Annotated in this window: 104 protein-coding genes and 1 tRNA gene (2 of these 105 only partly in view); 44 read left to right on the plus strand and 61 right to left on the minus strand. The window is 67.6% G+C overall.

Translation table 11 applies throughout. The features are described 5' to 3' along the window. The 3 genes from ACI1V7_RS21140 to ACI1V7_RS21150 all read right to left on the minus strand — a co-directional run. A protein-coding gene (locus ACI1V7_RS21140; RefSeq protein WP_404533822.1) for a cyanophycinase crosses the window boundary here: on the minus strand, window positions 1-1,075 show its 5' portion. 131 nt of this gene lie to the left of the window's left edge; only the first 1,075 of its 1,206 coding nucleotides appear in the window; it begins with the start codon at window positions 1,073-1,075; the stop codon falls past the left edge of the window. Between the two features lie 80 nt (window positions 1,076-1,155). After that, window positions 1,156-1,599: a GNAT family N-acetyltransferase gene (locus ACI1V7_RS21145; RefSeq protein WP_404533823.1), complete on the minus strand. Its 444-nt coding sequence runs from the start codon at window positions 1,597-1,599 to the stop codon at window positions 1,156-1,158. 131 nt (window positions 1,600-1,730) lie between these two features. Then, window positions 1,731-2,378, minus strand: coding sequence for a hypothetical protein (locus ACI1V7_RS21150; protein WP_404533824.1), 648 nt, complete (start codon window positions 2,376-2,378; stop codon window positions 1,731-1,733). 136 nt (window positions 2,379-2,514) lie between these two features. Here ACI1V7_RS21150 and argH point away from each other — a divergent pair, with 136 nt between their 5' ends. Further along, window positions 2,515-3,912: an argininosuccinate lyase gene (gene argH, locus ACI1V7_RS21155; RefSeq protein WP_404533825.1), complete on the plus strand. Its 1,398-nt coding sequence runs from the start codon at window positions 2,515-2,517 to the stop codon at window positions 3,910-3,912. A gap of 245 nt (window positions 3,913-4,157) precedes the next feature. On the opposite strand, the gene ACI1V7_RS21160 is transcribed toward argH, so the two are convergent. Next, window positions 4,158-7,016 carry a TonB-dependent receptor plug domain-containing protein gene (locus ACI1V7_RS21160; protein WP_404533826.1) on the minus strand — a complete coding sequence of 953 codons (2,859 nt, stop codon included), beginning with the start codon at window positions 7,014-7,016 and terminating at the stop codon, window positions 4,158-4,160. A 264-nt stretch (window positions 7,017-7,280) separates the two neighbouring features. Between ACI1V7_RS21160 and ACI1V7_RS21165 the strand changes: the two genes are divergently transcribed. The 3 genes from ACI1V7_RS21165 (at window position 7,281) to ACI1V7_RS21175 (ending at window position 11,021) form a co-directional block, all read left to right on the plus strand. Then, a complete protein-coding gene (locus tag ACI1V7_RS21165) occupies window positions 7,281-9,944 on the plus strand; it encodes a M1 family metallopeptidase (protein ID WP_404533827.1) in 2,664 nt (887 codons plus the stop codon). A gap of 92 nt (window positions 9,945-10,036) precedes the next feature. Then, the gene (locus ACI1V7_RS21170) at window positions 10,037-10,279 is read left to right on the plus strand and encodes a hypothetical protein (protein ID WP_404533828.1); all 243 of its coding nucleotides are present in this window, start codon (window positions 10,037-10,039) and stop codon (window positions 10,277-10,279) included. Window positions 10,280-10,340: 61 nt separating this feature from the next. Next, window positions 10,341-11,021 carry an HAD-IA family hydrolase gene (locus ACI1V7_RS21175; protein ID WP_404533829.1) on the plus strand — a complete coding sequence of 227 codons (681 nt, stop codon included), beginning with the start codon at window positions 10,341-10,343 and terminating at the stop codon, window positions 11,019-11,021. 93 nt (window positions 11,022-11,114) lie between these two features. On the opposite strand, the gene ACI1V7_RS21180 is transcribed toward ACI1V7_RS21175, so the two are convergent. Beyond that, window positions 11,115-12,197: a tartrate dehydrogenase gene (locus ACI1V7_RS21180; protein WP_404533830.1), complete on the minus strand. Its 1,083-nt coding sequence runs from the start codon at window positions 12,195-12,197 to the stop codon at window positions 11,115-11,117. A gap of 91 nt (window positions 12,198-12,288) precedes the next feature. Here ACI1V7_RS21180 and ACI1V7_RS21185 point away from each other — a divergent pair, with 91 nt between their 5' ends. Beyond that, complete coding sequence (locus ACI1V7_RS21185) at window positions 12,289-13,218, plus strand: LysR substrate-binding domain-containing protein (RefSeq protein WP_404533831.1); 930 nt, start codon at window positions 12,289-12,291, stop codon at window positions 13,216-13,218. Here the strand turns inward: ACI1V7_RS21185 and ACI1V7_RS21190 are convergent. The 12 genes from ACI1V7_RS21190 to paaA all read right to left on the minus strand — a co-directional run bounded on the left by ACI1V7_RS21190 (window position 13,203) and on the right by paaA (window position 24,630). Then, the gene (locus ACI1V7_RS21190; RefSeq protein WP_404533832.1) at window positions 13,203-13,751 is read right to left on the minus strand and encodes a cupin domain-containing protein; all 549 of its coding nucleotides are present in this window, start codon (window positions 13,749-13,751) and stop codon (window positions 13,203-13,205) included. The two genes, ACI1V7_RS21185 and ACI1V7_RS21190, sit on opposite strands and share 16 nt — an antisense overlap. A gap of 89 nt (window positions 13,752-13,840) precedes the next feature. Beyond that, window positions 13,841-15,889, minus strand: coding sequence for a phenylacetic acid degradation bifunctional protein PaaZ (gene paaZ, locus ACI1V7_RS21195; protein WP_404533833.1), 2,049 nt, complete (start codon window positions 15,887-15,889; stop codon window positions 13,841-13,843). 111 nt (window positions 15,890-16,000) lie between these two features. Beyond that, on the minus strand, window positions 16,001-16,594 hold the full coding sequence (paaY, locus tag ACI1V7_RS21200) for a phenylacetic acid degradation protein PaaY (protein ID WP_404533834.1): 594 nt from the start codon (window positions 16,592-16,594) through the stop codon (window positions 16,001-16,003). A 13-nt stretch (window positions 16,595-16,607) separates the two neighbouring features. After that, on the minus strand, window positions 16,608-17,924 hold the full coding sequence (gene paaK / locus ACI1V7_RS21205; protein ID WP_404533835.1) for a phenylacetate--CoA ligase PaaK: 1,317 nt from the start codon (window positions 17,922-17,924) through the stop codon (window positions 16,608-16,610). Window positions 17,925-17,966: 42 nt separating this feature from the next. Then, on the minus strand, window positions 17,967-18,404 hold the full coding sequence (gene paaI / locus ACI1V7_RS21210; protein ID WP_404533836.1) for a hydroxyphenylacetyl-CoA thioesterase PaaI: 438 nt from the start codon (window positions 18,402-18,404) through the stop codon (window positions 17,967-17,969). After that, a complete protein-coding gene (locus ACI1V7_RS21215; protein WP_404533837.1) occupies window positions 18,397-19,989 on the minus strand; it encodes a 3-hydroxyacyl-CoA dehydrogenase in 1,593 nt (530 codons plus the stop codon). Before ACI1V7_RS21215 ends, paaI begins: the two co-directional genes overlap by 8 nt. Window position 19,990: 1 nt before the next feature. Then, the gene (gene paaG / locus ACI1V7_RS21220; protein ID WP_404533838.1) at window positions 19,991-20,782 is read right to left on the minus strand and encodes a 2-(1,2-epoxy-1,2-dihydrophenyl)acetyl-CoA isomerase PaaG; all 792 of its coding nucleotides are present in this window, start codon (window positions 20,780-20,782) and stop codon (window positions 19,991-19,993) included. A 133-nt stretch (window positions 20,783-20,915) separates the two neighbouring features. After that, entirely contained in the window at window positions 20,916-21,992 is a 1,077-nt protein-coding gene (gene paaE / locus ACI1V7_RS21225; RefSeq protein WP_404533839.1) for a 1,2-phenylacetyl-CoA epoxidase subunit PaaE, read from the minus strand. A 7-nt stretch (window positions 21,993-21,999) separates the two neighbouring features. Next, window positions 22,000-22,536: a 1,2-phenylacetyl-CoA epoxidase subunit PaaD gene (paaD, locus tag ACI1V7_RS21230; protein ID WP_404533840.1), complete on the minus strand. Its 537-nt coding sequence runs from the start codon at window positions 22,534-22,536 to the stop codon at window positions 22,000-22,002. After that, the gene (gene paaC / locus ACI1V7_RS21235; RefSeq protein WP_404533841.1) at window positions 22,530-23,285 is read right to left on the minus strand and encodes a 1,2-phenylacetyl-CoA epoxidase subunit PaaC; all 756 of its coding nucleotides are present in this window, start codon (window positions 23,283-23,285) and stop codon (window positions 22,530-22,532) included. The genes paaD and paaC overlap by 7 nt, the downstream gene beginning before the upstream one ends. 7 nt (window positions 23,286-23,292) lie before the next feature. After that, entirely contained in the window at window positions 23,293-23,577 is a 285-nt protein-coding gene (gene paaB / locus ACI1V7_RS21240) for a 1,2-phenylacetyl-CoA epoxidase subunit PaaB (RefSeq protein ID WP_290415359.1), read from the minus strand. 45 nt (window positions 23,578-23,622) lie between these two features. Continuing rightward, window positions 23,623-24,630, minus strand: coding sequence for a 1,2-phenylacetyl-CoA epoxidase subunit PaaA (gene paaA / locus ACI1V7_RS21245; RefSeq protein WP_404533842.1), 1,008 nt, complete (start codon window positions 24,628-24,630; stop codon window positions 23,623-23,625). Between the two features lie 133 nt (window positions 24,631-24,763). On the opposite strand from paaA, the gene paaX reads away from it, so the two are divergent. Continuing rightward, on the plus strand, window positions 24,764-25,777 hold the full coding sequence (paaX, locus tag ACI1V7_RS21250) for a phenylacetic acid degradation operon negative regulatory protein PaaX (protein WP_404533843.1): 1,014 nt from the start codon (window positions 24,764-24,766) through the stop codon (window positions 25,775-25,777). On the opposite strand, the gene ACI1V7_RS21255 is transcribed toward paaX, so the two are convergent. Continuing rightward, the gene (locus tag ACI1V7_RS21255; protein ID WP_404533844.1) at window positions 25,704-25,961 is read right to left on the minus strand and encodes a DUF2442 domain-containing protein; all 258 of its coding nucleotides are present in this window, start codon (window positions 25,959-25,961) and stop codon (window positions 25,704-25,706) included. The genes paaX and ACI1V7_RS21255 overlap by 74 nt on opposite strands. Window positions 25,962-26,099: 138 nt before the next feature. On the opposite strand from ACI1V7_RS21255, the gene ACI1V7_RS21260 reads away from it, so the two are divergent. Both ACI1V7_RS21260 and ACI1V7_RS21265 read left to right on the plus strand, forming a co-directional pair. Further along, window positions 26,100-27,236: a M14 family metallopeptidase gene (locus tag ACI1V7_RS21260; protein WP_404533845.1), complete on the plus strand. Its 1,137-nt coding sequence runs from the start codon at window positions 26,100-26,102 to the stop codon at window positions 27,234-27,236. Window positions 27,237-27,312: 76 nt separating this feature from the next. Next, a complete protein-coding gene (locus ACI1V7_RS21265; protein ID WP_404533846.1) occupies window positions 27,313-28,122 on the plus strand; it encodes a hypothetical protein in 810 nt (269 codons plus the stop codon). Window positions 28,123-28,185: 63 nt separating this feature from the next. Here the strand turns inward: ACI1V7_RS21265 and nfsB (ACI1V7_RS21270) are convergent, their stop codons facing one another. The 3 genes from nfsB (ACI1V7_RS21270) to pmbA all read right to left on the minus strand — a co-directional run bounded on the left by nfsB (ACI1V7_RS21270) (window position 28,186) and on the right by pmbA (window position 31,108). After that, window positions 28,186-28,839: an oxygen-insensitive NAD(P)H nitroreductase gene (gene nfsB, locus ACI1V7_RS21270; protein ID WP_404533847.1), complete on the minus strand. Its 654-nt coding sequence runs from the start codon at window positions 28,837-28,839 to the stop codon at window positions 28,186-28,188. Window positions 28,840-28,965: 126 nt separating this feature from the next. Then, a complete protein-coding gene (gene nfsB, locus ACI1V7_RS21275) occupies window positions 28,966-29,619 on the minus strand; it encodes an oxygen-insensitive NAD(P)H nitroreductase (protein WP_404533848.1) in 654 nt (217 codons plus the stop codon). A 136-nt stretch (window positions 29,620-29,755) separates the two neighbouring features. Beyond that, a complete protein-coding gene (gene pmbA / locus ACI1V7_RS21280) occupies window positions 29,756-31,108 on the minus strand; it encodes a metalloprotease PmbA (protein WP_404533849.1) in 1,353 nt (450 codons plus the stop codon). 99 nt (window positions 31,109-31,207) lie between these two features. Here pmbA and yjgA point away from each other — a divergent pair, with 99 nt between their 5' ends. The 4 genes from yjgA to ACI1V7_RS21300 are packed head-to-tail and all read left to right on the plus strand — an operon-like array spanning window position 31,208 to window position 33,300. Continuing rightward, window positions 31,208-31,801, plus strand: a complete 594-nt coding sequence (gene yjgA, locus ACI1V7_RS21285) for a ribosome biogenesis factor YjgA (RefSeq protein ID WP_404533850.1) — start codon at window positions 31,208-31,210, stop codon at window positions 31,799-31,801. Continuing rightward, window positions 31,785-32,402 carry a molybdopterin adenylyltransferase gene (mog, locus tag ACI1V7_RS21290; protein WP_404533851.1) on the plus strand — a complete coding sequence of 206 codons (618 nt, stop codon included), beginning with the start codon at window positions 31,785-31,787 and terminating at the stop codon, window positions 32,400-32,402. The genes yjgA and mog overlap by 17 nt, the downstream gene beginning before the upstream one ends. Window positions 32,403-32,427: 25 nt before the next feature. Next, on the plus strand, window positions 32,428-33,096 hold the full coding sequence (locus tag ACI1V7_RS21295; protein ID WP_404533852.1) for an alpha/beta hydrolase: 669 nt from the start codon (window positions 32,428-32,430) through the stop codon (window positions 33,094-33,096). Between the two features lie 3 nt (window positions 33,097-33,099). Further along, window positions 33,100-33,300 (plus strand): hypothetical protein, encoded by a 201-nt coding sequence (locus ACI1V7_RS21300; protein WP_404533853.1) that lies wholly within the window; start codon window positions 33,100-33,102, stop codon window positions 33,298-33,300. 105 nt (window positions 33,301-33,405) lie between these two features. On the opposite strand, the gene ACI1V7_RS21305 is transcribed toward ACI1V7_RS21300, so the two are convergent. Next, window positions 33,406-33,795, minus strand: coding sequence for a winged helix-turn-helix transcriptional regulator (locus ACI1V7_RS21305; protein WP_404533854.1), 390 nt, complete (start codon window positions 33,793-33,795; stop codon window positions 33,406-33,408). 111 nt (window positions 33,796-33,906) lie between these two features. On the opposite strand from ACI1V7_RS21305, the gene ACI1V7_RS21310 reads away from it, so the two are divergent. Then, window positions 33,907-35,025: an NADH:flavin oxidoreductase gene (locus ACI1V7_RS21310; RefSeq protein WP_404533855.1), complete on the plus strand. Its 1,119-nt coding sequence runs from the start codon at window positions 33,907-33,909 to the stop codon at window positions 35,023-35,025. A 13-nt stretch (window positions 35,026-35,038) separates the two neighbouring features. Here ACI1V7_RS21310 and ACI1V7_RS21315 read toward each other — a convergent pair whose 3' ends face one another. The 4 genes from ACI1V7_RS21315 to ACI1V7_RS21330 form a co-directional block, all read right to left on the minus strand. Next, window positions 35,039-35,773, minus strand: a complete 735-nt coding sequence (locus ACI1V7_RS21315) for a LytR/AlgR family response regulator transcription factor (RefSeq protein WP_404533856.1) — start codon at window positions 35,771-35,773, stop codon at window positions 35,039-35,041. Then, window positions 35,770-36,828, minus strand: a complete 1,059-nt coding sequence (locus ACI1V7_RS21320) for a sensor histidine kinase (RefSeq protein ID WP_404533857.1) — start codon at window positions 36,826-36,828, stop codon at window positions 35,770-35,772. The genes ACI1V7_RS21315 and ACI1V7_RS21320 overlap by 4 nt, the downstream gene beginning before the upstream one ends. A 20-nt stretch (window positions 36,829-36,848) precedes the next feature. Then, window positions 36,849-37,412 carry a transcriptional regulator gene (locus ACI1V7_RS21325; protein WP_404533858.1) on the minus strand — a complete coding sequence of 188 codons (564 nt, stop codon included), beginning with the start codon at window positions 37,410-37,412 and terminating at the stop codon, window positions 36,849-36,851. 116 nt (window positions 37,413-37,528) lie between these two features. Further along, complete coding sequence (locus ACI1V7_RS21330) at window positions 37,529-38,083, minus strand: carboxymuconolactone decarboxylase family protein (protein ID WP_404533859.1); 555 nt, start codon at window positions 38,081-38,083, stop codon at window positions 37,529-37,531. A gap of 126 nt (window positions 38,084-38,209) precedes the next feature. Between ACI1V7_RS21330 and ACI1V7_RS21335 the strand changes: the two genes are divergently transcribed. Beyond that, complete coding sequence (locus tag ACI1V7_RS21335; RefSeq protein ID WP_404533860.1) at window positions 38,210-39,544, plus strand: aspartate aminotransferase family protein; 1,335 nt, start codon at window positions 38,210-38,212, stop codon at window positions 39,542-39,544. A gap of 126 nt (window positions 39,545-39,670) precedes the next feature. Here ACI1V7_RS21335 and ACI1V7_RS21340 read toward each other — a convergent pair whose 3' ends face one another. From ACI1V7_RS21340 to ACI1V7_RS21350, 3 genes are read right to left on the minus strand one after another with little or no spacing between them, the layout of a single operon-like run. Continuing rightward, on the minus strand, window positions 39,671-40,522 hold the full coding sequence (locus ACI1V7_RS21340; protein ID WP_404533861.1) for a fumarylacetoacetate hydrolase family protein: 852 nt from the start codon (window positions 40,520-40,522) through the stop codon (window positions 39,671-39,673). After that, a complete protein-coding gene (locus ACI1V7_RS21345; protein WP_404533862.1) occupies window positions 40,491-41,798 on the minus strand; it encodes an MFS transporter in 1,308 nt (435 codons plus the stop codon). The genes ACI1V7_RS21340 and ACI1V7_RS21345 overlap by 32 nt, the downstream gene beginning before the upstream one ends. A 13-nt stretch (window positions 41,799-41,811) precedes the next feature. Next, window positions 41,812-43,134, minus strand: a complete 1,323-nt coding sequence (locus tag ACI1V7_RS21350) for a KamA family radical SAM protein (protein ID WP_404534171.1) — start codon at window positions 43,132-43,134, stop codon at window positions 41,812-41,814. 348 nt (window positions 43,135-43,482) lie between these two features. Here ACI1V7_RS21350 and ACI1V7_RS21355 point away from each other — a divergent pair, with 348 nt between their 5' ends. Both ACI1V7_RS21355 and ACI1V7_RS21360 read left to right on the plus strand, forming a co-directional pair. Beyond that, a complete protein-coding gene (locus tag ACI1V7_RS21355) occupies window positions 43,483-43,932 on the plus strand; it encodes a cache domain-containing protein (RefSeq protein ID WP_404533863.1) in 450 nt (149 codons plus the stop codon). Window positions 43,933-43,982: 50 nt separating this feature from the next. After that, window positions 43,983-45,680 (plus strand): methyl-accepting chemotaxis protein, encoded by a 1,698-nt coding sequence (locus tag ACI1V7_RS21360; RefSeq protein WP_404533865.1) that lies wholly within the window; start codon window positions 43,983-43,985, stop codon window positions 45,678-45,680. 48 nt (window positions 45,681-45,728) lie between these two features. Here ACI1V7_RS21360 and ACI1V7_RS21365 read toward each other — a convergent pair whose 3' ends face one another. Next, window positions 45,729-46,298 (minus strand): DNA-3-methyladenine glycosylase, encoded by a 570-nt coding sequence (locus tag ACI1V7_RS21365; RefSeq protein ID WP_404533866.1) that lies wholly within the window; start codon window positions 46,296-46,298, stop codon window positions 45,729-45,731. Between the two features lie 150 nt (window positions 46,299-46,448). On the opposite strand from ACI1V7_RS21365, the gene ACI1V7_RS21370 reads away from it, so the two are divergent. Both ACI1V7_RS21370 and ACI1V7_RS21375 read left to right on the plus strand, forming a co-directional pair. Further along, window positions 46,449-47,312 carry an HDOD domain-containing protein gene (locus ACI1V7_RS21370; RefSeq protein ID WP_404533867.1) on the plus strand — a complete coding sequence of 288 codons (864 nt, stop codon included), beginning with the start codon at window positions 46,449-46,451 and terminating at the stop codon, window positions 47,310-47,312. A gap of 88 nt (window positions 47,313-47,400) precedes the next feature. Further along, on the plus strand, window positions 47,401-48,570 hold the full coding sequence (locus tag ACI1V7_RS21375) for a tetratricopeptide repeat protein (RefSeq protein WP_404533868.1): 1,170 nt from the start codon (window positions 47,401-47,403) through the stop codon (window positions 48,568-48,570). An 89-nt stretch (window positions 48,571-48,659) separates the two neighbouring features. Here ACI1V7_RS21375 and infA (ACI1V7_RS21380) read toward each other — a convergent pair whose 3' ends face one another. Further along, window positions 48,660-48,920, minus strand: coding sequence for a translation initiation factor IF-1 (infA, locus tag ACI1V7_RS21380; RefSeq protein ID WP_404533869.1), 261 nt, complete (start codon window positions 48,918-48,920; stop codon window positions 48,660-48,662). 299 nt (window positions 48,921-49,219) lie between these two features. Here infA (ACI1V7_RS21380) and ACI1V7_RS21385 point away from each other — a divergent pair, with 299 nt between their 5' ends. After that, window positions 49,220-49,777: a cysteine hydrolase family protein gene (locus tag ACI1V7_RS21385; protein ID WP_404533870.1), complete on the plus strand. Its 558-nt coding sequence runs from the start codon at window positions 49,220-49,222 to the stop codon at window positions 49,775-49,777. Here ACI1V7_RS21385 and infA (ACI1V7_RS21390) read toward each other — a convergent pair. Beyond that, on the minus strand, window positions 49,774-50,037 hold the full coding sequence (gene infA, locus ACI1V7_RS21390) for a translation initiation factor IF-1 (protein WP_404533871.1): 264 nt from the start codon (window positions 50,035-50,037) through the stop codon (window positions 49,774-49,776). The genes ACI1V7_RS21385 and infA (ACI1V7_RS21390) overlap by 4 nt on opposite strands. A gap of 441 nt (window positions 50,038-50,478) precedes the next feature. On the opposite strand from infA (ACI1V7_RS21390), the gene ACI1V7_RS21395 reads away from it, so the two are divergent. Continuing rightward, window positions 50,479-50,820 carry a YciI family protein gene (locus ACI1V7_RS21395; protein WP_404533872.1) on the plus strand — a complete coding sequence of 114 codons (342 nt, stop codon included), beginning with the start codon at window positions 50,479-50,481 and terminating at the stop codon, window positions 50,818-50,820. Between the two features lie 61 nt (window positions 50,821-50,881). On the opposite strand, the gene ACI1V7_RS21400 is transcribed toward ACI1V7_RS21395, so the two are convergent. From ACI1V7_RS21400 to ACI1V7_RS21425, 6 genes are all read right to left on the minus strand, one after another. Next, entirely contained in the window at window positions 50,882-51,412 is a 531-nt protein-coding gene (locus tag ACI1V7_RS21400; protein ID WP_404533873.1) for a DNA-deoxyinosine glycosylase, read from the minus strand. 200 nt (window positions 51,413-51,612) lie between these two features. Then, window positions 51,613-53,109 (minus strand): efflux transporter outer membrane subunit, encoded by a 1,497-nt coding sequence (locus ACI1V7_RS21405; RefSeq protein ID WP_404533874.1) that lies wholly within the window; start codon window positions 53,107-53,109, stop codon window positions 51,613-51,615. 1 nt (window position 53,110) lies between these two features. Then, on the minus strand, window positions 53,111-56,326 hold the full coding sequence (locus ACI1V7_RS21410; protein ID WP_404533875.1) for an efflux RND transporter permease subunit: 3,216 nt from the start codon (window positions 56,324-56,326) through the stop codon (window positions 53,111-53,113). Between the two features lie 31 nt (window positions 56,327-56,357). Next, window positions 56,358-57,563: an efflux RND transporter periplasmic adaptor subunit gene (locus ACI1V7_RS21415; RefSeq protein WP_404533876.1), complete on the minus strand. Its 1,206-nt coding sequence runs from the start codon at window positions 57,561-57,563 to the stop codon at window positions 56,358-56,360. Between the two features lie 168 nt (window positions 57,564-57,731). Beyond that, entirely contained in the window at window positions 57,732-58,607 is an 876-nt protein-coding gene (locus tag ACI1V7_RS21420) for an alpha/beta hydrolase (protein ID WP_404533877.1), read from the minus strand. Continuing rightward, window positions 58,604-58,840, minus strand: coding sequence for a hypothetical protein (locus tag ACI1V7_RS21425; RefSeq protein WP_404533878.1), 237 nt, complete (start codon window positions 58,838-58,840; stop codon window positions 58,604-58,606). Before ACI1V7_RS21425 ends, ACI1V7_RS21420 begins: the two co-directional genes overlap by 4 nt. A gap of 191 nt (window positions 58,841-59,031) precedes the next feature. Between ACI1V7_RS21425 and ACI1V7_RS21430 the strand changes: the two genes are divergently transcribed. The 6 genes from ACI1V7_RS21430 to ACI1V7_RS21455 all read left to right on the plus strand — a co-directional run bounded on the left by ACI1V7_RS21430 (window position 59,032) and on the right by ACI1V7_RS21455 (window position 62,994). Beyond that, entirely contained in the window at window positions 59,032-59,982 is a 951-nt protein-coding gene (locus tag ACI1V7_RS21430) for a LysR family transcriptional regulator (RefSeq protein WP_404533879.1), read from the plus strand. A gap of 64 nt (window positions 59,983-60,046) precedes the next feature. Then, window positions 60,047-60,484, plus strand: coding sequence for an Mpo1 family 2-hydroxy fatty acid dioxygenase (locus ACI1V7_RS21435; protein WP_404533880.1), 438 nt, complete (start codon window positions 60,047-60,049; stop codon window positions 60,482-60,484). Between the two features lie 92 nt (window positions 60,485-60,576). After that, on the plus strand, window positions 60,577-61,035 hold the full coding sequence (locus ACI1V7_RS21440) for an outer membrane lipoprotein (RefSeq protein ID WP_404533881.1): 459 nt from the start codon (window positions 60,577-60,579) through the stop codon (window positions 61,033-61,035). Between the two features lie 76 nt (window positions 61,036-61,111). Then, complete coding sequence (locus ACI1V7_RS21445; RefSeq protein ID WP_404533882.1) at window positions 61,112-62,050, plus strand: DMT family transporter; 939 nt, start codon at window positions 61,112-61,114, stop codon at window positions 62,048-62,050. Further along, entirely contained in the window at window positions 62,047-62,538 is a 492-nt protein-coding gene (locus tag ACI1V7_RS21450) for a GNAT family N-acetyltransferase (protein WP_404533883.1), read from the plus strand. Before ACI1V7_RS21445 ends, ACI1V7_RS21450 begins: the two co-directional genes overlap by 4 nt. Before the next feature lie 264 nt (window positions 62,539-62,802). Beyond that, window positions 62,803-62,994, plus strand: a complete 192-nt coding sequence (locus ACI1V7_RS21455; RefSeq protein WP_404533884.1) for a hypothetical protein — start codon at window positions 62,803-62,805, stop codon at window positions 62,992-62,994. A gap of 20 nt (window positions 62,995-63,014) precedes the next feature. Here the strand turns inward: ACI1V7_RS21455 and ACI1V7_RS21460 are convergent, their stop codons facing one another. The 8 genes from ACI1V7_RS21460 to ACI1V7_RS21495 form a co-directional block, all read right to left on the minus strand. Beyond that, window positions 63,015-64,607: a glycine betaine ABC transporter substrate-binding protein gene (locus ACI1V7_RS21460; RefSeq protein ID WP_404533885.1), complete on the minus strand. Its 1,593-nt coding sequence runs from the start codon at window positions 64,605-64,607 to the stop codon at window positions 63,015-63,017. 91 nt (window positions 64,608-64,698) lie between these two features. Continuing rightward, window positions 64,699-65,925 (minus strand): imidazolonepropionase, encoded by a 1,227-nt coding sequence (gene hutI / locus ACI1V7_RS21465; protein ID WP_404533886.1) that lies wholly within the window; start codon window positions 65,923-65,925, stop codon window positions 64,699-64,701. Further along, the gene (locus ACI1V7_RS21470; RefSeq protein WP_404533887.1) at window positions 65,918-66,535 is read right to left on the minus strand and encodes a HutD/Ves family protein; all 618 of its coding nucleotides are present in this window, start codon (window positions 66,533-66,535) and stop codon (window positions 65,918-65,920) included. The genes hutI and ACI1V7_RS21470 overlap by 8 nt, the downstream gene beginning before the upstream one ends. 60 nt (window positions 66,536-66,595) lie before the next feature. Further along, on the minus strand, window positions 66,596-67,969 hold the full coding sequence (locus tag ACI1V7_RS21475) for a formimidoylglutamate deiminase (RefSeq protein ID WP_404533888.1): 1,374 nt from the start codon (window positions 67,967-67,969) through the stop codon (window positions 66,596-66,598). An 8-nt stretch (window positions 67,970-67,977) separates the two neighbouring features. Further along, the gene (hutG, locus tag ACI1V7_RS21480; protein WP_404533889.1) at window positions 67,978-68,766 is read right to left on the minus strand and encodes an N-formylglutamate deformylase; all 789 of its coding nucleotides are present in this window, start codon (window positions 68,764-68,766) and stop codon (window positions 67,978-67,980) included. A 44-nt stretch (window positions 68,767-68,810) separates the two neighbouring features. Then, the gene (hutH, locus tag ACI1V7_RS21485) at window positions 68,811-70,373 is read right to left on the minus strand and encodes a histidine ammonia-lyase (protein WP_404533890.1); all 1,563 of its coding nucleotides are present in this window, start codon (window positions 70,371-70,373) and stop codon (window positions 68,811-68,813) included. 17 nt (window positions 70,374-70,390) lie between these two features. After that, window positions 70,391-72,106 (minus strand): urocanate hydratase, encoded by a 1,716-nt coding sequence (hutU, locus tag ACI1V7_RS21490; RefSeq protein WP_404533892.1) that lies wholly within the window; start codon window positions 72,104-72,106, stop codon window positions 70,391-70,393. 86 nt (window positions 72,107-72,192) lie between these two features. After that, window positions 72,193-73,875 carry an amidohydrolase gene (locus ACI1V7_RS21495; RefSeq protein WP_404533893.1) on the minus strand — a complete coding sequence of 561 codons (1,683 nt, stop codon included), beginning with the start codon at window positions 73,873-73,875 and terminating at the stop codon, window positions 72,193-72,195. A 185-nt stretch (window positions 73,876-74,060) separates the two neighbouring features. Here ACI1V7_RS21495 and ACI1V7_RS21500 point away from each other — a divergent pair, with 185 nt between their 5' ends. Then, on the plus strand, window positions 74,061-74,762 hold the full coding sequence (locus tag ACI1V7_RS21500) for a transposase (RefSeq protein WP_404533894.1): 702 nt from the start codon (window positions 74,061-74,063) through the stop codon (window positions 74,760-74,762). Between the two features lie 49 nt (window positions 74,763-74,811). On the opposite strand, the gene ada is transcribed toward ACI1V7_RS21500, so the two are convergent. Continuing rightward, window positions 74,812-75,867, minus strand: a complete 1,056-nt coding sequence (gene ada, locus ACI1V7_RS21505; protein ID WP_404533895.1) for a bifunctional DNA-binding transcriptional regulator/O6-methylguanine-DNA methyltransferase Ada — start codon at window positions 75,865-75,867, stop codon at window positions 74,812-74,814. A 178-nt stretch (window positions 75,868-76,045) separates the two neighbouring features. Here ada and hutC point away from each other — a divergent pair, with 178 nt between their 5' ends. The 6 genes from hutC to ACI1V7_RS21535 all read left to right on the plus strand — a co-directional run bounded on the left by hutC (window position 76,046) and on the right by ACI1V7_RS21535 (window position 81,591). Further along, window positions 76,046-76,759 (plus strand): histidine utilization transcriptional repressor HutC, encoded by a 714-nt coding sequence (hutC, locus tag ACI1V7_RS21510; RefSeq protein ID WP_404533896.1) that lies wholly within the window; start codon window positions 76,046-76,048, stop codon window positions 76,757-76,759. 347 nt (window positions 76,760-77,106) lie between these two features. After that, the gene (gene trxA / locus ACI1V7_RS21515) at window positions 77,107-77,433 is read left to right on the plus strand and encodes a thioredoxin TrxA (RefSeq protein ID WP_290414477.1); all 327 of its coding nucleotides are present in this window, start codon (window positions 77,107-77,109) and stop codon (window positions 77,431-77,433) included. Window positions 77,434-77,577: 144 nt separating this feature from the next. Next, window positions 77,578-78,840 carry a transcription termination factor Rho gene (rho, locus tag ACI1V7_RS21520; RefSeq protein ID WP_290414478.1) on the plus strand — a complete coding sequence of 421 codons (1,263 nt, stop codon included), beginning with the start codon at window positions 77,578-77,580 and terminating at the stop codon, window positions 78,838-78,840. A gap of 134 nt (window positions 78,841-78,974) precedes the next feature. Continuing rightward, window positions 78,975-79,247, plus strand: a complete 273-nt coding sequence (locus tag ACI1V7_RS21525; protein WP_404533897.1) for a hypothetical protein — start codon at window positions 78,975-78,977, stop codon at window positions 79,245-79,247. Window positions 79,248-79,454: 207 nt separating this feature from the next. Next, on the plus strand, window positions 79,455-79,724 hold the full coding sequence (locus tag ACI1V7_RS21530; RefSeq protein ID WP_290414480.1) for a type B 50S ribosomal protein L31: 270 nt from the start codon (window positions 79,455-79,457) through the stop codon (window positions 79,722-79,724). 112 nt (window positions 79,725-79,836) lie between these two features. Beyond that, on the plus strand, window positions 79,837-81,591 hold the full coding sequence (locus ACI1V7_RS21535; protein ID WP_404533898.1) for an ArnT family glycosyltransferase: 1,755 nt from the start codon (window positions 79,837-79,839) through the stop codon (window positions 81,589-81,591). A 59-nt stretch (window positions 81,592-81,650) separates the two neighbouring features. On the opposite strand, the gene ACI1V7_RS21540 is transcribed toward ACI1V7_RS21535, so the two are convergent. Beyond that, window positions 81,651-82,253, minus strand: a complete 603-nt coding sequence (locus ACI1V7_RS21540) for an FxDxF family PEP-CTERM protein (protein WP_404533899.1) — start codon at window positions 82,251-82,253, stop codon at window positions 81,651-81,653. A 289-nt stretch (window positions 82,254-82,542) separates the two neighbouring features. Between ACI1V7_RS21540 and ACI1V7_RS21545 the strand changes: the two genes are divergently transcribed. Then, complete coding sequence (locus tag ACI1V7_RS21545) at window positions 82,543-83,016, plus strand: hypothetical protein (RefSeq protein ID WP_404533900.1); 474 nt, start codon at window positions 82,543-82,545, stop codon at window positions 83,014-83,016. A 9-nt stretch (window positions 83,017-83,025) separates the two neighbouring features. Here ACI1V7_RS21545 and ACI1V7_RS21550 read toward each other — a convergent pair whose 3' ends face one another. Then, window positions 83,026-84,993, minus strand: coding sequence for an APC family permease (locus ACI1V7_RS21550; protein WP_404534173.1), 1,968 nt, complete (start codon window positions 84,991-84,993; stop codon window positions 83,026-83,028). Between the two features lie 133 nt (window positions 84,994-85,126). On the opposite strand from ACI1V7_RS21550, the gene ACI1V7_RS21555 reads away from it, so the two are divergent. After that, a tRNA-Leu gene (locus ACI1V7_RS21555) sits at window positions 85,127-85,211 on the plus strand. 48 nt (window positions 85,212-85,259) lie between these two features. Here ACI1V7_RS21555 and ACI1V7_RS21560 read toward each other — a convergent pair. Continuing rightward, window positions 85,260-85,619 carry a bleomycin resistance protein gene (locus ACI1V7_RS21560; protein ID WP_404533901.1) on the minus strand — a complete coding sequence of 120 codons (360 nt, stop codon included), beginning with the start codon at window positions 85,617-85,619 and terminating at the stop codon, window positions 85,260-85,262. Window positions 85,620-85,672: 53 nt separating this feature from the next. Beyond that, on the minus strand, window positions 85,673-86,431 hold the full coding sequence (locus ACI1V7_RS21565; RefSeq protein ID WP_404533903.1) for a substrate-binding periplasmic protein: 759 nt from the start codon (window positions 86,429-86,431) through the stop codon (window positions 85,673-85,675). Window positions 86,432-86,881: 450 nt separating this feature from the next. Between ACI1V7_RS21565 and ACI1V7_RS21570 the strand changes: the two genes are divergently transcribed. Both ACI1V7_RS21570 and ACI1V7_RS21575 read left to right on the plus strand, forming a co-directional pair. Continuing rightward, entirely contained in the window at window positions 86,882-90,250 is a 3,369-nt protein-coding gene (locus ACI1V7_RS21570) for an MHYT domain-containing protein (protein ID WP_404533904.1), read from the plus strand. Continuing rightward, a complete protein-coding gene (locus tag ACI1V7_RS21575) occupies window positions 90,247-91,266 on the plus strand; it encodes a response regulator (protein ID WP_404533905.1) in 1,020 nt (339 codons plus the stop codon). The genes ACI1V7_RS21570 and ACI1V7_RS21575 overlap by 4 nt, the downstream gene beginning before the upstream one ends. Before the next feature lie 88 nt (window positions 91,267-91,354). Here ACI1V7_RS21575 and ACI1V7_RS21580 read toward each other — a convergent pair whose 3' ends face one another. The 6 genes from ACI1V7_RS21580 to ACI1V7_RS21605 form a co-directional block, all read right to left on the minus strand. Further along, window positions 91,355-92,506, minus strand: a complete 1,152-nt coding sequence (locus ACI1V7_RS21580; protein ID WP_404534175.1) for a glycosyltransferase family 4 protein — start codon at window positions 92,504-92,506, stop codon at window positions 91,355-91,357. Window positions 92,507-92,544: 38 nt separating this feature from the next. Further along, window positions 92,545-93,708, minus strand: coding sequence for a glycosyltransferase family 4 protein (locus tag ACI1V7_RS21585; RefSeq protein WP_404533906.1), 1,164 nt, complete (start codon window positions 93,706-93,708; stop codon window positions 92,545-92,547). Window positions 93,709-93,712: 4 nt separating this feature from the next. Next, window positions 93,713-94,654, minus strand: a complete 942-nt coding sequence (locus ACI1V7_RS21590; protein ID WP_404533907.1) for a GDP-mannose 4,6-dehydratase — start codon at window positions 94,652-94,654, stop codon at window positions 93,713-93,715. Between the two features lies 1 nt (window position 94,655). Continuing rightward, window positions 94,656-95,699 (minus strand): GDP-mannose 4,6-dehydratase, encoded by a 1,044-nt coding sequence (gmd, locus tag ACI1V7_RS21595; protein WP_404533908.1) that lies wholly within the window; start codon window positions 95,697-95,699, stop codon window positions 94,656-94,658. A gap of 323 nt (window positions 95,700-96,022) precedes the next feature. Then, window positions 96,023-98,335, minus strand: a complete 2,313-nt coding sequence (locus ACI1V7_RS21600) for an NADP-dependent malic enzyme (RefSeq protein ID WP_404533909.1) — start codon at window positions 98,333-98,335, stop codon at window positions 96,023-96,025. Window positions 98,336-98,548: 213 nt separating this feature from the next. Continuing rightward, a complete protein-coding gene (locus ACI1V7_RS21605) occupies window positions 98,549-99,085 on the minus strand; it encodes a carboxymuconolactone decarboxylase family protein (RefSeq protein ID WP_404533910.1) in 537 nt (178 codons plus the stop codon). A gap of 143 nt (window positions 99,086-99,228) precedes the next feature. On the opposite strand from ACI1V7_RS21605, the gene ACI1V7_RS21610 reads away from it, so the two are divergent. From ACI1V7_RS21610 to thiL, 3 genes are all read left to right on the plus strand, one after another. Beyond that, entirely contained in the window at window positions 99,229-100,191 is a 963-nt protein-coding gene (locus ACI1V7_RS21610) for an AraC family transcriptional regulator (RefSeq protein WP_404533911.1), read from the plus strand. A gap of 144 nt (window positions 100,192-100,335) precedes the next feature. Next, complete coding sequence (locus tag ACI1V7_RS21615; protein WP_404533912.1) at window positions 100,336-101,556, plus strand: FAD-dependent oxidoreductase; 1,221 nt, start codon at window positions 100,336-100,338, stop codon at window positions 101,554-101,556. A 25-nt stretch (window positions 101,557-101,581) separates the two neighbouring features. Beyond that, the gene (gene thiL / locus ACI1V7_RS21620; protein WP_404533913.1) at window positions 101,582-102,598 is read left to right on the plus strand and encodes a thiamine-phosphate kinase; all 1,017 of its coding nucleotides are present in this window, start codon (window positions 101,582-101,584) and stop codon (window positions 102,596-102,598) included. 28 nt (window positions 102,599-102,626) lie between these two features. Here thiL and ACI1V7_RS21625 read toward each other — a convergent pair whose 3' ends face one another. Next, window positions 102,627-105,236, minus strand: coding sequence for an EAL domain-containing protein (locus ACI1V7_RS21625; RefSeq protein WP_404533914.1), 2,610 nt, complete (start codon window positions 105,234-105,236; stop codon window positions 102,627-102,629). Further along, window positions 105,233-107,251, minus strand: a complete 2,019-nt coding sequence (locus tag ACI1V7_RS21630; RefSeq protein WP_404533915.1) for a sensor histidine kinase, YfiR-like protein-associated — start codon at window positions 107,249-107,251, stop codon at window positions 105,233-105,235. Before ACI1V7_RS21630 ends, ACI1V7_RS21625 begins: the two co-directional genes overlap by 4 nt. A gap of 377 nt (window positions 107,252-107,628) precedes the next feature. Here ACI1V7_RS21630 and ACI1V7_RS21635 point away from each other — a divergent pair, with 377 nt between their 5' ends. From ACI1V7_RS21635 to ACI1V7_RS21645, 3 genes are all read left to right on the plus strand, one after another. Continuing rightward, entirely contained in the window at window positions 107,629-108,111 is a 483-nt protein-coding gene (locus ACI1V7_RS21635) for a CinA family protein (protein WP_404533916.1), read from the plus strand. A gap of 89 nt (window positions 108,112-108,200) precedes the next feature. Further along, entirely contained in the window at window positions 108,201-108,539 is a 339-nt protein-coding gene (locus ACI1V7_RS21640; protein ID WP_404533917.1) for an ArsR/SmtB family transcription factor, read from the plus strand. Next, window positions 108,536-109,543 carry a cation diffusion facilitator family transporter gene (locus ACI1V7_RS21645; protein ID WP_404533918.1) on the plus strand — a complete coding sequence of 336 codons (1,008 nt, stop codon included), beginning with the start codon at window positions 108,536-108,538 and terminating at the stop codon, window positions 109,541-109,543. Before ACI1V7_RS21640 ends, ACI1V7_RS21645 begins: the two co-directional genes overlap by 4 nt. 90 nt (window positions 109,544-109,633) lie before the next feature. Here ACI1V7_RS21645 and ACI1V7_RS21650 read toward each other — a convergent pair whose 3' ends face one another. Both ACI1V7_RS21650 and tcdA read right to left on the minus strand, forming a co-directional pair. Next, window positions 109,634-110,203, minus strand: coding sequence for an FKBP-type peptidyl-prolyl cis-trans isomerase (locus ACI1V7_RS21650; RefSeq protein WP_404533919.1), 570 nt, complete (start codon window positions 110,201-110,203; stop codon window positions 109,634-109,636). A gap of 33 nt (window positions 110,204-110,236) precedes the next feature. Further along, window positions 110,237-111,154, minus strand: coding sequence for a tRNA cyclic N6-threonylcarbamoyladenosine(37) synthase TcdA (tcdA, locus tag ACI1V7_RS21655; RefSeq protein ID WP_404533920.1), 918 nt, complete (start codon window positions 111,152-111,154; stop codon window positions 110,237-110,239). Window positions 111,155-111,254: 100 nt separating this feature from the next. Between tcdA and pdxH the strand changes: the two genes are divergently transcribed. Next, window positions 111,255-111,452, plus strand: partial view of a pyridoxamine 5'-phosphate oxidase gene (pdxH, locus tag ACI1V7_RS21660; RefSeq protein WP_404533921.1) — the beginning only. 1,041 nt of this gene lie beyond the right edge of the window; 198 of the gene's 1,239 nt are visible here — the first part of the coding sequence; its start codon is at window positions 111,255-111,257; the stop codon falls past the right edge of the window.

Genomic DNA, 111,452 nt, shown 5'->3' on the forward strand with positions numbered 1-111,452 from the left:
CGAAGCCGAGGTCCGGCTGGATGCCGTTCGGGCTGCCCAGCGTGATGCCGATGGCTTCCGGCTGGTCGCTGTCGATCAGCTTGCTCATCAGGTCGACCACCGTGCTGTTACCCAGGATGTCGGCCGAGAACAGGGGTTCGCGGTAATAGGGGCGCGAGGGGTCGAGGCGGTTGTCGGCCTTGTCCTCGGTGGGCGTGAATTCGTGGGTGGCGATGTTGAAGCGGTCGCCGTTGTCGAGGTAGCTCACGCGCACGTTGCTGACGTTGAAGGCGCCGTCGTGCGACGTGGCCTTGGCCAGGTCGAGCACCAGCGCCCCCTTGTAGCCGATCACCTCGACCTCGCGGTTCGGCGAGACGACCATCGCCGTGTCCTCGTCGATGCCCAGTCCCAGCTTGTAGCCCGTCTTGAGCATGGCGGGCAGCATGCGCGCGAAGCGGCCGCGCACCAGCAGGTGCTGGTCGATGAACACGTCGTCGCCGACGAAGCCCAGGCCTTCCGCGATTTCCTTGCCTTCGGTCATGTTCAACTTGAGCGTGGACAGCACCGTGCGCGGGCTGCCGAACATGGTCGTGCTCATGATGGCGGCGCCGGCGCTGGAGCCGGCCACCACGCCGCCGCGCCGGTACATGTCCCAGACGGCGTCGAGCACCTTGGTATTGCTGCCGTCCTCGTGGCGCAGCGCGCGCACGATGCGCATCTGGTCGCCGCCGGCGAAGAAGGCGCCGCCGGCATTGCGCACGGCTTCGGCCAGGCCGGCATCGTCGGCCGCCGTCTTGTAGTTGCTGCCGGCCAGGTGCATGGCGACCGGCACGAAGAAGGCACGCGCACCGTAGGCGTTCAGGCGTTCGACCAGGCTCTTGCCGAAGCGTTCGGGATAGCCGGATGCGGAGGCGAACACGGCGATGCGCGCGCCCTTGCCGCCGGCGAGCTGGATGACGCGCTCCCACACGGGAGCGTTGGCGGGACGCAGATTGCCGCCGATGATGACCAGCGAACCCTTGGGAGGCGGCGCGTCGGCCGCGGCGCACCAGGGTATGCCGGCCACCAGCAGCACGGCCAGGATGAATCTAACCATGGAACGCAACATTGATCCTCTTTTCAGCAAATCAGATTACGACAGCCTGATTGTAGAGGAACAAGGCAGTTTTGCGTCCATTACGAGAGATAGATATGCGGCGAATAGCGCTCCATGACGCTGTCCGGCTGCTGCGGCGGGGAGAAGCCGAAGCGCGCGTACAGGCTGTGCGAGTCGCTGGTGAACAGGGTGAAGCGGCGGATCCCCTGCAGGCTCGGGTGTTCCATGACGACCCGGATCAGTTGCTTGGCATAACCACGGCCGCGGTACGCAGGGTCCACGAAGACGTCGGCCAGGTTGGCGAAGGTGGCGTAGTCCGTCACAACGCGCGCGAAGGCGACCTGGCGGCCGTCGAGATAGCCGCCGAAGCACAGCGAATTCTCGATCGAGCGCTCGACCGTGGTCCGCGAAATGCCCACGGCCCAGGTCGAATTCTCGCTCAGGAAGCGGTAGATCATCGGCACGTCGAGACGCGTACGGTCGGTACTGACTTGAAAGCTGGAATCGTTGGTAGTCGAGATCATTGGAACGCGAGGATCGGCAAATCTGGTAAAAAAACCAATTCTAGCGCCGTTCGAGTGCGGGCGGCCGATTGCGCCAATCGTGCGCTCCTACCCCGTCCGCGCATCTGTCCACCCACCCGGCCGCGACCCGCTCAGCGTTTCGGCAGGTAGCGCTCCGGCAGCGGCAGGCCGGCATCCTCGGCGCGCCAGACCAGGTTCACGATCCACCAGCGCTTGCCGTCGTTGACCAGCTGGATGCTGTTGATGCCGCGCTGGAACGGTTTCGCATCGTCCTGCGCATGGCGCGATTCATAGGTGCTGAACACGTGGGCGATCTGGCCGAAGGTCTCGCCCGTGCGCGCCGCCTCGCGTTCGAAGAAGCCCGTCGTCGCGAAGGCCTTCGCATTGCGCGCGATATAGTCCTCCACGCTCATGGTGCGCAGCGCCACGCTGCCGTCCGGACGCGGGGCCACGATCTGCAGGCGGCCCTCGGGCGCGAACAGGCCGCGCATGCGGTCCCAGTCGCGCGGCTTGCCGGCGCTGCCCGAGATCACGTCGTACAGGGCGGCGACGATGCCGTCGATCGTGTCGACGTCGGCACGGGCCGGTGCCGGTGCCGGGGCCGATGACGGTGCCGGTCCCGATGCCGGAGCGGGAGCCGATGCAGTTGCCGATACGGTTGCAGATGCGGCAGCAGGCGCCGCAGCGGCCGGACCCGCCGTCTGCGCCCCCGCGCCGGACACCACGGCCCAGGCCGCCATCGCCAGCACCACCGCTCCCCGTCTTCCTGCGCGCTTCATGCCCGTCCCCTTATCAATATGGTATGAGCCATATCATCGGGGATTTTGCGCGGAAAGTCAGCACGGTCGATGGCCGGTACGGCGCCTGCACAGTTTATAATCAAAAGTTCCACGCAATCCTCATCACCCTCCCATCATGACTGCACAACTGTCCAAAAAATCGGAAGCCTGGTCGGCCCGCTTCTCCGAACCCGTCTCCGACCTCGTCAAGCGCTACACCGCCTCGGTCTTCTTCGACAAGCGCCTGGCCCTGTTCGACATCCAGGGTTCGCTCGCGCATGCCGAGATGCTGGCCGCCCAAGGCATCATCAGCGCCCAGGACCGCGCCGACATCGAGCGCGGCATGGCGCAAATCCGCGGCGAGATCGAAGCGGGCCAGTTCGAGTGGCTGCTGGACCTCGAGGACGTGCACCTGAACATCGAGAAGCGCCTGACGGAACTGGTCGGCGATGCCGGCAAGCGGCTGCACACCGGCCGTTCGCGCAACGACCAGGTGGCGACCGACATCCGCCTGTACATGCGCGCCGCCATCGACGACATCCTGGCCCTGCTGAAGGGATTGCGTGGCGCCCTGACCGATTTGGCGGAGCAGCACGCCGACACCATCATGCCGGGCTTTACGCACCTGCAGGTGGCGCAGCCGGTGACCTTCGGCCACCACCTGCTGGCCTATGTGGAAATGTTCGGCCGCGATGCCGAGCGCATGGCGGATACGCGCCGCCGCGTGAACCGCCTGCCGCTGGGTGCCGCCGCCCTGGCGGGCACCACCTTCCCCATCGACCGCCTGCGCGTGGCGAAGACCCTGGGCTTCGAGGACGTCAGCCACAACTCGCTGGATGCCGTGTCTGACCGCGACTTCGCCATCGAGTTCACGGCGGCCGCATCGGTCTTGATGATGCACGTCTCGCGCATGTCGGAAGAACTGGTCACCTGGATGAGCCCGCGCGTGGGCTTCATCGACATCGCCGACCGCTTCTGCACCGGCTCGTCGATCATGCCGCAAAAGAAGAACCCGGACGTGCCGGAACTGGCGCGCGGCAAGACCGGCCGCGTCTACGGCCACCTGATGGGCCTGCTGACCCTGATGAAGGGCCAGCCGCTGGCCTACAACAAGGACAACCAGGAAGACAAGGAACCGCTGTTCGACACCGTGGACACGGTGCTGGACACGCTGCGCATCTTCACCGACATGGCCGCCGGCATCACGGTCAAGGCCGAAAACATGCGCGCCGCCGCGCTGCAGGGCTACGCCACCGCGACCGACCTGGCCGACTACCTGGTCAAGAAGGGCCTGCCCTTCCGCGACGCCCACGAAGCCGTGGCCCACGCCGTGCGCGCCTGCGACGACGCCGGCTGCGACCTGTCCGAGATGGCGCTCGAGCGCCTGCAGCAGTTCTCGCCGCTGATCGAGCAGGACGTGTTCGCCGTGCTGACGCTGGAAGGTTCGGTGGCGGCGCGCGACCACGTGGGCGGCACGGCGCCGAACCAGGTGCGCCAGGCGATCGCGCGCGTGCGCGGGCAGCTGGCGGAATAAGCACCGCGGCACTAACACTGCCGCCCCTGCAACAAAAACCGTCGCCCCTGCGAAGGCAGGGGTCCAATTTCTGCAAGCGTCTCGACGACGCGTGCAAATTGGACCCCCGCCTCCGCGGGGGCGACGTTCATTTAGCCGTACAGGGGCGACGTTGTTTTTGTGGTCCAGGTAAATAAAAAGCGGCCGCTCGTGGCGGCCGCCTTGCACCGGAGCGCGTGTCGCGCTCCGGCGTTCCTCCCCAGGAATCAGAACCGGTACACCGCGCCGATGTTCACGAAGCGGCCGACGGCGCCCGCCGAGTGCAGCGACAGGTTGTACGGGTAGCCGCTGCCGTAGGTGCTGACGTCGGCCGGCGGCTGGCGGTTGAACATATTGCGCACCGAGCCGTGCAGCGTCCACTCCTTGGACAGCTTGTAGTTCAGCGTCAGGTCGGCCTGCATGAAGGAACCCACGCGGCAGAAGTTCGACGGCACGTTCCCGTTCGGGAAGACGCCGTTCATCGCCGCGCCCTCCTCGCAGGTGGTCTGGCCGCTGGTCGGGTCGGTCAGGTCGTAGCCCTTCATCCAGTGCAGCGTCGTCACGGCCTCGAACGGGCCGCGTTCCCAGCCCAGGTCGAACTGGGCGCGGTCCTTCGGGTTCGCCGTGTCGGCGCCGATGCCGGCCGGGCCGTGGCCGCCGGCCAGCTGGTACTCGACCCCGCCGATGTTCATGGTGTAGCTGAACGCATGGGTGTACTGCAGCTCCGTGCGCAGGCGGCCGTAGCTGCCCAGGTTCCAGCGGTAGCGGGTGCCGAATTCGACGCCGCGCGTGCGGGTGCTGTTGGCATTGATCGGGGTCTGCGGGTAGTAGGCGATGCGGCCGATGCTCGGGGTGCAGGTGACGGTGCCGCCCTTGCCGTCGGCGCAGTCGCTCGGCACCGGCGCGATACGCACCGGAATCTCGGCGCGCGGGCCGCTGACGATCTGGTCGCTCACGCGGATCTGGTACAGGTCGATCGTCGTGCTCCAGCCACGCACCGGCTCCAGGATCACGCCGAACGTGGCCGAGACCGAATGCTCGGGCTTCAGGTCCGGGTTGGTGGTGGTCAGGCCGATCAGCGATTCGTTACACGACGCGATCACGGTGCCGGCCGGGTACAGGCCGTCGGCGCGGTAGCCGCCGGCGCACAGCACTGGGTCAGCATTGGTGCCGACGCCGCCGGCGCTGGCCGAATTGCCGTTCTCGGCCGGGCCCGGCGCACGGAAGCCTTTCGCCAGCGTGCCGCGCACGGCGATCATCTCGTTCGGGGTGAACTTGAAGGCGATCTTCGGCGTCGTCGAGCTGCCGGCCAGGCTGTAGTCGTCGTAGCGGACGGCGCCGTCGATTTCCAGCGACTTGAGCACCGGCGCGGTGAATTCCGCGTACACCGACTTGACCGTCTCCGAGCCGAAGGCGTAGGCGCCGTTGGTGATGCCGTCGGCGTTCGGCATGGACGGCGCGGACAGCTTGGTGTGGAAGGCACTGACGCCGGTGCTAACCTGCAGGTCGCCGCCCGGCAGCTTCATCAGGGCGCGGCCAGCGTGGGCTTCGGCGTAGTCGAGTTCCGAGGTATCGAACGAGCGCAGCGTCTTGAAGATCGCGGCCATGTCGGCGGCCGTGTTGGTGCCGTAGATCTGGTACGGGTTGACGGCGCGGTTCAGGGCCGCGTTCATCGCCGGCACGTTGAGGGCCCCATAGCGTTTGCGTTCCAGGTTGTTGCGCGTGTAGCCGATCGAGAAGTCCAGGTCCCAGTCGTTCCAGCTGCCGGCGAAGTCGGCGGCCAGGCGATAGGCGCGCGACTCGGTATTGATGTAGCTTTCCGGCGCGCCCGGCACGGGGCCGCGCACGATGGCCGGCACGCCGAACGGATTGCCCGGGTAGCTGGCCGGGATGCGGATCGACGGGATCGCCGAGTTCGGGATGTAGTGCGGCGGCACGCCCGACATCAGCTCCAGCTGGCTGCCGTAGGACGAGGGGAAGCTGGTCAGGCCCTGGTTGATCTTGACGCGGCTTTCGAACATCGAGGCCTTGACGTCGGCGCGCCAGTCGCCGCCCAGCTTCTGGGTGTAGCTGGCCAGGATATTGACGTTCTCCGTCTGCGGCTGGATTTGCTTGGTCGGGTCCGAATAGGCGCAGCCGCCGGCCGCCAGCTGCGTGTAGCTGCCGCAGGCCGTGCCCGGGAAGAACGAGAAGGCGCGGCTGTTGTCGGCGCCGTAGACGCGCGTCACGTTCGGGTTCAGCAGGTACGGCGACAGGGTCGACGGCGCCGTGTTCTGCGGCGTGATGACGCCCAGCGCCTTGTTGCTGCCGCCGAAGCGCGACATGTCCAGCTCGTTCCAGATGCCCTTGCCCTGGCGGTCGTTGTAGTAGATCGGATCCTGGTGGCGGTATTCGACGCTGATGTAGGCGTTGTGGCCGTCCGTATCGAGGTCGCCCTTGCCCCAAGTGCCCGTGAAGTGCTCGGTCTTGCCGCCGCCCTCCGTGGTGATGCCCTTCTCGGCCGACAGCGACAGGCCCGTGAAGTTGCGCTTCAGGATCACGTTGACGACGCCGGCCATCGCATCGGATCCGTAGACGGCGGAGGCGCCGTCCTTCAGGATCTCGATGCGCTCGACCGCCTCGAACGGGATGTTGGAGATGTCGACGAAGGAGCGCGAGCCGTCGTCGGCCAGCGGATAGGAAGCCATGCGGTGGCCGTCGATCAGCACCAGCGTGGCGTTGTTGTTCAGGCCGCGCAGCGAGATGCCGCTGCCGCCCGCCGCAAAGCCGCCCGAGAAGTTCTGGCTCAGCGTGCCGGCGCCGTTGGCCGTGATGTTCTGCAGGACCTCGCCCACGGAGGTGTAGCCGGAATTCTTGAGGTCCTTGGCATTGATCACCTGCACCGGGCTGGGGGTTTCGGCGTCGGCGCGGCGGATGTAGGAGCCCGTGATCTCGACGCGCTGGACGCCGTTTGCCGGCGAGCCGTCGGCTTGCGGATCGCTCGGCTGCTGCTGGGCCAGCGCGCTGGCGGCGAACGTGGCGGAAAATGCTCCCGCCGCCACCAGTTGGCCGATCGTGCGCGGCAGGACTTTCAGATTGCTGGACATGCTCTCTCCTTGGGTTTTGCTGCTCTTGATCTTCGTCTTCGTGTATCCGTGAATCCGGGGTCAAACCTGCGCTTTCACCACCGAAATGATGTAAATCGTTCTAATAATTTAGTTATTCGGAAATTACCGTGTCAAACGGAATTTCAAATACTGTGGTTGTTCACCGGATTGTCACGAAACAATGCTAGGAGGCATAAATCCGCTTGACATGTCCAAATGGCAAGTCTAAGTTTTTCGGATTGCCCCAAAGAGGAGTACGTCCCCATGCGCAGCATTCCCACCGCCCGCGCCGTCCTGTGCGCGTCGATCGGCCTCGCGTTCGGCGCCGCCGCCGGCGCCGCCCCCGGTCCCGCACAAGCGCCGTTTTCCTTCGATGCCGCGCCGGGCCACCTGCCGAAGAACGTGGTGCCATTGGATTACCGCGTGGCAATCGTGCCGGACGTGGAGAAACGCACGCTGCGCGGCACCGAGTCGGTGGACCTGATGTTCAAGGAAGCGACGGACACCATCCAGTTCAACGCCATCGGCATGCGCTTCGAGGGCGTCAAGCTGGACGGCAAGGCCGTGAAAAGCGTGGCCTTCGACGAGAAGCGCGAGATCGTCACCGTCAAGCTGGCCGCCAGGGCAAAGCCGGGCCGCCACGTGCTGAACCTGGCCTACGACGCGAAGATCGAGAGCGGCCCGCGCGGCCTGTTCGCCCAGCCGTTCCAGAAGCCGGACGGCAGCCGCGACGTCCTGCTGTCGACCCAGTTCGAGGCCACCGACGCGCGCCGCATGTTCCCCTGCTGGGACGAGCCGGCGTTCCGCGCCCGCTTCCAGCTGACGGCCACCGTGCCCGCCAAGTGGGCAGCCATCTCGAACATGCCGGTGGAGAAGCGGGTCGTGAAGGGCGAACTGGCGACCACCACCTTCCAGCGCTCGCCGTCGATGGCGTCCTACCTCGTCGAGTTCACGGGCGGCGACATGGCCAAGATCGGCACCCGCGCCGGCAACACCGACATCAACGTCTGGGCCGTGCGCGGCCAGGAGCAGAACGGCAAGCAGGCGCTGGAAGACGCGCGCCAGATCCTGCTCGACTACAACGACTACTTCGGCGTACCGTTCCCGCTGCCCAAGCTGGACGCCATCGCCGTGCCGGGCGGCTTCCAGGGCGCGATGGAGAACTGGGGCGCGATCACCTACAACGACCAGACGCTGCTGCTCACGCCCACGTCCACCATCGACAACCGCCAGCTGGTCTTCAGCATCTCGGCGCACGAGATGGCGCACCAGTGGTTCGGCGACCTGGTGACGATGGGCTGGTGGGACGACATCTGGCTCAACGAAAGCTTCGCCTCCTGGGGCGCGGCCAAGGAAACGGACAAGCGCAATCCGAGCTGGCGCGTGCGCGAGGCCGAGGACGCGGGCAAGGAAGCGGCGATGCGCGTGGACGCCCGCAGCGCCTCGCGTCCCGTGCACAACGCCGTCGAGAACGAGCTTGAGCCGCAGAACAATGCCGACCCGCTGATCATCTACAACAAGGGCCAGGCCGTGCTGCGCATGCTGGAAGCCTACGTCGGCCCGGACAAGTTCCGCGAAGGCATCCGCGCCTACATGAAGGCGCGCCAGTACTCGAACGCGACCAGCACCGACCTGTGGAACGCGCTGGGCGCCGCCAGCGGCCTGGACATCGCCGCGCTGGCGCGCGACTGGATCGAGCAGCCGGGCTTCCCCGTCGTCGCGGCGAAGGCCGAATGCGACGCCGCCGGTGCGCGCACCGTGACGCTGTCGCATTCGCGCTTCCTGCTGTACGGCGAGGACAAGGCACGATCGCACTGGACGATCCCGCTGCGCGTGCGCGTCGGCGGAGGTGCGGATACCCCTGCGCCGCAATCGGTACTGCTGACGAAGGACGGCCAGCGCGTGCCGGCCGGCCGCTGCGACCAGCCGCTGTCGCTGAACGCCGACACCGACGGCTTCTTCCGCGTCGCCTATGACGACGCCCTCCTCGCCGTGAACACGCGCCAGTTCGGCGCGCTGCCGGACGGCGACCGCATCGCCCTGCTCGACGACCAGTGGGCGCTGGTGGAAAGCGGCAAGCAGCCGCTGGACAGCTATCTCGCGCTGGCATCCGCCGCCGCCGACCGCAGCAACGAGCGCGTGTGGAACCAGATCCTGGGGGCCATCGACACGATCGAGCGCGCCGAGCGCGGCACGCCCGGCCACGACGCCTTCGTCGCCTGGGCGCGTGCCCTGGTCAAACCCGTCGCCACGCGGATGGGCTCCGTGCCCGCCGCCGGCGAGACGGCCGGCGTCCAGCGCCTGCGCCGCAACTTCATCGCCCACCTGGGGGCTTGGGGCGACCAGGACGTCGTCGCCGACGCCCGCCGCCGCTTCGCCGCCTTCGTCGCCGACCGCTCCGCGCTGGCGCCGGACGACCAGGCGAGCGTGCTGACCATCGTCGCCCAGAACGCCGACGCCGCCACCTTCGAGCAGTTGCACGCGGTGGCGAAGAGCGCGAAGAACGAGACCGAGGTGCGCCGCTTCTACCCGATCCTGATGCGCGTGCGCGACCCGCAGCTGGCCGCGCAGGCCGCCCGGATCGCGCTGTCGCCCGAGATCCCGCCGCAGGCCGACGTGCTGCGCCTGGGACTGGTGCTGGCGCTGTCGGGCGAGCATCCGCAACTGGCCTGGACCACGTTCACGACAAACCTCGACCGGCTGACGGCGGCGAACCCGGGCAACCGCCCGAACATCCTGGCCAAGACGGCGCCGGACGTGTTCTGGAGCGGCATTCCTGCCGAGACGCTGCAGGCGTGGATCAAGGAGCGCATCGAGCCGGGCATGGCGGACACGCTGTCCGACAGCATGCAGACGGCGCGTTTCCGCCTGGACGAGAAGAACCGGCTGGTGCAGCAGGCGGACCGGATCGTCAAGGCCAAGTCGTGACCTCGGGTGGGCACGTGGTGCCCACCTTGTGAAACGTCCGCCGCTCTCCGACGCAGGCAGCTAGAATCGGCCTACGCAAACGGAGGCGCCCCATGCAACGCTACGGCCACCACGGCAAGGAATCCGGCGTCGTCGCCTACGACATCGACGCCGGCCAGATCATCGTCCAGTTCAGCAACGGCGAGCGCTACCTGTACACGGAAGACAGCGCCGGCGCCGCCAATATCGCGCGCATGCAGGAGCTGGCGCGCGCGGGCCGGGGCCTGTCCAGCTTCATCAGCAGGAACGTGCACGACCTCTACGTCCGCAAGATCAACTCGCGCAAGCTTTCCTAGCCCGCGTTACACTATCCGGCTCATCCGGGAGGGCGCTCCTCCCGCATCAACACGGAAATCAATGAGCCAGACCGACACCCGCACGCTGCCTTCGCGCGACTACGCCGCCTTCCTGTTCGACATGGACGGCACCATCCTCACCTCGATCAAGGCCGCCGAGCGCGTCTGGGGCAACTGGGCCGCCGGCCACGGGCTCGACGTCGCCGCCTTCCTGCCGACGATCCACGGCCGCCGCACGGAAGACACGGTGCGCGCCCAGAACCTGCCGGGCATCGACGCGCTGGCGGAAGCGGCGCGCATCACCGCGGCCGAGATCGAGGACACGGCCGGCATCGAGGCGATCGCCGGCGTGGCCGACTTTTTGGCCAGCCTGCCGCGCGCACGCTGGGCCATCGTGACCTCGGCGCCGCGCCAGCTGGCGCTGGCCAGGATCGCCGCGGCCGGGCTGCCGCTGCCGGACGTGCTGGTGTCCGCCGAGGACGTCCAGCGCGGCAAGCCGGCGCCGGACCCGTTCCTGCTGGGCGCGGACAAGCTGGGCGTGGCCGCCGCCGACTGCCTGGTGTTCGAGGATACGCTGGCCGGCCTGCAGTCGGCCGCCGCGGCGGGGATGGACAGCGTCGTGATCACGGTGACGCACACGCATCCGGTGGAGACGGACGCGTTCGGGACGGTGGATTATGCGCAGTTGCGGGCGGTGCAAACGCAGGATGGGTTGCTGCGCCTGGAACGAACCGGGTCCTGAAGACCGTCGTCCCTGCGAAGGCAGGGACCCGATGTTGCTGACGCAGTCGTCACGCGTAAAACTTGGACCCCTGCCTTCGCAGGGGCGACGCGCTTATGCCGCGAGATACCCGGCGACAGCCTCTCCCACCTCCGTCGTGCTGGCGCCGCCCCCCATGTCCGGCGTCCGCGGCCCCTCCACCAGGCACCGCTCCATCGCCCGCACGATCGCATCGTGCGCCTGCGTGTAGCGTTCGTCGCCCTGCCCCAGGAAATCCAGCATCATGGCGCCCGACCAGATCATGGCGATCGGGTTGGCGATGTTCCGGCCGTAGATGTCCGGCGCCGAGCCGTGCACGGGTTCGAACAGCGAGGGGAAGCGGCGCTCCGGGTCCAGGTTGGCGGACGGCGCGATGCCGATCGTGCCCGTGCAGGCCGGCCCCAGGTCGGACAGGATGTCGCCGAACAGGTTCGACGCCACCACCACGTCGAAGCGCTCCGGCGACAGCACGAACCTTGCGGCCAGAATGTCGACGTGGTACTTGTCCCATCTGACGTCGCGGTACTGCTCGCCCATCGCGGCCACGCGCTCGTCCCAGTAGGGCATCGAGATCGCGATGCCGTTCGACTTGGTGGCGGCCGTCAGGTGCTTCTTCGGGCGGCGCTGGGCGAGCTCGAACGCGTACTTCAGGATGCGGTCCGTGCCGTGGCGCGTGAACACCGATTCTTGCAGCACGAATTCGCGCTCGGTGCCCTCGAACATCTTGCCGCCCACCGCCGAGTATTCCCCTTCCGTGTTCTCGCGCACGACGTAGAAGTCGATGTCGCCCGGCCGCTTGTTCGCCAGCGGGCACGGCACGCCCGGCATCAGGCGCACGGGGCGCAGGTTCACGTACTGGTCGAACTCGCGGCGGAACTTGAGGAGCGAGCCCCACAGCGAGATGTGGTCCGGCACCTTGTCCGGCCAGCCGGCGGCGCCGAAATAGATGGCCTCGCACCCGGCCAGCTGTTGCTTCCAGTCGTCCGGCATCATCTGGCCGTGTTCCAGGTACCAGTGGCAGCTGGCCCAGTCGAAGGTGACGAATTCCAGCGCGATGCCGAAGCGCTCGGCCGCGGCGCGTACCGCGCGCAGGCCTTCCGGCATGACTTCCTTGCCGATGCCGTCGCCGGCGATGACGGCGATCCTGTGGGTCTTCATGGGACGTCCTTTCCGGTTCGTGATGCCGTGAGAATAAAGCAAAACGGCGCGTTTATAATCCAGCCATATGTAATCGCAAGGAACACGGATCGTGAACAATCCATCGCCACCGCCCGTCGAGAACGGGGACTTGCGCGTCTTCGTCGCCGTCGTGCGCAAGGGCGGCTTTGCCGCCGCCGCCGCGGAAATGGGCATGTCGCCCGCCTATGTCAGCAAGCGCATCGGCATCCTCGAGGAAGCGCTCGGCGTGCAGCTGTTCCAGCGCACGACGCGGCGCGTGCTCGTCACCGACGAGGGCGAACGCGTCCATGCACGCGCCCTGGGCATCCTGGACGGTCTCGACGAGTTGATGGACGACGTGGCGGCGGGCCGGCGCGAACCGCGCGGCCGGCTGCGCATCTGCAGCAGCTTCGGCTTCGGCCGCAACGTCGTGGCGCCGGCCATCGCGCGGCTGGCGGCCGGCTATCCCGCCCTGCAGATACGCTTCGAGGTGTTCGACCGCCTGGTCGACACGGTGGCCGAGGGCTTCGACCTGGACGTGCGCATTGGCGACGACATCGCCCCGCACCTGGTGGCGCGCAAGCTGATGGCCAACCACCGCATCCTGTGCGCCGCCCCGTCCTACCTGGCGCGGCGCGGCACGCCGGCGGCCTTGCGCGACCTGGCCGGACACGACTGCCTCGCCATCAAGGAACGCGACCACCCGCTCGGCGTATGGCGCCTGCATGGCCGGAACGGCGCGGAAACGGTGAAGGTGGCGGGCCCGCTGTCGACGAACCATGGCGAGATCGCCCTGCGCTGGGCCGTGGAAGGCGCCGGCATCGTGCTGCGCTCGCGCTGGGACGCGCAAGCCTGGATCGATGCGGGCCGCCTCGTGCAGGTGCTGCCCGAGTACACGCAGGAAGCGAACGTCTGGGCTGTGTACCCGCAGCGGCTGGCGGGGTCCGGCAAGCTGCGCGTCTGCATCGAATTCCTGCAGCGGCATTTGCCGGACGCCGTGGGTTCTTACTCGGAGCGGTAGACGCGCGGCGCCAGCACGTGCTCCTCGACCGGCGGCACCGTCGCGGCGGCGGCGGCCATGGGCGCGTTCTTGTCGCGCTTCGGATACGGCGTGCCGTCCTTGTGCGAGTAGCTGTCGGTCTTGCCGTCGTAGGCCAGGTCGATGTCGGGATACACGGCGCGGTCGTCCGGGTCCTTGGGGCCGACGACGAGGAACAGGGCATTGCCCCAGCTGCGATTGACCAGGTGATGGCCGTTTTCGCGCCCGGCCGGGAAGGCGGCGCAATCGCCGGCGCGCATCAGGGTCTCGCCTTCGTCCGTGACGAGGGTCAGTTCGCCCGACACGACCATCACGAATTCATCCTCGTGCGTGTGCCAGTGGCGCTGCGACGAGGCGGCGCCCGGCTGCAGTTCGATCAGGTTGGCGCCGAACTGGGTGAGGCCGCCGGCCTCGGCCAGCGCCTGGCGGCTGCGGCCGTTGACGGCCTCGGCGAAGGGATCGGGATAACCGGTGCCGGTCCGCACCGGGATGCTGCTCAAGTCTAGCCTGGACATGGGGGCGCTCCTTGTTGGTCTGACCGTAGCATAGCGCAAACGGGGCCGGCCTTGCCGTCCCGCTGCACAGTCACGCCCCCACAGCGCACTCAGCCGCGCTTCTGCACCAGCGTCAGGATGTCGTAGCTGGCCACCAGCTCGTCGCGCTGGTTCGTCACCTGCACGTCCCAGGCGACGACGCCCTGCCCGCGGCCGGCTTCGTCCGTCCGGTTGCGGTCGACCTTGCGCTTGCAGGTCAGGCGCGCGCGGATGGTGTCGCCGATCGCCACGGGTGCCACGAAGCGCAGGTTGTCCAGGCCGTAGTTGGCCAGCACGGGACCGGGCGCCGGCGAGACGAACAGCCCCGCCGCCGCCGACAGCACGAAGTAGCCGTGGGCGATGCGCTGGCCGAACTGCGTGTCCTTCGCCGCGATCTCGTCGAAGTGCATGTAGAAATAATCGCCCGAGATGCCGCCGAAGTTGACGATGTCCGCCTCGCTGACGGTGCGGCGGTGCGTCAGCAGCGAGTGGCCGATCTCCAGGTCCTCGAAGTGGCGGCGGAACGGGTGGATGTCCGATTCCTTCACGGCCGCGCCGCGCACGTATTCCCCCGTGACGGCCGCCAGCATCGTGGGCGAGCCCTGCACGGCGGCGCGCTGCAGGAAATGCTTGACGGCGCGGATGCCGCCCAGTTCCTCGCCCCCGCCCGCGCGGCCCGGGCCGCCGTGCTTGAGCTGGGGCAGCGGCGAGCCGTGGCCCGTCGAGTCGACGGCCGCTTCGCGGTCGAGGATGTGCACGCGGCCGTGCGACGCGGCCGCCACCGGCACCGCGTGCGCGGCGATGGCCGGGTCCTTCGTCACGAGCGTCGTCACCAGGCTGCCCTTGCCGCGCGCGGCCAGGTCCAGCGCCTCGTCCATGTCGCCATAGGTCATGATGGTGCTGACGGGGCCGAACGCCTCGATGTCGTGCACGGCCGCGTTGGCGGACGCGTTGCGGCACAACAGCAGCGTGGGCGCGAAGAAGGCGCCGTCGCCGCAGCCTTCGCCGACGGGGGCGAAGCCGTCGCGCGCGCTGAACAGCACCTCGTTGCCGCGCGCGAGCAGTTCGACGCGTTCGCTGACGTCGCGGTGCTGGTCCATCGACGCGAGTGCGCCCATGCGCACGCCTTCCATCTTCGGGTTGCCGACGACGACCTTGGCCAGGCGCGCGCGCAGGCGCTCGCCGACGGCGTCGGCCAGGCGCTCCGGCACGATCACGCGGCGGATCGCCGTGCATTTCTGGCCCGCCTTGCCCGTCATCTCGCGCGCCACTTCCTTCACGAACAGGTCGAATTCCTCGTCGTCCGGCGTGACGTCCGGCGCCAGGATCGCCGCGTTCAGCGAATCCGCCTCGGCGGTAAACGGCACCGATTCGCGGATCAGGTTCGGGTTGGCGCGCAGCTTCGCGGCCGTGTCGGCCGATCCCGTGAACGTGACGGCGTCGAAGCCGCCCAGCCGGTCCAGCAGGTCGCCCGTGCTGCCGATGACGAGCTGCAGGCAGCCTGCCGGCAGCAGGTCCGATGCCATCATCATCTTCACGACCGCATGCGTCAGGTAGCTGGTGGCCGTCGCCGGCTTGGCGATGCAGGGCATGGCGGCCAGGAAGCTGGGCGCGAACTTCTCCAGCAGGCCCCAGATGGGGAAATTGAAGGCGTTGATGTGGACGGCGACGCCGCCGCGCGGCACCAGGATGTGGGTGCCGGCGAAGCCGCCGCGCTTGCCCAGCGCCATGGCCGGTCCTTCGTGCAATACGTTCGACGACGGCAGTTCGCGTCCGCCCATGCTGGCATAGGCGAACAGCGTGCCAATGCCGCCCTCGACGTCGACCCAGCTGTCCGCGCGCGTGGCGCCGGTGAGGTGCGAGATCTCGTACAGCTCTTCCTTCCGCTCCATCAGGTACAGGGCCAGCGCCTTCAGGAGCTGGGCGCGCTTCTGGAAGTCCAGCTTCATCAGCGCAGGGACGCCGGTCTTGCGGGCGTAGGCGAGCGCTTCGCTGAAGTCGATCCGGTCCGCGTGCGTGTGGTAGACGAGGCGGTTGTCCAGCGCGCTGTGCAGGGGCTGGTGCGGTTCGCTGCCGAGCCAGCGGCCGGCGATCAGGCTTTGCAGGGTGGTGGGGTGCATTATATGTCTCCTCTGTTCAGGTGAAATTGGGCCCCTGCCTGCGCAGGGGCGACGGTTTGATGGCCACCTGCTCGTGATACGTCGTCCCTGCGGAGGCAGGGACCCAATTTTTTACGTCTTCGGCCTGTGCGGCTCATCGAACACCAGCCGCTTCCTCCCCGGCTCCTCTTCCGTCAACGCCTCCACCTCGCGCATCGTCTGCAGAGAGCGCAGGTTCAGGTCGTGGTACTGGCGCGTGCCGTAGCTCTTCCAGGCGATTTCCTCGTCCGTGACGTCGCGCATCACGCGCGCCGGCGCACCCAGCACGAGGCTGCGCGGCGGAATCTGCATGCCCGCCTTGACGAAGGCCGCCGCGCCGACGATGGATTCGGCGCCGACGACGGCCTTGTCCATCACCACCGCGTTCATGCCGACCATCGCATTGCGGCCCACGCGGCAGCCGTGCAGCACGGCGCCGTGGCCGATGTGGCCGTCGGCCTCGACCACCGTGTCGTCCTCGGGAAAGCCGTGCATCACGCAGGTGTCCTGCACGTTGGCGCCCTCTTCCAGGATCAGCCGGCCGAAGTCGCCGCGCAGCGATGCCAGCGGGCCGACGTAGCAGCGCGGCCCCACGATGACGTCGCCGATCAGCACGGCCGTCGGATGCACATAGGCCGTGGGATGCACCACCGGGCGGATGCCGTCGATCTCGTAAACCTTTGCCATCAGTGCTACTCCTTCATTGTCCGCGCGGGCGCTGGTCGAGCACGCGGCGCGCCTTGCCGGTGGCCGAGCGCTCGATGCCCTGCGCCGGCAGCAGTTGCACGCGCGTGCTCACGCCGATGAACGTCTTGATGCGGTGCTGCAGTTCGTGCGCCAGCAGCGCGACCGTGTCCGCCGCATGGCCGCCCTCGCGCAGCTCGCAGCGCACTTCCAGCGCGTCGAGGTGGCCGTCGCGCGTGACGACGAGCTGGTAGTGCGGCGCCAGCGCCGGCATCTGCAGCACCTGCTCCTCGACCTGGCTGGGGAAGACGTTCACGCCGCGGATGATCAGCATGTCGTCGGAGCGGCCGCTGATGCGGCCCATGCGGCGCATGGCGCGCGCGGTGGGCGGCAGCAGGCGCGTGAGGTCACGCGTGCGGTAGCGGACGATGGGCAGCGCTTCCTTGGTCAGCGAGGTGAACACCAGCTCGCCCTCCGCGCCGTCGGGCAGCACCTCGCCCGTGTCCGGATCGATGATCTCGGGGTAGAAATGGTCTTCCCATATGACGGGACCGTCCTTGCTTTCGATGCACTCGCTGGCCACGCCCGGTCCCATCACCTCGGACAGGCCGTAGATGTCGACGGCGTCGATGCCTGCCCGCTCCTCGATCTCGCGGCGCATCGCGTCGGTCCAGGGCTCGGCGCCGAAAATGCCGACCTGCAGCGAGCTCGTGGCCGGGTCGATGCCCTGGCGCCGGAATTCCTCGACGATGTTCAGCATGTACGAGGGCGTGACCATGATGATCGAGGGCTTGAAGTCCTGGATCAGCTGCACCTGCTTCTCCGTCTGGCCGCCCGACATGGGCACCACCGTGCAGCCCAGCCGCTCGGCGCCGTAGTGGGCGCCCAGGCCGCCCGTGAACAGGCCGTAGCCGTAGGCCACGTGGACCATGTCGCCGGGACGTCCGCCGGCGGCGCGGATCGAGCGCGCGACCACGTCCGCCCAGGTGTCGATGTCGCGCTGCGTGTAGCCGACCACGGTCGGCTTGCCCGTCGTGCCGCTCGATGCGTGCACGCGCACGACTTTCTCGCGCGGCACGGCGAACAGGCCGAACGGGTAGTTGTCGCGCAGCGTCTTCTTGTCCGTGAACGGGAACTTCGCCAGGTCGCCGAGCGTCTTCAGGTCGTCCGGATGCACGCCCGCTTCATCGAAGGCGCGGCGGTAGTGCGGCACGTTGTCGTAGGCGTGCCGCAGGCTCCATTGCAGGCGTTCGAGCTGCAGCGCCTGCAGTTCGTCGCGGCTGGCGCGCTCGATCGGTTCCAGTCCGTCCGCTTGGGGGATGCGTTGCACCATGGTCTCCTCCTCGTGTTTAGCGCATGAATTCAGCGCATGCGTTCAGCGTTCGACGTCCACCACCTGGCCGGCGATGCGGTGCGATTTGCCGCGGAACAGGGCCAGCAGCTTGCCGTCCTGGTTGCGCACGGCGACGTCGTAGACGCCCGTCTTGCCGGCCAGCGCCTGCTCGACCGCCTCGGCGGCGAGCACGTCGCCCGCCTGCCCCGGCGCCAGGTAGTCGATCGTGCATCCGGCGCCGACGGTGTTGAAGTTGTGCGCATTGCAGGCGAACGCGAAGGCACTGTCCGCCAGCATGAAGATGTAGCCGCCGTGGCAGGTGCCGTGGCCGTTGAGCATGTCCTCGCGCACCCGCATCGACATGCGCGCGAAGCCGGGCCGGATCGCATCGAGCGTCATGCCCAGCGCGCGGCTGGCGGGATCGCGTTCGTACATGGTCTTGCCGGCCAGTTCGGCCAGCCGCTGTGCCTCGTCATGCATGAAAGCGTGCCCCCTGTGCGTTGCCGCCGAACGCGGCGGCGGCGATCTTGCGGCGCAGGAGCGGCGAGATGCGGTAGCGGTCCTCGCCATAGCTCGCGCCCAGGTTGGCCAGCGTCGTCACGACCTGGGAAACGCCGATGGCGTCCGCCCAGGCCAGCGGGCCGCGCGGATAGTTCACGCCCTTCTGCATGGCGGCGTCCACGGCGGCCGCGCTGCACACGCCCTGGTTGACGGCATCGGCGGCCTCGTTGGCCAGCATGGCGACGGTGCGCATCACGGCCATGCCCGGGACGTCGTCCAGCCGCGAGACGGCGAAGCCCGCCTCCTGGAACAGACCGACGGCGGCATGCCAGGCGGCGTCCGAGCAGCGGTCCGCCTTCGCGAGCGCGACGCGGCCCGCGTGCGCGGGGTCGAGCAGCAGGTCGAACAGCACCGTGTCGCGCACGCCGTCGTCTGCGGCGCGCTGGGTGGCGCTGCGGCCGTCCGTCAGGTAGATCGTGGCGCCGCCGGCATGCAGGGCCGGCGCTTCGCGCAGCTCGGCGCCGTCCAGCAGGCTCGGATGGCTGACCGTCACGCCGGACGCCTTCAGGCGCGCGGCCAGCACGTCGTGCAGCGCATCGAAGGCCGGCGCCACCACGTCCTTCGCATGCGTCACGCGCACGTCCTTCGGGCACGGCTGCGGCGGTTCGACGGCGGCGGCCGGCATCGCGACGCCATCGCCGTAGCGGAAGAAGCCACGCCCCGTCTTGCGGCCCAGGAAGCCGGCGTTCACCAGTTCCTGCTGCAGCGTGGACGGCAGGTAGCGCGGATCGTGGAAACAGGCGTCGAACACGGAACGCGTGACGGCGAAGTTGACGTCGTGGCCGATCAGGTCCATCAATTCGAACGGTCCCATGCGGAACCCGCCGCAGTCGCGCAGCACGGCGTCCAGGGTGGCCGGGTCGGCCGCGCCTTCCTGCAGCAGGCGCAGCGCCTCGGCGTAATACGGCCTCGCGACCCGGTTGACGATGAAGCCCGGCGTGGACTTCGCCAGCACCGGATGCTTGCCCCAGGCGCTCGCGGTGGCGGCGACCCGGTCGGCCACCGCCCTGTCGGTGGCGACGCCCTGGATTACTTCCACCAGCGCCATCAGCGGCACCGGATTGAAGAAGTGCATGCCGACCACGCGCTCGGGACGCCGCAACGGCGCCGCGATGGCCGTGACGGAGATCGACGAGGTGTTCGTGGCGAGGATGCAGTCCGGCGCCACGACGGCCTCGAACGCCGCGAACAGCGCGCGCTTGGCGTCCAGGTCTTCCACGACGGCTTCGACGACCAGCGCGGCATCGCGCGCCTCGTCGATCGCGCGCATCGGCAGCAGGCGCTCGCGCGCCAGGTCCGCCTCGGCCGCGCCCATGCGGCCTTTCTCGACCAGCTTGGCAAAGGCTTTCGCGATGGCGGCAATGGCGCGCTCCACCGCTTCCGGATTACTGTCATACAGGCGCACGCGGTGCCCGGCCACGGCCGCCACCTGGGCGATGCCGCTGCCCATGGCGCCGCTGCCGGCGACCACCACCACGCTGTCCCTGTCCAGTGCGTTGGCCATGTCATTCCCCCTTGAATTGCGGTTGGCGTTTCTCGATGAAGGCCGCCACGCCCTCGCGGTAATCGTGGCTGTAGCCCAGTTCCCGCATCATTCGACCTTCCAGCGCCAGCTGCTGTTCCAGCGTGTTGGTGGCACTGGCCAGCATCGCCTGCTTGGTGTACGCCAGCCCCCTGGTCGGCGCGGCGGCGAAATGCTCGGCCAGCGCGCGCGCCTGCAGCATCAGGGCCTCGTCCGGCACGCAGCGCCAGATCAGCCCCCATTCCTCGGCCTTTTCCGCCGACAGGCGCTCGCCCAGCAGGGCCATGCCCATGGCGCGCGCCGGGCCGACGAGGCGCGGCAGCATCCAGGTGCCGCCCGTGTCCGGGATCAGGCCCAGCTTGCAGAACGCCTCAATGAAGCTGGCGGACTGTGCGGCCAGCACGATGTCGCAGGCCAGCGCCAGGTTCGCGCCCGCGCCGGCGGCAACGCCGTTGACGGCGCAGATCACGGGCAACGGCAGCGTGCGCAGGGTCATGACGAGGGGTGCGTAGTACTGCTCGACGGATTCGCCCAGGTCGACGCCCGGCGCGCCCGGTTCCACGGCGCGGTCGTTCAAGTCCTGGCCGGCACAGAAGCCGCGCCCGGCGCCCGTCAGCAGCAGCACGCGCACGGACTTGTCGGTTTTTACGAGGTCGAGCGCGGCGCGGACTTCCTCGTGCATCTGCTTCGTGAAGCTGTTCAGGCGCTCGGGGCGATTCAGCGTGAGGGTGGCGATGCCGGATTCGATGGTGAACTGGATGGTTTCGTAGTGCATGATGTCTCCCTTATCGCGTCGCCCCTGCGCAGGCAGGGGCCCAATTTCCGGTGCGCTGCGACATTGGGCCCCTGCCTGCGCAGGGGCGACGGTGGTTCTTGTTTGTATGGCGGTACTGATCCGTCGGCGATGTTCATTCCGCCACGTCAAAATCGACCACCACCCTGTCCGTCGCCGGGAAACTCTGGCAGCTCAGCACGAAACCCCTTGCCACCTCGTAGTCTTCCAGCGCATAGTTGACGTCCATGTCCACGCTCCCTTCCCTCACCTTGCAGCGGCAGGTCGAGCACACGCCGCCCTTGCAGGAATAGCGCATGTCGATCCCGGCGCGCAGGCCGGCGTCGAGCAGGGATTCCTTGTCGCGGTCCATCGTGAAGCTGGCGTGGTTGCCGTCCATGATGACGGTGACCTCGGTCTGCTGCGCGGTTGCCCCCTCTTCCCGGCGCGGCGTACGCGGCGCCTGGGCCGAGGCAGCAGCGAACAGCTCGATGCGGATGCGCTCCTTCGGCATGCCGGCCTCCTGCAGCGCCCTGGAGACGCCGTGCATCATGTCTTCCGGCCCGCAGACGAAGGCGTAGTCGACGTCTTCCACGCGCAGCCAGCGCTGGAACAGCTGGCGGCACTTGTCCTCCGTGATGCGGCCGTTGAACAGCTCGATGTCCTGCTGCTCGCGGCTCATCACGTAGACGAGGTTCAGGCGCTCCATGTACTGGTCCTTCAGCTCGGCCAGCTCGTCGCGGAAGAGTACGGACGAGGACGCGCGGTTGCCGTACAGGACCGTGAAGCGGCTGTGCGGTTCGGACAGCAGCGTGGTCTTGACGATCGACAGGATCGGCGTGATGCCGCTGCCGGCCGCGAACGCCAGGTAGTGGCGCCGGCTGTCCGGCTCGAGCGGCAGGTTGAAGCGGCCTTCCGGCGGCATCACGTCGAGCACGGCGCCGGGCCGGATGGCGTCCATCGCCCAGCCGGAGAACAGGCCGCCCGGCACGCGCTTGATCGCCACGCGCAGATGGTCGTCCTGCACGGCGGCGCAGATGGAATAGGAACGGCGCACTTCCTCGCCGCCGATGGTCGCGCGCAGCGTCAGGTGCTGGCCCTGGCGGTAGGCGAACGTTTCCTTGAGGTGCGGCGGCACGTCGAAGGTGACGGCGATGGCGTCGCGCGTCTCGTGCTTCACCTGCGCCACGGCTAGAGAATGGAACTGGCTCATGTCGGCCTCAATGGCATTTGAAGTAATCGAAGGGCTCGCGGCAATCCAGGCACCCGTACAGCGCCTTGCAGGGCGTCGAGCCGAACCGGCTGGTCAGGCGCGTGCGCAGGGAGCCGCAGTGCGGGCAGGCGACGTCGGGGTCGCGGATCGCATGGCGCTTCACGCCGTGCCGCAGGCCGCTGATGTCGACCACCTGCTGCACGGGCGGCGCGATGCCGTAGCCGGTCAACGCGGCGCGGCCCGCCTCGCTCATCCAGTCGGTGGTCCAGGCCGGCGACAGGCGGGTCGCGATGCGCAGGCGCGCGACGCCGTGGGCACGCAGCGCGCGCTCGATGTCCTCGGCGATGACCTGCATGGCGGGGCAGCCCGAGTAGGTCGGGGTGATCGTCACCACGCAATCGCCGCTCGCGTCGTCGACGGCGACGTCGCGCACGATGCCCAGGTCGACGATGGAGACCACCGGGATCTCCGGATCCGCCACCTCGGCCAGCCAGGCCCAGACCCGGGCGCTGGTGAGCACGGGCGCATCCACGGCCATCACCATTCGGCGCCGGGGTAGGCGCGCTGCAGGAACTGCATCTCGGCCAGCACGTAGCCCAGGCGTTCCGAATGGCGGCCCTGCTTGCCGCCGCGCTGCATGAAGGCGTCCGGCGACGGCATGCGCAGCGTCGCTTCGTCCAGCACCTCGGCCACGTGCTCGAGGAAGGCGGCGCGCATCGGTGCGGCGGCGGGAGCCACGCCCTGCTCGACCATCGCCAGGTCGACGGCGTCGTAGGCGAAGGCCTCGCCCGTGAACGTCCACAATTCGTCGACGGCGTCCTGCATCTTGCGGTGGCTGGTGTCGGTGCCGTCGCCCAGGCGCACGACCAGGTCGCCGCTCCTGCGCAGGTGGTAGGTCACTTCCTTGATCGACTTTTCCGCGATCTCGCCGATGCGCCGGTCGCTGGAGGACAGCAGGCCGCGCATCAGGAAGTAGTGCCAGGCATCGAAGAAGAACTGGCGCACCATCGTCTGCGCGTAGTCGCCGTTGGGCTGCTCGACCAGCAGCAGGTTGCGGAACTCGCGCGTGTCGCGCAGGTAGGCCAGGCGGTCCTCGTCGCGGCCCTGCCCTTCCAGTTCGCCGGCATAGCTCAGCCACAAGCGGGTCTGGCCCAGCAGGTCGAGGGCGACGTTGGTCAGCGCCATGTCTTCTTCCAGCGCCGGACCCTTGCCGCACAGCTGGGACAGCTGCTGCGACAGGATCAGCGCGTTGTCGCCCTGCCGGAGCAGGTAGTCAAACTTGTTCGCGTCCATGGCCCGCTCACAGGTTCTTGACTTCTTCCGGCATCGGGAAGAAGGTCGGGTGGCGGTAGACCTTGCTGTTCGACGGCTCGAACAGCGCGTCCTTGTCTGCCGGGCTGGAGGCGACGATGTCGGCCGCGCGCGCGACCCAGATCGACACACCTTCGTTGCGGCGCGTGTAGACGTCGCGGGCATTGTTGATCGCCATCTCCGCATCCGGCGCATGCAGGCTGCCCACGTGCTTGTGGGCCAGGCCGTGCTGGCTGCGGATGAAGACTTCCCACAGGGGCCATTCCTTGCTCATTGTCTTGTCTCCGTATTCTTTTGGTGGCGCGTGGTCAAACCGGGGTCAGAGCCCTTGAACAGCAACACCGGGCTCTGACCCCTCCGCCTGCTTGTCCGCATACGCGTTCAAGGCTTCGCGGAACCAGGCGCCATCCTCGTAGGCCTTGACGCGCGTGCGCAGGCGCTCGCGGTTGCACGGGCCGTTGCCCTTCAGGACCTCGTGGAACTCGCTCCAGTCGATGGCGCCGAAGTCGTAGCTGCCGCGCGCCTCGTTCCACTTCAGGTCGGGGTCGGGGATCGTCAGGCCGAGGAACTCCGCTTGCGGCACGGTCTGGTCGACCATGCGCTGGCGCAGCTCGTCATTGGAGAACAGCTTGATGCGCCACTTGGCCGATTGCGCGCTGTTGACCGACTCCGCGTCCGACGGGCCGAACATCATCAGGGAAGGCCACCACCAGCGGTTCAGGGCGTCCTGTGCCATGGCCTTCTGCTCGGGCGTGCCTTGCGCCAGCTTCATCATGACGTCGTAGCCCTGGCGCGCATGGAAGGACTCTTCCTTGCACACGCGGATCATGGCCCGGGCATACGGCCCGTACGAGCAGCGGCACAGGGGAATCTGGTTGATGATGGCCGCGCCGTCGACGAGCCAGCCGATGGCGCCGATGTCGGCCCAGCTGAGCGTGGGATAGTTGAAGATGCTCGAGTACTTGGCCTTGCCCGCGTGCAGGGCCTCGAGCAGCTCGTCGCGCGACACGCCCAGCGTCTCGGCCGCGCTGTACAGGTACAGGCCATGACCGGCCTCGTCCTGGATCTTGGCCAGCAGGATCGACTTGCGCTTGAGCGTGGGCGCGCGCGTCACCCAGTTCCCTTCCGGAAGCTGGCCGACGATTTCCGAGTGCGCATGCTGGGAAATCTGGCGCACCAGCGTCTTGCGGTAGGCCTCCGGCATCCAGTCCTTGGGCTCGACCTTGATGCCCTCGTCGATGCGGGCCTGGAACGCCTGCTCCTCGGCGCTCATGTCTTCCTGGGACTGGACCTTCTTCAGGCCCGTCTCAACCATTTGTGCATACATGGCCGGTCTCCGTTTGTGTTCTGTTCGAATCCATAATACGATACAAGAATCGCGATGTATAGCCCAAATTTGAATCATGTCGACACGCGGCAAATCCGCGATAATCGGCACATCCTTGTTTTTGCAGAACACCATGACGACACGCACGGGCCCGCAGTGGATCGACCATTTCCTGACCACGGACCCGCCGCGCGCGAAGTCGCTGGTGATGACCATCTTCGGCGACGCCATCGTCCCGCACGGCGCGCGCCTGTGGCTGGGCAGCCTGATCGAGCTGGCGGCGCCGCTGGGCACGGCCGACCGCCTGGTGCGCACGAGCGTGTTCCGCCTGGTGCAGGAAGGCTGGCTCGTCGCCAGCCGCGAAGGACGGCGCAGCAGCTATGCGCTCGAACCGCAGGCGCGGCCGCGCTTCGAACGGGCAAACCGGCGCATCTACGCGCCGCCCGGGCTCGACTGGGACGGCGGCTGGACGCTGCTGCTGGCGCCGAACGGCAGCATCGACGCCGCCCTGCGCGCCGCCGTGCGCAAGGAACTCGCGTGGGAAGGTTTCGCCATGCTGGCGCCGGGCCTGCTCGCGCATCCGGGGGCGGATGCCGGCAGCGTGGCCGAGGTGGTGGGCCGCGTCGGCGGCACGGGGAAGATCTTCGTGTGCAAGGCCAGCGAACTGCCCGGCGTGGGCGCGCGGCCGCTGGGCGAACTGGTGGACGAAGGCTGGGACTTGTCCGGGGTGGCGGCGCAGTACCGCCACTTCATCGCGCAATTCGCGCCGCTGCTGGCCTGGCTGCAGGCCGGCCCGCCGCCGGACCCGCAGGACGCGTTCGCGCTGCGCACCCTGCTCGTGCACGCCTACCGCCGCGTGCAGCTGCACGACCCGATGCTGCCGCTGGCGCTATTGCCGGCGCCATGGCCGGGATCGGAAGCCTACGCGCTGGCGCAGGCGCTGTACCGGCTGCTGGCGGCGCCGGCGCAGGCGCACGTGCTGGCCGTGCTGCGCCGCGAGGACGAGGCGGCGCCGCCAGCGGACGCGGGCTACTACGCGCGCTTCGGCGGCCTGCGCCAGCGCGCGGGCGCCGTCAGCAATCCATCCCCGCCAGCTGCGCCACCGCCATCGGATCGCGGATCCGGTCCAGCGCCAGCTCCACGTTGAGGCCCGGCCAGACCAGGCAGGCGCCATGCAGGCACTCGACGCGGCACAGCTGCGCCACCGTCGCGTGCTCGAACCAGGGAAACAGCGCGAACGGCAGGTACAGCTCTTCCTCGCCCAGCCGCAGCCAGAAACCCTGGCGGTTCAGGCTCGTGATTTCCACGTGTTGCCAGCTGATCGCCTTCATTTCTCTCCCCTTCATGCAATAAAGCAAGAACGGTAGCAAAAGCATCATGGGCCGCTGTTGAGCCAGATCAGCCCCTTCAAGGGCGCCAGGGAAAGCGGGTATCATGCTCGCCTCGCACCTACAACAACAGGACACACCATGTCTATCAAGATCAGCAGCCGGTTCGACGCCGGCGCCATCGAGATCGTGAACGCCACGAGCGCCAACGCCATCGACCTGAACATCCGCAAGGATTCGCACGCCGACATCGCCCAGTGGTTCTACTTCCGCCTGCAGGGCGCGCAGGGTGAGCCTTGCACGATCCGCCTGCTCAACGCCGGCCAGTCCGCCTACCCGAAGGGCTGGGAAGACTACAACGCCATGGCCAGCTACGACCGCGTCAACTGGTTCCGCGTGCCGACGGGCTTCGACGGCCAGGTCCTGACGATCGAGCACACCCCGGCCATGGACAGCGTCTATTACGCCTACTTCGAGCCCTACTCCTGGGAACGCCACCTGGAGCTGCTGGACCGCGCGCAGCAGTCGGAGCACGTGCGCATGCTGGACCTGGGCTCGACCATCGACGGCCACGACCTGAACATGCTGGTGATCGGCGAGCCGGACGAGAACAAGAAGAAGGTCTGGGTCATTGCGCGCCAGCACCCGGGCGAGACGATGGCCGAGTGGTTCGTCGAAGGCATGCTCGACGCTCTGCTCGATCCGGCCCATCCGTTCGGCCGGCAGCTGTTGAAGGAGACCGTGTTCTACGTGGTGCCGAACATGAACCCGGACGGTTCCGTGCGCGGCAACCTGCGCACCAACGCGGCCGGCGCCAACCTGAACCGCGAATGGTTCGCGCCGTCGATGGAGCGTAGCCCGGAAGTCTTCCTGGTGCGCCAGAAGATGCACGAGACGGGCGTCGACCTGCTGCTCGACGTGCATGGCGACGAAGGCCTGCCCTACGTCTTCATCGCCGGCAGCGACGCGCTGCCGACCTTCACCGCCGAGCAGGCGGCCGCGCAGAAGGCATTCTCGGACGACTTCATGACCGCGAGCCCGGACTTCCAGGACGTCTATGGCTATCCGAAGGCGCCGTACACGGACGAAGTGCTGACCATGGGCTCGCCCTACGTGACCCACGCCTTCGGCTGCCTGTCGCTGACGCTGGAACTGCCGTTCAAGGACAATGCCAACGACCCGGATCCGCAAGTGGGCTGGGACGGCGCCCGCAGCAGCCGGCTTGGCGGCGCCGTGTTGCAGCCCGTGCTGCGCGCGATCCATGCGCTGAAGAAGTAAGGCCCTGCCTCGCGGGCAGGGAACCCGTTCCCCGCCGCCCTGTCAAAATCTCGACGCGTGTCGACAAGGGGGCGCTGTGGGAACGGTATATCGGCCGGGCGACGTCCCGGATGCGCGGGATGCGCCTCCCACCGGGCTGGCGCTCGGCGATTCCTGGTTCTGGCACGGCAGCCAGACCTTGCTGCACGCGCTGGTCGACCATCCGCGCACCGCGCCGGCCCATGCGGGCATCCGCCTTCTCGGCTTCAACGGCGCGCGCCTGAACGAATACATCGGCGACGGCCACTACGCCGGCGTGATCCGCACGCACCTCACTCCCGGCTTCCACTTCAGCGAGTTCTATGTCAGCGGTTTCGCCAACGACGCCCTCGAACACGCGCTGGGACTGCGCGACAACTGCGCGCGCGCGAGCGAGCCGGCCGCCTGCTTCTCGCCGGAGCGGCTCGACCTGCTGCTGCACCACGTCGACGAAGGGCTGAACGGCATCATCCGCACCATCCGCTGGGCCTACCGCAAGACCACCTGGCAGCAGCCGATCTTCCTGAACGGCTACGACTATCCGGTGCCGGACGGGCGCAGTTTCGTGAGCGCGCACGGGGGCTGGGTCACGGCGACGATGGACCGGGCCGGCGTGCGCGCCGACCTGGCCTTCCGCACGGAAGTCATGAAGCGCCTGATCGACGCCGTCAACGACGAGGTGCTGGCCGCGTGCCACGCGCCGCGCGAGCGGGTGTTCCACGTCGACAGCCGCGGCGTGCTGGCGACCGATGCGGCGCATTACCGCGACGACTGGGACAACGAGCTGTATCCGAGCGCGCAGGGCTTTCGCAAGCTCCTCGAACGCGCCTGGTTTCCCCGGCTGCGCCAGTTCGGCATCGTGGCATAGGAGGCAGGCGCTCGCGCGGCCCGCCGCAGGAAGGAACGGCGGGCGCCTGGCCCGCCGCGGGGATTACACGAAGGTGAAGACCTGCTCTTCCTTCAGGCGCGACTTCGGCAGCTTGGCATTGAAGTCGTCGTCGGCGTGGTAGCCCAGGCTCAGCACGAAGAGGCTGGTCAGCCCCTTGGCGCGCAGGCCGAATTCCTCGTCGATGGCCTTGGCGTCGACGCCTTCCATCGGCGTTGTGTCGACGCCCAGCGTGGCCGCGGCCAGCATCGTCGTGCCCAGCGCCAGGTAGACCTGCTTTTCCAGCCAGTGCGTCAGGTCCTTGCCCTGGAAGCGGTGCTGGTCGACGAAGAAGGCGCGGCCCTTGGCCTGGCCGGCCTTGGCGGCATCGTCGGCATAGCGGCCGTCGCGCTGTTCCTGGGACAGCAGCAGGTCCTGGTAAGCGGCATCGGCTTCCACGCGCGCGCAGAACACGATCACGTGCGAAGCCTGGGTGATCTTGGACGCATTGAACGCATAACCGCCCTGCGCGCCCTTGGCCACGCGCTCCTTGCCTTCCGGCGTGCTGGCGACGATGAAGTGCCAGGGCTGGGAGTTCACCGACGACGGGCTCAGGCGCAGCACTTCGAGGATCTGGCGCATGGTGTCTTCGGGCACCTTGCGGGTCGGGTCATAGGCTTTGGCGGTATAGCGGGTCTTGGCGGCGGAAACGATGTCCATGTTCTTCCTTTCTGACGATGGTGGCGATACAGCCTGATCTGTATCAACGGAGCATTATCGCCGGATCGCGGGATTCGTGTGCGGCATGCACTTCCCTGCCGCAGCCCACCGGCGGGAGCCGAAGGCTTACAGGTAGGTGAAGACCTGTTCCTTCTTCAGGCGCGACTTGGGCAGCTTGGCGTTGAAGTCGCCTTGGGCATGGTGGCCGAAGCTCAGCATCACCGAGGCCGTCAGGCCTTTTTCGTGCAGGCCGAATTCCTGGTCCAGGACCTTGGTGTCGATGCCTTCCAGCGGCGTGGTATCGACGCCCAGCACGGCGGCCGTCGTCATGGCGACACCGAGCGCCAGATAGACCTGCTTTTCCATCCAGTGCACGACGTCGCGGCCCTGATAGCGGTGCAGGTCGATGAAGTAGCTGCGGCCCGCGGCCCAGTTGCGCTTGGCCTCTTCATCGCTGTAGCGGCCGTCGCGCTGCTCCTGCGACAGCAGCAGGTCCTCGTAGCCGGCATCGACGCCGGTACGGACGCAGAACAGCACCACGTGCGACGCGGTGGTCACCTTGGGTTCGTTGAACGCGTACTCGCCATGGGTGCCCTTGGCCATGCGGGCCTTCGCTTCGGCCGTGGTGGCGACGATGAAATGCCAGGGCTGGGAATTCACCGAGGACGGGCTCAGGTGCAAGGCCTCGAGGATCTGGTGCATGACGTCGTCCGCAACAGGACGGTCCGTGTCGTAGATCTTTGCGGTATAGCGGCGCTTGGCGGCGGATACGATATCCATGGTTGACTACCTTTCTTTCGATTCGGAATACGGCCTTGCCGTAAGGGCTTGCATTATGAATCGGAAAGAAAGCAGTAAACGGCCCCAGCTATTTATAGCAAGTCTGCATTATTGAATAGCGGCCCCGGCGCGGCCATCAATTCCCCGCCACGACCATCTTCTCGATGAGGATCGACCCCGTCGACTTGTTGCCGCGCGTCAGCACATCATTGCCGATGGCGACGATGGACTGGAACATGTCCTTCATGTTGCCGGCGATGGTGATCTCCTCGACCGGATACTGGATGACGCCGTTCTCGACCCAGTAACCCGAGGCGCCGCGCGAATAGTCGCCCGTGACGTAGTTGGTGCCTTGTCCCATCAGTTCCGTGACCAGCAGGCCCGTGCCCATCTTGCGCAGCATGCCGGCGAAGTCGTCGGCGCGCTTCGTTTCCTTCGACGTCATGTCCAGGTTGTGCGAGCCGCCCGCGTTGCCGGTGGTCTGCATGCCCAGCTTGCGCGCCGTATAGGTGGACAGGAAGTAGCCCTGCAGGACGCCATTGTCGACGACCTTGCGGCGCTGGGTGCGCACGCCCTCTTCGTCGAACGGGGCCGAGCCGACGGCGCCGATCAGGTGCGGGTCCTCGACGATCTGGATGTGCGAAGGGAAGATGGACTGGCCCAGCGAATCGAGCAGGAAGCTCGACTTGCGGTACAGCGCGCCGCCCGACGTGGCCTGGACGAAGGCGCCCAGCAGGCCGGCGGCCAGCGGCGCCTCGAACAGCACGGGGCAGGTGCGGGTGTCGAGCTTCCTCGCGTTCAGGCGTGCCAGCGCGCGCTCGGCGGCGTAGCGGCCGATCTGCTCGGGATCGGCCAGTTTCTTCGGATCGCGCGCCGACGAGTACCAGTCGTCGCGCTGCATGTGGTTGCCGCGGCCGGCGATCGGCGCGACCGACAGCGTGTGGCGCGAGAACGGGTAGCCGGCGCAGAAACCGAGGCTGTTGGCGGCGACGAAATGCGATTGCTGCACGTAGACGCTGGCGCCTTCGCTATTGGTCACGCGCGGGTCGACGGCAAAGGCGGCCGCTTCGCAACGCTGGGCGATCTGCACGGCTTCCTCGGCATCGACCTGCCACGGATAGCACAGGCGCAGGTCGCGCGGCTTCTGTTCCAGCAGGTCGGCGTCCGGCAGGCCGGCGGCGGGATCCTCGGCGGTGAAGCGGGCGATGTTGTACGCCGCCTCCACGGTGGCACGCAACGATGCCGCGGAGAAATCGGAAGTGCTGGCGTGGCCGCGGCGCTGGCCGCTGTAGACCGTCACGCCGATGCCCTTGTCCTTGTTCTGCTCGATGGTCTCGACTTTGCCCTTGCGCACCGTCACCGCCAGGCCGCTGCCCTCGCTGATCTCGACGGAGGCGCTGGTGGCGCCGTTTTCCTTCGCGATCGCCAGCACGTCCCGTGCGAGCTGCTTGAGCTGGTCCTGAGTATGGGTGAAGACGGAGTCGTTCATGTGCGTGTTTTTCGAAAGCAGAGCCTAAAACAGTTATCATAGCAGCCGTTTACTGTTTTCACCGGCCGGGCCGTGCGCCCTGCCCAATCAAGACCAATCATGCCAAATGCAAACCGCGGCTCCGTCGGCTTCCGCTCCGACGAGTTCGACCAGGAATACGACCGCCCCTCCAAGTCGGAACTCAAGCGCCAGATGAACGACCTGCAAAAGCTCGGCGAGCAGCTCGTCGCCGAGCCGCGCGACCGCGTCAAGCGCACCCCCATGCCGGAAGAGCTGCGCGACGCGATCCTGATGTGCCAGAGCATCACCGACCACGGCGGCCGCCGCCGCCAGCTGCAATTCGTCGGCAAGATGATGCGCAAGCTGGACGACGAGGAAGTCGCCGTCATCCAGCGCACCATCGAAAGCTGGAAGGGCATGTCGAAGGCCGAGACGGCCGCCCTGCACGCGCTCGAGCGCCGCCGCGAAAAGCTGCTGGCCGACGACAACGCGCTGACCCAGCTGCTGGAAGAGCATCCGGAACTGGACGTGCAGCAGCTGCGCACCCTGATCCGCAACGCGCGCAAGGAACAGGCCGAGAACAAGCCGCCCAAGGCCTACCGCGAGATCTTCCAGATCCTGAAGGACCTGAACAAGAAGCCCAAGAAGGACGAAGCCGAAGAGGAAGGCGACGACGATGAGTCTGACGAATAAGGTGCAGGAACTGGTCATCGGCCTGGTCTCGGTCTCGGACCGCGCCAGCGGCGGCGTCTACGAGGACAAGGGCATCCCGGCCCTGCGCGAATGGCTGCAGGCGGCCCTCGCCACGCCGTTTCGCGTCGAGACCCGCCTGATTCCGGACGACCGCGCCAGCATCGAGGCGACGCTGGTCGAGCTGGTCGACACGGCCCGCTGCCACCTGGTGCTGACCACGGGCGGCACCGGCCCGGCGCGGCGCGACGTCACGCCGGAAGCGACCATCGCCGTGGGCACGAAGGAAATGCCGGGCTTCGGCGAACAGATGCGCCAGATCAGCCTGCACTTCGTGCCAACCGCGATCCTGTCGCGCCAGACCGCCGTGGTCCGCGAGACCGCCGACCACGCGGCCCTGATCATGAACCTGCCGGGCCAGCCGAAGTCGATCAAGGAAACGCTGGAAGGCCTGAAGGATGCCGGCGGTAACACCATCGTGGGCGGCATCTTCGCGGCCGTCCCCTATTGCATCGACCTGATCGGCGGCCCGTACAGCGACACCAACCCGGACGTCGTGAAGGCCTTCCGCCCGAAATCGGCGCAGCGCCCGAATAGCAACTGAGCGCCGCCCACAACGAGGACACCCCATGAGCGCACTGCTCGAACACATCCAGGTAGAAACCAGCGACAACCCGGAAATCGCCGTCATCTGGATGCACGGCCTGGGCGCGGACGGCAACGACTTCGTGCCGATCGTGAAGGAACTGGACCTGGCCGGCCTGCCCGGCATCCGCTTCATCTTCCCGCATTCGCGCATGATGCCCGTCACGATCAACAACGGCTACGTGATGCGCTCGTGGTACGACATCTCGAACGCCGACCTGATCCGGCGCGAAGACGAGAACGGCCTGCGCGCCTCGCAGAAGGACATCGAAGCCTTCATCGCGCGCGAGAAGGAACGGGGCATCCCGGCCTCGCGCATCGTGCTGGCCGGCTTCTCGCAGGGTTGCGCGATGACGATCCAGACCGGCCTGCGCCATCCGGAAACGCTGGCGGGCCTGTTGTGCCTGTCCGGCTATGCGCCGCTGGGCGACAAGCTGGCAGCCGAAAGCACGCCCGCCGCGCGCGCCACGCCCGTCTTCATGGCGCACGGCGAGTACGACAACGTCGTCCCCTTCGCCCGCGCGCAGGCCTCGCGCGACCTGCTCGTCTCGCTGGGCTGCCAGGTCGAATGGCACCAGTACGCGATGCAGCACACCGTGTGCCTGGAAGAGGTGCAGCACATCTCGGCCTGGCTGAAAAAGATCCTGGGGTAAGCGATGGCGAAGAAAGAAGAGAAGCTCGACGAGGAAACGATGGCGCTGATCCACTGGTGCATCGAAGTCGAACACCACCTGGTCGCCGGCGGCGCCACCCAGGCCCAGGCCCAGGAACACATCGAGGAACAGATCGAGTGGTTCACCGACCTGTTCTACGACAACCTCACGCCCGAAGAGGCGGCAAAGGAAGCGCTGGCTTGAGCCTGCCCGCTTGATCGTCGTCCCCGCGAAGGCGGGGATCCAATGTTGCGTGCGTAGCGACAGCGCTTGCGAAATCGGACCCCTGCCTGCGCAGGGGTGACGGCATCAGGCCGCTTCCTGCTGCGCGTTGCGCTCGTCGTACGCCGCGCGCGCCTCGACGATGTCGGCGCGGTGCGCCTGCGTCCACGTGTACACGGACGCGAACAGCTTGCCCAGGCTGCGCCCCAGCGCCGTGATCTCGTACTCGACCGCCACCGGCGAGACGGGAATCACGCGCCGCTCGACCATGCCGTTGCGCTCCAGCCGGCGCAGGCATTGCGTCAGCGTCTTCTGCGTCACGCCGTCGAGGCGGTGCTTGAGCGCGTTGAAGCGCAGCGGCCCGTCCCACAGCGCCTTCAGTACCAGCATCGTCCATTTGTCCAGCAACTGGTCCAGCAGCGCGCGTCCCTCGCTGCAGCTGCCCACGTCCCCCACGTCCCGCACGTCCTTCTCCATCCCCGTTCTCCTCCTAGGTTTCCGCGCGCCTACCTGGTCGCCGCAAAGTGCCTTCTTGACACCAAGTATATCCAAGATACCATACCCGTACATCTCAACAGGAGGCTGCCCATGACGACTTCTCCCACCGACGTGCTGTTCCAGCCACGCCGCATCAAGAACCTGGCACTGAAGAACCGCATCGTGATGGCACCGATGACGCGCAACTTCGCGCCGAACGGCGTGCCCGATGCCGCCATCGCCGAATACTACCGCCGCCGCGCCGCCGCCGACGTCGGCCTGATCCTCTCGGAGGGCACGACCATCGCCCGCCCGGCATCGAAGAACCTGCCGCGCATCCCGGACTTCCACGGCGCCGCCCTGGACGGCTGGAAGCACGTGATCGACGCCGTGCACGGCGCCGGCGGCAAGATGGGCCCGCAGCTCTGGCACGTGGGCGCCGTCGCCAGCGGCATCTCCGACTGGACGCCGGACGCCACGCCGGAAGGCCCGTCGGGCCTGGCGGCCCCCGGGACCCCGCGCGGCAAGGCGATGAGCGACGAGGACATCGCCGACACCATCGCCGCATTCGCCGCCGCCGCCGCGGATGCGAAAAAGCTCGGCTTCGACACCTTCGAGATCCACGGCGCCCACGGCTACCTGATCGACCAGTTCTTCTGGAGCGGCACCAACGAACGCAGCGACCGCTGGGGCGGCGCCACCATCGGCGAACGCAGCCGCTTCGCCGCCGAGGTGATCAAGGCGATGCGTGCCGCGGTGGGCCCCGACTACCCGATCATCCTGCGCGTGAGCCAGTGGAAGCAGCAGGACTACAAGGCGCGCCTGGCCGCGACGCCGGACGAGATGACGCAATGGCTGCTGCCATTGGTCGAGGCGGGCGCCGACGTGCTGCACTGCTCGCAGCGCCGCTTCTGGGAAGCCGAGTTCCCCGAGATCGACGGCGAGGACGGCCTGAACTTCGCCGGCTGGGCCAAGAAGCTGACCGGCGCGGCCACCATCAGCGTGGGCTCCGTCGGCCTGGACGGCGAGTTCCTGGCCAGCTTCGGCGGCAAGGGAGCGGCGCCGGCCAGCCTCGACAAGCTGCTGGCGCGCATGGAGCGCGACGAATTCGACCTGATCGCCGTCGGCCGCGCCCTGCTGTCCGACGCCCGCTGGGCCAGCAAGATCAAGGCCGGCGAGCGCGAGGGCCTGAAGCCGTTCGAGGCGAGCGCGATGGCGACGCTGGACTGAGTCCGCTCTGCACCTACATCCCGCGGAACAGGTGCTGGAAGCGCTGGCTGACCGGCAACCGCGCCGGATGGCCGCGCAGGTGCAGCCATAGCGCGCCATCCTCGGCACGCGCGGCGCTTGCGATGCGGCGCACGCCCACCGTATAGCCGCGGTGGATCTGCCAGAAGGCATTCGGGTCGAGCGTCTCGCCCAGTTCCTTCAGGCTCAGGCGGATGTGCGCCTCCAGCTTGTCCGTCACCACGCGCGTGTATTTGGCGTCGGCGCAGAAGTAGACGACGTCGGCCAGGTCGATGAAGTGGATGGTCGTGCCCACCGTCGCCTGCAGCCACGACGGCGCCGGTTTCGCGTGCGCGGACAGGTGCGGCGCATCGGCCTCCACGTCGCGCGCCGCCAGCCGGCTGCGTGCGCGCTCCAGGGCGCGCGCCAAACGCTCCATCCCGATCGGTTTCAGCACGTAGTCGACGGCGCCTTCGTCGAAGGCGTCCAGCGCATGTTCTCCATACGCCGTCACGAACACCACATGGGTGCGCGCGCCGAACACGCGCGCCAGCTCCAGTCCGTCCAGCCCGGGCATGCGGATGTCCAGGAAGGCCACGTCGAACGCCGTCGCGCGCGCCTGGCGCAGCGCCTCGATGCCGTCGCCGGCCTCGGTGATGGCCGCTTCCGGCCACAGGCGCGCCAGCGCGTCGATCAGTTCGGCCCGCAGCAGCGGTTCGTCGTCGGCGACGAGGATGCGCGCCGCGCTCATGCCGCCATCTCCAGGTTCCGGTCCAACGGCAGCACGAGCACGGCTTCGGTCATGCCCGCCTCCGTGCGCGCGAGGCTGAAGCGCGCGTCTGTTCCGTACAGCGCCTGCAGCCGCTGGCGCAGGTTGTGCAGCCCGACGCCGCCCCCCGGCGCCGGACCGGCGCCCGTCAGGCCGGCACCGTCGTCGGCCACCGCGATGCGCAGCATGGCGCCCTGGCGCTGCGCACCAAGCGCGATGCGCACCGGACCCGGCTTCGGCTCCAGCCCGTGGCGCACGGCGTTTTCCACCAGCGTCATCAGGAGCAGCGGCGGCATCGCGCAGCCGGCCAGTGCGGGCGGGCAGTCGAGGCGATAGCTCAGACGTTCGCCGAAGCGGATCGCCATCAGCGCCAGATAGTGGCCGGCCAAGTCGAACTCGCGGCCCAGCGTGGAGGCGCGGCTGCGCATGTCGGGCAGCGCACCGTGGAGCCAGGCGATCAGGTGCTCCAGCATCTGCACGGCGCGCTCCGGGTCGGTGCGCGCGAGGTAGCGCGTGTTCGCCAGCGTGTTGTACAGGAAGTGCGGCTCGATCTGGGCCTGCAGCGCCTTCAATTCCGCGGCCTGCGCGGCCTGGCGCAGTTCGGCGAGCAGCTGGGCGTGGGCGCGCACGTGGCGCTGCCACAAGGGCAGGCCGAGGAGCGCGGTGCCGATGCCGAAGGCGCAGGCGACGAGCTGCAGGTCGGGGAGCTGCTGCAGGTGCAGCGACGTCGTCCAGGTCCGGTACAGGGCCAGCGCGCCGGCCGTGCCGGCCGCCGTCGCCGCCGGCAGCGCGATCCACGCATGCCACCAGGCGAACCGCGGCCCGGCCAGGCGCGCCAGCGCGAGCAGCGCCAGGCAACCCGCCAGCGCGGGCAGCAGGATCGCCGCGAACAGGGCGAGCAGCGCCTGCCGATGCAGGAAGGCGGCGCCGGCGACGAACAGCAGCAGCAAGGCCAGGCTCGCCAATCCCTGGCGCGGGGAGCAGCCATACAGCCGGCGCACGGCAGGGCCAGCGCCGGCGCCGGCGCCGGGGAGCATGCCGAATGCCGTCGGCGCGTTCACAGGGTCGGCGCGGTCGGCAACGGACGGCGCGGGCCGAAGCTGTCGACCGGCACGTCCTGGCCGACCTTCTCGAACGACAGCTGGTCGATCCACACGCTGCCCGTGCCGTCGCCGATGACGCCGAAGATGATCGACGCCGCGTCCGTCGGTACGTCCAGCACGACGCTGCGCTCCTGCCAGTCGGTAGTGCCCTTGATCGGCTTGTCATGGCTGTTGTAGAACGCCAGGCTGCCGCGGGTAGCGCCGTCGATGCGCATCCACAGGCCGGCCCAGTTGCCGATGTCCGCGGTACGCACGCGGGCCCGGAAGCGGATGCGCTGGCCGAGATAGTCCTGCGCCGAAATCTGCTGGTACAGCGCGGCCCAGGCCTTGGCATCGTCCGTCTTGTTGCGCAAGAACTTGGCGCCGCGGAAGCCGTCGGACTGATCGATGCCGGCAATGAATTTATCCGGATTCTTGCCCGTGATGCCCCATTGCGCCGGCAGGGGTTCCGGTGCCGCGGCCAGGGCCATGACGGACGTTGCCGCGATGGCGGCGGCCAGGACGTACTGCGGTTTCATATCTTCTCCATTCATCGGGTTGCGGTACACGTACTATCGCGCGCCGCGGCGACCCCGGTGACGCCATGCGACGAACGCCGTCGCGGCGCCGACGAGCGCGGCGCCGTGCCGACGAACTAGTCCGGCAACGGCGCGACCCCGGTCGGCGGCGCTTCCGTGCGCGCCGTGTTCATCACCATGGCCAGGAAGGTGTAGTAGCCGTTCACGCCCATCAGGTCGACCACGCCCTGCTCGCCGAACAGCGCCAGCGCGTCGGCATAGACGCGGTCCGATACCTGCCTGGTCCGGTGCAGCTCGGTGCAGAAGTCGACCACGACCGCCTCGTCCACCAGCATCGCCTGCGGCCGTTCGCGCCGCGCGATGGCGTCGATGACGTCCTGGGGAATGCCGACCTGGCGCGCGATGGGCGCGTGGATCGCCCATTCGACCTGCTGGTCCCATTCGCGCGCGGTGACGAGGATCGCCAGTTCGGACAGGCGCACGCCGATGGCGCTGCGGTAGCGCAGGTACTCGCCCAGACGCTGGGCATATCCCATCAGCTCGGGGCTGCGCAGCAGCGGGATGAAGGGGCCGTAGAGGCCGCCGCGCGGCCCGTTGACGATCTCCTGGGCGGCGGCGCGCTGGGCATCGGTCCAGTCTTCCGGCGGGATCGGGCGGAGGCGGTCGGTCATGGCGTTGTAAATGTTGTCCGGGCGAAAAATACTCGCATGCCCTGCGGCAAAAATCAAAGGAAACCAGCGGGTTCGCGCTTATTGTCAAGCGTCAACACCAACGTCCACTTCGATCGGGAGACCGCCATGAGCCGCATCCTCCACCGCAGCCTGCGCCACACGCCGCCCCGCGCGGCCGGCGGCGAAGGCATCGTCCTGCGCGACACGCACGGCCGCAGCTACCTCGATGCCAGCGGCGGCGCAGCCGTGTCCTCGCTGGGACACGCCCATCCGGACGTGATCGCCGCCCTGCACCGCCAGATCGACCGCTGCGCCTACGCGCACACGGCCTTCTTCACCACCGACGTGGCCGAGGAGCTGGCCGAGCGCCTCGTCGCCAACGCACCCGCGGGCATCGGCGGCGTCTACCTCGTCTCGGGCGGTTCGGAAGCGGTGGAGACGGCGCTGAAGCTGGCGCGCCAGTACTTCGTCGAAGCCGGGCAGCCCCAGCGCGCACTGTTCATCGCGCGCCGCCAGAGCTACCACGGCAACACGCTGGGCGCGCTGGCCGTCGGCGGCAACGAATGGCGGCGCGCGCCCTTCGCGCCGCTGCTGGCCGACGTGGCGCGCGTGTCGGCCTGCTACGCCTACCGCGGACGGGAGCACGGCCAGACGCTCGACGGCTACACGGCCATGCTGCTGGACGAGCTGGAAGCGGCGATCCTGCAGGCCGGCCCGCAACGCGTGATCGGCTTCGTCGCCGAACCCGTGGTGGGCGCGACCGGCGGCGCGATCCCGCCCACGCCCGGCTACTTCCGCGGCGTGCGCGCGCTGTGCGACAAGTACGGCATCCTGTTCATCGCCGACGAAGTCATGTGCGGCATGGGCCGCACCGGCACCATGTACGCGATCGAGCAGGACGGCGTGGCGCCCGACCTGGTCACCATCGCCAAGGGCCTCGGCGCCGGCTACCAGCCGATCGGCGCCGTGCTGGTCAACGGCGCCATCGTCGAATGCCTGCGCGCCGGCAGCGGCGCCTTCCTGCACGGGCATACCTATGTGGGCCATCCGGTGGCCGCCGCCGCTGCGCTGGCCGTGCAGCAGGTGATCGAACGCGACGACCTGCTGGCCCAGGTACGCAAGCGCGGCGCCTCGCTGCGGCGCATGCTGGACGAGGCGTTCGAGGACCATCCCCATGTGGGCGACATCCGAGGGCGCGGGCTGTTCCTGGCGCTGGAACTGGTGCGCGATCGCGCAGGCAAGGAGCCGTTCGATCCGGCCGTCAAGCTGCACGCGGCGATCAAGGACAAGGCGATGCAGAACGGGCTGCTGGTATATCCGATGGGCGGGACGATCGACGGCAGGCGCGGCGACCACGTGCTGCTGGCGCCGCCATTCATCGCGAGCGAGGCGGAGCTGGCGGAGATCGTGGGGAGGTTGAGTGAGTCGGTGGACAGCGCGTTGAAATCGGTCGCGCTATAAAGACGCTCGCGCTGAACAACGTCGTCCCCGCGAAGGCGGGGATCCAAGTTCGAAGCGTTGCGAGTACGCCTGCAAATTGGGTCCCCGCCTGCGCGGGGACGACGGTCTTGAAGCAGCGTGCCGGAATTACGCCTTCGGAAACGCCACCACTTCCTGCTGCTGCTCGCCCAGGCCGGCGATGCCGAGGCGCAGCGTGTCGCCCTTCTTGAGGAAGCGCTGCGGGCTGCGGCCCAGGCCCACGCCCGGCGGCGTGCCGGTGGTGATGATGTCGCCCGGCTCCAGCGTCATGAAGCGCGACAGGTAGCTGACGATCTGGGCGACCGAGAAGATCATGTTCGACGTGTTCCCGGTCTGCATGCGCTTGCCGTTCAGTTCCAGGTACAGGTCGAGGTCCTGCACATCGAAGATCTCGTCCTTGGTCACGAGGAACGGACCGACGGGACCGAAGGTGTCGCAGCCTTTCCCCTTGTCCCACTGCGAGCCCATCTCGAACTGGAAGGCGCGCTCCGAGACGTCGTTCACGACGCAGTAGCCGGCCACGTATTTCAGCGCGTCGGCCTCGCTCACGTATTGCGCGCGGGTGCCGATGACGACGCCCAGTTCCACTTCCCAGTCGGTCTTCTTCGAGCCCTGCGGCAGCTGGATCGGATCGTCGGGGCCGGACAGGCTGCTGGTGGCCTTCATGAACAGGATCGGTTCCTTGGGAATCGGCGCGCCCGTTTCGGCGGCATGGTCGGCGTAGTTCATGCCGATGCCGATGAACTTGCCGACACCCTTGACGGGCACGCCGAAGCGCGGGTTGCCGCGTACCAGCGGCAGCGTCTTCCAGTCGACCTTGGCCAGCTTGCGCAGCGATTTTTCCGACAGCACCTCGCCGCCGATGTCGTCGATGATGCCGGACAGGTCGCGCAAGCGGCCTTCCTCGTCGAACAGGCCCGGCTTTTCCTTACCGGGGCGACCGTAGCGAACCAATCTCATAGTCTTCCTTCTGGGTGAGCATAGCAATCCCGCATTTTACCGGACGCCGTCGAAGGAAGTACCAGACCAGCCCGGGCAGCTGCACCGCCACCAGCGCGCCGAACGCGACGCGGTAGGCCAGCGCCGGGTAATGGCCGCCAGCGCTGGCCGGCCACAGGCCGACCACCTGGCCGAAGCCCGCCTGCGCCAGGAACGCGCCGACGAAGATCAACAGGTTCAGGCAGGTGGCCGCCCTTCCGGTCAGCTCGCGCGGCAGGCTTTGCGCGACGATCGCGTACTCGATGCCGGTGATGGTACCCACCAGCGTGAACAGCACCGACAGCACCTGCAGGCTGGGCGCCCAGTTGCACACGATGGCCGCCTGCACCAGCACGAACAGCACGATGCCGGCCGCCGCCACGTCCAGCGCCGCGATGCCACGCCTGGCCGCCCACTCGGTGACCATGCCCACCGCGATCGCGCCAACGATCACCGAGGCCATGCCCATGTAGAGCAGGTAGGCGACGGCGCCGTCCGGAAAGCGCGCCACGTCGGACAGCCAGCGCCCGATCCACAGGCCCTGGATGCCGAAGAACACGGCATGCGGCACCAGCACCAGCGCGATCGTGGTGCGGAAGGCCGGGGCGCGCACCACGTCGAGCAGCGAGTCCAGCGTCGGCACGGCGGGCGAGGTCGCGCCCGCCGGCGCGGCTCGCGGCGTGACCAGCCAGATCAGCACGCCCGAGCCGGCCGTCAGCAACGCCATCAGCACGAACAGGCTGCGCCAGTCCGTATGCTCGAGCAGCATGCGCACCGGCACGGTCGCCGAGGCGGCGCCCAGGCCGCCGGCCGCGATCAGGTAGCCCTGGACCGTCGGCAGGCGCGCGGGCGGGATCCACGTCGAGATCGCCTTCACGGCCGACATGAAGCAGCCGCCCAGGCCGGCGCCGATGACGGCGCGCGCCAGCACCAGCTGGCCGTAGCCGGTGCCGCGCGCGAACAGCAGCGCGCCCGATGCCGCCAGCAGCATCAGCACGAGCTGCACGCGGCGCGGCCCGTAGCGGTCCAGCGCGATCCCCACGGGCAGCTGGGCCAGCGCGAAGGCAAGGAAGAAGGCGCTGGTGAGCAGCCCCAGGTCGCCCGGACCCAGCGCCAGCTCGCCCATGAGATGGGGCGCCAGCACCGCATTCACGTTGCGCAGCAGCGAGGACAGGTAGTGGCCCAGCGCGAACGGCAGGAAGACGTAGATGAATACCGTCGCGCCTTGCATGGGCGCCTGGGCGCGGTCGCCGTCCATGGGGACGCTCGGCTCAGGCGGCATCGGGCTGGCTGTCGCTGGCGCGGCGGTCGTGCTGGCGCGGCGCCGGCAGGATCGGCACCACGCGGCCGGCCGGGCCATGGCCGGCATCGTCGCCTTCGAAGAAGAACTTCTTGCGCCCGAACGCCGGCACCAGGTGGTCGAGCCAGGTGGCCTGCGGATCGTACTTGGCGAAGAACGGCTTGCGCACCCAGGCGGGATTGCGGGCCTGCAGGAACTGCAGCGCGAACAGCTTCTCGCCGTTGATGGTAACGACGCCGTCGATCACGACCTTGCCGGGGAAGGCGCTCATCGACGGCCCGCGCGCGGTGCGCGACAGGCCCGAGACCATGCTGTAGGCGGACTGGAAGATCTCGTGGGCGCGCGCCAGCGGCAGCGAGAAGTACTCGCGCGGCCCGGTGTCGCGCTCGACGAACATGTAGTACGGGATCGCGCCCAGCCGCACCCCCGTGGTCCACAGCTCGGCCCAGCTGGCGGGATCCTCGTTGATGTGGCGGATCAGCGGCCCCTGCATGCGCAGCGTGGCGCCGGTGCCGACGATGCGCTTGACGGCCTGCTGGGCCACCGGCTGGCGCAGCTCCACGGCATGGTTGTAGTGCCCCATCAGCGCCAGGTTCTTGCCGGATGCGACCACCTTCTCGAACAGGCGCAGCAAATCGTCCGCGTCCTTGTCGGACACGAAGCGTTGCGGCCAGTACGCGACCGACTTGGTGCCGATGCGGATGTTCTGGATGTGCGCCAGCTCCGGCTTGAGCAAGGGCTCGATGAATTCGGCGAGAGAGCGCGTATTCATGATCATCGGGTCGCCGCCAGTGATCAGGACGTCGGTCACGTCCGGATGCGTGGCCAGGTAGGACACGAGTTCCGTGCATTCGCGCGCATCGAACTTCATCTCTTCCATGCCCACGAACTGCGGCCAGCGGAAGCAGAAGGTGCAGTAGGCGTGGCAGGTCTGGCCCGAGCTCGGGAAGAACAGCACGGTCTCCTTGTACTTGTGCTGCAGGCCCTTGAGCGGCGCGTCGTTCACGCGCGGGACATTGTGCGTCATCTGGCCGGCCGGATGCGGGTTCATGCGCATGCGGATGTCGTGCACCAGCTTCGCGATGGCCGCCTCGTCCTTCCTGAACAGCACCAGGTCGCGCAGCTGCTCGTACTCGCGTGCCGGCAGCATGTCGCGGTGCGGAAAGGTCAGGCGGTAGATCGGATCGTCCGGGATCCTGCTCCAGTCGATCAGCTGTTCCATCACGTATTCGTTGGTGCGGAACGGCAGCACATGGGACACCACTTGTACGGCTTCCTGCAACTCGGGGCTCATCCACTGCCATTGGCGGGCATGCACGATCGACTGGCGGGTGTAGGGCTTGAACTTCGCTGGCGTCGCTTCGGTACTCACGGGAGTCTCCAGACGGTTAGGTTGCGTGGAAGGTGGGTTGACATGAAGAATCTATTTCCTGCGGGAACTAATAGTAGTCAGCAGGTTGGCGGAGGGAGTTGCCACGAATCAAGTGTGTCGGTGTGTGGGCGAACATCATGCGCATTATCAGCCTTGTCCTTGCGCGCGCACACCTCGAGCTGATTGCGCGATCGCAACAGGGGGCTGGACAGCGCGACGTAGAGTACGAAATGCAATTAGGAAACATCCCAGCCCATGAAAGGATTTCCCATGAAACTGCTCGCCATTACTGCCGCCCTGTGCCTTGCCTGCGCCCCGGCGCTGGCCAACGAACCGACCGAGAAGGATGCGATCGCCATGGCCGAACGTGGCGCCACGCTGATCAAGGCCAAAGGCAAGGAAGAGATGATGAAACGGATCAACGCCAAGGATCCGGACTTCGTCCAAGGCTCGCTGTATGTCGACCTGCGTGACGTCAAGACCGGCATCGTGCTGGCCCACCCCTACAACCCCTCGATCGTCGGCAAGGATCTCACCGACGTGCCCGATGCGAACGGCAAGAAGTACCGCCGCGAGATCATCGAACTGGCCGCGAGCAAGGGCAAGGGCTGGGTCGACTACCAGTACAAGAACCCGACCACCGGCAAGATCGAACCGAAGACCACCTACATCCTGCTCGTCGACGGCGTCGTGCTGGAAGCGGGCCTGTACAAGAAGTGATGCGCAGCGATGCGGGAACGGCCGCGCCATTTTTCTAGCGGGAGCAAAGAATGCTGAACAAACTGCGAATCGGTCCGAAGCTGCTGCTGGCCCCGAGCCTGGTGCTGGCGCTGCTGTTGATGCTGTCCGGCGCCGCCTACTACGGCATGGTGCGCCAGAACGCATCGCTGGAAAACATGGTGCAGGTGCGCGCCGCGCGCCTGAAGGACGTGGCCGACGTGGCCGGCGACGCCAAGTACGTCCACGCCAACGCCTACCAGCTGCTGGCCTGGGTCAGCGGCAGCTTCGCCAGGAACCGGCTGGATGCCCTGGCGGCCGACATCGGCACGCGCCACGCCGCCATCAAGGCCAGGCTCGACGACCTGGCGCGCGTCGCCGAGGGCGCGGAGCGCGCGCCGGTCGAGGCCTCGCTGGCGGCGCTGGCCGCCTACCGCAAGGGCGTGCAGGAGACCATCGAGATGGCCCAGGTCGACCAGTCGATCGCGACCAACTCGATGCAGAAGGCGGAAAAGGAATTCGGCATCCTGAACGGCCAGCTGGCCCACCTGGCCGCGCTGGAAAAGACGCTCAGCGAACAGGCCTACGCCGCCGCGCGCGCCGAATTCCACACGCTGGGCACGACGATGGCGGGCCTCGTGCTGCTGTCGATCGCGCTGTCGCTGGCCGTGACGATGCTGGTGCGGCGCGCCATGCTGCGCGACATCGGCGCGATCTCCGGCGTCGTGCGCGAACTGGCCGAGGGACGGCTGGGCACCAGCGCCAACAATGCCGGCAACGACGAGATCGCGGACACCTCGCGCGCCCTCGACCAGACCATCTCGAACCTTAACCGCACGCTGCGCAGCGTGCTCGATGCGGTGCGTTCGATCGACACGGCGTCGAAGGAAATCGCCAGCGGCAACCTGGACCTGTCCACGCGCACCGAGATGCAGGCCGGCTCGCTGCAGCAGACCGCCAGCGCGATGGAAACGCTGACCCATGCCGTGAAGGGCAATGCCGACAATGCGCGCCTGGCCACCGAACTGTCGGCCGAGGCGGCGCGCCTGGCCGGCAGCGGCGGCCAGGCCGTGGACCGCGCGGTGGCGACCATGGAATCGATCCGCGCCAGCTCGCGCAAGATCGTCGAGATCATCGGCGTCATCGACGGCATCTCGTTCCAGACCAACCTGCTGGCCCTGAACGCGGCGGTGGAAGCGGCGCGCGCCGGCGAACAGGGACGCGGCTTCGCGGTTGTCGCCAGCGAGGTGCGCACGCTGGCGCAGCGCTCGGCCTCGGCGGCCCGGGAGATCAAGGCGCTGATCGCCGACTCCGTCGCGATCATCGACAACGGCAGCGCGTCGGTCGACGAAGCCGGCGCCAGCATGGGCAGCGTGGTCGCCTCGGTGCAGCAGGTGAACGACATCATCAAGCGCATCAGCGCGGCCAGCGACGAACAGGCCCAGGGCATCGCCGAAGTGAACCTCGCCGTCGGCCACATGGACGACATGACGCAGCAGAATGCGGCGCTGGTCGAGCAGGCCGCGGCGGCCGCCACCAGCCTGCACGAGCAGACCCTCAACCTGGCGCGCGCCGTCTCGGTATTCCAGATCGACGGCGTGGAAACCATCGTCCAGGAAGAGGATGCATCCGCCGGCGGCGCCATCGCCGCCACCGAGCGCCGTTCCGCCGGCAGCCCGATGCGCGTGCGGCCCGCGCTGGAACACCAGCCGCGCAAGGCGGAGCGCCCGCGCCGGGTCGCCAACGGCTAGATTCGCGAAAAGAGCGCCGTCGTTCCCGCGCAGGCGGGAACGACGGCATCAACGGAACGGCTTGCTCACCCAGCGCGAGCCGGCCAGGCCGAAGCGCCATGGCACGTCGACCGCCTTCGAGATGCCGATGCGCGGTCCGGCCACCACCTCGATCCCTTCACCGGCCGGCGCCAGCGCGAACGGCGCGCTGTCCAGCGCGTGGCCGTTGAGCGCGCGCGTCACGCCCAGCGCCTGGCACAGTTTTCCCGGTCCGGAACACAACAGCCACTCGTCCGCGGTGCCGCGCCGCTCGCGCATCGTGTCCAGCCCCGCCACCGGTTCCAGCGCACGGATCAGCACACCGGCACCGTGTCCCTCTTCGCGGCAGACGAAGTTCAGGCACCAGTGGATGCCGTAGGAGCGGTACACATAGGCATGGGCCGGCGGACCGAACATCGCAAAGTTACGGTCGGTCGGCCCCGTGTAGCTGTGCGAGGCGGGATCCTCGCCGTCGTAGGCTTCCGTTTCCACGATCCTGCCGCCGACGCCGTCGACGAGTACCGTCACGCCGATCAGCTGGCGCGCCACGACGTGGGAGGGCGCGGAGAAATCGATACCGATGAGTGTAGATAATGACATGTAGCGATTTTATAACGGCAAAAAACGAACGGTCGCACTGTCGAATTTGCTACATTCAGGCAATACTTTGCTGCAACTTCCGCGCAGCTGGTGTACAGTGTCGACCTTGTAGATATTTCTTTGCGGCATCATCGCAACACCCCTCCAGCCATGACTACAGCAGCCGCACTGGCGCGTCCGAGCGCCGCCGAGGATCCCGTCGACGCCCTGATCAAGTCGATCCGCATTCCGCCCCGTCCGAGCCTGCTGGCCGACCTGCAGCGTGAACTCGCCTCGTCCGACCCGAGCCCGGAAGCCATCGGCCGCATCGTCGCCAGCGACGTCGGCATGTCCGGTGCCCTGCTCAAGCTCGCCAACTCGGCCGTCTTCGGCGGCCGCAAGGCCAAGTCGATCGAACAGGCAATCCTGTTCCTCGGCATTAACCAGGTCGCCGCCATGATGACGGGCCTGCTGGCGCGCCAGGCGATTCCTGCCAACAGCGCGGCGCTGGCCAGCTTCTGGGACCTGTCGAGCCGCCGCGCCGAGGCGATGGTGTTCCTGTCGCGCCGCCTGCGCATCGGCGAGCCGGACGTGGCCCATACCTTCGGCCTGTTCTGCGACACCGGCGTGCCGCTGCTGATGGACCGCTTCGCCGACTACGGCGCGACCTATGCCGCCGCCTCGCTCGAAGCCGAGCGTCCGTTCACCGCGCTGGAAGAGGAACGCCACAGCACCAGCCACGCGGCGGTCGGCACCCTGCTGGCACGAAACTGGGGCCTGTCCGGCGACGTCGGCTGGGCGATCCTGCACCACCACGACTACGCCGTGCTGGACGACGCCAGCAGCGCGCCCGTGGTGCGCTCGATGGTGGCGCTGGCGCTGCTGGCCGAAAACGCCATCTGCAAGTACCAGGGCCATACCGAATCGCTCGAATGGAACAAGGGCGGCGCCCGCGCCTGCGCCTACCTCGGCCTGTCGGACGAGGAAACCGCCGAACTGCTCGACGAGCTGCTCGAAGCCTTCCACGACGAATAAGAGCCTATCCCGGTAGGCTCTAGGTATTTACTCCGCTCCCCGATCGGCAGATACTCGCTCCATCACGAGCATCCGCCGCGGGGAGACGATGAAACGCCTGCCGTTCCTGGCCTTGTGCCTGCTGTTGTCCGCATGCGCCAGCGTGGCGCCGCCGCCCTCCCCCGCCCCGCTGTTTGCCGACGCCGCCTTCGCGCCGCCCTCCGAAGCCGTCGGCACCGCCGACCTGTTCGCCCTCAGCCCCGAGATGCGCGCCTACCTGCACAGTCCCGCCTTTGCCGCCCACCTGCGCGAAAAGGGACCGAAACAGGGGCTGCTCGATGCGCTGTACAGCAAGAGCGACCTGCGGCTGGAATACGATGCGCGCACCACGCGCACGGCGGCCGGCACCTATGCGGCGCGCGCTGGCAACTGCCTGTCGCTGGTGATCATGACGGCGGCGTTCGCGCGCGAACTCGGCATGGACGTGCAGTTCCGCAGCGTGACGGTGGACGGTACCTGGACCCGCGAGCGCGGCCTGTACCTGCTCTCGTCCCACGTCAACATCGCGCTCGGCCGGCGCGTCGTGCCCGGCCGCTACGAGGCCGATGCGCTGCACCAGCTGGTGGTCGACTTCCTGCCGCCGCCGCAAGCGGCCCACCTGCGCGTGCGCGAACTGGACGAAGGCGAGATCGCCGCCCTGTTCCTCAACAACCGTGCCGTCGAGACGCTGGTGCAGGACCGCATCGACGACGCCTACTGGTGGGCACGCGCGGCGGTGGCGGCCAACCCGCGCGACGTCACCGCCTACAACACACTCGGCGTCATCTACCAGCGCCACGGCGACCTCGTGCTGGCCGAACGCGCCTGGCGCGCCGCCCTGGCCCGCGCACCGGAAAACCTGGCGCTGCTGCAGAACCTGGCGCCCCTGCTGGCGCAGCAGGGCCGCATGGCGGAAGCACGCGAGATCGAACGGCGCGTGGCCAGCATCGAGCCGGTGCCGCCGTTTCACTACTTCGACCAGGGCCTGGCCGCGCTGAAGGAAGGCGACAACGACAAGGCGCGCCAGCTATTCGAGCGCGAACTGAAACGGGCGCCCTATTCCGACGAGTTCCACTTCTGGCTGGCGGTGGCGCTGATGCGCCTGGGCGATGCCAGGCAGGCGCGCGAACACCTGGTGCTGGCCGTCGAGCACAGCGCGCGCGGCGACACGCGCGACATCTACTCGGCCAAGCTGGCGCACCTGCGGCGCCAGGGCGCGAACGGCCCGAGCCTGCAGTGAAGATCTGCGATGAGGCCGACGATAAAACGGCCGCGCCGCTCGCAGGTATGCTGCGAAGGGCGCGGCCGTTCAAATGCCGTGATGGATGATCAGCGGCGGCGCGGACGTGCGGACGGCGACGGTGCGCCGCGCGTCTCGAGGTGGCGGAACACGATGCGTCCCTTGTTGAGGTCGTACGGCGACATCTCCAGCTTGACGCGGTCGCCCGCGATGATGCGGATATGGTTCTTCTTCATCCGGCCGGACGTGTAGGCGATCAGTTGATGGCCATTCTCGAGGTCGACACGGAAGCGCAGTTCCGGCAGTACTTCGGTGACCTTGCCAGTCATTTCAATCAGCTCTTCTTTCATGGTGCGTGTCCTTTCATGTGCGTGACGGACCAAGCCTTTCCCTCGCTTCAATGACGATGCCACTGGCGATGCCAATGCCGCGGCCAACGCCTGGCGCCGGGCTATCGTCAATGGTCGGGGAAAGAGGACGGCACACCGGTGATGGCAGGGGCCGTGAACTTGGGGATGCATCCGATATGGGGACGTTGCCGCAGAAAAAAAGGGGGAAATCCGAATTTCCCGCCATTTTCTGCCACGGCTCGGGCGAAGCGCGCTATTCTTGACGTTTCGACAGCCGCTTCGACAGCGCTCTTGCCATCATGTCACCGCTTCCGCCTGCCCTCATCGTCATCGACATGCAAAAGGGGATGGCCGATCCGCTCCTCGCGCGCAACAATCCCGATGCCGAAGAGCGCATCGCCGCGCTGCTGGCCGCCTGGCGCCGCGCCGAAGCGCCCGTGATCCATGTGCGTCATGTCTCGCGCACGCCCGGCTCGCCGTTCTGGCCGGGCCAGCAAGGCGCCGAATTCCAGGAACGCTTCAAGCCGGCGGACGATGCCCACGTCGTCGACAAGAACGTGCCGGACTGTTTCGTCCAATCGGGGCTGGAACGCTGGCTGCGCGTGCGCGGCATCGCGCGCCTCGTGATCGTCGGCGTCAGCACCAACAATTCGGTGGAAGCCAGCGCGCGCACGGCGGGACAGCTGGGATTCGACGTGCTGGTCGTCAGCGACGCGACGTTCGCATTCGACAAGCACGATTACGGCGGCACGCTGCGCAGCGCCCAGGACGTGCACCTCATGGCGCTGGCGAACCTCGACGGCGAATACGCCCGCGTGGTCGACACGGCGGGCGCGCTGGCCGCCCTTGATGATTAGCGGCGGCGGAAACCGGTACGCGGCGCCGGTGCGCCACGCTTTTCGATATGGCGGAACGTGATGCGGCCCTTGCTCAGGTCATAGGGCGACAGCTCCAGGCTGACCTGGTCGCCGGCCAGGATACGGATGTGATTCTTGCGCATCTTGCCGGACGTGTAGGCGATCAGCTTGTGGCCATTGTCGCAATCCACGCGAAAACGCGAATCCGGCAGCACTTCGGCGACGACGCCGTTCATTTCGATCAGTTCTTCTTTTGACATGTGGACTCCCTGTAAGACATGGGCAGGCAACCGCGGTGCCTGCAAATGCGGCCCGGTCGCGAATCGTGGATCCGCGACGCCGCTTGGGACGGTAGTGATGGCCGCATCCCCTCGCTGGGAGGACGGGACAAGTCGGAAAAAAGCCCGCTTGCTGCGGGCTTCGTTTCAATGGGACGCCGAATTGCGATGGGCGTATCGGATGGCGCTTCCGGGCGGCTGGCTGGCAGGCGCCGTCACGTGACGCGCACTGCACCGTTCTGGAAATCGTCCGGCCGCAGTAGCCGCGACGATGATGCAGTGTAACACGCTTCACCGTGCGGCGGGATGGCAGCCCCCTGCCGGTGCTATATTGATAAGAAAAGAGGCGCCACGCGCAAGCCGGACGGACAGCGCGATAAACAGGCTACGCAAACCGTGGGGCAAACCCGGGAGCATCGAACCATGACAAAGTTTCTTATTTCTTTCCCTGCAAGCGCGATGCATGTTCCTGCCGAGGACATGGCTGCCGTGAGCGAGGCTGCGCACGCGGTGATCCGGGAGGCAAAGGCTGCCGGGGTCTACGTCTTCGGCGGCGGCATCAACGCCGAAGTTGCGTCGACGATGGTTGCGGCTGACGCAAGCTGCACAACCGAGACATATCCGCAAACGACGGAATTCGATGGGGGCTTTTGCGTACTCGAGCTTCCGTCCAGGACCGTTGCCATTGAATGGGCGGCCAAGATCGCCGCCGCCTGCCGCTGTTCGCAAGAACTTCGCGAGTTCTACTTTGACCCCGAAAGTTGAGACAGCGGTCAAGCTCCTTGCCCTGTTCCGGCCGACTCTTTGTCTGCCCCCGTAACATCGTTTATAGCAACGTCCCCTGCGCAGGCATGCCAGCGGGTCCATCCGCAGTGGACATCAGCCGCCGCCACACCACCAACTTCTGCTCGAACGTCATCGCCATGTGCGCCGGAGAGCTCGACGGCAGCACCACCGTGCGGTAGCCGTGCTCCGCGAACTGCGGCGCGAATTTTCCCGATGCCTGGCCGTTGAAGCCGACCGTTTCCAGTTGCGGGCAGAGATGCCGCAGCCGCTCGAAGTCGTTGGCGGCGGGTTTCCTGATGGCGGAATCGAGGCTGCCTTCGCGCTCGCAGGCGGCCAGCACGTCCCACAAGCCGACGCGGTGTGCCAGCAGGCGCGGCAGGCGCTTCTCGTAGGGCAGCGCGTACAGGTCTTCGCCCACCAGGGCGCCGACGAGTTTCCAGAACTGGTTGCGGGGATGGGCGTAGTACTGCTGGGCAGCCAGCGAGGCGGCGCCGGGGAAGCTGCCCAGGATCAGGATACGGGTGTCGGGGGCGATGACGGGGGCGAGGCCGGTGAGGAGAGGTGGTTCCATCGTGCGATTGTAGCCGTGGCGCCGTCCTGCATGCGAACCTGGGTTCCCGCCTGCGCGGGAACGACGGTTTTCAGGGTAAAGATGATGTTCAACCGACGCGCGAGGAATGAAAAAAGCGGCGGTACGCTCTCGCATACCGCCGCAAAGGGCATTACCGGTTTAGATCAGTAAGGCCAGGGACTTCGTCCAGGTCATCCCATTCAGTTGCGCGCCTGGGCCGTATCGTCGGCCTTGGCCGCGGCATCCCAGCCGCCGCCCAGCGCGCGGATCAGCGCCACCGTCGTGATGGCGCGCTGGCCGCGCAGCTGGACCGCATTGCGTTCCACGTTGGCCTGGTTGCGCTGGGCATCCAGCAGTTCCAGGTAGCTGCCGCGGCCCGCGTCGTACAGCTTCTGCGCCAGGTCGGCCGAGCGGCGCGAGGACACCACCGCCGCCTCGATCTCGGCGCTCTGGCCGGCCAGGATGCGCAGGCCGGCCAGGTTGTCCTCGACCTCGGCGAATGCCGTCAGCACGCTCTGGCGGTAGGAACCCACCGCTTCTTCCAGCGCCGCCTCGCTGCGCACGACGTTGTTGCGGTTGCGGCCGCCGTCGATCAGGGGCATCGACAGCGCAGCGCCCAGCAGCCAGGAGCGGCTGCTCCACTTGAACACCTCGGCCATGCTGGTGCCGACGCCGCCGCCCGCGGCGCTGATGTTCAATGCCGGGAACATGGCGGAACGGGCTACGCCGATGCGGGCGTTGGCCGCTTCCATCGTGCGCTGGGCGCTGGCGATGTCGGGACGGCGCTCCAGCAGCGCGGACGGCAGGCCGGCGGGAATCGTCGGCAGCGCGGCAGCATCTTCCAGCGGCGCCGTCGGCGCGCTGAACGCGGCCGCCGGCTTGCCCAGCAGGACGGCCAGCGCGTGCTCGGCGTTGGCGCGGTCGCGCTGCAGGCCGATCGCCTCGGCGCGTGCCGTCGACAGTTCCGTCCTGGCGCGCGACAGGTCGAATTCGCCGATGTCGCCCAGCTCGAAGCGGCGGCTCGTGATGCGCACGCTTTCCTCGCGCAGCTTCACCGTCTGGTTCACCGTCGCGATTTCCGCGTCCAGCTCGCGCAGCCGGAAATAGGTCTGCGCGACGTCGGCCTGCAGCGACAGCAGCACCGAGCGGTAGGTCGCCTCCACCGCGCCGGCATCGCCGCGCGCCGCCGCCACGTTGGACGACACGCGGCCGAACAGGTCGACTTCATAGCTGGCCGACAGCCGGGCCGAGTACACATTGTCCGGCGCGATCGCCGTGCCGCGCGGCAGCTGGGCTTCCAGCGGCGACAGACGTTCGCGCTGGGCGCCGACGTTCACGCCCACTTGCGGGATGCGGTCCGCTTCGGCGATGCCGGCGATGGCGCGCGCCTGCTTCACGCGGGCGGCGGCCACCGTCAGGCTCTGGTTGTTGGCCGTGGCTTCCGCGATCAGGGCGTCCAGCGACGCGTCGTGGAAGGCGCGCCACCATTCGCCGCGCGGCTGGCTTTCGGCCGGCTGGCCGACCTTCCAGGTGGTGCCGTCCGCCGCCGTGGTGACGGCTTCCGTAGCGACGGCCGGGCTTTCCTTGAAGGCCGCCGGGGTCGCCACCTGCGGCTGTTCGAACTTGGGCGCCGCGCACGCTGTCAGCAGCAGGGCTGCCAGCAGCGGGGTGACGCCTCGTGCAATCATCGTCTTCATATCAATGTCCTTCCAGTGCCGGCATGTCGTCGTCCGGGATGCCGGCCGCGGCCGGGTTCGTCGCATGGACGGACGCATGCTTCGGCTTTTCGAATCGCTTGGCCAGCGTGCGCAGCAGCACGTAGAACACCGGCGTGAGGAACAGGCCGAAGAAGGTCACGCCCAGCATGCCGGCGAACACGGCGACGCCCATGGCGTGGCGCATCTCGGCGCCGGCGCCGTGCGAGAACACCAGGGGCACGACGCCCATGATGAACGCGATCGACGTCATCAGGATCGGACGCAGACGCAGGCGGCAAGCTTCCAACGCGGCCTGCACGATGGTGCGGCCATGGTGTTCCAGCTCGACGGCGAATTCCACGATCAGGATCGCGTTCTTCGACGCCAGGCCAACCAGCACGAACAGCGCGATCTGGGTGAACACGTTGTTGTCGCCGCCGGTGATCTTCACGCCGATCAGCGCGCACAGGATCGACATCGGCACGATCAGGATCACGGCCAGCGGCAGGGTCCAGCTTTCGTACTGGGCAGCCAGCACCAGGAACACGAGCAGCACGCACAGCGGGAACACGTAGATCATGGTGTTACCGGCCAGGATGTCCTGGTACGTCAGGTCGGTCCACTCGTAGGCGATCCCCTTCGGCAGCACTTCACGCGCGATCTCTTCCATCGCGGCCTGGGCCTGGCCCGACGAGACGCCCGGGGCCGGGCCGCCGTTCATCTCGGCGGCGACGTAGTTGTTGTAGCGCTGGACGCGGTCCGGGCCATAGGTGTCCTTGATCTTCATGAGCGAGGACAGCGGGATCATCTCGCCCTTGTCGTTGCGGACCTTCAGCTGGGCGATCTGTTCGCGCTGCGAACGGAACGGCGCATCGGCCTGCACGCGCACCTGATAGGTACGGCCGAACTGGTTGAAGTCGTTCACGTACAGCGAGCCGAGGTTGATCTGCAAGGTCTGGTTGATCTCGGACAGCGGCACGCCCAGCTGCTTGGCTTTCACGCGGTCGACGTCGGCGAACAGCTGCGGCACGTTGATCTGGTAGCCCGAGAACACGCCGGCCAGGCGCTTGTCGGCGGCGGCCTTGGCCATGAAGGCCTGCACCGCCTTGTTCAGTTCATCGTAGCCCAGGTTGCCGCGGTCCTCGATCATCATCTTGAAGCCGCCGGTGGTGCCCAGGCCGTTGACCGGCGGGGGCGGCAGCACCATCACGAACGCGTCCTCGATGGCGCCCATGCGCTTGTTGATCTCGGCGGCGATCGCGTCGGCGCTCTGGTCCTTGCCCGTGCGCTCGTCGAACGGCTTCAGCGTGGTGAACACGATGCCGGCGTTCGGCGCATTGGTGAAGCCGTTGATCGACAGGCCCGGGAAGGCGACCGACGATTCCACGCCCGGGATCTTGCCGGCGACGTCGGACATCTTGCGGATCACTTCATCGGTACGGTCCAGCGAAGCGGCATCCGGCAGCTGCGCGAAGCCGATCAGGTAGGCCTTGTCCTGCGCCGGCACGAAGCCCGGCGGCACGGCCTTGAACATGAACACGCCGGCGATACCCAGCAGCACGTACACGGCCAGCGATGCGGTCTTGCGCTTCAGGACGCCCTGCACGCCGCCTTCGTACTTGTGCGCCGAGCGGTTGAAGAAGCGGTTGAACGCCTTGAAGAAGCGGCCGAACACGAAGTCCATGCCACGGGTCAGCGCATCCTTCTTGGCGCCGTGCGGTTGCAGCAGCACGGCCGACAGGGCCGGGGCCAGCGTCAGCGACGAGAAGGCCGAGATGACGGTCGAGATGGCGATGGTTAGCGCGAACTGGCGGTAGAACTGGCCGGTCAGGCCGGACACGAAGGCGATGGGCACGAACACGGCGCACAGCACCAGGGCGATCGCGATGATCGGGCCGGACACTTCCTTCATCGCCTGCACGGTCGCATCGTGCGAGTTCAGGCCGTTCTCGATGTTGCGCTCGACATTTTCCACGACGACGATGGCGTCGTCGACCACGATGCCGATGGCCAGCACGAGGCCGAACAGCGACAGCGTGTTGATCGAGAAGCCGAAGGCCAGCATCACGGCGAATGTACCGACCACGGAGACCGGCACGGCCAGCAGCGGGATGACGGAGGCGCGCCAGGTCTGCAGGAACACGATCACGACGATCGCGACCAGTACGATGGCTTCGAACAGCGTGTGGATGACGGAGTTGATCGACTCGCGCACGAACTGGGTCGGGTCATACACGATGCTGTAGGTCATGCCCTGCGGGAAGTCCTTCGACAGTTCTTCCATCTTGGCGCGCACGTCGGTCGACAGCTGCAGCGCATTGGCCGTCGGCGACTGGAACAGCGGCAGCGCGACGGCGGACTTGTTGTCCAGCAGCGAGCGCAGCGCATAGGAGTTCGAGCCCATTTCGAGGCGCGCGACATCCTTGAGCAGCGTGGTGGCGCCGTCGGCATTGGTCTTGACGACGATGTTGCCGAATTCCTCGATGCTGGCCAGGCGGCCCTGCGTGTTCACGGTCAGCTGGAAGTCCGCGTTCTTGGACGGGCCCTGGCCGACGACGCCGGCCGCGACCTGCACGTTCTGCTCGCGGATCGCGTTCACGACGTCGCTGGCGGTCAGGTTGCGTGCCGCCACCTTCTGCGGGTCGAGCCAGACGCGCATGGAGTAGTCGCCCGAACCGAAGACCTGGACGTCGCCCATGCCATCGATGCGCGCCAGCTGGTCCTTGACGTTCAGCGTGGCGTAGTTGCGCAGGTACAGGTCGTCATAGCGGCCGTCCGGCGAATTCAGGTGGACCACCATCGTGATGTTCGGCGAGCTCTTGACGGTGGTGACGCCGATCTGGCGCACCTCTTCCGGCAGGCGCGGCAACGCGCGCTGGACGCGGTTCTGCACCTGCGTCTCGGCCTTGTCGACGTCGGTGCCGATCTTGAAGGTGACCGTCAGCTGCAGCGCGCCGTCGGAGGTGTTCTGCGAGGTCATGTACAGCATGCCCTCGACACCGATGATCTCCTGTTCGATCGGCGTGGCGACCGTCTCCGCGATGACCTTCGGGTTCGCACCCGGGTACTGGGCGCGCACCACGACCGACGGCGGCACGACCTCGGGGTATTCCGAGATCGGCAGCGCGAAGATCGAGATCAGGCCCGCCACGAAGACGATGACCGACAGCACGGCCGCGAAGATCGGCTTGTCGACGAAAAAGCGTGAAATATTCATTTTTCTTGTTCCTTGCTTGTCTTACGTGTCCTTACTTGGACTCGGCCATCGCCAGCTTGGCGCCATCCTTGGATGCCGCCGGGTTGCTGGTGCTGGCCACCATCGGCACCACGTTGGCCGTGATCGGCGCACCCGGGCGCACGCGCTGCAGGCCGTTGACGACGATCTTCTCGCCCGGCTTCAGGCCGGTGCGCACGACGCGCAGGCCATCGACGACGGGACCGAGCGTGACGGCGCGGTACTCGGCCTTGCCGTCCTTGTCGACGACGAACACGAACTTGCGGCTCTGGTCGGTGCCGACGGCGCGGTCGTTGATCAGGAGGGTGTTCTTCTGGACGCCGCCGCCGATCTGCACGCGGGCGAACAGGCCGGGGGCCATGCTGCGGTCCTTGTTGTCGAACGTGGCGCGCATGCGCACGCTGCCGGTACGCGAGTCGAGCTGGTTGTCGACGAATTCCAGCTTGCCTTCGTGCGGGAAGCCTTCCTCGTTGACCAGGCCCACCTGCACGCCGACTGGCTTGCCTGCATGCGCCTCGCCGCTCACGCGCAGATAGGTTTCCTCGTCGCCGTCGAAGCTGGCGTAGATGCGGTCCAGCGACACGACGGAGGTCAGCACGGCCGACGCGTCGACCAGGTTGCCCAGGGTGATCTCGGCCTTGGACACGCGGCCGTCGATCGGCGAGGTCACGCGGGTGTAGGTCAGGTTCAGTCGTGCGGCATCGGCCTGCGCCTCGGCGGCGCGGGCGGTGGCGTCCAGTTCCTTCAGGCCGGCGGCGCGCTCGTCGTACTCGCGCTGGGCGATCGCTTTATCGCCCAGCAGGCGCTCGGCGCGGTTCAGTTCGATCTTCGCCAGCTCGGCCTTGGCGCGGGCCGACTTGGCGGCCGCTTCGGCGCGGTCGTACTCGGCCTGGTAGGGACGCTGGTCGATCACGAACAACACGTCGCCCTTCTTCACCTCGGCGCCCGGCTTGAAGTTCACGGCCGTGATGAAGCCGGACACGCGCGGACGGATCTCGACGCGGTCGATGGCTTCCAGGCGGCCCGAGAATTCCTGGGTGTCGGCCACGGGCTTCTCCAGCACGACGGCGGCCGAGACCGGCGGACCGGCGGGAGCGGCGGCGGCTTCGGCCTTGCCGGTCGCGTCCGAGCAGCCCGCGATCAGGGCCGCGATGCCGGCGGCGCCCAGTGCCAGGACCAGCGGGCGCGCCGCGGTCTGCAGTTGTTGGATGGTGTTCATGGTGTTGCCCTCCGATGTGACGAATGTTAATAACTTATTAATAATGAGACGAGCGCCGTCCTTTCCTGGCTTTCTTCGGAAAAGACGGGTCTCCCGTGCCTCTGTGGGCACGTGCTATTGGGGGTTAAGGATTGCGGTGCAGCGAAGCGGTATCGATCGGCGGCCGGGTCAACAGCCGCCAGCGGCCAGGGCCTGGTCTTCCTGCTCGAGGCCGGCGACGAAGCTCGCGATCGCTTCGAGCGCAGGGACCCTGCAGGCACATTGGGTACGGCCATCCGGATCGCGCAGGCGTGCCGCGCTCATGCGCCGCATCGTGACCGTGACGCCGGACTGCATCAACTTGTTGCCGTAGGCCTCGGCTTCGTCGCGCAGCGGGTCGTCCTCGGCCGACAGGATCAGGGCCGGGGGCAGGTTCTTCAAACGGCTCGACTGCAGCGGCGACGCATAGGGATGGCTGCGGTCGGCCGCATGCGGCAGGTAACCGCGATAGGCGGCGGCGCATTCGTTGACCGCCTTGGCCTGGTCCGCGCAGGTCGGCATTTCGCGCATCGAGCCGGTCGACAGGCCCGGGTCGAGCATCGGCATGATGAGGATCTGGCCGGCCAGCTTGGGGGCGCCGCGGTCGCGCGCCATCAGCGCGCACACGGCGGCGAGGTTGGCGCCGGCCTCGATGCCGGCCACCAGCATGCGCTTGCCGGTCCAGCCCAGCTTGGTCTTGTTCTTCTTCGCCCACAGCAGCACGGCATGCGCATCCTCTACCGCTGCCGGGAAGGGTTTCACCGTCGCCAGGGTATAGGTAGACGATAGCACTACCGGGTAGCCGCTGGCCCCTGCCAAATGGCGCAGGAACTCGTCGGAACAGGCCAAATCGCCATCGACGAAGCCGCCGCCATGGAAGAACACGATCAGGATGTCGCGCTTGCCGTCGCTGCTGGCCTTGTACAGGCGCGCGGCTAGCGCGCCCTCGGCACCGGCGACGTCGAGGTCGCGCACGGCCAGCGTGTGGCCGTCGTCCTGGCCGGCATCCTTGCGGACGGCGCTCATCGATCCACCTCGCAGGCATCGTTCGCCGCCAGCAGCTTGGCCGGGCCCGCCGTGGTGGGCAAGTCTCCCACCACGCGCGGTTCCGATGCCACCACGCGGAACAGGGCGTCATAGCCGCGCGCCTCGGCGCCGGCCGCATGCGCGAACTCGTCGGTCAGCAGCATGCCAGCCAGGGCGGCGACGCCGAGCACGAGCCCGAGTGTTGCTGCGACTGCATTCCATTGACGTTTCATGACGTTCTCCCGTGTTCCTTCACATCTGCTGTTGGCTGTCGTGATATCAAATTTTGTCACTCCAGTTCCGACACTATAGACTTCATCTACAATCCAATAAATAGCCCAATTTCGAATTGATTGTTCAGACTTCTGAACAATCGGTGCATTTTAGGCGCTCATGCGCCCTGCATGAGCGCAAAAGGTTTCTTATGAACAAGCTACAAGCGATGGAAGTCTTCGTGCAGGTGGTCGATGCCGGCAGCTTTACGCGCGCCGCCGAGATGCTGCAGATGCCCAAGGCCACCGTCTCGACGCTCGTGCAGTCGCTGGAAGCGTCGCTGTCGGCCAAGCTGCTGCACCGGACCACGCGCTCGGTGACGGTGACCACCGACGGCGCCGCTTATTACGAGCGCTGCCTGCGCATCCTGTCCGACGTGCGCGACGCCGAGGAGTCCCTGTCGCGCACGCGGCTCTCGCCCAGCGGCCGCCTGCGCGTGGACGTGCCCACCGGCCTGTCGAGCGAGATCATCGTGCCCGCGCTGCCCGCCTTCTTCGAGCGCTATCCGGACATCATGCTGGAGCTGGGCAGTTCCGACCGTCCCGTCGACCTGGTCGAGGAAGGCGTGGACTGCGCCGTGCGCGGCGGCGCGCTGGGTGACACGAGCCTGATCGCGCGCCGCGTCGGCGCCATTCACTTCCTCACGGCGGCAGCCCCTTCCTACCTGGCCCGCTACGGCGTGCCCCAGCATCCGCGCGACCTCGAGCGGCACCGCTGCGTGAATTACTTTTCGGCCAAGACGGGCCGCATCTTCGACTGGGACTTCAACCGCGGCGACGAACGCATCGAGGTGCCGATGCGCGGCGTGGTCGCGCTCAACGATTCGAATGCCTACGTGGAAGCGGGACTGGCGGGCCTGGGCATCATCCAGATGACGGATTACCTGGTCAAGCGCCACGTCGAAACCGGGCGCATGGTGCAGGTGCTGCCGGACTGGCTGAGCGACCCGCTGCCGGTCCACGTCGTGTATCCGCAGAACCGCCACCTGTCGGCCAAGGTGCGCGTTTTCGTCGAGTGGGTGGCCGAGCTGTTCGCCGCGAATCCCTACCTGAACGGCGGCACCGCCCAGCGCCCGCCGCTGCCCATTGCGGCCGCTGCCTGAAGGCCGGTAGAATCGACCGCACGGGCCGCCAGAGCCTACACTGCAGCACGACCAGGAGACGAGCATGACCCCGCCGCGCACCATCGACGTGCTGCTCGCGCGCTACGCCGACAGCCACCGCAACCCGACCAACGAACGCATCCACTTCGTGTGCGTGCCCGTCATCGTGTTCACGCTGCTGGGCATCCTGTGGAGCATCCACCCACTGGCCGCCGTGGCCGCCTGCGCGGCGGCGCTGTGGTATTACCTGCGGCTGTCGCGCCCGTTCGCACTGGGCATGCTGGCGCTGGCCCTGGCCATGCTGGCCGTACTGGCGCTGCTGCCGCCGCTGGCCGTGCTGCCCTTGTCGATTGCCGTCTTCGTCGTGGCCTGGATCGGCCAGTTCATCGGCCACCAGATCGAGGGCAAGAAGCCGTCCTTCCTGGACGACCTGCGCTTCCTGCTGATCGGGCCGCTGTTCGTGCTCGGCTTCCTGTACCGCCGTTTCAACCTGGCATATTGAAGCTGGCGTACTGCAGCACGCCTGATGTGCGCCGCGCGCGCGCCGGGGGCGTATGCTGGACGCGTCCTCATCGTCCTGTGCTGGAGACGGTCATGAAAGCCAAGCTCGCCCTCCCCGCCACCCTTGCAGCCTGCGCCCTGCTGGGAGCCTGCGCCGGTCCGCCCACCTCGGGCAATGTCTACACCAGCGGCCAGACCATGAACGAGCAGACGGTGCGCACGGGCACCGTCGAATCGGTGCGCAACGTCACCATCGCCAACCCGGACACGGGCGTCGGCACCATGTCGGGCGCCGCGCTGGGCGGGCTGGGCGGCTCGATGGCCGGCAGCGGCCGCGGCGAGGCGGCGATGGGCATCATCGGCGCCGTGGCCGGCGGCCTCATCGGCAACCGGATCGAAAACCAGGCCAACAACAAGCCCGGCTTCGAAATCACGGTGCGGCTCGACAGCGGCGAGTTGCGCTCGGTGACGCAGCTGGCCGACGAACTGTTCCGGCCGGGGGAACGGGTACGCCTGCTGAGCAATGGGTACACGACCAGGGTCACGCATTGACGGGACGTCGTCGTAAGATGGACACCTTCATATAGGTAATGTTCCTGCGTCATTGCGAAAGCACTATACTTCCGCGATGCCCTCCTATGTCCTGTTCGCCATCGCCTCCCTCATCTGGGGCTCCACTTTCTGGGCCATTACCCTGCAACTGGGCGAAGTCCCGCCCGCGGTATCGGTCGTCTATCGTTTTGCGCTGGCGTCGATGACGCTGTTCGCCTGGTGCCTGCTGCGCGGCGACAAGCTGCGGCTGCCCTGGCGCGTGCAGCGCTGGACGCTGCTGCAGGGCTTCTTCACCTTCGGCCTGTCCTACGTCTGTACCTACAACGCCGAGCAGTACGTCGTCTCGGCCCTGGTGGCCGTGCTGTTCGCCCTGATGGTGTTCTGGACGCCCATCTGCGCCCGCATCGCCTTCGGCACCCCGATCCCGTTGCGGACGTGGGGTGCGGGCGTGGCCGCGATGGCCGGCGTGCTGCTGCTGTTCTGGCATGCGATCGGCAATGCGCTGCACGACATCAAGGGCGGCGGGCAAGGCCATTTCCTGCTCGGCCTGCTGCTGGGCATCGGCGCGTCGGTCGCCAGCTCGGCCGGTTCCATCGTCGTCGCCAAGGTGCGCGAACAATCGAGCAACCTGTTGCTGACGACGGGCTGGTCGATGTTCTGGGGCGCTGGCATGGTGGCCATCTGGTGCCTGGCGACGGGCCAGGAATTCATCATCCCGCGCGCGCCCAGCTATGTGTTCGGCCTGCTGCACCTGTCGATCTTCGGCTCGGTGGTCGCGTTCATCTGCTATTTCACGCTGATCAACCGCATCGGCTCCAGCAAGGCCGTGTACATCGGCGTAATCACGCCCGTACTCTCGGTGCTGCTGTCGATCAAGCTCGAAGGCTATCGTCCCGGCCCCGTCGAATGGCTGGGCATGGCCGTCTGCCTGGGCAGCGTCGCCTGGGCCATGCGCGGCCCGGCCGCCAAGCCCGCCCCTTCCATCCAACTGAACAATCCCATCGAAACACCATGACCGTCGATACCGCCTTCGCCATCCGCCCCGCCACCCCTGCCGACGTCGCGCACATCCATGCGATGATCGTCGAACTGGCCGTGTTCGAGAAACTCGAGCACATGGTGGTGGCCACCGAAGCCTTGCTGCACGAGGGCCTGTTCGGCGCGCGTGCGGCCTGCGAAGCCATCATCGGCGAGGCCGGCGGCGAGGTCGTGTGCTTCGCCCTGTTCTTCCACAATTTCTCGACCTTCCTGACGAAGAAGGGGCTGTACCTGGAAGACCTGTACGTGCGCCAGGCGCACCGCGGCAAGGGTTACGGCAGCCGCATGCTGCAACACCTGGCGCGCCTGGCCGTGGAGCGCCAGTGCGGCCGCTTCGAATGGTCGGTGCTCGACTGGAACACCCCGGCCATCGACTTCTACAAGTCGATGGGCGCCGAAATCCTGCCGGACTGGCGCATCTGCCGCGTCACCGGCGCGCCGCTCGCCGCACTGGCAGAGCAATAAGCGCGCATACACACATCCTGGCGTTCTGAAAAGAAAAAACCCACGGGCTAGCAATAGCGCCGTGGGTGAACCCATTGTCGAATGGGGAGGGGAGACTTGAATCCAACGGGTTCAATATATGCCTCCGTTTTCGTGCTGTGCGGATTCCTTACAAATGCTTACTTCGGTAACAGAAAGCGGAGAAGTTGCGGCATGCACGCGATTGCGTTCTCACAAATGCAGGAAATTTGTGTGAAAGACAATGTTCGCTCAAGGGAGGAAACCATGAAACCTGGCGCCATTCCATTTGCCGGCACGATCTTCCGATGGGCCTACCGCAGCTGGCTGCGCTCGCGCATCGACACCTACACGCGCGGCCTGCATGCCATCGAGGCGCAGCGGGAAAACGACTTCCATGCGGAGCGCCTGCTGCACCGCGCGATCTCCACGACGCGTTCCAAACTGCAATCGCTGTAAGCGCCGGCCGGCGTCCTTGCTCAGGCGTTGCGGCGGCGCGCCAGCAGACGCTCGATGGCTTCGAAACCGGCCTGGGTCAGCAAGGCCAGCAAGGCCGCCGGAATCGCCCCCGCCAGCATCATGTCGTTGTCGTTCAACGCCAGGCCCGTCGTGATGCGTTCGCCGAAGCCGCCGGCACCGATGAAGGCAGCAATGGTGGCCGTGCCCACGCTCATCACGGCCGCCGTCTTGATGCCGGCCAGGATCACCGGCGCCGCCAGCGGCAGCTCCACGTGCCGCAGGGCCTGGCCACGCGTCATGCCCAGCGCCAGCGCCGCCGTGCGCAATCCCTTCGGCACCTGCAACAGGCCCGTACACGTATTGCGCACGATGGGCAGCAGCGCATAGGCGCACAGGGCCACCAGCGCCGGCACGGTGCCGATGCGGCCCAGCAGCGGAATCAGCATCGCCAGCAGCGCCAGCGAAGGGACGGTCTGCAGCACGCCGGCCAGGGCCAGCACCGCCTGGCGCAGGCGCGGCGCCAGCGCCGCCACGATGCCCAGCGGAATGCCGGCCGCGCAGCCGAGCAGCACGGCCAGCGCCACCAGCAGCAGGTGCTGGCGTGCCAGCGGGCCGAAGCCGTTGCCGAAGGTCTTGCTCCACAAGCCGGCAGGCTGGGCGGCTGCGCCTTCCACGCGTTGCGGCGACCCGGAGGCGGACGTGGAGGCATCGGTACGGCAGTTCGCGCGTGCGTCGGACATGTGGACGGCGGCGCCGTCCGCCTTATCCTTGGTGCCGGCGCAGGCCAGCCAGTCGCGCGCGATCGCCGCGAAGTCCTTCCTGTCCAGTTCGGCCGCGGCATTCATCGCGATCATGTCGTCCGCCTTGATCGTGCCTTCGAGGGCAGTCAGCGCCTGCCAGGCCCCGGGCAGGCGCTGCGGCAGGTCGAGGCGGTACAGCAGCACCGCGTCGTAGCGCGGAAAATAATCCTTGTCGTCGGCCAGCACGCGCAGGCCGTACTGGCGGATCTTGGCGTCGGTCGAATAGATGTCGATGGCGTCGACCTGGCGCCGCACCAGCGCCTCGTAGGCGATGCCGTGGTCCAGGCCGCGCGGCTGCTGCGGCAGGCCGTAGCGCCGGGCGAGGCCGGGCCAGCCGTCGGCGCGGCCGAGGAACTCGTGCGACAGGCCAATCTTCCAGTCCGGCCGCGCCGCCAGCTGCGACAGGCGCTCGATGCCGGCGTCGCCCCGCGTGGCCAGCGCATAACCGTTGGAGAAACCGAGCGGCACCGCCACGCCCAGTCCCAGCGGACGCAATCCGGCGCGCATCTGTTCCAGCGTGGCCGCGTGCGGATCCTTGAGGATTTCCAGGCCGATGGTGCCCAGGTATTCCGGGTAGACGTCGATGGCGCCGGAGCGCAGCGCGCCCAGCACGATGGCCGTGTTGCCCAGGCCCTGCCGGTGCTCGGCCGGACCGGCCCTGGCGGCCGTCTGGGTCAGGATCTCGCCGAGGATATAGGACTCGGTGAAGCGCTTGGAGCCCACGCGCAGGGGCGCGTCGGCGTGCGCCAGGGCGGGGAGCAGGAAATGGACGCAGGCGAGCAGCAGCAGGAAGATCCTCGGCATGGGTGTCATCGAACGATAAGCGGATGAGCTGGAGGATAACCGATTGCTGCGACGTCAACGCACTTCAACCTGGGCCCCTGCCTTCGCAGGGGCGACGGCCTCACGCGGGCAGTTCGATGCGGGGCGCACGCAGCACGCCGGCGTTGACGACGCCCCGGCACGGATTCGCGCCCATCGCATACGCCAGGTCGGCCGGGCGCGCGATGTCCCACAGGGCCAGGTCGGCGCGCTTGCCCGGTTCCAGCGTGCCGATGTCGTCCCGGCCCAGTGCGCGGGCACCGTTGACGGTGGCGCCGCGCAGCGCTTCCAGCGGCGTCAGGCGCCACAGCGTGCAGGCCATGTTTATGGCGAGCAGCAGGGACGTCAGGGGAGAGGTGCCCGGATTGCAGTCGGTGGCGACGGCAAGCGGCACGCCGGCATCGCGCAAGGCGTCCAGCGGCGGCATGCGCGTCTCGCGCAGGAAGTAGTAGGCGCCGGGCAGCAGCACGGCCACGGTACCGGCGCGCGCCATCGCGGCGATGCCCTCGGGTGACAGCCATTCCAGGTGGTCGGCCGACAGGCCGCCATGGCGTGCCACCAGCGCCGCCCCGCCCTGGTCCGACAGCTGCTCCGCATGCAGCTTCACGGGCAGTCCCAGGCGCGCCGCCGCATCGAACACGCGCGCCGTCTGGGCCGGCGTGAAGCCGATGCGCTCGCAGAAGGCGTCGACGGCATCGACCAGTCCCTCCCGCGCCAGCGCCGGCAGCATGTGCGCGCACAGGTCGTCGATGTAGTCGTCGGCGCGGCCGGCATACTCGGGCGGCAGCGCATGGGCGCCGAGGAAGGTCGTGTGCACCTGCACCGGCATGGCGGCGGCCACGCGCCGCGCCGTGCGCAGCAGCGCCGCTTCGGACGCCAGGTCCAGGCCATAGCCGGACTTGATCTCCAGCGTCGTCACGCCCTCGGACAGCAGGGCCGCGATGCGCGGCGCGCTCTGGCGCAGCAGCTCTTCCTCGGAAGCGGCGCGCGTGGCGCGCACGGTCGACATGATGCCGCCGCCCGCGCGCGCGATGTCCTCGTAGCTGGCGCCGTTCAGGCGCGCCTCCCATTCGCCGCTGCGGTTGCCGGCGTGGACGATGTGGGTATGGCAGTCGACCAGGCCCGGCGTGATCCACATGCCTCCGCAATCGTGCACCCGCTCCGCCCGCGGCGCCTGCGCGCGCGGCCCCACCCAGGCGATGTGGCCGGCGCGCACGGCCAGCGCGCCATCCTCGACGATGCCGTAGCCGCCGTCCGCCATCGTGGCCAGGCGGGCGTTCGCGAACAGCAGGTCGGCCGTCTCAGTCATACAGGCCGTCGTCCTCGGCGAGGTCGTCCTCGTCGTCGTAGTAGTGGATGTCCGCGATGAAGATCGTGCCCTGGTCGGCCTGCAGCGTCCAGGTGGTGTCCTGGTCCAGCAGCACGGCGTCGTAGCGCACCAGGTTGATGCGCTGGTCGTCGCTGCACAGCTCCAGGCCCTCCCCTTCGGCCAGGAACAGCACGGTGACGTCGGCGCGCGCCACGAACGTCGAGCCGCCGTCCAGCACGCGCCGTCCGAAGCGGTGCCAGCAGCGGTCAGTGCGCGTCATCACGTTGAAGTCCGTGCTGGGACCACGACTGAGCTTGGCTTCGACGCGCGACTCGCCGTCGAAGGCGGCGACCGGGTCGGCCTTCGACAGCATGGTCGGCGCGCCGTCGATGTCCAGCGTCATGCCGTGGCCGTCGACCAGCACCAGCGTGCGCTCGACGCCGGGAAACGCGGAGAACGGTCCGTCGGCGGCGATCGTGGCCAGGCTGACGCGCCAGTCGAAGGCGTCGAAGCCCGCCTCCTGCGGGAACACGGCGATTTCGGTCGTGCTGCCGCCACCGTTCTTCCACGAGACCGGCGCCAGGCCGGCAAACGGAATCAACATCGTCATGGTGGTGTCCTCCCCCCGGTCGGGTATGCACTGCAATCGGCTGCCGTAAGCATAACCCGTTCAGGCGGCGCGCAGCTCACGTACGGCAGCAATGTAGCGCCGGGCGATGTCGTCCTGGTCCGCGTGACGCCCGCCGCGCACCACCCAGCGGCCGCCGGCGAGCACGTCGCGCACGAGGTTGTCGTTGCCGCAGAACAGGAAGCGGCCCGGCACGTCATCCGTCCCGACCCCCGCCAGGTTCGGGTGGTCCTCGTCCAGCACCAGCAGGTCGGCGCGCCGGCCGGGGGCGAGGCTGCCCACGGGCCGCCCGGCCGCCTGCGCGCCGCCGGCCAGCGCCCCCTGCCACAGGAAGGCGGCGACGTCGCGCTGGCCGGCGCCGACGGCGATGTTGCGGCGCTGCTGCTGCAGGCGCTGGCCGTATTCGAGCCAGCGCAATTCCTCGACCGGGCTCTGCGAAACGTGGCTGTCGCTGCCGATGCCGAACCGTCCGCCGGTGGCCAGGAACGCTTCCAGCGGAAACAGGCCGTCGCCGAGATTGGCTTCCGTGGTCGGGCACAGGCCGGCGACGGCGCCGCTGGCGGCCAGCCCGGCCGTTTCCGCCGCCGTCATGTGGGTCGCATGGACGAGGCACCAGCGCGCATCGATGCCGATCGTCTCCATCAGGTAGTCGACGGGACGCCGGCCCGTCGCCTCCAGGCACTGCGCCACTTCGGCCTGCTGCTCGGCGACGTGGATGTGCAGCGGACGGTCCGGCGGCAAGCCCCCCACCAGCGCGCGGATCTGGGCAATGGACGCGGCGCGCAGCGAGTGCGGCGCGGCGCCGGCCTCCAGCTGCGGCCCGCGCAGGGGTTCCAGCGCCTCGACGAGGCGCAGCACTTGCTCCGGATCGCTGCGAAAGCGCCGCTGCTCCGGCTTCAGGGGCGCGTCGCCGAAGCCCGCATGGGCGTACAGCACGGGCAGCAGCGTCAGGCCGATGCCAGACGCCCGGGCGGCATGTGCGATGCGCAGCGCCATCTCGGCCGGGTCGGCATACGGCGCGCCGCCGGCATCGCGGTGCAGGTAGTGGAATTCGCAGATCGCCGTGTAGCCGTGGCGCAGGCACTCCACGTGCAGTTGCGCGGCGATCGCCTCGACCTGCTCGGGCGTGATGCGGCCGGCGAAGCGGTACATCAGGTCGCGCCAGGTCCAGAAGCTGTCCGCGGCCGGTCCGGATGCGTTCCCGGCCCGCTCCGTCAGCCCGCCCAGCGCGCGCTGGAAGGCGTGCGAGTGCAGGTTGACCATGCCCGGCAGGACGTACGCTGCCTGCTGCACGCCGGCGCTCGCCTGCGCATCCGGTGCCACCTGCACCAGGTCGCCGCCGGCATCCCATGCCAGCAGCACGTCGCGGCGCCAGCCCTCTGGCAGCAGCGCATGGCGGGCGAACAGCATGCGCATGTCCCCGCTCATCGCCGCACCCACTCCAGCGCCGTCTCCAGCAAATGCCGCAGCAGGGGCTGCACCTGTGCGGCGACCTCGGGCCGGTAGGCGAACGGGGGCGCCTCGTCCATGTACAGGCACTGGCACATCTCGAGCTGGATCGCGTGCACGCCGGCGGCCGGGTCGCCGTAGCGGCGCGTGATGTGGCCGCCCTTGAAGCGGCCGTTGAAGATGAAGGAGAAACGGTCCTGGGCGTTGGCGGCCTGGATCATCGCGCCTTCCAGCTGCAGCGAGCAGGACTTGCCGTCCGCGGTGCCGAAGTTCAGGTCGGGCAGGCGGCCCTCGAAGAAGCGCGGCACCCGCGACGCGATCGAGTGCGCATCCCACAGCACCACCCGGCCGTGCAGCGCCAGCAGGCGATCCAGTTCCGCGCGCAGCTGCGCGTGGTAGGGGTGCCAGTAGCGCGCCAGGCGCTGCGCCACCTCCGCCTCGCCCGGCTCCATCCCCGCGCGGTACAGGCGCTCCTTGCCGAAGGTGTCGACGGGGCACAGGCCCGTCGTGTCCTGGCCCGGATACAGGTTGGTGTCTTCCGGCGGGCGGTTCAGGTCGATCAGGTAGCGCGACCAGCGCGCCGACAGCATCGACGCGCCCATCTCCTCGGCGAACGCGTACAGCTCGGCCAGGTGCCAGTCCGTGTCCGCGCGCGCCAGGGCGCACGGGGCCAGGCGCGCCGCGACGTCGTCCGGGAGGTCGGTGCCCACGTGCGGCATCGACACGAGCAGCGGGACCCTGCCCGCCTTGAAGTTGTAATCCATCGCGGGTCCTCCTGTTGGTGGATCTGTTGTCGGATCGGCTGACGTCAGGGGTGAAGGACGGCGAACAGGTCCTTGCAGGCGGCCGACAAGTCCCCTTCCATCACCATCGCGCGCGCCGCCTCGATGTCCGGCGCAAAGAAACGGTCGGCATCGAAGGCCGGCACGCGCGCGCGCAGCCGCGCATGCACGTGCTCCAGGTGCGCGGAGCTGGTGAGCGGACGGTGGAATTCGATCCCCTGGGCCGCGGCCAGCAGCTCGATGCCGACGATGACGCCCGTATTGTGCGCCATCTGGCCGAGACGGCGCGCCGCGAAGGTCGCCATGCTGACGTGGTCTTCCTGGTTGGCGGACGTCGGCAGGCTGTCGACGCTGGCCGGGTGCGCCAGCGACTTGTTCTCCGAGGCCAGCGCGGCCGCCGTCACGTGGGCGATCATGAAGCCGGAATTCACGCCCGGCTCGCGCACCAGGAACGGCGGCAGGCCGGACAGCGTCGCGTCGATCAGCAGGGCGATGCGGCGCTCGGCCAGCGCGCCGATCTCGGCGATGGCCAGCGCCAGCGTGTCGGCGGCGAATGCCACCGGCTCGGCATGGAAGTTGCCGCCCGAGACCACCTCGGCGCGGGCCTGGCCGTCGTCGCCGACGAAGATCAGGGGATTATCGGTGACGGCGTTCGATTCCACCAGCAGGGTGCGTCCCGCCTGGTTGATCAGGTCCATCACGGCGCCCATCACCTGCGGCTGGCAGCGCAGGCTGTACGGGTCCTGCACGCGCTCGTCGCCGACCAGGTGCGAGGCGCGGATCGCGCTGCCCGCCACCAGTTCGCGGTAGATCTTCGCCGCCGCGATCTGGCCCGGCTGGCCGCGCACGGCGTGCACGCGCGCATCGAACGGCGCGTCGCTGCCGCGCGCGGCATCCAGCGACAGGGCGCCCGACACCATCGCCGCTTCCAGCAGGCGCTCGGCCAGGAACAGGCCGTGCAGCGCCAGGGCCGTCGACACTTGCGTGCCGTTGATCAGCGCCAGGCCTTCCTTGGCCGCCAGCGTCACCGGTTCGATGCCGGCCGCCGCCAGCGCCGCGCGCGCGTCCATCAGCGTGCCGCGCATGCGCACCTGGCCCACGCCCAGGATCGCCAGCGTCATGTGCGCCAGCGGCGCCAGGTCGCCCGAGGCGCCCACCGAGCCTTGGGACGGGATCGCCGGCATGATGCCCGCGTTGTACAGCGCCACCAGCGTGTCCACGATCACGGGACGCACGCCGGAATAGCCGCGCGCCAGGCTGCCGATCTTGGTGAGCAGGACCAGGCGCACGACTTCATCCGCCAGCAGCTCGCCGGTGCCGACGGCGTGCGACAGGATCAGGTTCTGCTGCAGCTGCTCCAGCTGCTCGGGCGGGATGTGGCGCTTGGCCAGCAGGCCGAAGCCCGTGTTGATGCCGTAGGCCGGGTCGCCCTTGGCGACGATGGCCTGCACGGCCGCGGCGGACGCCTCGATGGCGGCGCGCGCATGGGGTGCCAGCGCGAGCGGGCAGTGGGCCGTCCAGGCGGCGCGCAGGTCGGCCAGCGTCAGTGCGCCGGGGTCGAGGGTCAGGTGGTGGTCTGGGTGGTTCATGTGCTTCTCTTGCTGGGTTACTTGATCATGGGGAGGGTCAGGCCGAAGCGCTTCGCCGTCTCGATCGCCAATTCGTAGCCGGCATCGGCATGGCGCATCACGCCGGAGGCGCAGTCGTTGACCAGCACGCGCGCCAGGCGCTTGTCCGCCGCTTCCGTGCCGTCGGCGACGATGACGACGCCCGCATGCTGCGAGTATCCCATGCCGACGCCGCCGCCGTGGTGCAGCGACACCCAGGTGGCGCCGCCGGCCGTGTTCAGCATGGCGTTCAGTAGGGGCCAGTCGGACACGGCGTCGGTGCCGTCGCGCATCGCCTCGGTCTCGCGGTTGGGGCTCGCGACGGAGCCCGTGTCCAGGTGGTCGCGCCCGATCACGATGGGCGCCTTCAGTTCTCCGCTGCGCACCATCTCGTTGAATGCGAGGCCCGCCAGGTGGCGCTCGCCCAGGCCCAGCCAGCAGATGCGGGCCGGCAGGCCCTGGAAGGCGATGCGGTCGCGCGCCATGTCGAGCCAGCGGTGCACGCGCGCGTGCTGCGGGAACAGCGCCTTGATCTTGGCGTCCGTCTTGTAGATGTCCTCGGGGTCGCCCGACAGCGCGACCCAGCGGAACGGTCCCCTGCCCTCGCAGAATTGCGGGCGGATATAGGCGGGGACGAAGCCCGGGAAGACGAAGGCATCCTGCACGCCCGCGTCCAGCGCCACCTGGCGGATGTTGTTGCCGTAGTCGACCGCCTGCGCGCCCATCGCCTTGAAGTCGAGGATCGCCTGCACGTGCGCGGCGCACGATGCGGCCGCGGCCTCCTTCAGTTGCGCGTGGCGGGCCGGGTCGCGCTGGGCGTCTTCCCACCGGTCGAGCGTCCAGCCGCGCGGCAGGTAGCCGTGGATCAGGTCGTGGGCCGAGGTCTGGTCGGTGACGAGGTCCGGCACCAGGCCGCCCTCCCTGGCGCGGCGCACCAGTTCCGGCAATACGTCGGCGGCGTTGCCCAGCAGGCCGATGGAGACGGCTTCCCTGCGTTCCTTGTGCTCGGCGATCATGGCCAGCGCCTCGTCGATGTTGCGCGCCTGCTTGTCGAGGTAGCGCGTGCGCAGGCGGAAATCGATGCTGGCCTGGCGGCACTCGACGGTGAGCGAGACGGCGCCGGCGAAGCTGGCCGCCAGCGGCTGCGCGCCGCCCATGCCGCCCAGGCCCGCCGTCAGGATCCAGCGTCCCGCCATGTCGCCGCCGAAGTGCTGGCGCCCGGCTTCGGCAAAGGTCTCGTAGGTGCCCTGCACGATGCCCTGCGTGCCGATGTAGATCCAGCTGCCGGCCGTCATCTGGCCGTACATGAACAGGCCCTTGCGATCGAGCTCGTTGAAGTGTTCCCAGTTCGCCCACTTCGGCACCAGGTTCGAGTTCGCCAGCAGAACGCGCGGCGCATCCGGGTGCGTCTGGAACACGCCGACCGGCTTGCCGGACTGGATCAGCAGGGTCTGGTCGTCGTCCAGTTCCTTCAGCGAGGCCAGGATCTGGTCGAAGCTGGCCCAGTCGCGCGCGGCGCGGCCGATGCCGCCGTAGACGACGAGGCGCTGCGGGTTTTCCGCCACCTCGGCATCCAGGTTGTTCTGCAACATGCGGTAGGCCGCCTCGGTCAGCCAGCTCTTGCAGGCGAGCTGGCTGCCGCGCGGGGCGGTGATGACGCGGGTGGGATCGAAGCGCGGATCGGCTTCGTGCGGCTGCGGGATGGACTGGACCATGGTCTGCTCCTCGACGGTTGACGGTCGAAGAGCAGTCTAGGTTGTCTATACAACCACGTCAATCCATTTTGACGTGGCGTTTGCGCTTATTTCTTATACACCTGGCGGCCGGCGACCCAAGTTTCCAGCACGCCGGTCTTGTAGATATCGTAGGGCGACATCTTGAAGAGGTCGCGGTCGATCACGATGAAGTCGGCATACTTGCCCGCTTCCAGCGTGCCCAGGTTCTTTTCCTGGTGGCCGGCCCAGGCGGCATCGAGCGTGAAGCAGCGGAACGCTTCCTTCAGCGACATCTCCTGTTCCGGGTACCAGCCCGCGATCGGCTGGCCGCCCGCATCCTGGCGCGTGACGGCGGCGTGGATGCCGAAGAACGGGTTCGGCGCCTCGACCGGGAAGTCGGAACCGCAGGCGATGCGCGAACCCTGGGCCAGGAAGGTGCGCCAGGCATAGGCGCCCTTGATGCGCTCGGATCCAACGCGCTGCTCGGCCATGTTCTTGTCCGAGGTCGCGTGGGTCGGCTGCATCGAGGGCACGATGCCGATGGTCTTGAAGCGCGGGATGTCGTCCAGCGTCACGATCTGGGCATGCTCGATGCGGTTGCGCAGATTCTCTCCATGGTTGGCCGGGATCTCCTTGGCGAAGGTATCGAGGATCTGGTGGTTGCCGGCATCGCCGATCGCGTGCACGTTGACCTGGTAGCCCTTCTTCATCGCCTTGCCGATCATCGCGTCGATCTGCTCGTTGGTGTTGAACAGCAGGCCGTGCGAGTGCGGATCGTCGCTGTACGGCGCCAGCAGCGCGGCGCCGCGGCTGCCCAGGGCACCGTCCGAATACAGCTTCACGGCGCGCAGCGCGTACATGTCGCGGCCGTAGCTCTCGAGCGGGCCGTTCTTCGACAGCTGGTCGAAATCGGGGCCGGTGCCGCCGATCATGGCGTAGATGCGGGCCGTCAGCTTGCCGTGGTCGGCGTAGTCGCGGTACAGCTTGTCCTGGGCGACGGTGATGCCGGCATCGTGGGCGCTCGTGAGGCCCACGCTGGCCATCTTCTGCAAGGCCTTGTCGAGCATGGCGCGGCCATCCTGCTCGGTCGGCTGCGGCAGCACTTTCTTCATCAGGTCCTGGGCCGCGTCGACCAGCACGCCGGTGGCGACACCGTCCGCATCGCGCACGATTTTGCCGCCCACCGGATCCGGCGTCTTGTCCGTGATGCCGGCCAGCGCCAGCGCGCGGCTGTTGGCCCAGCCGGCGTGGCCGTCAACGCGCTCGAGCCACACGGGGCGGTTGCTCACGACGCCGTCGAGTTCCCTGGCCGTCGGGAAGCGGCCCAGCTTCCAGTTCTCCTGGTTCCAGCCGCGCCCGCGCAGCCAGGCCTTCGCATCGCCCCGCGCATTGGCCTTGTCGTAGTCGCCGATCGCCTGCAGCGCCTGCGGCAGCGAGGTGGTGGCGGAGAGGTCGAGCTGGGTCAGCATCTCGCCCAGGCCGAACACGTGGCCGTGCGCATCGATGAGGCCCGGCAGCACCGTGCGTCCCCGCATGTCGACGTGCTTCGCCTTCGGCGCCTTCGCCGCCACGTCCTGCGCCGTCCCGACCGCGACGATGCGGCCCTTGTCGTCGAACGCCAGCGACGCGAACTGGACGACGTCGCCCTTCGCATTGAGCGTGTAGCCGTTGGCATTGTCGATCACGGTATCGGCATGCGCCGCCGCGAGCGCGCCGCAGGACGCGAGGACGAACAGGGAACAGTGCAGGGAAAGCTGGCGCAAGCGCATCGGGGTCTCCGGTAATGGGGGCAAACGCTGAGTGTAGCGAAATTCGGGGTCAGAGCACAATTTCAGCTTAATTCGGGGTCAGAGCACTTTTTGTGGAAACAGTACGTGCGACATTGAGATGCATCCAGTGTTCTGACCAACGCTATCGATATGTTCTTGGCTTCACCAATCAGGACATCGATCGCATGGCACGCCACCCACGCCTGGTTTTCCCCGGCATCCCTCTTCACATCATCCAGCGCGGAAACAACCGCGTTCCATGTTTTACAAGCGAAGCGGATTACCTTGTCTACCTGACGCTGCTCGGCCAATACGCCGCGATCGCTTCTTGCCAGATCCATGCTTACGTACTGATGAGTAATCACGTCCACCTGCTGCTGTCGTCCGGCAGTGCGGACGGACCAAGCGTGCTGATGCGCAGATTGGGCCAGCATTACGTGCAGTACTTCAACCGTCGCCACGAGCGCACCGGAACCCTGTGGGAGGGCAGATTCCGGTCGTGCCTGGTCGATCACGAGCGTTACCTGCTGATCTGCCAGCGCTACATCGAACTGAATCCGGTGAGGGCACGCATGGTCGAGGATCCTGCGTCCTACCGCTGGTCGAGTTATCGCGCCAACGCGCTGGGCGAGGCCGATCCGCTGATCACGCCGCATCTCGTCTACATGGGATTGGGCACGCATGCGTCCGAGCGCAGGGCGAGCTACCGCCATCTGTTCGGCGAGATCATTCCGGACGGGGTGATGCGTCAAATTCGCGATGCAAGCAATAGCAATGCGCCATTGGGTTCTGCTTCGTTTGCGGAGCACGTCCGTACCACGTTAGGGCATGCCCCGAAGACAAGTCGGCGCGGCAGGCCGAAAATAGCTGATCGGAACTTGCCATAAAAAGTGCTCTGACCCCGAATTAAGCCGAAATTGTGCTCTGACCCCGAATTTAGTCTTGCTCGCGGTCCAGTAGTGCGCACTTGCGCTCCACACCCCAGCGGTAGCCCGAGATCGCGCCGTCGTTGCGCAGCACGCGGTGGCAGGGGATGGCGATCGCTGCCGGATTGGCGGCGCAGGCGCCGGCGACGGCGCGTACGGCGGCGGGCTGTCCCACGCGCTCGGCCAGTTCGGTGTAGCTGATCGTCTCGCCGGGCGGAATGCGGCGCAGTGCGTCCCACACGCGTTGCTGGAAGACGGTGCCGCGCACGTCCAGCGGCAGGTCGAAGACGGCGCGTGGCGCGTCGACGAAGGCGATGACCCGGGCCAGCGTCTGCGCGAAATCGGGTGACGCGGGCGCCAATGCGGCGTTCGGGAAGCGCCCGCGCACATCCTCGACCAGCGCCGCTTCGGCGTCGCCGATCAGGATCGCGCAAATGCCCGTCGCGGTCGACGCCACCAGCACGGTACCCAGCGAACAGGCGCCGAGCGCATAGGCGATGGTCTCGCCCTCCCCGCCCTTGCGATACCGCCCCGGCGCCATGCCCAGCTGCTGGCCCGCCGCCGCATAGAACGGCGCGCTCGACTGCCAGCCTGCCGCATAGAGGGCGTCGGTGACGGGCGCGCCCTGTCCCAGCGCCTGGCGCACGCGTTCGGCGCGGCGCGCGGCGGCATAGGCGTTCGGCGTGATGCCGGTATGGGCCTTGAAGACGCGGTGGAAGTGGAAGCGGCTCATGCCGCAGGCGCGCGCCAGCGTGTCGAGGTCCGGCATCTCGTCCGCGGCCTCGATCAGGCGGCAGGCCTGCGCCACCACGGCGGCCTGGCGCTGGGCCAGCGGCGGCTGGTCCGGCTTGCAGCGCAGGCAGGGACGAAAACCGGCCGCTTCGGCATCCGCGCAGCTGGCGTGGAAGGCGACGTTGGCGCGCAAGGCGGCGCGCGACGCGCACGAGGGACGACAGTACACGCCGGTGCTGCGCACCGAGTAATAGAACCGGCCGTCGGCCGCCGGCTCGCGCCGCTGCACGGCGTCCCAGCGGGCGTCGTCGCTGGCGTAGTCTGGCTGGTCCATGGCATTCCTCTCGAACATAGATGTAGGTGCAGGCGTGGATCGGTGGCGAATCCGTGGCGCCATCGTAGCGATATTCATGGGGTGCGTCATCCCGGCTCTTGCTTTCGAATTGGCGCTGCCGGACAATCCGTTCCGGATGCCGCGCCGCGGCGGCGCATGACATGGATTGGAGAGCAGGTTGGAACAGCACAGCGCGCAGGATGGCACGCCCATTTTCCAGCGCATCAAGGATTACCTGGTCGGCGAGATCGCCGCCGGCCGCTGGAAGGAAGGCGACCTGGTGCCGTCCGAGCAGGCCTTGGTACGCCAGTTCGGCGTCTCCCGCATGACGGTCAACCGCGCGGTGCGCGAGCTGACGGCGGAGCAGGTGCTGACGCGGCGCCAGGGATCGGGCACCTATGTGGCGCCGCAAAAATACCAGGCCACCCTGGAGATCCGCAACATCGCCGACGAGGTACGCGCCCGCGGCCACGTGCATGCCAGCCGGCCGCTGCTGCTCGAGCGTGGTCCCGCGAGCGAGGCGCTGGCGCACCAGTTCGCGCTCGAGCCCGGTACGGTCCTGTTCCATTCGCTGATCGTGCATGCCGAGAACGGCGAGCCGATCCAGGTCGAGGACCGCTGGGTCAACCCGGCCTGCGCGCCGGCCTACCTGGAGCAGGATTTTTCCCGCACCACCCCGAACGAGCACCTGATGATCGCCGCACCGCTGCAGGGCGCCACCTACAGCATCGAGGCGTTGCCGGCCCCGCGCGACGTGGCCGAGATGCTGGGCATCGGTGCCGGCACCTCGTGCCTCGTGCTCAAGCGCCGTACCACCTCGCAGGGACGGGTGGCGTCGGTGGTGACGATGTGGCATCCCGGCCACCTGTACAAGTTCACCGGCAGCGTATGAATGTCGTTTGGGCCACGGCGCAAAATAAATACGCCGGGGCCTGTCCATCCGGGTGGAATTGCCGGATAATGAGGAAGGTCAATGCGCCGCCCGGCACTTTTTACAAAGGCTGCAAGCGGGTTTAGCTTTTGTACAAAGCTCACGAACACGTTGCGAAAAAATCGGTTATTATTCCGATTAATCCCCGCCTGACATCCTCTTGCAGCTCTTCCACTATTGAATGTCGCACACAGTGCCTCCACCATTGTGGTGCAGACTAGTCTGACAAGTACGGGATCGGCTGATAGGTTTTCAAGATTCCGATATCCTCTCAGGCGTTAATTGACCTACCTCACATTGAGGAAAACATGAGCGAAAACATCAAACACATCAGCGATGCATCTTTCGAAACCGACGTTCTGAAGTCCGACCTGCCCGTGCTGGTCGACTTCTGGGCCGAGTGGTGCGGCCCTTGCAAGATGATCGCCCCGATCCTGGAAGAAGTTGCGAAGGAATACGGCGGCAAGATCCAGATCGCCAAGATGGACGTGGACGCGAACCAGGCGGTTCCGGCCCAGTTCGGCATTCGCGGCATCCCGACCCTGATCCTGTTCAAGAACGGCCAGGCAGCGGCACAGAAAGTCGGCGCCCTGGCAAAAGGCCAGCTGACGGCTTTCATCGATAGCAACATCTGATACACTAGTCCCAAGGTGGCGGCAGCGCGCCCGCACTGCCGCCTGTTTTCGGAACGGAGCGGCGATCGACCCGATCCCATCCTTTGATCAACCCACGTAGTTCCCTCCCCTACCTTTACTTTCCCGTCACGGGACACCCGACACATGCACTTATCTGAATTGAAGGCAATGCACGTCTCCGCCCTTCTGGAGATGGCGATCAGCCTGGATATCGACAACGCAGCCCGCCTGCGCAAACAAGAACTGATGTTCGCGATCCTCAAGAAGCGCGCGAAACAAGGCGAACAGATTTTCGGCGACGGCGCGCTCGAGGTGTTGCCGGACGGGTTCGGTTTCCTGCGTTCGCCGGATGCGAGCTACATGGCCTCGACGGACGACATCTACATCTCGCCGTCCCAGATCCGCCGCTTCAACCTGCATACGGGTGACTCGATCGAAGGCGAAGTGCGCACGCCGAAGGATGGCGAACGCTATTTCGCGCTGGTCAAGGTAGACAAGGTGAACGGCGAATCGCCGGAAGCCTCGAAGCACCGCATCCTGTTCGAAAACCTGACGCCGCTGCACCCCTCGGTCCCGCTGCGCCTGGAACGCGACATGAACGGCGCGGAAAACATCACCGGCCGCATCGTCGACCTGATCTCGCCGATCGGCAAGGGCCAGCGCGGCCTGCTGGTGGCCTCGCCGAAGTCCGGCAAGTCGGTCATGCTGCAGCACATCGCCCACGCGATCACCGCGAACCACCCGGACGTCACCCTGATCGTCCTGCTGATCGACGAACGCCCCGAGGAAGTGACCGAGATGCAGCGCTCGGTGCGCGGCGAAGTGGTCGCCTCGACCTTCGACGAACCGGCCACCCGCCACGTGCAGGTCGCCGAGATGGTGCTGGAAAAGGCCAAGCGCCTGGTCGAGATGAAGAAGGACGTCGTGATCCTGCTGGACTCGATCACCCGCCTGGCACGCGCCTACAACACCGTGATCCCTGCTTCGGGCAAGGTGCTGACCGGCGGCGTCGACGCCAACGCGCTGCAGCGTCCGAAGCGTTTCTTCGGCGCTGCCCGTAACGTCGAGGAAGGCGGTTCGCTGACCATCGTCGCCACCGCCCTGATCGAGACCGGTTCGCGCATGGACGACGTGATCTACGAGGAATTCAAGGGCACCGGTAACATGGAAGTGCACCTGGAGCGCCGCCTGGCCGAGAAGCGCGTCTACCCGGCGATCAACCTGAACAAGTCGGGTACCCGCCGCGAAGAGCTCCTGATCAAGCCGGACCAGCTGCAGAAGATCTGGATCCTGCGCAAGCTGCTGTACTCGATGGACGAGATCGAGGCGATGGAGTTCATCCTCGACAAGATGCGCGCGACCAAGAACAACGTCGAATTCTTCGACCTGATGCGTCGCGGCGGCTGATCCCAGCCGTTGGCATCGAATGAAAAGGGCGAGTGGAACTCGCCCTTTTCTTTTTATGCGCTACGATTCGTGCAGATCAAGCCTTGGGGAAGACCGGCCCGGACAATCGGTGCCAGACAACCAAGGAGAACACGATGACCAGCGACGACGTGCACGACACGCCAGCCCAACGCAGCGGCAGCCTGCAGCTCGACCGGCGCCTGACGGTCCTCGAAACCCGCTTCGACACCCTGCTCACCATGTTGCCCGACAAAGCCGACCTGGCGGAACTGAAGGCAGAGCTCAAGACCGATATCCACGGCGAATCCGCGCGCCTGAGCAAGTGGATGGCAGCCACGGCCATCACGATGGTCATCGGCTTCGGCGGCATGATCCTGACCATGCTGGCCCGCCTGCACCCCGCCTGAGTCCCTGCATTGCCTGCAGCGTCCGGCAACGCCGTCGGGGCTGGAAGGCGCCTGCCATGCGGCTTTACCCGATAGTTGCCACCCAGCCCTGGCTGGCTTATAATCTCCGGTTCCGTATCCACCCCTGGCAAGTGATCGGCAATCGGGTCAAGAAGCAGGTCGACCGACGAAGTGCCGTTTGGCTACCAAACCAACTCAAGGCAAATCATGAAAGCTGATACCCATCCGGATTACCGCGAAGTCGTCTTCCACGACCTGTCGTGCGACTTCAAGTTCATCACCCGCTCGACCATCGCTACCCGCGAGACCATCAACTACGAAGGTAAAGAATACCCGCTGGTCAAGATCGAAGTCTCGGCTGAATCCCACCCGTTCTTCACCGGCAAGCACAAGATCGTCGACACCGCCGGTCGCGTCGAGAAGTTCCGCCAGAAATTCGGCTCGGTTGGTTCGAAGACCTCCGTCGCCAACGGCTAATTCGCGCTTTGCGATCGCCAAGGAAGCCCACCGGGCTTCCTTTTTTTTTGCCGCTATACTACGCGACTCATTCCTGAGTACTCAGCATCACTAACTACTGGATCAGTTATCGATGAAACCAGTCCGCCTTCCTGCCGCCGCCACCCTCGCCTTGCCCCGCTGGGCCTTGTACGCATTGGGCCTGCTCTATATTTTGCCGGGCCTGATCGGGCGCGACCCCTGGAAGGACGATGCCGCCAGTTTCGGGATCATGTGGACCATGGCCCACGGCGGCATCCAGGACTGGCTGCTGCCGAACGTGGCGGGCTTGCCGATCATGGACGAAGGTCCGCTGGCATTCTGGCTGGGCGCGCTGTGCATCAAGCTGTTCGGCTGGGCGGTGGGCGACGTGATGGGGGCGCGCATGTCGACCATCGGCATCTTCGTGCTCGGCACCGTGTCGCTGTGGCATACCGCCTTCCACCTGGGACGGCGCGCCGAAGCGCAGCCGTTGCGCCTGGCGTTCGGCGGCCAGCCCGAACCGGCCGACTACGGCCGCACGCTGGCCGACACCGCCGTCCTGATCTACCTGGGCAGCCTGGGCCTGCTGCTGCACAGCCACGAGACGCTGGCCGTGACCCTGCAGGGCGCGCTGCTGTCGTGGTTCCTGTTCCGCTCGGTGCGCCTGATCGAGGAAATGAATACCCGTAACGCGCTGCTGGTCGGCGTGGCGCTCGGCGCCCTGGCGATCACGCGCGGCTTCGCCCCGCCGCTGGTGCTGATCGCGGCGCTGTACCTGTGCACGCGCATGCTCAAGATGGCATCGGCGCCGACGCTGCGCCACCTCGGCCAGGCCGCCTGCGTGGGTGTGCTGGTACCGATGCTGTGGGTGGTGCCCGCGGCCATCGTCCAGCCCTACGGCATGGATCCGGTGGTCGACTGGCTGGCCTGGAACGCCAGCCAGCTGAGCATCCCGAGCTGGCTGTCGCTGAAGGCCTTCTTCCGCGTCGGCATCTGGTACTTCTGGCCGGCCTGGCCGTTCGCCGCCTGGGCCGCCTGGGCCTGGCGCCGCCAGCGCGGCCTGCTGCACATCATCCTGCCCACCTGCTTCGTCGGCGTGCTGGCCCTGCTGATCCTGTGCGATCCGGTGCCGGAAAGCGGCGACCTGCTCAAGCTGCTGCCGCCGATGGCGCTGATGGCCGCGTTCGGCCTGCCGACGATGAAGCGCGGCGCGATCAACGCGATCGACTGGTTCTCCGTGATGGTGCTGACCCTGCTGGGCGGCCTGATCTGGCTGTTCTGGGTCGCCAAGCTGACCGGCTGGCCGGCCCAGCTCGCCAAGAATGCCCTCAAGCTGGTGCCCGGCTTCAAGCCGGAAGTGGGCATCGTGGCCGTGACCGTCGCCGGCATCGCGACCGCCGGCTGGATCTTCCTCGTGCACTGGCGCCTGTCGCGCCAGCCGTCGGTGCTGTGGCGCGCCGTCGTGCTGTCCTCGGGCGGCCTGATCCTGCTGTGGGTATTGCTGATGACGCTGTTCCTGCCGGACCTGAACTATGCGCGCAGCTATGCCAGCGTGGCCCAGCAGATCGCGGCGCGCCTGCCGGCCGATGCCGACTGCATCGACACCAATGTCGGCTCGGCCCAGCGCGCTTCCTTCGCCTACTTCGGCCACCTGCCCTTCGCGCCGGTCGACGGGACCCGCTGCAGCTACATGCTGCTGCAGGACAGCATCAAGAACCCGACCCAGCACGCGCCGATCCAGAACGGCGTGCCGGTGCGCGGCGGAGCGGTTGCGCCGTTCCGTGCGCGCGACTGGACGCTGCTGTGGGAAGGCCGCCGTCCGTCCGACCGCGACGAACGCTTCCGCCTGTACCGCCGCGCGCCCTGAGCGCGGCTCCGAAAAAAAGCCGCCCACGGGCGGCTTTTTTCATGGCTGCGCGTGGCGCGTCAGGCCTTGGCCTGCGACTTGCGCAGCGCGGGCGTACGGCGTCCCATCGCGGCGCCGACGATGCCCAGGCCCGCCAGCAGCATGCCCCAGGTTGCCGGTTCCGGCACGGGGGAGATGTTGAAGTCGCCCCCGAACGAACCGCCGCCGGCGCCCACGACCTGGCCGTCGATGCGCAGCGCATACGAACCGCTCTGCAGGCCGAACGCTTCCAGCGACCAGGAGTCAGTCGGATGGTTGCCGAAGCCGGTATTGTTGATGCCGGAAATGGCGTTGCCGATGATCGCGTTGGTGGCCGGATCGTAGCGGTACAGGTTCAGGCCCGTGATCAGGAGATCCTTGGTCATCGGCGTATTCAGGTAGGACGACGTGACGGAACCGGCCGCGTCGAACGGCGTGGCGACGTTGAAGGTAAAGATATCCGTGAACGTGGTGCCCGCCTGCGCGGCGGTGAACGTGTCGCCGAAGAAGGCATTGAAGCCGCCGACACCGTCGCTGACGGTCATCAGCGGGCTGGTGGGCGTGATGTTCTGCGCGGACGCGGCTTGCGTCACGAAGGCTGCGCCTGCCAGCATGGAGCTCAGGACGAGAGTTTTCAGTTTCATGATAGTTCCGTAGATAAGTGGTCGGGACTCGCTGTCGGGAACCGGTGTCTGACCTCCTTACCGATTCTTAATGAAAGCTTAAGTTCCGCACATCTGGTCAACTGTTAGATTGCGCACAAATCTCATCCAATTCCTCAGCAACAAGAACCTTCCTCCTAAAAAATTTCCAATTAAAAACAGTTCGTTTTGGAAAAACGCTGCTTGAGGAAAATCAAAAAGCTGCCGAGTCCGCTTCTTCACAATGGCATATGCGGTCCGTGCCAGGGGCCGTCCAGCCAAGGAGCCCAGCATGAAAAGCGTCACGTTCTCCGACATCGAACCGGTCCGTCATCGTCTGTCGCGCCCCTTGCGCCCTTCCGTCCGCGCCCAGCGCCTGGCGCCGCTGGCCCTGCTGCTGGCGCTGGGACTGCCGACACTGGCCCTCGTGTTCCACCTCGTCGAGCCGGCCACGCCGCTCGGCTACATCGTGCTGCCGGTGCTGGCCGGCGGCGTGCTGCCGCTGCTGGAAGAACTGCCTGGGCGGCTGGAAGTGAGCACGCGCTTCCACGCCTGCCACCTGGTCGGCACCCTGGACGAAACGATGGAAAAGCTGGGCTACATCCCGGCCGAGCGCAGTCCGGGCACCGTGCGCTACCGCAGCCGTGCCCGCCGCTGGGCCAGGCTGCCGCAGCGCGAAGTCGCCGTGACCGTCCTCGACCATGCGCTGGAAGTCACCGGCCCGGTGCCGGCCCTGCGCGCCCTGCGCAAGCGCCTGGCCTGCTGAGCGGGGCGCTCAGACCTTCATCGGCAGGATCACCATCTGCAATCCTTCCAGGTGCAGGCGCCGCTGTATCGCCAGCGCCGCCTGGTTGTGCAGCAGGCTCGTGAACCAGTTGTCGGACACGAAGATCAGCTTGCTGGTAAAGAAGATCGAATTCGGAAACTCGCTGCTGATCTGTTCGGCCATCCGCGTCACCTCTTCCACCGCATCCGTCCCGAAGCCGATATACGATGCCGACGCCATGCCGTGGCTCTGGCAGAAATCCACGAAGTACTCCAGCGTCTCGGCCGCATCCGCGCGCATGCGCTCCATCGTGCCTTCGCCGCCGTAGGCATGGGCATCCACGGTGCGCGCGTTCACGAACAGGAAATTCTGGAAATGGCCGGGAAACATGCGCAGCACCCACAGCAGCGCATGCAGGCCGCCCCCGCGCGAATTGCCGACGATGAAGACGGCGGTGCGCGCCTCCGGATCCGGCTCGGTGACCTCCTTCACGGGCCCGAAAGGTTGGTGAGCGAACACTGCGTCGACGGCGGCGATGGCGCGCCGGGTCTCGCGGTAATGGTTGCGGATATAGATGCACAGCGCCGCGATGGCCGCGATGATGGCAACCGCCGCCCAGCCGCCGTGCGTGAAGCGCTCGACCAGCAGCACGGCCAGGATCGCCGCGCAGATCACGAAGCCGGACAGCGACAGCAGGAAGCGCCGCATCCAGCGCAACTTGCCCGACTCCTTCCTGTGGCGCCACCAGTACAGGCACAGGCCGAACAGCGAGATCGCGAAGGTGAGGAAGACCGAGATCGAATACAGCACCACCAGCAGCGTCACCCGCCCGCGGGTCCAGAACAGGATCGCCAGCGCCGCGACGCCCATTACCAGGATGCCGTTCTGCGTGACCAGGCGCGTGGACAGGTAGCGGAACTGGTGCGGCACCCAGGAATCGGCCGCCATGTTCGACAGCACCGACGGCCCGCCCAGGAACCCCGTGTTCGCCGCCACGAACAGGAGCCCGGCCTCGAACGCCAGCACCGTGGCCAGCAGCACGTGGTTCAGCATCTCGCCGCCCAGACCCGTGCTGGCGATGATGCGGCGGAAGGTCGAGGCATTCAGCGTTTCGCCGTCGACCGGCCGCGCCTCCCACAACAGGTACAGCAGGATGATGCCGCCGGCCGTGATCGCCAGCGACAGCGCCATGTAGAACATCGTCATCTTGCCCGTGCGGACACGCGGCTCGGCCAGCAGGTTGACGTTGTTCGATACCGCCTCCAGCCCCGTATAGGTGCCGCCGCCCTGCGAATACGCGAGCATCAGCATGCCCGCCACGCCGGTCCAGCCGATGCTGCCGGCCAGCTCGCGCGTCTCGCCGAGCGTCTGCGGCACCAGCTGCGGCAGGTGCGACGCGTGCGCGACGATGCCGTACACGATCAGCACCAGGTGGGTGGCGACGAAGCCGAGGAAGATCGGGAGCAGGATCTGGATTGCCTCCTTCAGCCCGCGCAGGTTCATCACGATCAACAGGCCGATGAAGAACGCCTCGGCCCACAATTTGTAGGGCTGGAAGCCGAGCGGCAGGAAGGAGGCGAGCGCGTCCACGCCGGACGCGATCGAGATCGCAATGGTCAGCACGTAGTCGAGGATCAGCGCGCAGCCGGACACGAGGCCGAGATACGGCCCGACCAGCTGGCTCGCCACGCGATAGCCCCCGCCCCCGGTGGGGAACAGTTCGATGACCTGGTTGTAGGCAAGCGCGATGACGAACACCGTCACCGCCGTGGCGATGGCCAGGTACAGGCCGAGATGGGTATGCGTGCCCAGCGCGCGGAAGGTCTCTTCCGGACCGTAGGCGGACGAGGACAGGCCGTCCGCACCGAGCCCGACCCAGGCAAGGAAAGCCACCAGCGCCATCGAGTGGCGCGTGTCGCTCTGCATGGGATCGAGGGGCTTGCCGAGGATGATTTCGCGAATCTTCTTATTCTTCATCATGCCTGCCGCTGCGGAGGCGGCCATGTCGGAGTAGCCCGATCATACGCCCGCCGTCCCCGGGGCGCAGAACATCCGTGCGTACACTGGTCAGTTTGGCATGACGTATGCTAAGATGCGCGCCTGCGCTTGCGCCTCTGTGGCGGAATTGGTAGACGCACTTGACTCAAAATCAAGCGCCGAAAGGCGTGCCGGTTCGATTCCGGCCGGAGGCACCATTCGCAAGCCACGCATCCCACCCTGCCCTCATCCCATCTTCTCCGCCGTCACGCTCCCTGCACGAACGCGATACATACCCCCGACGGATCCACGATCGAAAACTCCCGCGTCCCCCAGGGCCGCTCGCCCAGCTCGCCATTCGGATGCACGCATCCCGCCTGCCGGCAACGTTCATATAAAGCGTCGATACCCTCGACCGTGATACGCAGGCTGGTCCAGTCGGCCAGGTGCTTGTCCTGGCTGGCGAACAGGTGCAGGCGGGCGGCATCGCGCCCGACGATCGCGAATTGCGCCGGTTCGGCGTCCCGGTAGTCCAGGTCGAAGCCGATGCTGTCGCGGTAGAAGGCGATCGCCTCCTCGACGTCGCGTGCGGGGATCAAGGGGGATACGCCGAGGAACGTGGTCATTGCAAGCCTGTGCGAAGGAAGGGACTCAACGATATGCCGTTCGTGCAAAAGAATCAACGTTCGGGAACGCCGGCCTGCCCTTCGTCCGGCCGCGCCTGGGCATGCTTTTCCAGGATCGCCCGTCGGCTGCCGTCGCGCTCCATCGATGCCAGCGCCTCGTTCATGCGTGCCACCAGGGCATCGGGCACGGCGTGGTTGCAGGCGAGGTAGAGGCTGGTGCGATTGAACGTGAGGACGGGCACGATTTTGCCCGTATAGCCCAGGCGCTTCACGGTCCCGGTGGCGCGCTGGATGCTGGTGGCCCACAGGTCGACGCGGTTCAGCATCAGCTTGCGCGGATTGGCCAGGTCGTCCGTCACCGGGTCGACGTCGAAGCCGCGTGCGTGCAGGTACTGGTCGCGCACGTCGCCGTGGTAGGTGCCGATGCGCAGGCCGCGCGCGTCGTCCAAGCTGCGCAGCTGCATGCCGCGGTCGGCGCGCGCCATCAGCACCCAGTCGATCTGGCTGATCGGGCCAACCCACTTGAACTGCCGTTCGCGCTCCGGAATGCGGCTGGTCGGGTAGACGCAGGCATCGGCCCGTTCCAGCGCCGTGTTATAGGCGCGCTTCCACGGCAGCGGATCGAGGGAATGGACGATGCCCGCGCGCGCCATCACGGCGCGGACGGTGTCGGTGGCGGCGCCGGCCGGTGGCCGGGGCGCCTGCCCGCCATATGCCGAGCGCGCCTCCGTGGTCAGGTATAGGCGCGGTGGCTGGGCCTGCGCCTGCAGGCAGGTCGCGGCCAGGTACGCAGCAAGAATCGTCGATCGCATGTACGGCCCCCTTGTCGTCGGGCCTGCTATGGATGAGCTGGCTTATGGGCAGCATACCAGCAAGACCGGGGCGGCGACAGTGGCCTGCGCCGCGCGGACGCGATCATGCAAACAGGCCTCGCGCGTGCGCCGGCGAAGAAAATCGTGTTCTTGTTAGTGTTTTTTTCATTTCCGGCTTCCTCATCGGTTCAGTTTTATCGACCCGACAGTTCACATTTCCGGGCACGTCCATACGCCGAATCTGAGTACTGTATGACCCCGACTTGACAATTGCCGCTCCGCGACGGCATAACCGCCTGGAAACGTTTTGATGATATTGGTGGTATGCACGCGACAATTTCGGGTAACGATGGGATTGTTGGCGGTGCACAACAAGACTTTCCACCACGAAAGTGACATACTTGCGCGTTGGTGTCTTGCCGATGGGATTACTGATTTTTCCGATTTAATATGCCGCTCCTGTTCACTTTGCCCGCCGATCCTTCGCTGCTCAGCTATGGTCTGTATACGCCGACGCTGGTCGCGCTGTCGGTACTGGTCGCCATTTTCGCGTCCTGGATGGGATTGCTGGTCGCCGGCCAGGCCGTCGCCAACCGTGGCCAGCGCTGGATCGTGCTCGGCACCGGCAGCCTGGCGCTCGGTACCGGCGTGTGGGCCATGCACTTCATCGGCATGCTCGCCTTCGACCTGTGCACGGACGTCGACTACGACCCCGCCATCACGATCCTGTCGGGCGTGCCCAGCATCGCCGCCTCGTTCGTCGCGCTGAACATGATCGCCCGCGAACGCCTGGGAGCGTGGAGCATGCTGCTCGGCGGGACGCTGGTCGGCGCCGGCATCGGCGCCATGCACTATGCCGGCATGGAAGGCATGCGCATGGACCTGGAACTACGCTGCGACCCGCTGATGTTCGGCCTGTCGATCGTGGTGGCCGTGGTGCTGGCGACGCTGGCGCTGTGGGTACGCTTCGGGCTGTCGAACGTGCGCTGGCTGGGCCACCATGCGCGACTGCTGCTGGCGGGCACCGTGATGGGCTGCGCGATCGCCGGCATGCACTACACGGGCATGGCCGCGGCGCGCTTCATCGGCCATCCGGCGGCGGCCGATCCGCAGAGCGGCGGCAGCACCTTCCTGGCGCTGGTGATCACGATGATCACCGTGGTCTTCACGATGATCGTGCTGGGCGCGAACGGCCTGCTGCGCTACCGCCAGCTGTTCCGCGATCTGTCGCGCAGCGAGGCGTGGATGCGCGCCCTGCTCACCACCACGGTGGACGGCGTCATCACGATCCAGCGCAATGGCACCATCGTCGAGTTCAATGCCTCGGCCGAACGCATCTACGGCTGGAGGCGCGACGAGATCATCGGCCAGAGCGTCCGCCTGCTGATCTCGAACGAGGAATTGTCCGAGCGCGGCGGCCTGCTGCGCGTGCTGGCCACCGGCGAGATCGCGGGCACGGCCGGCGCGGCCGACGTCACCGGCCGCCGCAAGGACGGCAGCACCGTGCCGCTGCGCCGCGCCATCGGCCACACGCAGCTGGACGGCGAGGAGCTGTTCGTCTGCTTCATCACCGACATCAGCGAGCGGCGCGCGATGGAGCAGGCGCTGAGCGCCAGCGAGCAGCAGTTCCGTTCCCTGATCGGCAATATTCCCGGCATTTCCTACCGCAGCCTGGTCGAAGGCGAACAGCCGATGGTGTTCATCAGCGACGCCGTCGAACGCGTCACCGGCTATCCCTGCGCCGACTTCCTGGGCGCCGCGCCGAAGCGCAACTTCGGCACGCTGATCCACGCGGCCGACCGCGTGCGGGTGTCCGAGACCATCGCCCAGGCGCTGCACGACGAGCGTCCCTACCTGGTCGAGTACCGCCTGCTGCATGCCGACGGCAGCATCCGCTGGCTGTGGGAAAACGGCACCGGCGTGCGCAACGATGCCGGCGAGCTGGAATGGCTGGACGGCGTCATCCTCGACATCACGGAGCGCCGCGAGATGGAAGAGGCGCTGCGCGACGCCAAGGAAAAGGCCGAGCAGGCCGCCGCCGCGCGCGCCAGCTTCGTGGCCAACATGAGCCACGAGATCCGCACGCCGATGAATTCCATCCTGGGCTTCACCGACGTGCTGCTGGACGGCGACCTGAATGCCGACCAGCGGCGCCACCTGGACACGATCCGCAGCGCCGGCCGCGCCCTGCTGCGCCTGCTCAACGAGATCCTCGACACGGCCAAGCTCGAGAAGGGCGCCGTCGAACTCGAACAGAACGACTACAACCTGCTGTCGCTGATCGACGAGCTGTCCTCGACGCTGGCGGCGAACGCGCGCGCCAAGGGCCTGCACGTCGACATCCAGTACGATCCGGCCCTGCCGACCTGCCTGCGCGGCGACGAGCTGCGCGTGCGCCAGGTGCTCACCAACCTGCTCGACAACGCGATCAAGTTCACCGAGCGCGGCAGCGTCACGATGCGCGCCGGGCTGCAGGGCGAGCAGATGCACGTGACGGTCAGCGATACCGGCATCGGCATCGCGCCGGACCGCCTGGCCGCGATCTTCGAACCGTTTACCCAGGCCGATGCCTCGATGACGCGCCGCTTCGGCGGCACGGGCCTGGGCACCACCATCTGCAAGCAGCTGGTGGAACTGATGGGCGGCACCATCTGGGCCGAGAGCACGCCGGGCCAGGGCACCACCTTCCACGTGCTGCTGCCGCTGGTGCTGGCCCGCTTCGCGCCGCAGCAGCCGCGCGTGCGCACCGCCGCCGCCCTGCCGCCCCTGAACGTGCTGGTGGCCGACGACGTGCCGCAGAACCTGGAATTGCTGCAGCTGCTGATGGCGCGCCGCGGCCACACCATGACGGCCGTCGGCGACGGCGCCGCGGTGGTCGACCTGGCCGCGCGCGAGCACTACGACGTGATCCTGATGGACTTCCAGATGCCGACCATCGACGGCCTCTCGGCCACGCGCCTGATCCGCGAGCAGGAGCAGGCCACCGGGCGCAAGCGCGTGCCGATCATCGCCATGACCGCCAGCGTGCTGGACGAGCATCGCCGCGCCAGCGTCGCCGCCGGCATGGACGGCTTTGCCACCAAGCCGGTCGACTGGTTCACGCTGTCGCACGAGATCGCGCGCGTGCTGGGCCTCGGTCCGGGCCAGCTGGCGGCGGAGATGCCGGCGCAGGAACGCCAGCTGTGGAACCGCCACGCCGGCCTGCGCCGCTGGAGCGACAAGGAAGATGCCTACCGCGAGGGGCTGGCCCTGTTCGAGGTCCAGCATGCGGGCCTGGCCGCGGCGCTGGCGGCCCAAGCGACTGCCGCCGACTACCGCGCGCTGCGCATGCTGGCGCACAAGGTGCGCGGCGTGGCCGCCAACCTCGGCCTGGAGCAGCTGGCCGCATCGCTGGGCGCCATCGAAGGCCTGGTGGACGGCGACAGCGGCCGCCTGTTCCCCGGCGCCGAGGACACGCTGCGCGACGCCCTCGCGGCCCTGGCGCCGCTGCTGGCCAGTACGCTGGCGGCCATCCGCGCGGCCCAGCCCGCGTCCGGCCAGGCCGCCCAGGCACCGCTCCAGGCGTCACCCCGGCGTCCCGCCGTCGACCTCGCGCGCGCGCGCCAGGCCGGCGAGACCCTGCGCAAGGCGCTGCGCCGCGGCGCCCTCGACGACACCGCGCTGGCCACGCTGGCCGCCGCGCTGACCGGCCATGCGCTGGCCATCCGCGTGGCGCAAGTCCACGCCGCCCTGTCCGATTTCGACTTTGAACTGGCCCTGCAGCAGCTCGACGCGGCGCTCGGCGCCATCGACGACATGCCCCAGGAGATCCCGTCATGAGCAACGTCCACCAGCCGCTGATCCTCGCGGTCGACGACGAGGCCAGCAACCTGCAGCTGCTGCGCCAGATCCTGCAGGACCACTACCGCCTGCGCTTCGCCAAGGACGGCCAGCGCGCCCTCGAGCTGGTGCGCGAGGAGCGCCCGAACCTGATCCTGCTGGACGTCATGATGCCCGGCATGAGCGGCTACGAAGTCTGCGCCGCCCTCAAGGCCGATCCGGAACTGGCTTCGATCCCCGTGATCTTCGTGACCGCCCTCACCGAGACCGACGACGAGCTGGAAGGCTTCGAGGCCGGCGCCGTCGACTACATCACCAAGCCGGTCAGCCCGCCGATCGTGCGCGCGCGCGTGCGCACCCACCTGTCGCTGGTGCGCATGGAAGAGCTGCGCGCCTCGCGCCTGGAAATCGTCCAGCGCCTGGGCCTGGCGGCCGAATACAAGGACAACGAGACCGGCCTGCACGTGATCCGCATGAGCCACTTCTCGCGCATCCTGGGCCTGGCGGCTGGCATGACGGAAGCCGAGGCCGACGACCTGCTGCATGCCGCGCCGATGCACGACGTGGGCAAGATCGGCATCCCCGACTCGATCCTGCAGAAACCGGGCCCGCTCGATCCGGACGAGTGGAAGATCATGCAGAGCCATGCCACCATCGGCGCCGAGATCATCGGCGAGCACGAACGGGGCGTGCTGGCGCTGGCGCGCCAGATCGCCCTCACCCACCACGAGAAATGGGACGGCAGCGGTTACCCGAACGGCCTGGCCGGCGAACGCATCCCGCTCGTCGGGCGCATCTGCGCGATCGCCGACGTGTTCGACGCGCTGACCTCGGTGCGGCCGTACAAGAAGGCGTGGACGGAAGAGGAAGCGGTGGACTTCATGGTGCGCCAGAAGGGCAAGCATTTCGACCCGGCGCTGGTGGACCTGTTCATCACGCAGCTGCCGGCCATCCGCGCGATCCGCCAGCGCTGGGCCGAGGAAGTGGCGCCCGAGCCGGAGCTGGCGGCAGCCTAGATGCATGGTGGGCATATGATGCCCACCCTACGATAGCGCGCTTGCCGATGATCCGACGCAGGGTGGGCACCATGTGCCCACCGCACACTCACCCCAGACGCGGCGTGGCGGACAACTTGACGGCCGAGCGGCGCGCCACCAGTTCCTCGTACAGGTCCGCATAGCTCTGCGCCATCTGCGCCGACGTGAACAGGCGCCAGTAGCGCTCTTCCGCGCGGCGTCCCATCGCGGCCGCCATCTCCGGATTGTCCCACAGCGTCTTCATCGCGGCGCGCAGCGCCACGTGGTCCGAAGGCGGCACCACCAAACCCGTCTCGCCGTGCACGTTGATATAGGTGGTGCCGGTGCCGATCTCGCTCGAGATCATCGGCTTGCCGTACATCGCCCCTTCCAGCAGCGAGATGCCGAAGGCTTCCGAGCGCAGGTGCGAGGGGAAGGCGGCGGCGTAGCTGAGCTTGAGCAGCGCCGCCTTGTCCAGGTCGTCGACGGCGCCGACGAACATCACGTTCTTCAGGCCCAGGCGCTGCGCATGGGCCTTGAGCTCGTCCTCGATCGGGCCGGCGCCCACGATCACGACCGGGTAGTCGGTGCCGGCGACGGCGTCCAGCAGGATGTGCAGGCCCTTGTAGTAGCGCAGCACCCCGACGAACAGGAAGAATTTCGGGCCCACGCGCGCGCGCCATGCGTCCAGGCGCGCCTGGTCGGGCTCCGGATAGCTTTCCTTGTCCAGGCCGAAGGTGATCACGCGGGTCTTGTCGCGGTAGCGGTCCAGCACGGCGGACGAGGCCAGGTAGTTCGGCGAGGTCGCGACGATGGTGTCGACGTCGGCCAGGAAGCGGTGCTTCAGCGGCTGGTACAGGCGCAGCAGCGCCTTCTGGCGCACGATGTCGGAGTGGTAGGTGACCACCGTCGGCTTGTCGACGCGCGCCATGAAGTGGGCCAGGTCCATGAACGGCCACGGGAAGTGGTAGTGCACGACGTCCGCCGCGCGCGCCATGCGCGCCAGCATGCCGATCGACTGCACCGACACGGCGTTCGACGCCACCTCGAAGTTCAGCGGCGCGCGGTGCACCTCGTGGCCTTCGAAGGCGAACGGCGTCAGGTCGGCATCGCGCGACAGCGACAGCACCTGGTTCGTCACGCCCAGCCGCCCGGTCCCCACGCACATCTGGCGGATGACCTGTTCCACGCCGCCGACGGAATCGGGGAAATAGGTCTTGTAGAAGTGGAGGACGCGCATGGGCTTGGACATCGTGACTCGGTACGGCGGGTTGGCGATCAGAGGAGCGAGCGGTAGACGGCGGCCGTCATGCGGGCCGTCGCGTCCCAGGTCAGCTGGGCGGCGCGGGCGCGCCCGGCCGTGATGCAGCGCGCGCGCAGCAGCGGCTCGCGCGCCAGGGCCAGCATGGCGTCGGCGATGGCGCCGCTGTCGAGCGGATCGACTTCGAGCGCGGCGCCCTGCGATACCTCGGGCAGCGAGGTCGTGTTCGCGGCCACCACCGGCACGCCGGACGCGAACGCTTCCACGACGGGGATGCCGAAGCCTTCGTACAGCGAGGCGAACACGAACACGCCGGCGCCGGCATAGATGTGGCGCAGCGCGCCGTTGTCGGTGAGCTTGTTCAGCCACACGACATTGGCGCCATCCTGCCTGGCCGCGGCGATGCGCCGCAATACGTCCTCGGAGCGGGCGCCGGCATGGCCGACGATGACGAGCTGGCGCTCGGCGCGCACGGCCGCGGGCAGCGCCAGGTAGGCGTCCAGCAGGCGCCCCACGTTCTTGCGCGGCTGCAGCGTGCCGACGAACAGGAAGTAGCCGGGGCGCAGGCCGTTGGCGGCCAGCGTGGCGGCCACGTCGCCGGCGGCGGGCGGGTCGAACCAATCGTCGTCGACGCCGCACGGCACCACGGTGATGCGGCGCTCGTCCACGCCGAAGCATTCGACCAGTTCGTCGATCGCGTAGTGCGACAGCGCGATCACGCGGTCGGCCTTTTGCGCGGCCTTGCGCTGCAGCCAGTTCTTCACGCTCCGCAGGCGCGGATTGCACCATTCGGGATGCTTGATCGGCAGCGCGTCGTGCAGGCTCGCCACCACGGGGCAATCCATGCGCACGACGCGGTAGTCGGTCACGTGGAACACGTCGACCGGCATGTGCACGCGGTGCGCGGCGGGCGTGACGAGGTCCAGCAGCGAGGCGCGCTCGAACGATTGCGGCATGGCCTGCCCCACCGTCAGCGGCGCCGTGCCGCGCGGCCAGGAATACGTGGAGATGGCGCAGCCGGCCTGCGGCAGGTGGCGCAGCAATGCCTGGGTGTAGACGCCGATGCCGTCCAGGTGGCCGCCCGTCAGGACCGGCTCGACCATGGTCGTGCCGATGCCCACGCGCAGCGGCGCCGTGGCCGCGGCCGGCGTGCTCATGGTCGAATCGAGGATGGCCGCCATCGCATCAAGCCTGGTACATCCAGCGCAGCGTCTCGGCCAGCGGCGGCGGTGCGATGGGGCCGATCTTGCCGGCCAGCTTGGCGTTGCTGCCGGTAAGGGTCAGGACGTCGTTGGCGCGCACGAAGGCCGGGTTGACGTGCACTTCGATGCGGTAGCCGGCGATGTCGCTCATCATGTCGATCAGGCTCTCGAGCGAGGTCGAGCGGCCCGAGCAGACATTGAAGGCCTCGCCGGCTGGCGCCGCGGCCAGCAGGCGGCGGTAGCAATTGGCGACCATGCGCACGTCGGAGAAGTCGCGCGCGATGGCCAGGTTGCCCAGCTCGATGTGGCGCGCGCCCTTGCGGAAGTGCGACACGATCTTGGGCAGCAGGAAGTTCTCGCCCTGCCCCACGCCCGTGTAGTTGAACGGGCGCGCGATCACGATCGGCAGCTTGTCCATCCACAGGCGCGCCATGTATTCCATGGCCAGCTTGCTGACCGCGTAGTCGTTGGCCGGCGACGGCGGTATGCTTTCGTCGATCACGTCGACGTCGGCATTGCCATAGATATTGGCTGACGAGGCCAGCAGCACGCAGGACGGCTTGTGCGTGGCCTTCGACAGCGTTTCCAGCAGGTTGCGGGTGCCGGTCACGTTGACCCGGTAGATCTGGTCGGTGTCGGTATGGGCCACGAAGGCGATGGCGGCCAGGTGGGCCACCACGTCGGGGCGCACTTCCTCGATCACGGCGGCGAGGCCGGCGCGGTCGAGGAGGTCGACGGTGAAGATGTTCGGGCCGGGCGCATGGCCCGGCAGGACGGTGCCGTAGACCTGGTAACCGGCCGCGGTCAGTTCCTGCGCCATGTAATGGCCGGTGAAGCCACGCAGGCCCGTGATCAGGGCCCGCTTGCCTTCGCCTTCGCGCGGGCTTGCCGCGCGGGCGAGGTCTTCCGTGACCGTGCCACTCATGTCAGAACGAGAATCCCTGTTCGTTGCGGCGCAGGTCGGCATCGACCATCATCTGGCACAGCTGTTCGAGCGTGGTCTGCGGCTTCCAGCCCAGCTCGCGCTGCGCCTTCGACGCGTCGCCGATCAGCAGGTCGACTTCGGCCGGACGGTAGAACTTCGGCGAGATGCGCACCAGCAGCTTGCCGGTACGGGCGCAATGGCCGGTTTCCTGCTCGCCCTGGCCCTTGAACTCGATGTCCATGCCCGCACCCTTGAACGCCATGGTGACGAAGTCGCGCACGGTCTCCGTGCGGTTGGTCGCCAGCACGTAGGTGTCCGGCTTGTCAGCCTGCAGGATGCGCCACATGCCCTCCACGTATTCCTTGGCGAAGCCCCAGTCGCGCTTGGCGTCCAGGTTGCCCAGCTCCAGCACGTCGAGCTTGTTCAGCACGATCTTGGCGACGGAGTCCGTGATCTTGCGGGTGACGAACTCGCGGCCGCGCAGCGGCGACTCGTGGTTGAACAGGATGCCCGAGCTGCCGAAGATGTCGTAGGACTCGCGGTAGTTAACGGTCATCCAGTGCGCATACAGCTTGGCCACGCCGTACGGGCTGCGCGGGTAGAACGGCGTTTCCTCGACCTGTGGCACGGCCTGCACCTTGCCGAACATTTCCGAGGTCGACGCCTGGTAGAAGCGCGCCTTCGGATGCACGATGCGGATGGCCTCGAGGAGGTTGACGGCGCCGATGCCGGTGATCGAGGCGGTCGTCACGGGCTGCTCGAACGACACGCCGACGAAGCTCTGGGCGGCCAGGTTGTACACCTCGTCCGGGCGGGTGGTTTCGACCAGGCGGATGCTCGACGACAGGTCGGTCAGGTCGTATTCGACCAGCGACAGGTTCGGGTGCTGGTCGATGCCCAGTTCGGCGATGCGCCAGAAGTTGACCGAGCTGGAACGGCGGAAGGTACCGGTGACGTGGTAACCCTTTTCCAGGAGCAGTTGCGCGAGGTAGGCGCCATCCTGGCCGGTGATGCCGGTGATCAGGGCTTTTTTCGTTGCTTGCATGTTCTTGGTGATTCCAGTGATGGTCTGAGGTGGGCCTCCGCAACGGCGCCGGAGCGGGTCGGGAGGGAACGGACCAGATAAATTTTCGACAACCTCGCATTGTACCAGAGCGCGGCGCCAAACCGTTGCACGGGAGAAAGCGTGCGGAATTTATAATGCTTACTCGTCTATTATCGCCCGAAACCGTCAAACGACAGCGCTGCATTACGCACTGTTACGACTCGCTCAAGCTTTATTACATGTTCGCGACATGCGTGGAACTTTTGTGGCCTCACGCAAAAGGGGCCCCGCAAGGCCCCTTCCCGCGCATCCGCGTCGATCCGTCAGCGTTGCGAGACGGCGTCCACCACGCACAGCGCCGTCATGTTGACGATGCGGCGCACCGTCGCCGACGGGGTCAGGATGTGCACCGGACGCGCGCAGCCCAGCAGCACGGGGCCGATGGCGATGCCGTTGCCGGCCGCCGTCTTGACGAGGTTGTAGGCGATGTTGGCCGACTCGATGTTCGGCATGACGACCAGGTTGGCATCGTTCTTGAGCGTCGATTGCGGCATGATCTTGTTGCGGATCTTCGAATCGAGCGCCGCGTCGCCGTGCATCTCGCCGTCGATTTCCAGCCCCGGGGCCTTCTGCTGCACCAGCGCCAGCGTGGCGCGCATCTTGCGGGCCGATTCGCTGTTCGAGGTGCCGAAGTTCGAGTGCGACAGCAGCGCCACGCGCGGGGTGATGCCGAAGCGCTCCAGCTCTTCCGCGGCCATGATGGTGATGTCGGCCAGTTCTTCCGCCGTCGGGTTCTCGTTGACGTGGGTGTCGACCATCGCCAGCTGGCGTTCCTGCGTGATGATGAAGTTCATCGCCGCGTAGACGTTGGCGCCGGCGCGCTTGCCCAGCACCTGGTCGATGTACTCCAGATGCATCTGGGTGGTGCCGTAGGTGCCGCAGATCATGCCGTCGGCGTCGCCCTTGTGGATCATCATCGCGCCGATCAGCGTGTGGCGGCGGCGCATGGCCAGCTTGGCCAGGTCTTCGGTGATGCCCTTGCGCATGACCATCTGGTAGTAGGTGTGCCAGTAGTCGCGGTAGCGCTCGTCGAAGTCCGGGTTGATCACGTCGAAGTGCTGGCCCAGCTTCAGGCGCAGGCCGAACTTCTCGATGCGCTGCTGAAGCACGGCCGGGCGGCCCACCAGGATCGGGCGCGCCAGGCGCTCGTCGACCACCACCTGCACGGCGCGCAGCACGCGCTCTTCCTCGCCCTCGGCGTAGACGATGCGCTTGAGTTCCGGCGGCGCGTCCTTGGCGACCTGGAACAGCGGCTTCATGAAGCTGCCGCTGCGGTACACGAACTGCTGCAGGCTCTCGGCGTAGGCGGCCAGGTCGGCGATCGGACGGGTGGCGACGCCGCCGTCCATCGCGGCCTTGGCCACGGCCGGCGCGATATGGGTCAGCAGGCGCGGATCGAACGGCATCGGGATCAGGTATTCCGGGCCGAACGACAGGTTCGAGATGCCGTAGGCCGAGGCGACGATGTCGGACTGCTCGGCATGGGCCAGGTCGGCGATCGCGTGCACGACGGCGATTTCCATCTCGCGCGTGATCGTGGTCGCGCCGCAGTCCAGCGCGCCACGGAACATGTACGGGAAGCACAGCACGTTGTTGACCTGGTTCGGGTAGTCCGAACGGCCGGTCGCGATGATGACGTCGCCGCGCACGGCCTTGGCGTCTTCCGGCAGGATTTCCGGGTTCGGGTTGGCCAGCGCCAGGATCAGCGGGTTGGCGGCCATGGCCGAGACCATCTCCGGCTTCAGCACGCCGCCGGCCGACAGGCCCAGGAAGATGTCGGCGCCCGGGATCACCTCGGCCAGCGTGCGGTGCGGCGTGTCCTGCGCGAAGCGCTCCTTGTCCGGGTCCATCAGTTCGGTGCGGCCCTTGTAGACCACGCCGGCCAGGTCGGTGACGAAGATGTTCTCGATCGGGAAGCCGAGGTCGACGATCAGGTCCAGGCAGGCCAGCGCCGCGGCGCCCGCGCCCGACACGACCAATTTGCAGTTCTTGAGGTCTTTGCCGACAACTTTCAAGCCATTGAGGATGGCGGCGCCGACGATGATCGCGGTGCCGTGCTGGTCGTCGTGGAAGACGGGGATCTTCATGCGCTCGCGCAGCTTGCGCTCGATGTAGAAGCACTCCGGCGCCTTGATGTCTTCCAGGTTGACGCCGCCGAAGGTCGGCTCGAGCGCGGCGATCACGTCGATCAGCTTGTCGGGATCGGTCTCGGCGATCTCGATGTCGAACACGTCGATGCCCGCGAATTTCTTGAACAGGACGCCCTTGCCTTCCATGACCGGCTTGGAAGCCAGCGGGCCGATATTGCCCAGGCCGAGCACGGCGGTGCCGTTGGAGATGACGGCGACCAGGTTGCCGCGCGCCGTGTACTTGAAGGAAGCAGCGGGATCCTTGACGATTTCTTCGCACGGTGCCGCCACGCCGGGCGAGTAGGCCAGGGCCAGGTCGCGCTGGTTCAGCACCGACTTGGTCGGGGTGACGCTGATCTTGCCGGGGGTGGGATACTGATGGTATTCGAGCGCTGCAGCACGCAGTTGTTGGCGGAGTTCTTCTTTTTTGTCGATTGACGATTCCATGCTTTGCTGCCTTCCTGAACTGACAAGAGGCTTACGATTCTAGCAGAGTGACACGTCCGGCAAACTAGGTATTTTTACCGACGGCAGCATTAATCGCCTCCACGAATGGAAGAGCAGAACGCCATAAACAACGTGAATTGGCCGGGACGCTCCACACGCCCGGCCATCCTCCTGCATATCCCCGCAGGTTTGCGTGCCTATACGCTCAATCGATCATGCAGGCGCTTTCGGGAAGTCGACCGCCGTGTCGTTGATGCGGTTGACCAGGTTCGTGAACGTGATGCTGGAGATCGCATAGATCGTGTCCACCACCTGCGCATCCGTATAGCCGGCGGCCTTGACGGCGTCGACCACGGGTTGCGGCACGGTGCCGGTGGTGCCGACCACGGTGCGCACGAAGGTCGACAGCGCATCCAGCTTGGCGTCGCCGGTGGCGGTGCCGCGGCGCGCCGCCAGGATCGCTTCCGGCGACAGGCCGGCCATCTTGCCCATCAGCGTGTGGGCGGCCAGGCAGTAGTCGCAACCGGCGACTTCGCTGACGGCCAGCTTGACGACTTCGATCTCCTGTTTCGACAGGCTCGTGTTGACGAGCGCGGCGTCGAAGTTCAGCAGGGCCTCGAGGGCGACCGGGCTGTTGCTGCCGATGGCGTCGTAGGCGTTGGGCACTTTGCCCAGTTTCGATTTGATGGCGGCGAACAGTTCGGCGGTACGGCCGGTGGCGTTGGCGCCCTGGGTGGACAAGCGGCTCATGGTCTTTCCTTTCAGTGTTGTTGTCGGTATCAAATGCCGTCTGGCATGGAAAGAAGTCTAGGCCGAATGGGATGGACAATGAATGCCGGTTTGCTGCGATAATTTGTCCATTCGTCTCATCCCTACGCCGTCTTTCGAACCCTATGGACACACTCAGCCGCCTGCTTTCCCTGTTCACCGTCACGACCTCGCTCGACACGCGCTGCGAACTGGCGTCGCCCTGGGTGCTGGACGAACCGGCCGTCACCACGCCCGGCACCGCGCCGTTCCACGTGGTGGTCGAGGGCAGCGCCCTGCTGGATACGGCGGCACTGGGGGAAATCGCGCTGCAGGCCGGCGACATCGTCGTCTTCCCCGGCGGCGGCGCGCACCGCCTGCACGCGGGGCCCGTGCAGCAGGCCACGCCGGTCGCGAAGCTGGCGTCCGATGGCCCGCTGCAGCGCAAGGCCAACGAGGGCGACGGTCCCGCCACCGGCATCCTGTGCGGCAGCTTCGTGTTCGACGACAGCGCCCGCCGCGCCATGCTGGGCGCCCTGCCCGAGGTCATGATCGTGCATGCCAGCCGCGAGGCGGACTTTCCCGGCCTGCACGCGCTGGTGCGCCTGCTGCAGCAGGAGACGGCGGATACCCGCCCCGGCAGCGGCGTCGTCGTGACCCAGCTCTCGGGCGCCCTGTTCGCCCTGCTGATGCGCGCCTGGCTGGCCCAGAACGCGACACGCCCCGGCCTGTTCGCCGTGCTGGCCGACCGGCGCCTGGGCAATGCGATGCAGAAGATGCTGGAGTCGCCCGAGCTTCCGTGGACCGTGGCCGACCTGGCGGCCGCCTGCTTCATGTCGCGCGCCACCTTCGCGCGCCTGTTCGCCCAGTTGTCCGGCATGACGCCGGCCGACGTGCTGACCCAGCTGCGCATGGCGCGGGCAGCGACCGCACTGGCGCGCGGCGAACGGGCCGTGGGCGACGTCGCGCTGGCCGTCGGCTACCAGTCGGAGGCCGCGTTCAACCGCGTGTTCAAGCGCCACTACGGCATGGGTCCGGGCGGCTACCGCCGGGCCCAGCGCGGCGCGGCGCAGCAGGAACAGGCGGAACAGGCAGAGGAGGCCGCCTGACGGCATGCGCCGGCGTCGACTGTTGTAAAAGGCAGAATCTATCGGTTTCTTTTAAACAAACAATTTTACTGCTGGGCTAGACTTAGGTATCATTTTTTCTGATTCGATGCGCCATACGGGCGGATCGCGACCATGAGGGGAAAAATGATGACCATCCAGCACGTCCCGGCACGCCCATCGGCGCGCGACTTCCCCATCGTGATCGTGGGCGCCGGCATGGCAGCCTATGCGCTGGCGCGCGAATTGCGCAAGCGCGACCGCGATATCCCCCTGCTGCTGGTCACGGCCGATGCCGGCACCGTCTATGCCAAGCCGATGCTGTCGAATGCGCTGGCGGCGGGCCGCGACGCCGAGCGGCTGGCCAGCGCCGGCGCCGCCGAGATGGCTGCCGTGCTGGGCATCACCATCCTGCCCCATACCCGCGTCACCGGCATCGACACTGCCGCCCATGTCATCGACACCACGCAGGGCCCCATCGGCTACGGCCGCCTGGTGCTGGCCCTGGGCGCCGGCGCGCGCCGTCCGCAACTGCAAGGCGACGCGGCGCACGACGTCCTCGCCGTCGACCACCTGGAAGGCTATGCGCTGCTGCGCCAGCGCCTCGACGCCCTGGGGCGTCCGGCCCACGTCGCCATCCTGGGCGCCGGCCTGGCCGGCTGCGAATTCGCCGAGGACTTCGCCGCCGCCGGCCACCGCGTGACGCTGGTCGAGCCGGCGCGCCGGCCGCTGGCGCAGCTGGTGCCGCCGCCGCTGTCGCTCGCCCTGCTGCGCGCCTGGCGCGCGCTGCCGATCGCCGTGCGCCAGGGCAGCGCCGTCGCGGCCCGGCGCGCCGGCGCCGCGGACACCGGCGGCGTGCGCCTGCAACTGGACGACGGCGGCACGCTCGACGCCGACCTGGTGCTGGCCGCCATCGGCAGCCGCCCCAACGTGGCGCTGGCGCGCGAGGCGGGCCTCGCCACCGCGCGCGGCATCCTCGTCGACGGCTACGGCCGCGCCGGCGCCCCCGACGTGTATGCGCTGGGCGACTGCGCGGAATACGAGAGCGGCGCGGGACAGTTGCTGCGCCCCGGCGTGGCCGCCCTGCAGGCGGCGGCGCGCGCCCTCGCCGCCACCCTGTGCGGCATGCCCACGCCCGTCGAGGACGAACCCGTGCTGACGCTGAAAAGCCCGCTGTGCCCGATCGCGGTGTGCGCGCCGGCGCCCGGCACGCACGGCGAATGGCAGCTCGCGCACGAAGACCAGCGCAGCGTCGCCCGCTTCGTCGACGATGGCGGCGTGCTGCGCGGCTTCGCCCTGACGCGCCCCACGCCGGCCGCGCGCCGCGCGCTGATGGCCCAGCTCGACCGGGTGGTCGCCGTCGCCTGACGCCGGCCCGGATTACAATTCGGGGATGCTCTCCGAATTCGACCTCATCAAGCAGTACTTCGTGCGGCGCCCGCCGGATTTGCCGCCGAATACGCCGACAAACGCGCCACCAAACGCGCCGCCGGGCCGCACCGTCCTCGGCATCGGCGACGACTGCGCGCTGCTGGCGCCCGCGCCCGGCCGCCAGCTCGCCGTCTCGTCCGACATGCTGGTCGAGGGCCGCCACTTCTTCGCCGGCGCCGACCCGTTCGCGCTCGGCCACAAATGCCTGGCCGTGAACCTGTCCGACCTGGCCGCGATGGGCGCGGCGCCGCTCGGCTTCACGCTGGCGCTGGCGCTGCCAGCGGCCGACCCAAACTGGCTGGCAGGTTTCTCGCGCGGCCTGTTCGCGCTGGCCGACGCCCACGGCTGCGAGCTGGTCGGCGGCGACACGACCAAGGGGCCGCTCAACGTCTGCATCACGATCTTCGGCGACATCGCGCCGGGCCGCGCGCTGCGGCGCGACGCGGCGCGCCCGGGGGACGACGTCTGGATTTCCGGCACGCTGGGCGATGCGCGCCTGGCGCTGGCTCACTACCTGGGCGAGGTGCGCCTGGACGCGCCGTCCCTGGCGCTGGCCGCGCCGCGCATGCATGCGCCGACCCCGCGCGTGGCGCTGGGCCGCCTGCTGGCCGACGGCGGCCTGGCGCATGCGGCGCTCGATATCTCGGACGGACTGGCGGGCGACATCGCGCACATCCTGGCGGCGTCCGGCGTGGGCGCCGTGCTGGACGTCGATGCCTTGCCGGCCGGTCCCGCGCTGGCGCGCCAGCCGCAGGCGCTGCGGCGGCGCTTCACGGCGGCCGGCGGCGACGACTACGAGCTATGCTTCACGGCACCCGTGTCGCAGCGCGATGCGATCGCCGCCGCGGGGACGCAGTGCGGCGTGCCGGTGACGCGCGTCGGCGCGATCACGGCGGAACCGGGGTTGCGCTGGGTCGATGCGGACGAGAAGTCGCTCGACCTTGCCTTGCAGGGCTGGGACCACTTCACGAACGGGTAAAGCGCATGGTGGGCATGTGATGCCCACCCTACGTGTCGGTCGACGCGGCATCCGCCGCGCGCGGCGTCTTGCGGTCGTCGTACGGCCCGTGCGTCAGCCAGTACTGGCGGAACGCCAGCCGCACGTTGTCGCGCAGTTCCGTGTCGTTCCAGGGCTTGGTGTAGAAGCGGTAGATCGCCCCGCGGTTGATCGAATCGAGCACCGATTCCACGCCCGTGTAGCCGGACAGGATGATGCGGATCGTGTCCGGATACATCTCCTTGACCTTGCTGAGGAATTCGGTGCCGCTCATGACGGGCATGCGCTGGTCGCACAGGATCACCTGCACGCGGTGCAGCGCCAGCAGCTCGAAGCCCTCGGCCGGCGAGCCGGCCGTCAGCACGCGGTAGTTATCGCGCCGGAACAGGCGGTGCAGCGCGGCCAGCACGTTGGGGTCGTCGTCGACGATCAGCAGCGTCTGCACGTTGCGGTCGTCGGCGGCCGGGCGCGAGGGCTGGGCGCGGTTCTCCAGCACCAGCTTGCCCAGGTCGGCCGCCGTCAGCGCGCGTGATAGATGGAAGCCCTGGATCTCGTCGCAGCGGTGGCGCCGCAGCAGCGCCATCTGGGCGCGCGATTCGACGCCTTCCGCGATCACCTGCATGTGCAGGCTGTGCGCCATGCTGATGATGGCCAGCGCGATGGCCGCGTCGTCCGGATTGGTCGTGATGTCGCGCACGAAGGCGATGTCGATCTTGAGCTTGTCGATCGGGAAGCGCTTCAGGTAGGCCAGCGAGGAGTAGCCGGTGCCGAAGTCGTCGATGGCGATCCGGATGCCCAGGCGCTTCAGGCTCTCCAGCACCTCGATCGTGTGCTCGGCATTCGACATCAGCGCGCTCTCGGTCAGCTCCAGTTCCAGCAGGCCGGGGTCGACGTGGTGGCGCGCCAGGGCGGCGCGGATGTCGCCTTCCAGGTCGCCCTCGACGAACTGGCGGCTCGACACGTTGACGGCCACGCGCACGCCTTCCACGCCATCGGCATTCCACGCCGCGATCTGGCGGCAGGCCTCGTCGATGATCCAGGCGCCGACCTTGACCACCATGCCCGTGTCTTCCATGACGGGCACGAATTCGGCCGGGTAGACGAGGCCGAAGCCCGGACGGTGCCAGCGCAGCAGCGCCTCGACGCCGCTGATGCGGCCCGTGTTCAAGTCCAGCTTGGGCTGGTAGTGCAGCTGGAACTGGCCGCCGTCGATGGCGCCGCGCAGTGCCAGTTCCAGGTCCAGGCGCGCGAGCACCTGCACGTTCATGCCCGAGGTGAAGAAGCGGTAGCCGTCACGCCCGGCCTCCTTGGCGCGCACCATGGCCACGTCGGCGTACTTGACCAGCGTGCCGGGATCGCGCGCGTCGTCCGGGTACATGGCGATGCCGATGCTGGCCGTCAGCACGGCCTTCTGCCCGCCCAGGTCGAACGGCGCGCGCAGCGCCTCGCGCACCTCGTTGGCGACGGCGACGGCGTCCTCCTCGCCCTGCTCGCGCGTCATGGTCAGCATCAGCGCGAACTCGTCGCCGCCCAGGCGCCCGATGGTGTCGCGCAGGCGCACGCCGCGCACCAGGCGCGTGCTGAACTGGCGCAGCAATTCGTCGCCCAGCGCCGGGCCGAGCGAATCGTTGACGATCTTGAAGCGGTCCAGCGTGATGAACAGCACGGCGATGCGCCAGCTCTTGTCCTGGGCCAGCTCGATGGCGTCGCGCAGCGTCTGGAAGAACAGGTTGCGGTTCGGCAGGCCGGTCAGGCTGTCGTAGTTGGACACGTGCTTCAGGCGCTCGGCCGCGTGCAGGCGCTCGCTGATGTCGCGCGCCACCGCGATCAGCATGCGCGTCTGCCCTGCCTGCCCTTCCTCTTCGCCGCGCTGCTGCAGCTGCCAGCTGATCTCGACGGGCACGGCGCCCTGGCCGTCCGAGCGCAGCAACTCGGTCTCGACGATGTCATGTTCGCGCCCATGGGCCACCGGGTCGGCATGGCGCTCCAGCTGGGCGCGTTCGGCCAGGCCCAGCGCCACCGGGTCGATGCGCAGCAGCGCCTCGCGCGAAAAGCCCAGCATGCGGCAGGCGCCGTCGCTGACGTCGATCATCGACATATTGTGCGCGTCGACCAGGAAGATGGCGTCGGCGGTGGCGTCCATCGCGCCGCGGAAGCGCTGCAGCTCGGCGGTGCGCTCGCGTACCTTGCGCTCCATGCGCGTGCCGTAGTCGCGCGACTCCTTGTGGAACAGGCGCACCTCGAGCAGGTTGCGGATGCGGGTGAGCACCTCGACCGTGTCGAAGGGCTTGCCGATGAAGTCGCGCGCGCCCGCCTGCAGCGCGGCCAGCTTCTTGTCCGGCTCGGCCGTCACGACCAGCACCGGCAGCCAGGACTCGCGCTCCAGCGGCGTCAGGGCCTCCATCACCTGGAAGCCGTCCATGTGCGGCATCTGCAGGTCGAGGATGATCAGGTCGTAGCGGTGCTGCAGGTGCAGCGCCGCCACCTCGCGCGGGTCGGTGGTGCTCGACACGTTCTCGTAGCCGCTCGTCTTGAGCAGGAATTCGAGCAGCTGCACGTTCACGGGTTCGTCGTCGACGATCAGGATGCGCGCGCGGCGGATGTCGGATGGCGAAATCATGGGGCTGTCCTTTCTGCGTTGGCGCGCTGGGCCAGCACGCCGTCGATGGCCTCATTGAACCTGTCGATGTCGATCGGCTTGGTCAGGTAGCGCGCGAACCCGGCCGCGAGGCCGCGCTCGATGTCGTGCTGCATGGCGTTGGCCGACAGCGCGACGACGGGAATGCCCGCCGTGGCCGGGTCGCGGCGCAGCTGCGCCAGCACCTCGAAGCCGTTCATGCCCGGCAGGTTCAAGTCCATCAGCACGACGTCCGGGCGTTCCTCGCGCGCCAGCGCCAGCCCGGCCGGGCCATCCGCGGCCGACAGCAGGCGCAGGCCGGCGCGAAAGCGCACGATCTCCTGCACCAGGCGCAGGTTGGCCGGATTGTCTTCCACGTACAGCAGCGTATGCGGCGCGATGCCGTCGGCGGCCGGCTGCGGCGCCGCGCCGTCCTGCACCGCGGCCGCCGCCGCTCCGCCCTGCCCTTCGGCACGCGCCAGTTCGATCCAGAATACACTGCCGACGCCGGGACTGCTGGTCACGCCCATGTCGCCGCCCATCATCTCGACCAGGCGGCGCGTCACCACGAGGCCGATGCCGGTACCCTCCTGCGGACCGTTTTCCTGGCCCAGGCGGTTGAACGGCTGGAACAGCGCGGCCAGCTGGTCCGGCGTCATGCCCATGCCCGTATCCTGCACCGCCAGGCGCAGGCGGCCCGCCGCGGCCGGCGCGCAGTCGACCACCACGGCGCCGCCGTCGCGGTTGTACTTGACGGCGTTCGACAGCAGGTTCAGCAGCACCTGCTTGAGGCGCGTGCGGTCGGCCTGCACGACGGCGCGCACGTCGTCCGGGAAGCGCACCTGCACGCCGCGCGCGGCCGCCAGCGGCGCGATCATGCCGCGGCACTCGAGCAGGATCTCGTCCAGCGCCACGGCCTCCATCGACAGCTGCAGCGCGCCCGCCTCGACCTTGGCCAGGTCGAGGATCTCGTTGATCAGGGTGAGCAGGTGGCGCCCCGACTTCAGGATGTGGCCGGAGAATTCCTTCTTCTGTTCCGGCGTGGTGGGCATGTCGTTCGATGCCAGGATCTGGGCGAAGCCGAGGATGGCGTTGAGCGGCGTCCGCAGCTCGTGGCTCATCGAGGACAGGAAGGCGGACTTGGCCTGGTTGGCCGCGCGCGCTTCCTCGATCGCCAGCTCCAGTTCGGCATTGGCCAGCTCCAGCTGCATGGTGCGCTCGTGCACGCGCTGCTCGAGCTCCTCGTTCAGGCGCATCACTTCCTGCTGGGCGCGGGCCCGTTCCTGGGCTTCGCGCGCGATCTCGCGGTTCGATCCCTCCAGCGCGCGGGTGCGCTGCTCGATCTCGCTCAGCATGGCGTTGAACGAATCGACCAGGTCGGCCGCCTCGTCCTGGCTGATGCGCGGCGCGCGGCGCGAATAGTCGCGCTTCTCGACCACTTCGCGCGCGATGTTGGTGATGGCGTCGATCGGCGTCGTGATCGTGTGGCCCAGGCGCCGCACCAGCAGCCAGGCCGTCATCAGCGCCAGCAGCGTCACGCCCATGCCGATCAGGAGGTAGTCGCGCACGCGCTCGAGCAGCTGGTTCTGCGAGCGCATGTAGATGGTGCCCAGCACCTCGCCGTTCTCGCGGATGGGCTGGTACAGCACCAGGTCGTCGCCGTCCTTCACGTAACCGTCCTTGCCGGGACGCGCGGGAAAGGCCACGTCCTCGCCCGGCGCCATGTACCAGGCGAACAGCGCGCCGCGCTCGTCGTACAGGGCGGCCGCGCGCACCGAGGGCCGGGTGCGCAGCAGTTCCAGGTTCTCGCGCGCCAGGCGCGCATCGTCGAAGGACAGCGCGGCCGACGTCATGTGGCCCACCAGCTCGGCCTGCGTTGACAGGTCGTTGCGCAGGGCGCGCTGGTAGGCGCGCAGGTCGTAGGCGACCACGGTGCCGACCGACACGGCCGAAGCGGCAACCGTCGTCGACATCACGATCATGACGAGCTTCTGGCGGATCGAGCGGCGCGGCGTCACGGGGCCTCCGCCGGCAGGCGTGCAAACGCCGTCAACGGCATGCCGGCCCCGGTTCATGGCGGTCATGCGTGAAACGTTCGAGCAGCATGTCAGTCCTACATCGGTGAATCGGTGAATCGGTGGATGATCGCGAGCAAGCCCGCAGACGAGCAGGATAGCAGCACGGTTTCGCGCGATGTCGCACGGAACGGCACGGGCCGGCAACCATGGTACAGGCAGGCGGCGCCATCTGCACGCCGCGGCTTGTCCCACGACATGGCTTTTTGGTAACGCTCCAGTGCCGTGCGCGCCCGCGGCGCGCTAGAATGAGGCCGGGGTCGCCCGCCCGCACGGCGCGGCCGCCCCGCATTCCCGTGCCGCATACAGAGGAGACATCCGTGACGAACGATATTCTTGACCTTGCCACCCGGGTCGGCCAGGCCCTCGAAGCCAAGGGCCTGCTGATGGCCACCGCGGAATCCTGCACGGGCGGCGGCATCAGTTATTTCATCACCGAGATCCCCGGCTCGGGCGACTGGTTCGACTGCGGCTTCGTGACGTATTCGAACGCCGCCAAGACCGAGATGCTGGACGTGCCCGCCGCCGTCATCGCGCAATTCGGCGCCGTGAGCGAGGAAGTCGCGGCGGCGATGGCCGAGGGCGCCGTCGGCAACAGCAATGCCCACGTCGCAGTGTCCACGACAGGCATCGCCGGCCCCACGGGCGCCGTGCCGGGCAAGCCGGTGGGTACCGTGTGCTTCGGCTGGTCGAAGGACGGTGTCACCCACACCGAGCGCATCGTGTTCCCCGGCGACCGCCACGAAGTGCGCCTGCGCACGGTGGCGCACGCGCTGTCCGGCATGCTGCGCTTTCTCGAATAAACGACGTACGGCCGGATGCCGCTTGCATCCGGCGCGCAGTACGCTTAACATGTGAACAGTTCTTCACATGTTAAGCGATTACCGATCCGATGATTCCGCACGATACCGACCACGCCGTCGACGAACTCGCCGACCTGTTCCACCTGCTGGGCGACCCCACGCGCCTGCGCATCGTGCTCGCCTGCCTGGCGCAGCCGACGGCGGTGGGCGACATCGCCGCCGCGCTCGACCTGTCCAGCTCGCTGGTCAGCCACCACCTGCGCCTGCTGCGCGCCGCGCGCATCGTCAAGGCCGAGCGCCAGGGCAAGCAGGTGTTCTATGCGGCGGCCGACGCCCACATCAGCAGCCTGCTGGCCAATATGTTCGAGCATATCGCCGAACCCGTCGCCGACCCCATCCCCGAACACACGACAGGACTGGACGCATGAGCCACGCGCATTCCCACGACCATGGCCACGGACATGGTCACCACCACCACCACACGCCGCCGGCCGACGCCGGCCGCGCCTTCGTCCTGGCGATCGGGCTGAACACGGCCTTCGTCGCCATCGAATTCATCTACGGCTTCATCGCCAACTCGACGGCGCTGATGGCCGACGCCGGCCACAACCTGTCCGACGTGCTGGGCCTCGTGCTGGCCTGGGGCGCGGCGCTGCTGGCCAAAAGCGCGCCGACGCGGCGCTTCACCTACGGCCTGCGCGGCACCTCGATCCTGGCGGCGCTGGGCAATGCCCTGCTGCTGATGGTGGCCTGCGGCGCCATCGCCTGGGAAGCGTGCCAGCGCTTCGCCCATCCGCAGCCGGTGCTCGGCACGACGGTGTCGATCGTGGCCGCGATCGGCGTGCTCATCAATGGTTTCTCGGCCTGGCTGTTCATGGCCGGCAGCAAGGAAGACATCAATGTGCGCGGCGCCTACCAGCACATGGCGGCCGATGCTGCGCTGTCGCTGGGCGTGGTGGTGTCGGGCCTGCTGGTGATGTACACGGGCTGGAGCTGGCTCGACCCGGCCGTGAGCCTGGTGATCGTCGTGATCATCGTGGCGGGCACGTGGTCGCTGCTGAAGGAATCGATCCAGATGGCGCTGGCGGGCGTGCCGGCCGGCGTCGATGCGACGGCCGTCACCGGCTTCCTGGCGGCCCAGTCGGGCGTGACGGAGGTGCACGACGTGCACATCTGGCCGATGAGCACGACGGAAACGGCCCTCACCGCCCACCTCGTGATCCCGGACGGGTATCCGGGCGACGCGTACATCGATGCGATCGTCACCCGCCTGCGCGAGGACTTCGCGATCCACCATTGCACGCTGCAGGTCGAGCAGGGTACGACCAAGCACAGCAGCTGCTGCCTGCAGGAGGCGCACGACGATCACGAGCACGAGCACGACCATGGACACGACCATGATCATCATCATGGTCACGCCCACGCGCATTGAATGATCGGGTTATGCATGGTGGGCACGTGGTGCCCACCCTACGAAGGGCCGACGTAGGGTGGGCATCATATGCCCACCGAACCGCCACGTTTATTTGACCTTGACCAGCTCGACGTCGAAGATCAGGTCCGCATTCGGCGGAATCATGCCGCCCGGGGCGCCGCGCGAACCGTAGGCCAGTTCGCTCGGGATGATCAGGGTGCGCTTGCCGCCCACCTTCATGCCGACCACGCCCTGGTCCCAGCCCTTGATGACCTGGCGCGCGCCGAGGCGGAACTCGAGCGGCTCGCGGCCGGCGTCGAGCGAGGAGTCGAATTTCTTGCCGTGCTGCTTCAGCGCCAGCGGCTTGTACAGCCAGCCCGTGTAGTTGACCAGTACGGAATTGCCCACCTGCGCCTCGGCGCCCTTGCCGATCACGTGGTCGATGATCTGGATCTGCGGGCCCTGCTGGGCCGGGGCGTCGCCGACCGGGTTGACGGGGTTGGACGGGGTCGCGGCGGTGGCGGTGGCGCTCGCCGGGTCTTTCGGATCGGTCAGCGCGGTGCCGGACTGGGCAGCCGGCTGGGCCTGGTCGGCCGCGGGGGCGGTCTGGGTGGAATCCTGGGCGCTGGCGGCAGCGGCCGCCAGCAACAGGCCTGCGAAGGCGATACGACGGATCATGGAACCTCTTTCATGGATCAGTGATTAACCGATCTATGATAGCAAGGCCTCTTCCGGTTGCACAGTTTCTGCCGGAACGGTAATCCTCTGCGGCACGGCCGGCGCCGCGTCGGCATGGGCCGCATCCGCCAGCTTGCGCAGGATGTGCCCGGCCGCCACCATGCCGAAGGTCGCCGTGACGACCATGCTGGAACCGAAGCCCGCGCAATTGAGGCCCGTGATGCTGTTCGCATCGATGGCGCAGGCATCGCCCGCGTCCGGGTAGCGCAGCGGCTCCATCGAGAACACGGCGTCGATGTGGTACTTGTTCTTCTCGCCCTTGGCAAAGCCGTAGCGCGCGCGCAGGATCTTGCGCACCTTCTTGAGCAGCGGTTCCTGCTCGGTGCGGGCCAGGTCGCGCACCTCGATGCGCGTCGGGTCCGTCTGGCCGCCGGCGCCGCCGATCACGACCAGCGGGATCGCATGCTGGCTGCACCAGGCGATCAGCGCGGCCTTGTCCTTGACGCTGTCGATGGCGTCGACCACGTAGTCGTAGCGATCGGTGCCGATCAGTTGCGGGATATTCTCCGCATCGACGAAATCCTCGACCAGCTCCACTTCGCAATACGGGTTGATCAGGGCGATGCGCTGCTTGAGCGCCTCGATCTTGGCCATGCCGACGGTCGACGACAGCGCCTGGATCTGGCGGTTGATGTTCGACTCGGCCACGTTGTCGAGGTCGATCAGCGTGAGGCGGCCGACGGCGCTGCGCGCCAGCGCCTCGACGATCCAGGAACCGACGCCGCCGACGCCCACGACGCAAACGTGCGCCGCACGGAAGCGTTCCAGCGCACGCTCGCCGTAGAGCCGCGCGATGCCGCCGAAGCGGCGCTCGAAGTCGACCTCGTTGGCTGCATCGACGAAGCTGGCATCGGTACCGGCCAGCGCGGTGATGGAGGGAATGGTAGTCATAGCCCGATATTTTACCGGACGGAACCTCTCCCCTTGCTCTAAAATAACTTTCAGATAATCAAAGTACGACCGTCTTTTTGCGCATCCACAACAGCCCATCATGAACCAGCCCCTCCACGATACCGCTCCCGATTTCGACCAGCCGATCGCCGTCCTCAAGCATTGCCACGGCCGCATCCGCAAGCAGCTGGACACCCTCGAAAAACTGCTGGCCCACCTGCCGGCACACGGCGCCGACGAGCAGGCGCGCCAGGCGGCGGCCGCTATCGTGAAGTACTTCGAGAAAGGCGCGCAGCTG

This window comes from Massilia paldalensis, from assembly GCF_044901715.1.
Classification (GTDB): Bacteria; Pseudomonadota; Gammaproteobacteria; order Burkholderiales; family Burkholderiaceae_D; genus Telluria; species Telluria paldalensis.

Excerpts from the sequence above, each read along its gene's own strand:
- ACI1V7_RS21145 (WP_404533823.1), bottom strand. The coding sequence starts at position 1,599 with ATGATCTCGACTACCAACGATTCCAGCTTTCAAGTCAGTACCGACCGT.
- ACI1V7_RS21150 (WP_404533824.1), bottom strand. The coding sequence starts at position 2,378 with ATGAAGCGCGCAGGAAGACGGGGAGCGGTGGTGCTGGCGATGGCGGCC.
- argH (WP_404533825.1), top strand. The coding sequence starts at position 2,515 with ATGACTGCACAACTGTCCAAAAAATCGGAAGCCTGGTCGGCCCGCTTC.
- ACI1V7_RS21160 (WP_404533826.1), bottom strand. The coding sequence starts at position 7,016 with ATGTCCAGCAATCTGAAAGTCCTGCCGCGCACGATCGGCCAACTGGTG.
- ACI1V7_RS21165 (WP_404533827.1), top strand. The coding sequence starts at position 7,281 with ATGCGCAGCATTCCCACCGCCCGCGCCGTCCTGTGCGCGTCGATCGGC.
- ACI1V7_RS21170 (WP_404533828.1), top strand. The coding sequence starts at position 10,037 with ATGCAACGCTACGGCCACCACGGCAAGGAATCCGGCGTCGTCGCCTAC.
- ACI1V7_RS21175 (WP_404533829.1), top strand. The coding sequence starts at position 10,341 with ATGAGCCAGACCGACACCCGCACGCTGCCTTCGCGCGACTACGCCGCC.
- ACI1V7_RS21180 (WP_404533830.1), bottom strand. The coding sequence starts at position 12,197 with ATGAAGACCCACAGGATCGCCGTCATCGCCGGCGACGGCATCGGCAAG.
- ACI1V7_RS21190 (WP_404533832.1), bottom strand. The coding sequence starts at position 13,751 with ATGTCCAGGCTAGACTTGAGCAGCATCCCGGTGCGGACCGGCACCGGT.
- paaZ (WP_404533833.1), bottom strand. The coding sequence starts at position 15,889 with ATGCACCCCACCACCCTGCAAAGCCTGATCGCCGGCCGCTGGCTCGGC.
- paaY (WP_404533834.1), bottom strand. The coding sequence starts at position 16,594 with ATGGCAAAGGTTTACGAGATCGACGGCATCCGCCCGGTGGTGCATCCC.
- paaK (WP_404533835.1), bottom strand. The coding sequence starts at position 17,924 with ATGGTGCAACGCATCCCCCAAGCGGACGGACTGGAACCGATCGAGCGC.
- paaI (WP_404533836.1), bottom strand. The coding sequence starts at position 18,404 with ATGCATGACGAGGCACAGCGGCTGGCCGAACTGGCCGGCAAGACCATG.
- ACI1V7_RS21215 (WP_404533837.1), bottom strand. The coding sequence starts at position 19,989 with ATGGCCAACGCACTGGACAGGGACAGCGTGGTGGTGGTCGCCGGCAGC.
- paaG (WP_404533838.1), bottom strand. The coding sequence starts at position 20,782 with ATGCACTACGAAACCATCCAGTTCACCATCGAATCCGGCATCGCCACC.
- paaE (WP_404533839.1), bottom strand. The coding sequence starts at position 21,992 with ATGAGCCAGTTCCATTCTCTAGCCGTGGCGCAGGTGAAGCACGAGACG.
- paaD (WP_404533840.1), bottom strand. The coding sequence starts at position 22,536 with ATGGTGATGGCCGTGGATGCGCCCGTGCTCACCAGCGCCCGGGTCTGG.
- paaC (WP_404533841.1), bottom strand. The coding sequence starts at position 23,285 with ATGGACGCGAACAAGTTTGACTACCTGCTCCGGCAGGGCGACAACGCG.
- paaB (WP_290415359.1), bottom strand. The coding sequence starts at position 23,577 with ATGAGCAAGGAATGGCCCCTGTGGGAAGTCTTCATCCGCAGCCAGCAC.
- paaA (WP_404533842.1), bottom strand. The coding sequence starts at position 24,630 with ATGTATGCACAAATGGTTGAGACGGGCCTGAAGAAGGTCCAGTCCCAG.
- paaX (WP_404533843.1), top strand. The coding sequence starts at position 24,764 with ATGACGACACGCACGGGCCCGCAGTGGATCGACCATTTCCTGACCACG.
- ACI1V7_RS21255 (WP_404533844.1), bottom strand. The coding sequence starts at position 25,961 with ATGAAGGCGATCAGCTGGCAACACGTGGAAATCACGAGCCTGAACCGC.
- ACI1V7_RS21260 (WP_404533845.1), top strand. The coding sequence starts at position 26,100 with ATGTCTATCAAGATCAGCAGCCGGTTCGACGCCGGCGCCATCGAGATC.
- nfsB (WP_404533847.1), bottom strand. The coding sequence starts at position 28,839 with ATGGACATCGTTTCCGCCGCCAAGACCCGCTATACCGCCAAAGCCTAT.
- nfsB (WP_404533848.1), bottom strand. The coding sequence starts at position 29,619 with ATGGATATCGTATCCGCCGCCAAGCGCCGCTATACCGCAAAGATCTAC.
- pmbA (WP_404533849.1), bottom strand. The coding sequence starts at position 31,108 with ATGAACGACTCCGTCTTCACCCATACTCAGGACCAGCTCAAGCAGCTC.
- yjgA (WP_404533850.1), top strand. The coding sequence starts at position 31,208 with ATGCCAAATGCAAACCGCGGCTCCGTCGGCTTCCGCTCCGACGAGTTC.
- mog (WP_404533851.1), top strand. The coding sequence starts at position 31,785 with ATGAGTCTGACGAATAAGGTGCAGGAACTGGTCATCGGCCTGGTCTCG.
- ACI1V7_RS21295 (WP_404533852.1), top strand. The coding sequence starts at position 32,428 with ATGAGCGCACTGCTCGAACACATCCAGGTAGAAACCAGCGACAACCCG.
- ACI1V7_RS21300 (WP_404533853.1), top strand. The coding sequence starts at position 33,100 with ATGGCGAAGAAAGAAGAGAAGCTCGACGAGGAAACGATGGCGCTGATC.
- ACI1V7_RS21305 (WP_404533854.1), bottom strand. The coding sequence starts at position 33,795 with ATGGAGAAGGACGTGCGGGACGTGGGGGACGTGGGCAGCTGCAGCGAG.
- ACI1V7_RS21310 (WP_404533855.1), top strand. The coding sequence starts at position 33,907 with ATGACGACTTCTCCCACCGACGTGCTGTTCCAGCCACGCCGCATCAAG.
- ACI1V7_RS21315 (WP_404533856.1), bottom strand. The coding sequence starts at position 35,773 with ATGAGCGCGGCGCGCATCCTCGTCGCCGACGACGAACCGCTGCTGCGG.
- ACI1V7_RS21320 (WP_404533857.1), bottom strand. The coding sequence starts at position 36,828 with ATGCTCCCCGGCGCCGGCGCCGGCGCTGGCCCTGCCGTGCGCCGGCTG.
- ACI1V7_RS21325 (WP_404533858.1), bottom strand. The coding sequence starts at position 37,412 with ATGAAACCGCAGTACGTCCTGGCCGCCGCCATCGCGGCAACGTCCGTC.
- ACI1V7_RS21330 (WP_404533859.1), bottom strand. The coding sequence starts at position 38,083 with ATGACCGACCGCCTCCGCCCGATCCCGCCGGAAGACTGGACCGATGCC.
- ACI1V7_RS21335 (WP_404533860.1), top strand. The coding sequence starts at position 38,210 with ATGAGCCGCATCCTCCACCGCAGCCTGCGCCACACGCCGCCCCGCGCG.
- ACI1V7_RS21340 (WP_404533861.1), bottom strand. The coding sequence starts at position 40,522 with ATGAGATTGGTTCGCTACGGTCGCCCCGGTAAGGAAAAGCCGGGCCTG.
- ACI1V7_RS21345 (WP_404533862.1), bottom strand. The coding sequence starts at position 41,798 with ATGGACGGCGACCGCGCCCAGGCGCCCATGCAAGGCGCGACGGTATTC.
- ACI1V7_RS21350 (WP_404534171.1), bottom strand. The coding sequence starts at position 43,134 with ATGAGCCCCGAGTTGCAGGAAGCCGTACAAGTGGTGTCCCATGTGCTG.
- ACI1V7_RS21355 (WP_404533863.1), top strand. The coding sequence starts at position 43,483 with ATGAAACTGCTCGCCATTACTGCCGCCCTGTGCCTTGCCTGCGCCCCG.
- ACI1V7_RS21360 (WP_404533865.1), top strand. The coding sequence starts at position 43,983 with ATGCTGAACAAACTGCGAATCGGTCCGAAGCTGCTGCTGGCCCCGAGC.
- ACI1V7_RS21365 (WP_404533866.1), bottom strand. The coding sequence starts at position 46,298 with ATGTCATTATCTACACTCATCGGTATCGATTTCTCCGCGCCCTCCCAC.
- ACI1V7_RS21370 (WP_404533867.1), top strand. The coding sequence starts at position 46,449 with ATGACTACAGCAGCCGCACTGGCGCGTCCGAGCGCCGCCGAGGATCCC.
- ACI1V7_RS21375 (WP_404533868.1), top strand. The coding sequence starts at position 47,401 with ATGAAACGCCTGCCGTTCCTGGCCTTGTGCCTGCTGTTGTCCGCATGC.
- infA (WP_404533869.1), bottom strand. The coding sequence starts at position 48,920 with ATGAAAGAAGAGCTGATTGAAATGACTGGCAAGGTCACCGAAGTACTG.
- ACI1V7_RS21385 (WP_404533870.1), top strand. The coding sequence starts at position 49,220 with ATGTCACCGCTTCCGCCTGCCCTCATCGTCATCGACATGCAAAAGGGG.
- infA (WP_404533871.1), bottom strand. The coding sequence starts at position 50,037 with ATGTCAAAAGAAGAACTGATCGAAATGAACGGCGTCGTCGCCGAAGTG.
- ACI1V7_RS21395 (WP_404533872.1), top strand. The coding sequence starts at position 50,479 with ATGACAAAGTTTCTTATTTCTTTCCCTGCAAGCGCGATGCATGTTCCT.
- ACI1V7_RS21400 (WP_404533873.1), bottom strand. The coding sequence starts at position 51,412 with ATGGAACCACCTCTCCTCACCGGCCTCGCCCCCGTCATCGCCCCCGAC.
- ACI1V7_RS21405 (WP_404533874.1), bottom strand. The coding sequence starts at position 53,109 with ATGAAGACGATGATTGCACGAGGCGTCACCCCGCTGCTGGCAGCCCTG.
- ACI1V7_RS21410 (WP_404533875.1), bottom strand. The coding sequence starts at position 56,326 with ATGAATATTTCACGCTTTTTCGTCGACAAGCCGATCTTCGCGGCCGTG.
- ACI1V7_RS21415 (WP_404533876.1), bottom strand. The coding sequence starts at position 57,563 with ATGAACACCATCCAACAACTGCAGACCGCGGCGCGCCCGCTGGTCCTG.
- ACI1V7_RS21420 (WP_404533877.1), bottom strand. The coding sequence starts at position 58,607 with ATGAGCGCCGTCCGCAAGGATGCCGGCCAGGACGACGGCCACACGCTG.
- ACI1V7_RS21425 (WP_404533878.1), bottom strand. The coding sequence starts at position 58,840 with ATGAAACGTCAATGGAATGCAGTCGCAGCAACACTCGGGCTCGTGCTC.
- ACI1V7_RS21430 (WP_404533879.1), top strand. The coding sequence starts at position 59,032 with ATGAACAAGCTACAAGCGATGGAAGTCTTCGTGCAGGTGGTCGATGCC.
- ACI1V7_RS21435 (WP_404533880.1), top strand. The coding sequence starts at position 60,047 with ATGACCCCGCCGCGCACCATCGACGTGCTGCTCGCGCGCTACGCCGAC.
- ACI1V7_RS21440 (WP_404533881.1), top strand. The coding sequence starts at position 60,577 with ATGAAAGCCAAGCTCGCCCTCCCCGCCACCCTTGCAGCCTGCGCCCTG.
- ACI1V7_RS21445 (WP_404533882.1), top strand. The coding sequence starts at position 61,112 with ATGCCCTCCTATGTCCTGTTCGCCATCGCCTCCCTCATCTGGGGCTCC.
- ACI1V7_RS21450 (WP_404533883.1), top strand. The coding sequence starts at position 62,047 with ATGACCGTCGATACCGCCTTCGCCATCCGCCCCGCCACCCCTGCCGAC.
- ACI1V7_RS21455 (WP_404533884.1), top strand. The coding sequence starts at position 62,803 with ATGAAACCTGGCGCCATTCCATTTGCCGGCACGATCTTCCGATGGGCC.
- ACI1V7_RS21460 (WP_404533885.1), bottom strand. The coding sequence starts at position 64,607 with ATGACACCCATGCCGAGGATCTTCCTGCTGCTGCTCGCCTGCGTCCAT.
- hutI (WP_404533886.1), bottom strand. The coding sequence starts at position 65,925 with ATGACTGAGACGGCCGACCTGCTGTTCGCGAACGCCCGCCTGGCCACG.
- ACI1V7_RS21470 (WP_404533887.1), bottom strand. The coding sequence starts at position 66,535 with ATGACGATGTTGATTCCGTTTGCCGGCCTGGCGCCGGTCTCGTGGAAG.
- ACI1V7_RS21475 (WP_404533888.1), bottom strand. The coding sequence starts at position 67,969 with ATGCGCATGCTGTTCGCCCGCCATGCGCTGCTGCCAGAGGGCTGGCGC.
- hutG (WP_404533889.1), bottom strand. The coding sequence starts at position 68,766 with ATGGATTACAACTTCAAGGCGGGCAGGGTCCCGCTGCTCGTGTCGATG.
- hutH (WP_404533890.1), bottom strand. The coding sequence starts at position 70,373 with ATGAACCACCCAGACCACCACCTGACCCTCGACCCCGGCGCACTGACG.
- hutU (WP_404533892.1), bottom strand. The coding sequence starts at position 72,106 with ATGGTCCAGTCCATCCCGCAGCCGCACGAAGCCGATCCGCGCTTCGAT.
- ACI1V7_RS21495 (WP_404533893.1), bottom strand. The coding sequence starts at position 73,875 with ATGCGCTTGCGCCAGCTTTCCCTGCACTGTTCCCTGTTCGTCCTCGCG.
- ACI1V7_RS21500 (WP_404533894.1), top strand. The coding sequence starts at position 74,061 with ATGGCACGCCACCCACGCCTGGTTTTCCCCGGCATCCCTCTTCACATC.
- ada (WP_404533895.1), bottom strand. The coding sequence starts at position 75,867 with ATGGACCAGCCAGACTACGCCAGCGACGACGCCCGCTGGGACGCCGTG.
- trxA (WP_290414477.1), top strand. The coding sequence starts at position 77,107 with ATGAGCGAAAACATCAAACACATCAGCGATGCATCTTTCGAAACCGAC.
- rho (WP_290414478.1), top strand. The coding sequence starts at position 77,578 with ATGCACTTATCTGAATTGAAGGCAATGCACGTCTCCGCCCTTCTGGAG.
- ACI1V7_RS21525 (WP_404533897.1), top strand. The coding sequence starts at position 78,975 with ATGACCAGCGACGACGTGCACGACACGCCAGCCCAACGCAGCGGCAGC.
- ACI1V7_RS21530 (WP_290414480.1), top strand. The coding sequence starts at position 79,455 with ATGAAAGCTGATACCCATCCGGATTACCGCGAAGTCGTCTTCCACGAC.
- ACI1V7_RS21535 (WP_404533898.1), top strand. The coding sequence starts at position 79,837 with ATGAAACCAGTCCGCCTTCCTGCCGCCGCCACCCTCGCCTTGCCCCGC.
- ACI1V7_RS21540 (WP_404533899.1), bottom strand. The coding sequence starts at position 82,253 with ATGAAACTGAAAACTCTCGTCCTGAGCTCCATGCTGGCAGGCGCAGCC.
- ACI1V7_RS21545 (WP_404533900.1), top strand. The coding sequence starts at position 82,543 with ATGAAAAGCGTCACGTTCTCCGACATCGAACCGGTCCGTCATCGTCTG.
- ACI1V7_RS21550 (WP_404534173.1), bottom strand. The coding sequence starts at position 84,993 with ATGAAGAATAAGAAGATTCGCGAAATCATCCTCGGCAAGCCCCTCGAT.
- ACI1V7_RS21560 (WP_404533901.1), bottom strand. The coding sequence starts at position 85,619 with ATGACCACGTTCCTCGGCGTATCCCCCTTGATCCCCGCACGCGACGTC.
- ACI1V7_RS21565 (WP_404533903.1), bottom strand. The coding sequence starts at position 86,431 with ATGCGATCGACGATTCTTGCTGCGTACCTGGCCGCGACCTGCCTGCAG.
- ACI1V7_RS21570 (WP_404533904.1), top strand. The coding sequence starts at position 86,882 with ATGCCGCTCCTGTTCACTTTGCCCGCCGATCCTTCGCTGCTCAGCTAT.
- ACI1V7_RS21575 (WP_404533905.1), top strand. The coding sequence starts at position 90,247 with ATGAGCAACGTCCACCAGCCGCTGATCCTCGCGGTCGACGACGAGGCC.
- ACI1V7_RS21580 (WP_404534175.1), bottom strand. The coding sequence starts at position 92,506 with ATGCGCGTCCTCCACTTCTACAAGACCTATTTCCCCGATTCCGTCGGC.
- ACI1V7_RS21585 (WP_404533906.1), bottom strand. The coding sequence starts at position 93,708 with ATGGCGGCCATCCTCGATTCGACCATGAGCACGCCGGCCGCGGCCACG.
- ACI1V7_RS21590 (WP_404533907.1), bottom strand. The coding sequence starts at position 94,654 with ATGAGTGGCACGGTCACGGAAGACCTCGCCCGCGCGGCAAGCCCGCGC.
- gmd (WP_404533908.1), bottom strand. The coding sequence starts at position 95,699 with ATGCAAGCAACGAAAAAAGCCCTGATCACCGGCATCACCGGCCAGGAT.
- ACI1V7_RS21600 (WP_404533909.1), bottom strand. The coding sequence starts at position 98,335 with ATGGAATCGTCAATCGACAAAAAAGAAGAACTCCGCCAACAACTGCGT.
- ACI1V7_RS21605 (WP_404533910.1), bottom strand. The coding sequence starts at position 99,085 with ATGAGCCGCTTGTCCACCCAGGGCGCCAACGCCACCGGCCGTACCGCC.
- ACI1V7_RS21610 (WP_404533911.1), top strand. The coding sequence starts at position 99,229 with ATGGACACACTCAGCCGCCTGCTTTCCCTGTTCACCGTCACGACCTCG.
- ACI1V7_RS21615 (WP_404533912.1), top strand. The coding sequence starts at position 100,336 with ATGATGACCATCCAGCACGTCCCGGCACGCCCATCGGCGCGCGACTTC.
- thiL (WP_404533913.1), top strand. The coding sequence starts at position 101,582 with ATGCTCTCCGAATTCGACCTCATCAAGCAGTACTTCGTGCGGCGCCCG.
- ACI1V7_RS21625 (WP_404533914.1), bottom strand. The coding sequence starts at position 105,236 with ATGATTTCGCCATCCGACATCCGCCGCGCGCGCATCCTGATCGTCGAC.
- ACI1V7_RS21640 (WP_404533917.1), top strand. The coding sequence starts at position 108,201 with ATGATTCCGCACGATACCGACCACGCCGTCGACGAACTCGCCGACCTG.
- ACI1V7_RS21645 (WP_404533918.1), top strand. The coding sequence starts at position 108,536 with ATGAGCCACGCGCATTCCCACGACCATGGCCACGGACATGGTCACCAC.
- ACI1V7_RS21650 (WP_404533919.1), bottom strand. The coding sequence starts at position 110,203 with ATGATCCGTCGTATCGCCTTCGCAGGCCTGTTGCTGGCGGCCGCTGCC.
- tcdA (WP_404533920.1), bottom strand. The coding sequence starts at position 111,154 with ATGACTACCATTCCCTCCATCACCGCGCTGGCCGGTACCGATGCCAGC.